The organism is Afipia sp. GW821-FHT04G03, from assembly GCF_059419985.1.
Genome location: NZ_JBWKSV010000002.1, coordinates 565769 through 681111, shown reverse-complemented (window position 1 = coordinate 681111; position 115343 = coordinate 565769). Strand labels below are relative to the sequence as shown.

The 115343-nt window shown below is 62.9% G+C and carries 104 protein-coding genes, 1 tRNA gene and 2 pseudogenes (1 of these 107 cut by a window edge); 65 read left to right on the top strand and 42 right to left on the bottom strand.

Features of this window, described 5'->3' with window-relative positions; genetic code table 11:
- The 4 genes from AC07UB_RS12520 to AC07UB_RS12505 form a co-directional block, all read right to left on the bottom strand.
- A protein-coding gene (locus AC07UB_RS12520; protein WP_492791184.1) for a hypothetical protein crosses the window boundary here: on the bottom strand, positions 1–365 show its start. 376 nt of this gene lie to the left of the window's left edge; 365 of the gene's 741 nt are visible here — the first part of the coding sequence; its start codon is at positions 363–365; its stop codon lies beyond the left edge, outside the window.
- Between the two features lie 145 nt (positions 366–510).
- Entirely contained in the window at positions 511–693 is a 183-nt protein-coding gene (gene rpmF / locus AC07UB_RS12515; RefSeq protein ID WP_002713690.1) for a 50S ribosomal protein L32, read from the bottom strand.
- A gap of 141 nt (positions 694–834) precedes the next feature.
- Positions 835–1512, bottom strand: coding sequence for a monofunctional biosynthetic peptidoglycan transglycosylase (gene mtgA, locus AC07UB_RS12510; RefSeq protein WP_492791185.1), 678 nt, complete (start codon positions 1510–1512; stop codon positions 835–837).
- A 5-nt stretch (positions 1513–1517) separates the two neighbouring features.
- Entirely contained in the window at positions 1518–1805 is a 288-nt protein-coding gene (locus AC07UB_RS12505; protein WP_492791186.1) for a DUF1330 domain-containing protein, read from the bottom strand.
- 167 nt (positions 1806–1972) lie between these two features.
- On the opposite strand from AC07UB_RS12505, the gene AC07UB_RS12500 reads away from it, so the two are divergent.
- The 3 genes from AC07UB_RS12500 (at position 1973) to AC07UB_RS12490 (ending at position 5266) form a co-directional block, all read left to right on the top strand.
- On the top strand, positions 1973–2899 hold the full coding sequence (locus AC07UB_RS12500) for a polyprenyl synthetase family protein (protein WP_492791187.1): 927 nt from the start codon (positions 1973–1975) through the stop codon (positions 2897–2899).
- A gap of 8 nt (positions 2900–2907) precedes the next feature.
- A complete protein-coding gene (locus tag AC07UB_RS12495) occupies positions 2908–3585 on the top strand; it encodes a DUF1345 domain-containing protein (RefSeq protein WP_492791188.1) in 678 nt (225 codons plus the stop codon).
- A gap of 73 nt (positions 3586–3658) precedes the next feature.
- Entirely contained in the window at positions 3659–5266 is a 1608-nt protein-coding gene (locus tag AC07UB_RS12490) for a Na+/H+ antiporter (RefSeq protein ID WP_492791189.1), read from the top strand.
- Between the two features lie 40 nt (positions 5267–5306).
- Here AC07UB_RS12490 and ispG read toward each other — a convergent pair whose 3' ends face one another.
- The 3 genes from ispG to AC07UB_RS12475 are packed head-to-tail and all read right to left on the bottom strand — an operon-like array spanning position 5307 to position 8103.
- Positions 5307–6596, bottom strand: coding sequence for a flavodoxin-dependent (E)-4-hydroxy-3-methylbut-2-enyl-diphosphate synthase (ispG, locus tag AC07UB_RS12485; RefSeq protein ID WP_492791190.1), 1290 nt, complete (start codon positions 6594–6596; stop codon positions 5307–5309).
- A 27-nt stretch (positions 6597–6623) separates the two neighbouring features.
- On the bottom strand, positions 6624–7571 hold the full coding sequence (locus AC07UB_RS12480; protein ID WP_492791192.1) for a DMT family transporter: 948 nt from the start codon (positions 7569–7571) through the stop codon (positions 6624–6626).
- Between the two features lie 40 nt (positions 7572–7611).
- On the bottom strand, positions 7612–8103 hold the full coding sequence (locus tag AC07UB_RS12475; protein WP_492791193.1) for a Fur family transcriptional regulator: 492 nt from the start codon (positions 8101–8103) through the stop codon (positions 7612–7614).
- 186 nt (positions 8104–8289) lie between these two features.
- On the opposite strand from AC07UB_RS12475, the gene AC07UB_RS12470 reads away from it, so the two are divergent.
- From AC07UB_RS12470 to AC07UB_RS12455, 4 genes are all read left to right on the top strand, one after another.
- Positions 8290–9396 carry a patatin-like phospholipase family protein gene (locus tag AC07UB_RS12470; RefSeq protein WP_492791194.1) on the top strand — a complete coding sequence of 369 codons (1107 nt, stop codon included), beginning with the start codon at positions 8290–8292 and terminating at the stop codon, positions 9394–9396.
- Positions 9397–9526: 130 nt separating this feature from the next.
- The gene (locus AC07UB_RS12465; protein ID WP_492791195.1) at positions 9527–10000 is read left to right on the top strand and encodes a MarR family winged helix-turn-helix transcriptional regulator; all 474 of its coding nucleotides are present in this window, start codon (positions 9527–9529) and stop codon (positions 9998–10000) included.
- Positions 9993–11156 (top strand): HlyD family secretion protein, encoded by a 1164-nt coding sequence (locus AC07UB_RS12460; protein WP_494653239.1) that lies wholly within the window; start codon positions 9993–9995, stop codon positions 11154–11156. The genes AC07UB_RS12465 and AC07UB_RS12460 overlap by 8 nt, the downstream gene beginning before the upstream one ends.
- 50 nt (positions 11157–11206) lie before the next feature.
- Positions 11207–12718 (top strand): MDR family MFS transporter, encoded by a 1512-nt coding sequence (locus tag AC07UB_RS12455; RefSeq protein WP_494653622.1) that lies wholly within the window; start codon positions 11207–11209, stop codon positions 12716–12718.
- Positions 12719–12768: 50 nt separating this feature from the next.
- Here the strand turns inward: AC07UB_RS12455 and pcaF are convergent, their stop codons facing one another.
- Entirely contained in the window at positions 12769–13977 is a 1209-nt protein-coding gene (gene pcaF / locus AC07UB_RS12450) for a 3-oxoadipyl-CoA thiolase (RefSeq protein ID WP_492791197.1), read from the bottom strand.
- Between the two features lie 207 nt (positions 13978–14184).
- On the opposite strand from pcaF, the gene mutS reads away from it, so the two are divergent.
- Positions 14185–16917, top strand: a complete 2733-nt coding sequence (gene mutS / locus AC07UB_RS12445; protein WP_494653238.1) for a DNA mismatch repair protein MutS — start codon at positions 14185–14187, stop codon at positions 16915–16917.
- Between the two features lie 6 nt (positions 16918–16923).
- Here the strand turns inward: mutS and AC07UB_RS12440 are convergent, their stop codons facing one another.
- From AC07UB_RS12440 to AC07UB_RS12425, 4 genes are all read right to left on the bottom strand, one after another.
- Positions 16924–17436: an OsmC family protein gene (locus tag AC07UB_RS12440; RefSeq protein ID WP_492791199.1), complete on the bottom strand. Its 513-nt coding sequence runs from the start codon at positions 17434–17436 to the stop codon at positions 16924–16926.
- Between the two features lie 56 nt (positions 17437–17492).
- Positions 17493–18272: an ABC transporter ATP-binding protein gene (locus AC07UB_RS12435; protein ID WP_492791200.1), complete on the bottom strand. Its 780-nt coding sequence runs from the start codon at positions 18270–18272 to the stop codon at positions 17493–17495.
- Positions 18272–19123 carry an ABC transporter permease gene (locus AC07UB_RS12430; protein ID WP_492791201.1) on the bottom strand — a complete coding sequence of 284 codons (852 nt, stop codon included), beginning with the start codon at positions 19121–19123 and terminating at the stop codon, positions 18272–18274. The genes AC07UB_RS12435 and AC07UB_RS12430 overlap by 1 nt, the downstream gene beginning before the upstream one ends.
- 88 nt (positions 19124–19211) lie before the next feature.
- Entirely contained in the window at positions 19212–20186 is a 975-nt protein-coding gene (locus tag AC07UB_RS12425; protein WP_492791202.1) for an aliphatic sulfonate ABC transporter substrate-binding protein, read from the bottom strand.
- 250 nt (positions 20187–20436) lie between these two features.
- Between AC07UB_RS12425 and AC07UB_RS12420 the strand changes: the two genes are divergently transcribed.
- On the top strand, positions 20437–23232 hold the full coding sequence (locus AC07UB_RS12420; protein WP_492791203.1) for a [protein-PII] uridylyltransferase: 2796 nt from the start codon (positions 20437–20439) through the stop codon (positions 23230–23232).
- 9 nt (positions 23233–23241) lie between these two features.
- Here the strand turns inward: AC07UB_RS12420 and AC07UB_RS12415 are convergent, their stop codons facing one another.
- Complete coding sequence (locus AC07UB_RS12415) at positions 23242–23778, bottom strand: methylated-DNA--[protein]-cysteine S-methyltransferase (RefSeq protein ID WP_494653236.1); 537 nt, start codon at positions 23776–23778, stop codon at positions 23242–23244.
- Positions 23779–23915: 137 nt separating this feature from the next.
- On the opposite strand from AC07UB_RS12415, the gene AC07UB_RS12410 reads away from it, so the two are divergent.
- Positions 23916–24290, top strand: a complete 375-nt coding sequence (locus tag AC07UB_RS12410; protein ID WP_492791205.1) for a DUF1304 domain-containing protein — start codon at positions 23916–23918, stop codon at positions 24288–24290.
- Positions 24291–24311: 21 nt separating this feature from the next.
- On the opposite strand, the gene AC07UB_RS12405 is transcribed toward AC07UB_RS12410, so the two are convergent.
- Positions 24312–24740, bottom strand: coding sequence for a DUF1330 domain-containing protein (locus tag AC07UB_RS12405; RefSeq protein ID WP_492791206.1), 429 nt, complete (start codon positions 24738–24740; stop codon positions 24312–24314).
- 209 nt (positions 24741–24949) lie between these two features.
- Here AC07UB_RS12405 and AC07UB_RS12400 point away from each other — a divergent pair, with 209 nt between their 5' ends.
- Entirely contained in the window at positions 24950–27223 is a 2274-nt protein-coding gene (locus tag AC07UB_RS12400) for a transglycosylase domain-containing protein (RefSeq protein WP_492792723.1), read from the top strand.
- A 20-nt stretch (positions 27224–27243) separates the two neighbouring features.
- Here the strand turns inward: AC07UB_RS12400 and AC07UB_RS12395 are convergent, their stop codons facing one another.
- The 4 genes from AC07UB_RS12395 to AC07UB_RS12380 form a co-directional block, all read right to left on the bottom strand.
- A complete protein-coding gene (locus tag AC07UB_RS12395; protein ID WP_492791207.1) occupies positions 27244–28083 on the bottom strand; it encodes a M48 family metallopeptidase in 840 nt (279 codons plus the stop codon).
- 251 nt (positions 28084–28334) lie between these two features.
- Entirely contained in the window at positions 28335–29660 is a 1326-nt protein-coding gene (locus AC07UB_RS12390) for a polyhydroxyalkanoate depolymerase (RefSeq protein WP_492791209.1), read from the bottom strand.
- Positions 29661–29884: 224 nt separating this feature from the next.
- Complete coding sequence (locus tag AC07UB_RS12385) at positions 29885–30709, bottom strand: ABC transporter permease (protein WP_492792724.1); 825 nt, start codon at positions 30707–30709, stop codon at positions 29885–29887.
- Between the two features lie 5 nt (positions 30710–30714).
- Positions 30715–31503 (bottom strand): ABC transporter ATP-binding protein, encoded by a 789-nt coding sequence (locus AC07UB_RS12380; protein WP_494653233.1) that lies wholly within the window; start codon positions 31501–31503, stop codon positions 30715–30717.
- A gap of 108 nt (positions 31504–31611) precedes the next feature.
- On the opposite strand from AC07UB_RS12380, the gene AC07UB_RS12375 reads away from it, so the two are divergent.
- From AC07UB_RS12375 to AC07UB_RS12360, 4 genes are all read left to right on the top strand, one after another.
- On the top strand, positions 31612–32955 hold the full coding sequence (locus tag AC07UB_RS12375) for an ActS/PrrB/RegB family redox-sensitive histidine kinase (protein ID WP_492791211.1): 1344 nt from the start codon (positions 31612–31614) through the stop codon (positions 32953–32955).
- A gap of 103 nt (positions 32956–33058) precedes the next feature.
- The gene (locus AC07UB_RS12370; RefSeq protein ID WP_492791212.1) at positions 33059–33613 is read left to right on the top strand and encodes an ActR/PrrA/RegA family redox response regulator transcription factor; all 555 of its coding nucleotides are present in this window, start codon (positions 33059–33061) and stop codon (positions 33611–33613) included.
- A gap of 91 nt (positions 33614–33704) precedes the next feature.
- Positions 33705–33935 (top strand): hypothetical protein, encoded by a 231-nt coding sequence (locus AC07UB_RS12365; protein WP_492791213.1) that lies wholly within the window; start codon positions 33705–33707, stop codon positions 33933–33935.
- 38 nt (positions 33936–33973) lie between these two features.
- Positions 33974–34576 (top strand): biliverdin-producing heme oxygenase, encoded by a 603-nt coding sequence (locus AC07UB_RS12360; protein WP_494653232.1) that lies wholly within the window; start codon positions 33974–33976, stop codon positions 34574–34576.
- Here AC07UB_RS12360 and AC07UB_RS12355 read toward each other — a convergent pair.
- Complete coding sequence (locus AC07UB_RS12355; protein WP_492791215.1) at positions 34555–35046, bottom strand: MmcB family DNA repair protein; 492 nt, start codon at positions 35044–35046, stop codon at positions 34555–34557. The two genes, AC07UB_RS12360 and AC07UB_RS12355, sit on opposite strands and share 22 nt — an antisense overlap.
- A 159-nt stretch (positions 35047–35205) precedes the next feature.
- Here AC07UB_RS12355 and AC07UB_RS12350 point away from each other — a divergent pair, with 159 nt between their 5' ends.
- The 3 genes from AC07UB_RS12350 to AC07UB_RS12340 all read left to right on the top strand — a co-directional run bounded on the left by AC07UB_RS12350 (position 35206) and on the right by AC07UB_RS12340 (position 39868).
- Positions 35206–36348, top strand: coding sequence for a vWA domain-containing protein (locus tag AC07UB_RS12350; protein WP_494653230.1), 1143 nt, complete (start codon positions 35206–35208; stop codon positions 36346–36348).
- Positions 36349–36681: 333 nt separating this feature from the next.
- The gene (locus AC07UB_RS12345; RefSeq protein ID WP_494653228.1) at positions 36682–39108 is read left to right on the top strand and encodes an EAL domain-containing protein; all 2427 of its coding nucleotides are present in this window, start codon (positions 36682–36684) and stop codon (positions 39106–39108) included.
- 85 nt (positions 39109–39193) lie between these two features.
- Positions 39194–39868: an MBL fold metallo-hydrolase gene (locus tag AC07UB_RS12340; protein WP_492791218.1), complete on the top strand. Its 675-nt coding sequence runs from the start codon at positions 39194–39196 to the stop codon at positions 39866–39868.
- 13 nt (positions 39869–39881) lie between these two features.
- On the opposite strand, the gene AC07UB_RS12335 is transcribed toward AC07UB_RS12340, so the two are convergent.
- The 5 genes from AC07UB_RS12335 to AC07UB_RS12315 all read right to left on the bottom strand — a co-directional run bounded on the left by AC07UB_RS12335 (position 39882) and on the right by AC07UB_RS12315 (position 44879).
- Positions 39882–41849, bottom strand: coding sequence for a hybrid sensor histidine kinase/response regulator (locus AC07UB_RS12335; RefSeq protein WP_492791219.1), 1968 nt, complete (start codon positions 41847–41849; stop codon positions 39882–39884).
- 67 nt (positions 41850–41916) lie between these two features.
- Entirely contained in the window at positions 41917–42753 is an 837-nt protein-coding gene (locus AC07UB_RS12330; protein ID WP_492791220.1) for a hypothetical protein, read from the bottom strand.
- Between the two features lie 206 nt (positions 42754–42959).
- Positions 42960–43163: a dodecin family protein gene (locus AC07UB_RS12325; RefSeq protein WP_492791221.1), complete on the bottom strand. Its 204-nt coding sequence runs from the start codon at positions 43161–43163 to the stop codon at positions 42960–42962.
- 124 nt (positions 43164–43287) lie between these two features.
- Positions 43288–44403, bottom strand: a complete 1116-nt coding sequence (locus AC07UB_RS12320) for a DUF3095 domain-containing protein (protein ID WP_492792725.1) — start codon at positions 44401–44403, stop codon at positions 43288–43290.
- A gap of 188 nt (positions 44404–44591) precedes the next feature.
- Positions 44592–44879: a DUF3551 domain-containing protein gene (locus tag AC07UB_RS12315; RefSeq protein ID WP_492791222.1), complete on the bottom strand. Its 288-nt coding sequence runs from the start codon at positions 44877–44879 to the stop codon at positions 44592–44594.
- Between the two features lie 204 nt (positions 44880–45083).
- On the opposite strand from AC07UB_RS12315, the gene AC07UB_RS12310 reads away from it, so the two are divergent.
- The 5 genes and pseudogenes from AC07UB_RS12310 to AC07UB_RS12290 all read left to right on the top strand — a co-directional run.
- A complete protein-coding gene (locus tag AC07UB_RS12310; protein WP_494653225.1) occupies positions 45084–46259 on the top strand; it encodes a saccharopine dehydrogenase family protein in 1176 nt (391 codons plus the stop codon).
- A gap of 44 nt (positions 46260–46303) precedes the next feature.
- Entirely contained in the window at positions 46304–46708 is a 405-nt protein-coding gene (locus tag AC07UB_RS12305) for a YccF domain-containing protein (protein ID WP_494653224.1), read from the top strand.
- 45 nt (positions 46709–46753) lie between these two features.
- Positions 46754–46830, top strand: a tRNA-Arg gene (locus AC07UB_RS12300).
- Between the two features lie 609 nt (positions 46831–47439).
- Positions 47440–48522, top strand: a pseudogene (locus AC07UB_RS12295) (hypothetical protein); the annotation flags it as partial.
- Between the two features lie 276 nt (positions 48523–48798).
- A pseudogene (locus tag AC07UB_RS12290) lies at positions 48799–50343 on the top strand (autotransporter family protein); the annotation flags it as partial.
- A gap of 258 nt (positions 50344–50601) precedes the next feature.
- On the opposite strand, the gene AC07UB_RS12285 reads toward AC07UB_RS12290, so the two are convergent.
- The 3 genes from AC07UB_RS12285 to AC07UB_RS12275 all read right to left on the bottom strand — a co-directional run bounded on the left by AC07UB_RS12285 (position 50602) and on the right by AC07UB_RS12275 (position 53337).
- A complete protein-coding gene (locus AC07UB_RS12285) occupies positions 50602–50802 on the bottom strand; it encodes a DUF3551 domain-containing protein (protein ID WP_494653223.1) in 201 nt (66 codons plus the stop codon).
- Between the two features lie 118 nt (positions 50803–50920).
- The gene (locus tag AC07UB_RS12280; protein ID WP_494653221.1) at positions 50921–52777 is read right to left on the bottom strand and encodes a GGDEF domain-containing protein; all 1857 of its coding nucleotides are present in this window, start codon (positions 52775–52777) and stop codon (positions 50921–50923) included.
- 311 nt (positions 52778–53088) lie between these two features.
- Positions 53089–53337: a DUF3551 domain-containing protein gene (locus tag AC07UB_RS12275; protein WP_494653219.1), complete on the bottom strand. Its 249-nt coding sequence runs from the start codon at positions 53335–53337 to the stop codon at positions 53089–53091.
- A gap of 208 nt (positions 53338–53545) precedes the next feature.
- On the opposite strand from AC07UB_RS12275, the gene AC07UB_RS12270 reads away from it, so the two are divergent.
- On the top strand, positions 53546–53797 hold the full coding sequence (locus tag AC07UB_RS12270; protein WP_492791228.1) for a hypothetical protein: 252 nt from the start codon (positions 53546–53548) through the stop codon (positions 53795–53797).
- A gap of 1 nt (position 53798) precedes the next feature.
- Here AC07UB_RS12270 and AC07UB_RS12265 read toward each other — a convergent pair whose 3' ends face one another.
- From AC07UB_RS12265 to AC07UB_RS12250, 4 genes are all read right to left on the bottom strand, one after another.
- Positions 53799–54032, bottom strand: a complete 234-nt coding sequence (locus AC07UB_RS12265) for a hypothetical protein (protein ID WP_492791229.1) — start codon at positions 54030–54032, stop codon at positions 53799–53801.
- Between the two features lie 45 nt (positions 54033–54077).
- Entirely contained in the window at positions 54078–54992 is a 915-nt protein-coding gene (locus AC07UB_RS12260; protein ID WP_492791230.1) for a DMT family transporter, read from the bottom strand.
- 75 nt (positions 54993–55067) lie between these two features.
- Positions 55068–55412, bottom strand: coding sequence for an AtuA-related protein (locus AC07UB_RS12255; RefSeq protein WP_494653216.1), 345 nt, complete (start codon positions 55410–55412; stop codon positions 55068–55070).
- Between the two features lie 4 nt (positions 55413–55416).
- Positions 55417–56769, bottom strand: a complete 1353-nt coding sequence (locus tag AC07UB_RS12250; RefSeq protein ID WP_494653214.1) for an acyclic terpene utilization AtuA family protein — start codon at positions 56767–56769, stop codon at positions 55417–55419.
- Between the two features lie 75 nt (positions 56770–56844).
- Between AC07UB_RS12250 and AC07UB_RS12245 the strand changes: the two genes are divergently transcribed.
- Complete coding sequence (locus AC07UB_RS12245) at positions 56845–57171, top strand: hypothetical protein (RefSeq protein WP_492791233.1); 327 nt, start codon at positions 56845–56847, stop codon at positions 57169–57171.
- A 55-nt stretch (positions 57172–57226) separates the two neighbouring features.
- A complete protein-coding gene (locus tag AC07UB_RS12240; protein WP_494653211.1) occupies positions 57227–57901 on the top strand; it encodes a dienelactone hydrolase family protein in 675 nt (224 codons plus the stop codon).
- 1 nt (position 57902) lies between these two features.
- Here AC07UB_RS12240 and AC07UB_RS12235 read toward each other — a convergent pair whose 3' ends face one another.
- The 3 genes from AC07UB_RS12235 to AC07UB_RS12225 form a co-directional block, all read right to left on the bottom strand.
- Positions 57903–58469, bottom strand: coding sequence for a polysaccharide biosynthesis/export family protein (locus AC07UB_RS12235; protein WP_494653209.1), 567 nt, complete (start codon positions 58467–58469; stop codon positions 57903–57905).
- A 92-nt stretch (positions 58470–58561) separates the two neighbouring features.
- On the bottom strand, positions 58562–59215 hold the full coding sequence (msrA, locus tag AC07UB_RS12230; RefSeq protein WP_494653207.1) for a peptide-methionine (S)-S-oxide reductase MsrA: 654 nt from the start codon (positions 59213–59215) through the stop codon (positions 58562–58564).
- A 114-nt stretch (positions 59216–59329) separates the two neighbouring features.
- Positions 59330–59647, bottom strand: a complete 318-nt coding sequence (locus AC07UB_RS12225; protein ID WP_492791237.1) for a hypothetical protein — start codon at positions 59645–59647, stop codon at positions 59330–59332.
- Between the two features lie 321 nt (positions 59648–59968).
- Between AC07UB_RS12225 and rpsT the strand changes: the two genes are divergently transcribed.
- The 11 genes from rpsT (at position 59969) to AC07UB_RS12170 (ending at position 76679) form a co-directional block, all read left to right on the top strand.
- Positions 59969–60235 (top strand): 30S ribosomal protein S20, encoded by a 267-nt coding sequence (rpsT, locus tag AC07UB_RS12220; RefSeq protein ID WP_492791238.1) that lies wholly within the window; start codon positions 59969–59971, stop codon positions 60233–60235.
- A 1253-nt stretch (positions 60236–61488) separates the two neighbouring features.
- Entirely contained in the window at positions 61489–62976 is a 1488-nt protein-coding gene (dnaA, locus tag AC07UB_RS12215; protein WP_492792726.1) for a chromosomal replication initiator protein DnaA, read from the top strand.
- A 291-nt stretch (positions 62977–63267) separates the two neighbouring features.
- Positions 63268–64386, top strand: a complete 1119-nt coding sequence (gene dnaN / locus AC07UB_RS12210) for a DNA polymerase III subunit beta (protein ID WP_492791239.1) — start codon at positions 63268–63270, stop codon at positions 64384–64386.
- A gap of 31 nt (positions 64387–64417) precedes the next feature.
- Complete coding sequence (recF, locus tag AC07UB_RS12205) at positions 64418–65557, top strand: DNA replication/repair protein RecF (protein WP_494653204.1); 1140 nt, start codon at positions 64418–64420, stop codon at positions 65555–65557.
- A 228-nt stretch (positions 65558–65785) separates the two neighbouring features.
- Positions 65786–68227 carry a DNA topoisomerase (ATP-hydrolyzing) subunit B gene (gene gyrB, locus AC07UB_RS12200; protein WP_494653202.1) on the top strand — a complete coding sequence of 814 codons (2442 nt, stop codon included), beginning with the start codon at positions 65786–65788 and terminating at the stop codon, positions 68225–68227.
- 250 nt (positions 68228–68477) lie between these two features.
- Positions 68478–70820, top strand: coding sequence for a Tex family protein (locus AC07UB_RS12195; RefSeq protein ID WP_494653201.1), 2343 nt, complete (start codon positions 68478–68480; stop codon positions 70818–70820).
- Positions 70821–70891: 71 nt separating this feature from the next.
- Positions 70892–72298 carry an MATE family efflux transporter gene (locus AC07UB_RS12190; RefSeq protein ID WP_494653199.1) on the top strand — a complete coding sequence of 469 codons (1407 nt, stop codon included), beginning with the start codon at positions 70892–70894 and terminating at the stop codon, positions 72296–72298.
- Positions 72295–72762 carry a DUF2867 domain-containing protein gene (locus AC07UB_RS12185; protein ID WP_494653197.1) on the top strand — a complete coding sequence of 156 codons (468 nt, stop codon included), beginning with the start codon at positions 72295–72297 and terminating at the stop codon, positions 72760–72762. Before AC07UB_RS12190 ends, AC07UB_RS12185 begins: the two co-directional genes overlap by 4 nt.
- 90 nt (positions 72763–72852) lie before the next feature.
- Entirely contained in the window at positions 72853–74220 is a 1368-nt protein-coding gene (locus AC07UB_RS12180) for an MmgE/PrpD family protein (RefSeq protein ID WP_492791245.1), read from the top strand.
- Positions 74221–74354: 134 nt separating this feature from the next.
- Positions 74355–75731: a malonyl-CoA decarboxylase gene (locus tag AC07UB_RS12175; protein ID WP_494653195.1), complete on the top strand. Its 1377-nt coding sequence runs from the start codon at positions 74355–74357 to the stop codon at positions 75729–75731.
- A gap of 30 nt (positions 75732–75761) precedes the next feature.
- Positions 75762–76679 (top strand): pirin family protein, encoded by a 918-nt coding sequence (locus tag AC07UB_RS12170; RefSeq protein WP_494653194.1) that lies wholly within the window; start codon positions 75762–75764, stop codon positions 76677–76679.
- Here the strand turns inward: AC07UB_RS12170 and AC07UB_RS12165 are convergent, their stop codons facing one another.
- Both AC07UB_RS12165 and AC07UB_RS12160 read right to left on the bottom strand, forming a co-directional pair.
- Positions 76680–77459, bottom strand: coding sequence for an SDR family NAD(P)-dependent oxidoreductase (locus AC07UB_RS12165; protein WP_494653193.1), 780 nt, complete (start codon positions 77457–77459; stop codon positions 76680–76682). It abuts the gene before it with no gap.
- 43 nt (positions 77460–77502) lie between these two features.
- Entirely contained in the window at positions 77503–77715 is a 213-nt protein-coding gene (locus AC07UB_RS12160) for a hypothetical protein (protein ID WP_494653191.1), read from the bottom strand.
- On the opposite strand from AC07UB_RS12160, the gene AC07UB_RS12155 reads away from it, so the two are divergent.
- Together AC07UB_RS12155 and AC07UB_RS12150 are read left to right on the top strand one after the other, a co-directional pair.
- Complete coding sequence (locus AC07UB_RS12155; RefSeq protein ID WP_494653190.1) at positions 77714–78502, top strand: enoyl-CoA hydratase/isomerase; 789 nt, start codon at positions 77714–77716, stop codon at positions 78500–78502. The genes AC07UB_RS12160 and AC07UB_RS12155 overlap by 2 nt on opposite strands.
- A 171-nt stretch (positions 78503–78673) precedes the next feature.
- A complete protein-coding gene (locus AC07UB_RS12150) occupies positions 78674–80893 on the top strand; it encodes an SLC26A/SulP transporter family protein (RefSeq protein ID WP_494653188.1) in 2220 nt (739 codons plus the stop codon).
- Between the two features lie 21 nt (positions 80894–80914).
- On the opposite strand, the gene AC07UB_RS12145 is transcribed toward AC07UB_RS12150, so the two are convergent.
- Together AC07UB_RS12145 and AC07UB_RS12140 are read right to left on the bottom strand one after the other, a co-directional pair.
- A complete protein-coding gene (locus tag AC07UB_RS12145; RefSeq protein ID WP_492791251.1) occupies positions 80915–81244 on the bottom strand; it encodes a hypothetical protein in 330 nt (109 codons plus the stop codon).
- Between the two features lie 215 nt (positions 81245–81459).
- Positions 81460–82461, bottom strand: a complete 1002-nt coding sequence (locus tag AC07UB_RS12140) for an adenosine kinase (protein WP_492791252.1) — start codon at positions 82459–82461, stop codon at positions 81460–81462.
- A gap of 163 nt (positions 82462–82624) precedes the next feature.
- Here AC07UB_RS12140 and murJ point away from each other — a divergent pair, with 163 nt between their 5' ends.
- The 15 genes from murJ to AC07UB_RS12065 all read left to right on the top strand — a co-directional run bounded on the left by murJ (position 82625) and on the right by AC07UB_RS12065 (position 96630).
- Complete coding sequence (murJ, locus tag AC07UB_RS12135; protein WP_494653185.1) at positions 82625–84181, top strand: murein biosynthesis integral membrane protein MurJ; 1557 nt, start codon at positions 82625–82627, stop codon at positions 84179–84181.
- Positions 84182–84280: 99 nt separating this feature from the next.
- The gene (trpS, locus tag AC07UB_RS12130) at positions 84281–85318 is read left to right on the top strand and encodes a tryptophan--tRNA ligase (RefSeq protein ID WP_492791254.1); all 1038 of its coding nucleotides are present in this window, start codon (positions 84281–84283) and stop codon (positions 85316–85318) included.
- Between the two features lie 157 nt (positions 85319–85475).
- Positions 85476–85970: a universal stress protein gene (locus tag AC07UB_RS12125; protein ID WP_492791255.1), complete on the top strand. Its 495-nt coding sequence runs from the start codon at positions 85476–85478 to the stop codon at positions 85968–85970.
- A gap of 177 nt (positions 85971–86147) precedes the next feature.
- Positions 86148–86714, top strand: coding sequence for a NifU family protein (locus tag AC07UB_RS12120; RefSeq protein WP_492791256.1), 567 nt, complete (start codon positions 86148–86150; stop codon positions 86712–86714).
- Positions 86715–86910: 196 nt separating this feature from the next.
- Positions 86911–87606 (top strand): tRNA (adenosine(37)-N6)-threonylcarbamoyltransferase complex dimerization subunit type 1 TsaB, encoded by a 696-nt coding sequence (tsaB, locus tag AC07UB_RS12115; RefSeq protein WP_492791257.1) that lies wholly within the window; start codon positions 86911–86913, stop codon positions 87604–87606.
- Positions 87607–87608: 2 nt separating this feature from the next.
- Positions 87609–88115: a ribosomal protein S18-alanine N-acetyltransferase gene (gene rimI / locus AC07UB_RS12110; protein WP_492791258.1), complete on the top strand. Its 507-nt coding sequence runs from the start codon at positions 87609–87611 to the stop codon at positions 88113–88115.
- 52 nt (positions 88116–88167) lie between these two features.
- Complete coding sequence (locus AC07UB_RS12105; protein WP_492791259.1) at positions 88168–88632, top strand: Fur family transcriptional regulator; 465 nt, start codon at positions 88168–88170, stop codon at positions 88630–88632.
- Complete coding sequence (locus tag AC07UB_RS12100) at positions 88629–89327, top strand: HAD family hydrolase (RefSeq protein ID WP_494653181.1); 699 nt, start codon at positions 88629–88631, stop codon at positions 89325–89327. Before AC07UB_RS12105 ends, AC07UB_RS12100 begins: the two co-directional genes overlap by 4 nt.
- Positions 89328–89435: 108 nt before the next feature.
- Positions 89436–90884, top strand: a complete 1449-nt coding sequence (gene miaB / locus AC07UB_RS12095; RefSeq protein WP_494653179.1) for a tRNA (N6-isopentenyl adenosine(37)-C2)-methylthiotransferase MiaB — start codon at positions 89436–89438, stop codon at positions 90882–90884.
- A 4-nt stretch (positions 90885–90888) separates the two neighbouring features.
- Positions 90889–91938: a PhoH family protein gene (locus AC07UB_RS12090; protein ID WP_494653177.1), complete on the top strand. Its 1050-nt coding sequence runs from the start codon at positions 90889–90891 to the stop codon at positions 91936–91938.
- 53 nt (positions 91939–91991) lie between these two features.
- The gene (gene ybeY, locus AC07UB_RS12085) at positions 91992–92501 is read left to right on the top strand and encodes an rRNA maturation RNase YbeY (protein WP_492791263.1); all 510 of its coding nucleotides are present in this window, start codon (positions 91992–91994) and stop codon (positions 92499–92501) included.
- Positions 92502–93626 (top strand): hemolysin family protein, encoded by a 1125-nt coding sequence (locus tag AC07UB_RS12080; RefSeq protein WP_494653175.1) that lies wholly within the window; start codon positions 92502–92504, stop codon positions 93624–93626.
- On the top strand, positions 93623–95224 hold the full coding sequence (gene lnt, locus AC07UB_RS12075; RefSeq protein WP_494653173.1) for an apolipoprotein N-acyltransferase: 1602 nt from the start codon (positions 93623–93625) through the stop codon (positions 95222–95224). Before AC07UB_RS12080 ends, lnt begins: the two co-directional genes overlap by 4 nt.
- Positions 95225–95415: 191 nt before the next feature.
- Complete coding sequence (locus AC07UB_RS12070; RefSeq protein ID WP_492791266.1) at positions 95416–95832, top strand: helix-turn-helix domain-containing protein; 417 nt, start codon at positions 95416–95418, stop codon at positions 95830–95832.
- 78 nt (positions 95833–95910) lie between these two features.
- Complete coding sequence (locus AC07UB_RS12065) at positions 95911–96630, top strand: tRNA (guanine(46)-N(7))-methyltransferase TrmB (protein WP_494653171.1); 720 nt, start codon at positions 95911–95913, stop codon at positions 96628–96630.
- A 12-nt stretch (positions 96631–96642) separates the two neighbouring features.
- Here AC07UB_RS12065 and AC07UB_RS12060 read toward each other — a convergent pair whose 3' ends face one another.
- Positions 96643–97731 carry a DUF2336 domain-containing protein gene (locus AC07UB_RS12060; protein ID WP_494653169.1) on the bottom strand — a complete coding sequence of 363 codons (1089 nt, stop codon included), beginning with the start codon at positions 97729–97731 and terminating at the stop codon, positions 96643–96645.
- Positions 97732–98164: 433 nt separating this feature from the next.
- Here AC07UB_RS12060 and rimP point away from each other — a divergent pair, with 433 nt between their 5' ends.
- The 11 genes from rimP (at position 98165) to AC07UB_RS12005 (ending at position 112561) form a co-directional block, all read left to right on the top strand.
- The gene (gene rimP, locus AC07UB_RS12055) at positions 98165–98956 is read left to right on the top strand and encodes a ribosome maturation factor RimP (RefSeq protein WP_494653167.1); all 792 of its coding nucleotides are present in this window, start codon (positions 98165–98167) and stop codon (positions 98954–98956) included.
- A gap of 3 nt (positions 98957–98959) precedes the next feature.
- On the top strand, positions 98960–100564 hold the full coding sequence (gene nusA, locus AC07UB_RS12050; RefSeq protein WP_492791270.1) for a transcription termination factor NusA: 1605 nt from the start codon (positions 98960–98962) through the stop codon (positions 100562–100564).
- Positions 100565–100639: 75 nt separating this feature from the next.
- Positions 100640–101323, top strand: a complete 684-nt coding sequence (locus tag AC07UB_RS12045; protein ID WP_494653164.1) for an RNA-binding protein — start codon at positions 100640–100642, stop codon at positions 101321–101323.
- A 53-nt stretch (positions 101324–101376) separates the two neighbouring features.
- Positions 101377–103980, top strand: a complete 2604-nt coding sequence (gene infB, locus AC07UB_RS12040) for a translation initiation factor IF-2 (protein WP_492791272.1) — start codon at positions 101377–101379, stop codon at positions 103978–103980.
- A 155-nt stretch (positions 103981–104135) separates the two neighbouring features.
- A complete protein-coding gene (gene rbfA, locus AC07UB_RS12035) occupies positions 104136–104561 on the top strand; it encodes a 30S ribosome-binding factor RbfA (RefSeq protein ID WP_492791273.1) in 426 nt (141 codons plus the stop codon).
- Positions 104561–105676, top strand: coding sequence for a tRNA pseudouridine(55) synthase TruB (gene truB, locus AC07UB_RS12030; protein ID WP_494653162.1), 1116 nt, complete (start codon positions 104561–104563; stop codon positions 105674–105676). Before rbfA ends, truB begins: the two co-directional genes overlap by 1 nt.
- 2 nt (positions 105677–105678) lie before the next feature.
- Positions 105679–105948: a 30S ribosomal protein S15 gene (rpsO, locus tag AC07UB_RS12025; protein ID WP_494653160.1), complete on the top strand. Its 270-nt coding sequence runs from the start codon at positions 105679–105681 to the stop codon at positions 105946–105948.
- Between the two features lie 298 nt (positions 105949–106246).
- A complete protein-coding gene (pnp, locus tag AC07UB_RS12020) occupies positions 106247–108391 on the top strand; it encodes a polyribonucleotide nucleotidyltransferase (RefSeq protein ID WP_494653158.1) in 2145 nt (714 codons plus the stop codon).
- Between the two features lie 154 nt (positions 108392–108545).
- Positions 108546–109295 carry a superoxide dismutase gene (locus AC07UB_RS12015; RefSeq protein ID WP_492791277.1) on the top strand — a complete coding sequence of 250 codons (750 nt, stop codon included), beginning with the start codon at positions 108546–108548 and terminating at the stop codon, positions 109293–109295.
- A gap of 341 nt (positions 109296–109636) precedes the next feature.
- Positions 109637–111835, top strand: coding sequence for a catalase/peroxidase HPI (katG, locus tag AC07UB_RS12010; RefSeq protein WP_494653154.1), 2199 nt, complete (start codon positions 109637–109639; stop codon positions 111833–111835).
- Positions 111836–111964: 129 nt separating this feature from the next.
- Positions 111965–112561, top strand: a complete 597-nt coding sequence (locus AC07UB_RS12005) for a glutathione S-transferase family protein (protein ID WP_494653152.1) — start codon at positions 111965–111967, stop codon at positions 112559–112561.
- A 6-nt stretch (positions 112562–112567) separates the two neighbouring features.
- Here AC07UB_RS12005 and fabI read toward each other — a convergent pair whose 3' ends face one another.
- The 3 genes from fabI to fabA form a co-directional block, all read right to left on the bottom strand.
- Positions 112568–113383, bottom strand: coding sequence for an enoyl-ACP reductase FabI (fabI, locus tag AC07UB_RS12000; RefSeq protein ID WP_492791280.1), 816 nt, complete (start codon positions 113381–113383; stop codon positions 112568–112570).
- Between the two features lie 52 nt (positions 113384–113435).
- Positions 113436–114659 (bottom strand): beta-ketoacyl-ACP synthase I, encoded by a 1224-nt coding sequence (fabB, locus tag AC07UB_RS11995; protein ID WP_492791281.1) that lies wholly within the window; start codon positions 114657–114659, stop codon positions 113436–113438.
- Between the two features lie 114 nt (positions 114660–114773).
- Complete coding sequence (gene fabA, locus AC07UB_RS11990; protein ID WP_492791282.1) at positions 114774–115304, bottom strand: 3-hydroxyacyl-[acyl-carrier-protein] dehydratase FabA; 531 nt, start codon at positions 115302–115304, stop codon at positions 114774–114776.
- Positions 115305–115343: the final 39 nt, after the last annotated feature.

Genomic DNA, 115343 nt, shown 5'->3' with positions numbered 1-115343 from the left:
CGGTTACGGAACCCGATCGACACGCCCGCAAGGAACTCCACGGCCATCAGCACCGTGAGCAGGAAGAACGTCGAGGTGCCGAACGGGGCGAGCATCACGAACTCTGCAACCGCCGCGCCGAACACGATCAGCGACAGCAAATGATCGGTCAGATATCGCGCGCCGGGCCGCGCGGCCTTGATGACCTCGAGCAGCAGCAGCAGCGTTCCCAGCGCGAGCAGCGCATCACCGAACGTCGGCGTCCACGCCACGCCGGACATCAGCGTCATGCTTGCGATCGGCGCGGTGAAAGCCACGCCGGGCATCAGAAACACGAAGATGTTGTAGATCGCGAACGGAATCAGAAGCAGCGGGAAACCGATCATCGCCGGCAGCTTTCCTTGAACGACGTCCTGTAAGGCGTTTGTCGTCACATGGGTGTGTGGCGTTCTTGTGGAAGGCCTTCGCATGCCTTCCGCCAAACAGCACCGCTGTTCGCGCTGCGCGAGGCAGCGCGAACGAAGAAGGACGTCAGTCCTTCTTGACCTTCAGGACCTGGCGGCCCTTGTACATGCCGGTCTTGAGATCGAGGTGGTGCGGACGGCGCAATTCGCCCGAATCCTTGTCCTCGACATATGTCGGCTTCTTGAGCGCGTCCGCCGAGCGGCGCATGCCGCGGCGTGACGGCGAGGTTTTCCTGCGTGGAACGGCCATGGGATCGTCGTCCTCTAAATCAAGGCTCACCCGCCGGGCGGGGGCTCTCCAGAATTCGGATTGAGGTCGGGCTTATAGATGAAGCCGGGCGCGAAAGCTAGACCGGGAATGCGCGGAAAATACCCAAAAATGGCCCAAAAATCAGCGGGTCCGGCCCCAGCAGTTGGAGATTTCCGCAGACTGGGCCCGTTGCATATAGGTTCCGGCCAGCCGCCTGACGCCGGGACCCGGTTTGCGGGCGCTCCGGATCACCGGATTGGGGAGGATCGAGGCCAGCAAGGCGGCCTGTTGCGGCGACAGATCCGATGCCGGACGGCCGAAGGCGTAGTTCGCGCCAGCCTCGGCGCCGAACTGGCCGCCGGGACCCAGTTCCGCCACGTTCAGATACAGTTCCAGAATGCGCTTTTTCGGCAGGATCAGATCGATCCAGAGCGCCAGCGGAAATTCCAGGACCTTGCGGACCACGCTACGCCCCGGCCACAGAAACAGGTTCTTCGCGACCTGCTGCGTAATGGTGGAGCCGCCACGGGTGACCTCGCCACCATCCTGCGCGTCCTCGATGATGTCCTGAACCGAATTCCAGTCGATGCCGCGATGGAAGCAAAATTTGGCGTCCTCGGCGGCGACGATGGAGCGCGGCAATGCCGGAGCAACGGCGTCAATATCGACCCACGTTCGCGTCACCGGCTCGCCCGTGAGGAAACGCCCGATCATCAGCGTCGAGATGGGGTGCCCCGCGTTGTAAATCGGCGTCAGCACGTAGGGCAGCAGCACAAGCCCCAGTACAATCAACACCACTCCACGGATCAGTCGTCGCATTCAGCCTATAGCCCTTCAACGCTGACGAGCCGGGCCGAACTGCACTCATCCCGAATATGCTTGAGGCCCTGATAAACCGGGCCGTGATAGAAAGTCTCGAACGCGGCCACCGACGGGAACTCAAGAAGAACAATGCGACGTGGGCTCCAATCGCCTTCGTGCACCTTGTGCGCGCCGCCGCGGGCAAGATAACGCCCTCCCGCTTCTTCCAGCGCCGGCTTCACCTCGCTCATGAAATTGCGATACCGCTCGGCGTCGCGAATCTCGACATCGAAAATGACATAAGCAGCCATGGACATTCCTGTCTGGAGATCGGCCGGGCATCGCACCCCGCCCTTGCTAGCAGAAACCCGCAGCTCGGCTCTAGCCAAATCCCTGTCAGGATTGCGTTCTGCGGAATTGACGCGAGCGGCGGCATGACGGATTGTCCGCCGAAATTTGCGTTCCTTTGGAGCTTTTGATGACCACCGGCACTTCACCACAGGATTTCATGAAACGTCTCGACGCCACGGCAGCGGACACCGAGGCGCTGCTGGCGCGCCTTATGTCCGAAAAGCCGTTGGCAGGCGAAATCGAGCGGCCTCACCGGCTGATGGAGGCGATGCGTTATTCGAGCCTGAACGGCGGCAAGCGGCTTCGTCCTTTTCTGGTGGTGGAAAGCGCCGCCGTATTCGGCGTCGCGCGCGATGCCGCGCTGATGGCGGGCGCCGCACTCGAATGCATCCACTGTTATTCGCTGATCCATGACGATCTGCCATCGATGGACAACAGCGATCTGCGCCGCGGACGTCCGACGTCGCACAAGAAATTCGACGATGCCACCGCGATCCTCGCGGGCGACGGGCTCCTGACTTTCGCATTCGACATCATCACCCGCGATGAAGTCCACAAAGACCCGACGGTGCGTCTGCTGCTAACCCGCGCATTGGCGCGCGCGTCGGGCATCGGCGGCATGGTCGGAGGACAGATCATGGATCTTGCCGGCGAAGGCCGCTTCGGCGATCCGGAGCCGCCGGACGTCGCCAAGCTGCAGCAGATGAAGACCGGCGCATTGCTCAAGTATGGCTGCATCGCAGGTGCGCTTCTCGGTCAGGCGCCCAAGGCGCAGTACGACGCGCTCGACACCTACGGTCATGCACTGGGCGAAGCATTCCAGATCGCCGACGACCTGTTGGACGTCGAAGGCGACGCCACGGCACTCGGCAAACCCGCCGGACAGGATGCCGCGGCCGGCAAGACCACGTTCGTCACGCTGCTTGGCATCGACGGCGCCAAGGCTCGCGTGCGCGATCTCCTCAAGCATGCCGATGCCGCCCTCGCGCCATTCGGCGCGAAGGGCGATGTTCTCCGCGCGGCGTCGCGCTTCGTCGCCGAGCGGCAGAACTAGGAGCTGCGATGACAGGGAAGAAGGGCGGAGATCCGTATCTTCTTCGTCTCAAGGGCATGCCGGCGCCGTTGCGCATTATCTATGCACGGCCACGCCTTTTCATCTCGCTTGCAATTGGAACGCTTTCCTTGCTGGTGATGCCCGCCGCGTGGCGGCTGGCGACCCGGCTTCTCGTCGCATGGGACGTTTCCATCGCGCTGTACTTGTCGCTCGCCTTCGTCACCGTCTTCAGTTGCAACACTGAACAGATTCGCCGCCAAGCCGCGGCGCAGGACGACGGACGCTTTCTGATCCTGATCCTCACGGCAGTCGCGGCGTTCGCCAGCATAGCCGCCATCGTCCTGGAGCTCGGAATCAAGCCGCAACAAACCCCGCAGCTCGTGCTCGCCGTGGTGACTATCGTCCTGTCATGGTGCGCCATTCACACCACATTCGCGCTCCATTACGCGCATGATTATTACCGCGCCGCCAAGGCCGGCGGGCTCGCGTTTCCCGGCGGCGGCGAACCCGACTACTGGGACTTCGTCTACTTCTCGTTTGTGATCGGCATGACGGCACAGGTCTCTGACGTCGGCATCACCGACAAAATTATCCGCCGCACCGCCACGGCCCACGGCGTCGCCTCATTCATTTTCAACACCGCGTTGGTGGCCCTGATGGTCAACATCGCCGCCAGCGCGATTTGACTCTCGTGATTTGATTCCGACGTATCGTCGGGGCGGGCGGCGAGAGAAGATAAGTCGGATACGAGACACCAGCATGGTCGCAACATTCCTGACTTTCCTCCTTGTGCTGACCGTGCTCGGAGCCTCCGCCACGCTGGCGAAGAAGCTGGAAATCGCGCCCGCCATCGTCTTCCTGGTCGTCGGCATCGTGCTCGCGTTCACGCCCGGCTTTCCAAGCATCGAGATCAAGCCGGAAGGCGTGCTGCTGCTGGTGTTGCCGCCGCTGATCTATTCGGCGGGTGTCTCGATGAGCTGGCGGGAGTTCAAAGCCAACCTGCGGCCCATCGCGCTGCTCGCCATCGGCTGCGTGATCTTCACGACCTGCGCGGTCGCCGCCGCCGCGCACTGGGTTCTGGGCCTGCCCTGGGGTATTGGCTTCGTGCTCGGCGCAATCGTCTCGCCGCCGGACGTGGTGGCGCCGCTCGCCATCGCAAGGCGCCTCAAGCTGCCACACCGCATTCTCGTCATTCTCGAAGGCGAAGGACTGGCGAACGATGCAACCGCGCTGATCCTGTATCGCTTTGCCGTGCTGGCGGTATCGACCGGCACGTTCTCGCTGGCTCCCGCCGCCGGCACGTTTGTCGCAATCATCGTCAGCGAAATCGCCTTCGGCGTGGCTGTCGGCTGGCTTAGCCTGCGGCTGCGGCAATGGGCGCACGATCCGCGCGTCGAGATTGCTCTCTCGCTGTTGACGCCATACCTCGCGTTCTGGGTTCCGGAGCACTTCCACGGCTCGGGCGTGATCGCGACCGTCGTCGCCGGCCTCTATGTGAGCTGGAACGGCCCGCTGCTGATTCCCGCGAGCACCCGCCTGCAGGGCATTTTCTTCTGGGATGTCGTGATCTGGCTGATCGAGGGCGTGCTGTTCCTGATGATCGGATTCGAGACACGGGTTCTGGTCGAGAAATCCAAAGACCTGCCCGTTGGCAACATTCTCATGGCCATCGCCATCATCTCCGCGATCGTGATCGCCGCGAGATTCATCTGGGTTTTCCCCGGCACCTATCTCACACGCGTATTCAGCAAACGACTGGCCGCTCGCGATCCACTGCCGTCATGGCGCGCCATTGTCGTCATCGGCTTCACCGGCATTCGCGGCGTGGTCTCGCTCGCAGTCGCACTCGCAGTGCCGCTGACCTTGCCCAGCGGCGAAGAATTTCCCCATCGCGACCTGATCCTGTTCGTCACCTTCGGCGTGATCTTCGTCACGCTGGTCGGGATCGGGCTTACGCTGCCGCTGGTGGTGAAGATGCTTGGCCTGTCGAAGCACGGACAGCTCGAAGCCATTCACGAGCGCGAAGCCGAAATCGCCGCAAGGCGGCATATTCTGGAAGCCGCGCGCGGCTCGCTCGACAAGATTATCCGGGAGCGCAACCTGCCCCAAAGCCTCGCACGATTTCTCGAGGCCCGTCACGAAACCCGGATGCGCGCACTCCCCGATCCACCCCGGGAGGATGGTCAGGTCACGCCAGCGACGCAGGGCGCGTCACTGGTCCGCGAGATCATTTCGGTCGAGCGTGCGCATCTGCATAAGCTGCTGCGTGACGGAAAAATCACCGACGAAACCCGGCGGCGGATCGAGCGCGATCTCGATCTCGAGGAAGCCGTGGTCGATAACCGCGAAAAAAACCTGCCGCTTTGATCGCAGGCAGGTTTTATTTTACGCGGAATGTACCGAAAACTTATTCGGCGGCTGTGATCGCCGGGGCTTTTGCGCCAGCGCCACCGTAACGCTGTTCGATGTAATCGATCACCAGCGCCTTGAAATCGGCCGCGATACCCGGACCGCGCAGCGTGCGGAATTTCTGGCCATCGACGAACACCGGCGCGGCCGGTGTTTCGCCCGTGCCCGGCAACGAAATGCCGATATTCGCGTGTTTGGATTCGCCGGGGCCGTTCACGATGCAGCCCATCACCGCGACGTTAAGCTCTTCGACGCCGGGATAGCGTGTTTTCCAGTTCGGCATCTCATCGCGAATGAAGGCCTGAATATCGCGCGCGAGTTCCTGGAACACCGTCGAGGTGGTGCGGCCGCAACCGGGACATGCCGCGACCAGCGGCACGAACGTGCGGAATCCCATGGTCTGAAGAATTTCCTGACCGACCTTCACTTCGATGGTGCGGTCGCCGCCGGGTTCAGGCGTGAGCGAGACGCGAATGGTGTCGCCGATACCGTCCTGAAGCAGGATGCCGAGCGCCGCCGACGAGGCGACGATACCCTTCGAGCCCATGCCGGCTTCGGTGAGACCGAGGTGAATGGCGTAATCCGAACGCGCAGCCAATTCGCGATACACCGCGATCAGATCCTGCACGTTGGAAACCTTGGCCGACAGGATCATCCTGTTCTTGGGCAGGCCGATTTCCTCTGCGCGCGCCGCCGACAACAGAGCCGACTGCACCATGGCCTCGCGCGTCACCGCGCGGGCGTCAATCGGATCGGGCGACTTGGCGTTCTCTTCCATCAGCTTGGTCAGCAACTCCTGATCGAGCGAACCCCAGTTCGCGCCGATGCGGATGGTCTTGCCGTGCTTGAGCGCCATTTCGACAATGTCGGTGAATTGCGTGTCGCGCTTGTTCTTGAAACCGACGTTGCCCGGATTGATGCGATACTTCGACAGCGCCGCCGCGCAGGCCGGATGATCGGCGAGCAACTTGTGGCCGATGTAGTGAAAGTCGCCGATCAGCGGCACGTCGACACCGAGCTTGTCGAGCTTCTCGCGGATATGCGGAACGGCAGCGGCGGCCTCGTCGCGGTCCACCGTGATGCGGACCATTTCGGAGCCGGCGCGCGCAAGCGCTGCGACCTGTGTGACGGTGCCTTCGATGTCGGCGGTGTCGGTGTTGGTCATCGACTGCACCACGATCGGTGCGCCGCCGCCAACCTTGACGTTGCCAACCACAACCTGAACCGTGCGGTGGCGCCCCTTGGGGCCGGCCTCGATGGTTCTGGTTCGTTCTTTCAGATCGCTCACTTCGAAATCCCTTTCGGGGCTCAAATATCAGGTTTTTGTGACGGGGAGCAGGGGATCGCCGCCTGCTTCGCCCGGGCGGTTTACCAGATATAGGCCCGCCATGACCAGAAGGGCAGCCCCCGCAAACGCTGGGGTCAGCTGGTCATGCATCACGAAATAGCCACCAATCACCCCAAACAGCGGCGTCATAAAGGTAAATGACGACAGTTTGCTGGCCGAATAGGACTTTATGAGAAAGAACCAGATCAGGAACGTCGTCCCGACGATCCAGAACGTCTGATAGGCCATGGACGTCCAGGCCGCCGGTCCCGGCATATGGGTGATGCTCTCGCCCGACACCGCGGCTCCGAGCGCCAGGATCGGGATCGAGACGGCGATCTGATAGGCCAGCGTTTTCTCCGCCGGCACCTGCAGCAGCCGCGTCGCCTTCACCACCAGCGTGGTCGCGGCCCACAGGATGCCGCCGCCCACCACCATGATGTCCCCCAGGATAACGCTCGCATCGACGGACGGCTGCGGCACGCCGATCGCCAATGCCACGCCCGCAAAGGACAGCGCCAGCCCACCCCACTGCAAGCGGCTCAATTGCTCGCCGAGAAATCGCCGCGAGCCGAGCGCCACCACGAATGGCGCGACGTAGAGAAACACCACCGCCCGCGTTGCCGTGGTGTAGAGCAATCCGCGATAGACCAGGATGAATTCGAGTCCGAAGAAAAGCCCGGCGAGCAGGCCCGCGCCAAGCGTGCCGTCGCGCCTGAGCAGCGGCACACCGCGCAGCCAGGCCACCAGCACGATGATGATCAGCCCGCCGGTCGAGCGGATCGTGGCCTGCAACAGCGGTGGAATGTCCGGAAGCGCGAGCTTGACCGCGATTTGATTGAAGCCCCAGCTCAGGCACAGCATGACCATGAGAGCAACGGCGGCCGCACTCAGGGACCGCCCGGCCGGCGCAATTTTCAAGCTGTCTGATGACATCGCACCCCGTGTCCGGCTTTGCACCGTGTTATTGTTTGGCCTACGCCGCCCGCTGGCAATGCGCGCAGGTGCCGGTGATTTCCACCACCGACAGTTTCGGCGCGAAGCCCGTGCCGCGTGCTGCCTCGTTGAAACTTTGCGCCAAGGGCGCTGCCGGAATTTCTCCGACCGACCCGCAGGTCTCGCAGATCAGGAACGCCACCACCGCGGTCTCGTCGTGATTGTGCGCGCACGCCAGAAACGCGTTGCGGCTTTCGATGCGATGGACCAGACCATTGTCCATCAGAAAATCGAGCGCGCGATAAACCGTGATCGGCGCCGGACGCGGCATTGTCTTGGCGAGTTCGTCGATCACCTCATATGCGCCGAGCGGCCGATGGCTCGACAGCAACGCGCCCAGCACCTGCCGCCGGATCGGCGTGAACTTCTGGCCGCGACCGACGCAGATTTTTTCAGCATGCGAAAATGCGTCCTCGGCGCAGCGGCCGTGATCATGATCGGGGGCTGGAAAGACGGGCTTCGCTTGTTTCATTGGATCAATATGTAGTGCGGTTAATCTGATTCCGCTCATCATTTCAGCGGCATACTTGCGGGCTATTTGTGCATCGCATCATTTTCTATTGCAATGCATCATAAAAAACCCAAATCAGGGGCGTACAACTGAACGCGGGGCCTCGGGCCCGCCAATAAACTGCATCATTTCAGAGAGAAGAAGCTGATGGCGACCACTCTCAAAACCTACCTCGACAATCTCACGCCGTGGAATTTTTCCGGCACGCGCAAGGCAAGCAGCGCGAAAAAGATCAATCTGGCGCTTCAAGGCGGCGGATCGCACGGCGCGTTTACCTGGGGCGTGCTGGATCATCTGCTGTCCGACGGACGATTGGAAATCACCGGACTGTCCGGCGCATCTGCGGGAGCGTTGAACGCTGTGATGGTCGCCGACGGGCTCTCGCGCGGCGGCCCCGAGGAGGCCCGCAAACGACTGGCGGCATTCTGGCGCGCAACGAGTACCGGCGGCGATCTGCCGCCGATCCAGCGCGCCATGACGGACCGGATGTTTTCATTGATGCCGTTTGCATCGACACCAATACAGAACTGGTTCGAGGCGATGGCGCATTACTTCTCGCCGTACGAGCTCAATCCCCTCAATATCAATCCACTCAGCGACCTGATCTCGCGCTTTGTCGATTTCGATGCGATACGCAGCAACACTGATCTGGCGCTCTATATCTCGGCAACAAATGTACACACCGGGCGTCTGCGCATTTTCGCGAACGAAAGGATTACGCCGGACGTGGTGATGGCTTCGGCCGCGCTGCCATTCATGTTTCAGGCTGTTGAGATCGACGGCGTACCCTATTGGGACGGCGGGTACATGGGCAATCCCGCGATCTTTCCTTTTCTGCAGACGACAGAAGCGGAAGACGTTCTGGTCGTGCAGATCAATCCGGTGTCGCGCACCACCACGCCGAAGACCTCCGGCGAGATCATCAACCGCCTGAACGAAATCACTTTCAATTCGGCGCTGATCTCCGAGCTGCGCACGATGGATTTCGTCAATCAACTGATCGACGACGGCCGGCTGCCGCGCGGCACCGGCAAGGACCAGTACCGCCGGCTCAACATCCATCGCATCGATCTGGGTGCGCTCGGCAATCGCCTCGCCGCCTCCAGCAAGATGAAAACCGACTTCGAATTCTTCGAGTTGCTGCATCGTGCGGGAATGCGCGCGGCGAAAAAGTTTCTGGACAGCCACTTCGACGACATCGGTCGCAAGAGCACGATCGACCTTGCCGCCGAATCCGGCGTCGAATGGGCATAGCCGCCTAAGTTACTGATATTTCTCTTATTAATTCCAAGTCATGCGATATTGCATGGCTCTTATTTCGCAGCGAGGCTTCCTGAATTAGTAAGCAAGCTTATTATAGCTGAGCTTACTGATGGAGATGCCCATGCCCAAGGGCAACGCTGATTTTCTGTTCGCGCTGTTCGAGACCCAGCGGATGCTGCGGCTTTACGCCGACAAGCTGGCGGTGCGCTATGGCATCACCCGCGCCCAGTGGGCGGTGCTGGCGAAACTCGAACGCACCGAAGGACTGAAGCAATCCGAACTCGCCGACATGATGGAGTTGCAGCCGATCACGTTGACACGGCTCATCGACCGGCTTTGCAATAACGATCTCATCGAACGCCGCGAAGACGCCAAAGACCGGCGCGCCAATCGTCTCTACCTGCGCCCCGCCGCACGCCCGATGCTGGAACAACTCGGCAAACTGCGCTCCCAAATCACCCAGACCGCGCTGAATCATCTCACGTCCCGCGAAGCCGACGCGCTGGTCGGTCAACTCGAATCAATCAAGGACAACGTCCGCGACGCCCTCCAGGCGGTCAGCGACGCAAAATCAAAGGAGCAGCAGTATGGCTGAGCCGATCGTCAAATTTCCCACCGAACAAAAGCTGACAGAGAAACCGGTGCCACCTTCGAACACCGCTCCACGCAAGACATGGGGCCAAACGCTTCGCGAGAAGCGGCGCACGCTGCTGCTGGTGGTGCTTCCGCTCGTCGCGCTTGGCGGCGGCGGCGTGTTCTATCTGTCAGGCGGACGTTACGCCACCACCGACGACGCCTATGTCGGCGCCCAGAAGGTTCTCATCACACCGGACATCTCCGGCAAGATCGAAAAGGTCATGGTCAAGGAAGGCCAGCGGGTGAAGGCCGGCGACGAATTGTTCGAAATCGATCCGGTGCCGTTCCGGTTTGCGCTTCAGCAGGCACAGGCCACGCTCGACCAGGCCAAAACCAACTACGATAACCTTCGCGCCAACGTCAAAATCTATGGCCAGATGGTGGATCTTGCCCAGAAGGGCGTAGAGTTGAAGCAGCGCGACGTTGAACGCAAGAATTCCCTCGTCCACAGCAATGCCGGCTCGCAGCTCGATCTCGATACCAGCGCAACCGCGCTCGTCACCGCGCAGGCGCAGGTTCAGTTCGTTCAACAGCAGCTTTCGACGGCAAAGAACCAGTTGCTTGGCAATCCCGATCTGCCGCTCGAACAATTCCCGCCGTACTTCCAGGCGAAGGCGGCGCTCGATCAGGCGCAGCGCAATCTCGACCACACCGTGTTGCGCGCCCCGATTGACGGCACCGCGACGCAGGTGGACAGCATTCAGCTCGGCCGTTTCGTCGCTGCGGGATCGCCGGTGTTCAGCGTCATCGACAACTTCCATCCATGGGTCGATGCCAATCTGAAGGAATCCGATCTGACCTACGTGGCGAACGGACAGAAAGTGACGATGTCGATCGACGCCTTCCCCGATCATACCTTCGTGGGCAAGGTCGGATCGTTAAGCCCCGGAACGGGCGCGCAGTTCGCGATCCTGCCGCCGCAGAACTCGACCGGCAATTTCGTCAAGGTCGTGCAGCGCGTGCCGGTGCGGATCTATTTCGACGGCAACGACAAGGCCGTTCAAAAACTCAAGGCCGGCATGAGCACCTATGTCTGGATCGACACCGGACATCAACGCTCGCTTGCAGGCCTGTTCGGTTTCTCCTCCGCTTCTGCGCAGGAGGATGCCCGGTGACCGCCGCCGCCTCCGCCTCCACGGCGGCGGTCCCCGGATTTCGCCGCAACATGGTGACGATCTGCGCCATGACGGCGACGATCATGCAGGCGCTCGACACCACAATCGCCAACGTCGCGCTGCCCTACATGCAGGGCACGCTCTCCGCGTCCCAGGACCAGATCAACTGGGTGCTGACGTCTTACATCGTGGCAGCCGCGATCATGACAGCGCCGGTCGGCTGGATCGCCAATCGCTTCGGACGCAAGAAGGTTTTCATTGTGTGCTCGGCGGGCTTCACCATCGCCTCGGTGATGTGCGGCCTCGCGCAGGACATCACGCAAATGGTGCTGTTTCGCCTGTTGCAGGGCGTATTCGGAGCCGCTCTGGTTCCGCTGTCGCAAGCGGTGATGCTCGACTCCTACGCACTGCACGAGCGCGCCAAGGCGATGTCGATCTGGGGCATGGGCGTGATGCTGGGACCAATTATGGGACCCTCGCTCGGGGCCTGGCTGACGGAAACCTATTCCTGGCACTGGGTGTTTTTCGTCAACATCCCGTTCGGCATCGTCACCGTCGCCGGACTCATCATTTTCATGGACGAAACCAAAACCGACAATGCGCTGAAGTTCGACTGGTTCGGCTTCGGGGCGCTGGCCGTCGGCATTGGTTCGATGCAGATCGCTCTCGATCGCGGCGAGCAACTGGGCTGGCTGGAATCGCCGGAGATCGTCGCCGAGACGATCATCGCGATTATCGGCTTCTATTACTTCTTCGCGCATTCGTTCACGACCAAGCGGCCGTTCATCCAGTTCGCGATCTTCAAGGATCGGAACTTCATCGGCGGCTGCGTCTTCATGACGGTGATGGGTCTGGTGCTCTACAGCACCATGGCGCTCGCCTCGCCCTATCTGCAAAACGTCATGGGCTATCCGATCCTGACCGCAGGCCTGTTGCTGGCCACCCGCGGCCTCGGCACGTTCGTCGCCATGATGCTGGTGGGACGCTTCATGAAATATGTCGAGGCCCGCACGCTGATCGCGACCGGAATGCTGCTGATGTCGGTGTCACTGTTCTTCATGACCGAATGGACCGACCAGACCGGCGTTCCGACCATCATCGCGGTGAGCATCGCGCAAGGTTTCGGACTCGGGCTGGTGTTCGTGCCGCTTAGCACGGTCGCGTTCCTGACGCTGCCCAATCATCTGCGCACCGACGGCACATCGATGCTGACGCTGTTGCGCAATGTCGCAAGCTCGATCGGCATCTCCGTGGTGATCGCCAAACTGACGGAGGGCGGGCGGCAGAGCTATGCCATTCTCAACGAGCACGTCACACCATTCAATCAGGCGCTGCAGATGCCGGATGTCGCCGCCATCCTCAACATGAATACGGATTCCGGCCGCGCGATCATGGACGTGCTGCTTCAGCTCCAGGCGCAGATCATCGCATTCTCACGCGACTACCAGATGGTGATGATCGTGACCCTTTGCGCGATCCCGCTCGCGATGATGATCGGATCGAGCAAGGCGGCGCTGCGCCAGCAGGCGCAGGGGCCGGATCATCCCGCGGTGATGGATTGAATTTTCAAGATTGAACGGGAGGCGAGCGCCTCCCGTTACACATCGTCAGCTCAGTTCAGCTTCTCGATCACCATCGCAGCACCCTGCCCGACGCCGACGCACATGGTGGCGATGGCGAGCTTACCGCCACGCTTTTCCATGCCGTGGACCGCCGTCATCGCGAGCCGCGCACCGCTCATGCCGAGCGGATGGCCGAGCGCGATGGCGCCGCCGTGCGGATTGACGAAATCCGCGTCGTCCTTGACGCCCAGTTGGCGCAACACCGCGATGCCTTGCGAAGCGAAAGCCTCATTGAGTTCGATCAGGTCGATGTCGGTGATCTTGAGACCGAGGCGCTCCAGCAGCTTCTTCACCGCCGGAACCGGGCCGATACCCATGACGCGCGGCGCGACGCCCGCGGATGCAAATCCGAGAATCTTCGCGCGCGGAGTCAGGCCGTGCTTCTTCACAGCCTCCTCGGATGCAAGGATCATCGCCGCCGCGCCGTCATTGACGCCGGACGCATTGCCGGCCGTCACCGTGCCGGGATTGCGCACGATGGGCTTGAGTTTCGCCAGTCCTTCGAGCGTGGTCTCAGGGCGCGGATGCTCATCCTTGTCCACGACGGTTGGACCGGCCCTGCCGCCGGGCACTGTGACCGGCGTGATCTCCTCGGCGAAGTATCCGGCCTCGATGGCCTTGCCTGCGCGCTGCTGCGAGCGGATCGCGAAGGCGTCCTGATCGGCGCGCGAGATCTGATAATCCTCGGCGACATTCTCGCCGGTCTCGGGCATCGCATCGACGCCATACTGCTGCTTCATAAGCGGATTGACGAAACGCCAGCCAATGGTGGTGTCGTAGGTTTCGACCGCGCGCTGATAGGCTTCCGTCGCCTTGCCGGTCACGAACGGCGCACGCGTCATGGATTCGACGCCGCCCGCGATGGCGAAATCCATTTCACCGGCGCGGATCGCCCGCGCGATGCCGCCGACCGCATCGAGGCCCGACGCACAGAGCCGGTTCACTGTCATGCCCGGGACGGTTTCCGGCAAACCAGCGAGCAACAGCGCCATGCGCGCCACGTTGCGGTTGTCTTCGCCGGCCTGATTGGCGCAACCGTAAGAAACCTCTTCAAGCGCCGACCAGTCGGCTTTGGTGTTGCGCGCCATCAGGGCCTTGATCGGCACCGCGGCCAGATCGTCGGCGCGCACTTTGGCTAGAGATCCGGCGAAACGGCCGATTGGCGTCCGCACTGCATCGCAAAGGAATACATCGCGCATGGTAACTCTCCCTGACTGTCGCACGGACCTTCCGCCGTCCGCTCCCGGCTGGCCCGGGTTTTAGGAAGCACGGCGCGGCGCGTCAAATGATCCATGCCCGAACCCGCCTTATGGGCCGGCAGAGCGGCCATGCACGTCCCGTCGCAAGGCGTGGAAAACGCCCCGCACAATTCCACCAGGCGAAAGAACTTTGCTAGTGTGGCCCACATGACCATCCATTCCACGCCGCCCGCACCGCCGAACACCGAGTCCGCCTCCACGGAGGCGGCAAGCCGTGTCACGCCGATGATGGAACAATACCTGGAGATCAAGGCGGCCAATCCGGGGCTGCTGCTGTTCTACCGGATGGGCGACTTCTACGAATTGTTCTTCGAGGATGCTGAAACCGCGTCGCGTGCGCTCGGCATCACACTGACCAAGCGCGGCAAGCACGCAGGCGAAGACATCCCGATGTGCGGCGTGCCGGTGGAACGTTCCGACGACTATCTGCACAAGCTGATCGCACTCGGCCATCGAGTCGCGGTCTGCGAGCAAACCGAGAATCCCGCCGAAGCACGCAAGCGCGGCAACAAGAGTGTGGTGCGGCGTGACGTTGTTCGCCTGGTGACGCCCGGCACGCTGACCGAAGACAACCTGCTCGACGCCAAGGCCAACAACTATCTGCTCGCTGTCGCACGGACGCGCGCTTCCTCGGCGGCCGGCGACCGGATCGGCCTGGCGTGGATCGACATTTCGACGGCGGAGTTCAGCGTCACAGAATGCAGCACGGGCGAGCTCGGCGCGACACTGGCGCGGATCAATCCCACCGAAGTCATCGTGACCGATGCGCTGTATTCGGACCCGGAGCTGGCGGCGCTGTTCCGTAGCCTTGCCGCCGTCACGCCGGTGACGCGCGACATTTTCGATGCCGTCACCGCCGAGCGCCGTCTGTGCGACTATTTCGCCGTGGCCACCATGGACGGCTTCGGCGCGATGTCGCGGCTGGAGGCGACCGCCGCCGCTGCTGCCGTGACCTATGTCGACCGCACGCAGGTCGGCAAACATCTGCCGCTGTCGCCACCGGCCCGCGAAGCCGCCGGCACCACCATGGCCATCGATCCCGCCACCCGCGCCAATCTCGAGCTGACGCGCACGCTGGCAGGCGAACGCCGCGGCTCGCTGCTCGACGCCATCGACTGCACTGTGACTGCCGCCGGATCGCGGCTGTTGGCGCAACGCCTCGCAGCGCCTTTGACCGACAGCGCAACGATTTCCCACCGGCTCGACGCCACCGCGCTGTTCGCGAACGATAGTGCTGCGCGGGAAGATCTTCGCGGCATCCTGCGTGCCGCCCCGGACATGTCGCGTGCGCTGGCGCGGTTGTCGGTCGGGCGCGGCGGCCCGCGCGATCTCGCGGCCCTGCGCGACGGCATTCTCGCCGCTGACAAGGTCATCGAACGGATGACGCGGATCGAGAAACTTCCGCGCGATATCACTCATGCCATCAGCGCGCTGCAACGACCTTCCCGCGATCTGGCGCGGGAATTCGCGCGCGGCCTCGCCGACGAACTCCCGCTGTTCAAGCGGGACGGCGGCTTTGTGCGCGCGGGCTACGAACCAACCCTGGATGAAACCCGCAATCTGCGGGACGCCTCGCGGCTGGTGGTGGCCGCGATGCAGGCACGCTACGCCGACGACACCGGCGTCAAGGGTCTCAAGATCCGCCACAACAACGTGCTCGGCTATTTTGTCGAGGTGACCGCGCAGCACGGCGACAAGCTGATGGCCGCACCGCTGAACGCGACCTTCATTCATCGCCAGACCCTCGCGGGGCAGGTGCGCTTCACCACCACCGAGCTTGGCGAGATCGAGGCCAAGATCGCCAATGCGGGCGATCGTGCGCTCGGCCTTGAACTGGAAATCTTCGACAGGCTTTGCGCGCAGGCTGTGGCTATCGGCGACGATCTGCGCGCCGCTGCGCACGCTTTCGCGCTGCTCGACGTCACCGCGTCGCTCGCCAAGCTCGCGGTCGATGAGAATTATGCGCGGCCCGTGGTCGACAATTCGCTGAAGTTTTCCATCGAGGGCGGACGCCATCCCGTGGTCGAGCAGGCATTGAAGCGCGACGGCCAGCCATTCATCGCCAACGCCTGCGACCTGTCGCCGGGGCCGTCGCAATCATCAGGACAAATCTGGCTGCTGACCGGCCCGAACATGGCGGGTAAATCGACATTCCTGCGTCAGAACGCGCTCATTGCGTTGATGGCTCAAATAGGGAGTTTCGTGCCTGCGAAGCTCGCGCATATCGGCATCGTCGACCGGCTGTTCTCCCGCGTCGGCGCAGCGGACGATCTCGCGCGCGGCCGCTCGACTTTCATGGTCGAGATGGTGGAGACCGCCGCGATCCTCAATCAGGCCGGCGAGCGCGCGCTGGTGATCCTCGATGAAATCGGCCGCGGCACATCCACGTTCGATGGACTGTCAATCGCATGGGCGTCGATCGAGCATCTGCATGAGTCCAACAGATGCCGCTCGCTGTTCGCGACGCATTACCACGAACTGACAGCGCTCTCGGCCAATCTGCCGCGCCTGTTCAACGCCACCGTCCGCGTCAAGGAATGGCAGGGCGACGTGGTGTTCCTGCACGAGGTGCTGCCGGGATCGGCGGATCGCTCTTACGGCATTCAGGTCGCGAAGCTCGCGGGCCTTCCCGCCGCTGTGGTTGCGCGGGCGAAGTCAGTGCTGGCGAAACTCGAAGCGCAGGATCGCGGCACCACAGCGCGCGCGCTGGCTGACGATTTGCCCCTGTTCGCGGTGCCGTCGCGCTCGGCCGCCGAACCGGCGCCGCCCAGCGCAGCCGATCAACTTGTGGAGGCACTCGGCGCGCTGCACCCCGACGAGATGTCGCCGCGCGAAGCCCTGGACGCACTGTATGCACTGAAGGCGAAGCTGCCGAAGTAGCGATGGTCAGATCCGGTTGATCGACACGACCGTCTTTGGACCGTTCTTGATGGTCTGGTAGACCACACAATAACGCTCGGTCAGTTTCAGTAGTTGATCGAGCTTCTCCTGCGGCGCATCGGTGTCGACATCGAAACGCAGACGTATTTCGGCGAAGCCAACCGGTGCTTCCTTGTCGACGCCTAGGGTGCCGCGAAAATCAAGATCGCCTTCGGCAATGACGTTGCCGGATTTCAGCGGCGCGTCGATAGCGGTCGCCACCGATTTCAGCGTCACCCCGGCGCAGGCCACAAGTGCTTCAAGCAGCATGTCGCCGGAACAGAGTTCAAGTCCGGAGCCGCCGGTCGCCGGGTGAAGGCCCGCAATGGCGGCAGCCGCCTTGCCGGTCTCGACCTTGCAGGACAAGCCGTCGCTGTCGAGCGACCCTTTGGCCTTCAAGGTAATGAACGCCGCCTTGGGGTCGGCCTTGTAGCGGTCCTTGATCGGCGCCTGCATGGCGCGGAGTTCGGTGGAATCCATTTTCTCGTTCTCCGTTTCCGTCAGCACCAACAGCGCCGCGTACAAATTATTCCGCTTTATATCCCCTCGCCGACCGTGAGCAAATCATCTGCGGGGCGCACTTTGCGATTGAGCGAGCGATCCAGCGAGGCCAGCACCTCATGCTTGACTGCCTCGAAGGCGGAAGACGTCCGGTCGCGTGGCCGGGTCAGGTCAACCCTGATTTCCTCGAACAACCGTCCGGGCCGCGGGCGCATCACGATAACACGATCCGCCAGCACCACCGCCTCATCGACGTCATGGGTGACAAGAACAAGCGTCGGCTTGGTATCGGCCCACAGGTCGAGCAGATGATCCTGCAGATCAGCGCGTGTGAACGCATCGAGCGCGGAGAACGGCTCGTCCAGCAACAGCACTTCCGGTGACGGCACCAGTGCCCGCGCGATTGCCACGCGCTGCGCCTGTCCGCCGGACAACTCGCGCGGCCATGCACCGGCCTTGTCCGCGAGGCCGACCCGGGCCAGCGCGCGGGCGACTCTCTGCTGCCGCTCAGCGGACGGCAGATCGCCGAGCCCGAAACCGATATTGTCGGCCACGCTCAGCCACGGCAGCAGCCGCGGCTCCTGAAAGATGACGCCGATCTTTTCGTGCGGCGCAGTGATCGCGATGGTGTCGAGTGTCACCGAACCCGTTGTCGCGCGATCGAGGCCCGAGATTGCGCGCAGCAATGTGGACTTTCCACACCCCGATCCGCCAATGATGGCGACGATCTCGCCGGGCCCGATGCGCGCGGAGAAATTGTCCAGCGCGTGAACGCCGTTCGGATAAGTCTTGCCGACATGATCGAGGACGAGCATCAGGCCCCTCCCGCATGGGCGCTGAAGGAATCCTGCCAGCGCAGGAACGGTGCTGCGATCAACTGGATCAGCCAATCGGTGATCTTGCCGAGGATGGCAAAGACGATAATTGCCGCAAGGATCTGGGCCGGCTTGCCGAGCTGCTGGCCATCGGTCAGCAGATAGCCGAGACCTTCGGATGCGCCCATGAATTCGGCGGCGACCACGAACATCCAGCCCAACCCGAGCCCGGAGCGCAGCGAGATCACGTAGGCCGGCAACACCGCAGGCAGCAGAATGCGCCGGATCATGGCAAACCCGCCGAGGCGGAATATGCGGCCAACCTCGACGATCTTGCGGTCGACGCTCAGGACCGCGCCAATGACGCCGAGATAGATCGGAAAGAATACGCCGACGGCGATGAGCGTCACTTTCGATGTTTCGAAAATACCGAGCCACAGGATGAACAGCGGCACCCATGCGATGGACGGGATCGCGCGCAGCGCTTGCAATGTCGGATCGAGCAGACGCCGTGCCAGCGGCCAGTATCCGCAGATCGCGCCGAAGATCGTTCCGGCCAAAACACCAAGCCCGAAGCCCGCGCCGACGCGGCCCAGTGTCACGATGATGTGCCGGGCGAGTTCACCGCTGGCCGCAAGCTCCACAAGCGTCTGCCAGATGCGGCTCGGCGGCGGCACCAGCCGCCCGTTGGAATAACCAAACCGCACGGCGAATTCCCACACGAGCGCAAGCCCGAGCGGCAACAGCAGACCGAGCGCAGGCCGCGCAAACCGACGCAGGCGGCCGGCAGGGCGCGATACAGTCTGCTCCGCGATGGTTTCCAGTGCTGGCGTGTCGAGTGTCATGGCCATAGCAAAAACCGCTTATCGCAAGAGATTGCAAGAGCGCTTCAAAACAAAGGCCCGCAAGCTTGCGGGCCTTTGAATGCGTTGCAAGCTCTCAATTCGTGGGCAGCGGCACCTGATCGTCGATCAGCGCATCCACCGTCGCCTTCACATCGACACCAGGCTGGATCACGCCCGCCTGCTGGAGTGCAAGGCCTGCCGCAAGAATCGACTCGCGCTGCGGTGCGCCGATCCGGTTGTGCGTCAGTTCGGTGCGTTCCTTGAGCTGCTTGTCGACAACCGTTTCGGGCAGCTTGGTAGCGGCGATGAAGCCCTTTTTCAGTTCGCCGTAGTTGGCGAGCGAATACTTGCGCGCCTCTTCATAGACCGCGAGCACCCGCTGGACGAGCTTCGGGTTGTCCTTCAGGAATTCTTCCCGCACGTTGAGGATGCCCCAGGTGTTGGCTTCGGGCTTGCGGAAGAACAGTTTGGCTCCGTCCTCGACTTCCGCCTGCGCCATCATCGGATCGAGACCCGCCCACGCATCGACGTCGCCCCGGATCAGCGCGGCCTTGCCGTCGGCGTGCTGCAGCAGCACCGGCGTGATGTCCTTGTCGGTCAGGCCCGCATCGAGCAGCGCGCGCACGAGGAAGATGTGCGGATCGGTGCCGCGGGTGACTGCGACGCGCTTGCCTTTCAGGTCGGCGACTTTCGCGATCTTGGAATCCTTACCGGTCACCAGTGCGGTCCATTCCGGACGCGAGTAGACGTAGATCGACTTGATCGGATTGCCGTTGATCTTTGCAACCAGCGCGGCCGAACCGGCGGTGGAGCCGAAATCGATCGAGCCCGCGTTGAGGAACTCAAGCGCCTTGTTGGAGCCAGCCGACTGCACCCAGACGATCTTGATGCCGTCCTTCTCGAATTCCTTTTCGAGCAGGCCCTTCTCCTTCAAAATGATGGAGACCGGGTTGTAGGTCGCCCAGTCGATAACAATCTGTTTCGGTGCGTCGGCGGCGAATGCCGCGCCGGGCGTCAGCGCTGCGCCCGCAACAAGGACCGCGAATGCGCGTCGTGAAAGTTTGAACATCGTCGTCTCCATCTGGTGATCGAAATGCGGGTGAGAGCCGGCGCGACTGCGAGGAGAGCACGCGATGCCAAGACCGCAAAAACTATCATGTTTTCAATAAGTTATTTGCTTTCGTCAACGAGAAAATAACTGCGTGAATAGGCTTCTCGGGAGAACGGCCTTCCTCCATGCGCACAAAAAACAGAAAGGATGACTGGACCTGCCTCAATCCGCTGATGACACCGCTGCCGCCGTCCGTTATCCGGATATTATGGACAGCGTGACGGCCAAACTCCCGCCAGATCCCGAGCTGATTTTCGACACCGCCCGTATCGCGGCGGCGATCGATGCGCTGGCCCAGAACCATGCCGGCAAGGACGATGTGTTCCGCACGGCGGTGGCGCAGTTGTTGAAGGGCGAACTGGCGCAGGCCCGCGATGCCGCACAGGCGCAACTGCTGAAAGACCGGCACGGGCGGCGGTGCGCCGAACGGCTTTGCTTTGTGCAGGATGAGATCATCCGCATCCTGTTCGGTGCCGCCACCAAACATCTCTATCATTCGCCGACGCCGTCGGATTCAGAACGCATGGCGGTGATCGCCACGGGCGGTTATGGCCGCGGCCTGATGGCGCCGGAATCCGACATCGATCTCCTGTTTATCCTGCCCTACAAGCAGACCGCTTGGGGCGAACAGGTCGCCGAAGCGATCCTCTATTGCCTGTGGGATATGGGGCTGAAAGTCGGCCACGCCACCCGCTCGATCGACGAGTCGATCCGTCAGGCCCGCGCCGACATGACGATCCGCACGTCGGTGCTGGAAACAAGGTTTCTCACCGGCGACAAAGCGCTCTACGACGAACTCGTCACGCGCTTCGACAAGGATGTCGTGCAAGGCACCGCCGCCGAATTCGTCACCGCAAAGCTCGCCGAGCGCGAGGAACGGCACCGGCGCGCCGGCCAGTCGCGTTATCTGGTCGAACCCAATGTGAAGGACGGCAAGGGCGGACTGCGCGATCTGCACACGCTGTTCTGGATCGCGAAATACGTTTATCGCGTCAGCGACACTGCCGACCTCGTGCAGCGCGGCGTGTTCGACGCGCAGGAATACCGCACGTTCCGCCGCTGCGAGGACTTCCTGTGGTCGGTCCGCTGCAACATGCATTTCTTCACCGAACGCCCCGAGGAGCGGCTGTCGTTCGAAATGCAGCGCGAAATCGCGCAGCGCCTCGGTTACACGTCGCACCCCGGGATGCAGGACGTCGAGCGCTTCATGAAGCACTACTTCCTGATTGCGAAGGAAGTGGGCGATCTCACCGCGATCCTCTGCGCCAAGCTGGAGGATCAGGAAGCCAAGCCCGCGCCGGTGCTGAGCCGGATGATGGCGCGGCTGCGGCCCGGCCGGAAACGCGGCCGCGTTCCCGGCGGCGAAGATTTCATCATCGACAACAACCGCATCAACCTTGCCGCGCCGGACGTCTTCAAGCGCGATCCGGTCAACCTGATCCGCATCTTCCGGCTCGCGCAGAAGAACAATCTGGCGTTCCATCCCGACGCCATGCGCACGGCGACACGCTCGCTCAATCTGATCACGCAGAAGCTGCGCGAGAACCCCGAAGCCAACAAGCTGTTCATGGAGATCCTGACGTCGAACGACGCAGAGACCGTGCTGCGGCGGATGAACGAGGCCGGCGTGCTCGGCCGCTTCATTCGCGCGTTCGGCCGGATCGTGTCGATGATGCAGTTCAACATGTATCATCACTACACGGTCGACGAGCATCTGCTGCGGTGCATCGGCATCCTTCAGGACATCGAGCGTGGCGGCAACGACGAGTTCGTGGTCGCCAGCGACCTGATGCGGAAAATCCGCCCCGAACATCGCCCCGTCATCTACATGACCGTGCTGCTGCACGACATCGCCAAGGGCCGCCCCGAGGATCACTCCATCGCGGGGGCGAAGGTGGCGCGGCGGCTCTGCCCGCGTTTCGGCTTCAACGCCGCCGACACCGAACTTATCGCGTGGCTGATCGAAGAGCATCTCACCATGTCCACGGTGGCGCAGTCGCGCGACCTCTCCGATCGCAAGACCATCGAGAATTTCGCGGCAGTGGTGCAGTCGGTCGAGCAGATGAAACTGCTGACGATCCTCACCACCGCGGACATCCGCGGCGTCGGTCCCGGCGTCTGGAATGGCTGGAAGGCGCAGCTCATCCGCACGCTCTATTACGAAACCGAACCGGTGCTGACCGGCGGCTTCTCCGAGGTCAATCGCGCGCAGCGCATTCAGGTCGCGCAGGCGGAATTCCGCGCGGCCTTCACCGAATGGCCGGAGGCCGAACTCGAGGCCTATATCGCGCGGCAATATCCGGCCTACTGGCTCAAGGTCGAACTGCCGCGCAAAATACGTCATGCGCGCTTCGTCAAGGCCAGCGAGGCCGGCGGCCACAAGCTGGCAGTCAATGTCGGCTTCGATGAGGGGCGCGGCGTCACCGAGCTGACGATTCTCGCGCCGGATCATCCCTGGCTGCTGTCGATCATCGCAGGCGCTTGCGCATCGGCCGGGGCCAATATCGTTGACGCGCAGATCTACACCACCACCGACGGCATCGCGCTCGATACGATCGCCATCACGCGCGAATACGATCGCGACGACGACGAGGGACGGCGCGCGACGCGCATCGGCGACACCATCGAACAGGTTCTCGAAGGCAAGCTGCGGCTGCCGGACATGATGGCGCGGCGCACGGCGGCGAAGGCGCGGTTCAAGCCGTTCGTCGTCGAGCCCGAAGTCATCATCAACAACCAGTGGTCGGATCGCTATACCGTGATTGAAGTCTCGGGCCTCGATCGCCCCGGCCTGCTGTTCCAGCTCACCACGGCGATCTCGAAGCTCAATCTCAATATTGCATCCGCGCACGTCGCGACCTTCGGCGAGCGCGCCCGCGACGTGTTCTATGTCACCGACCTGCTCGGCGCGCAGATCACCGCGCCGACGCGGCAGGCCGCGATCAAGCGGGCACTAATCCATCTGCTCGCCAACGGCGACGCAGCCGAAAAGCCGGCGGCATAGTTTTCGAGATCACGCTTGTAGCCTTTTGAACGCCGCGCCTTCGTGCGCCAGCAGCCATTGCTTGCGTTCAAGTCCTCCGCCATAGCCGGTCAGCGATCCATCGGCGCCGATCAGGCGATGACACGGCACAACGACGCTGACCGGGTTGGCGCCATTGGCGAGGCCGACCGCACGCGCCGCGTTGGGCGCGTTCAGCCGCGCCGCAAAAGCACCGTAGCTCGACGTGGTCCCCGCCCGGACCTTTTGCAGCGCCGTCCATACCTTGCGCTGGAATTCCGTACCGTTGGTCCGCCACTTGATCTTTTTCAACTGGCCGAGGTCGCCGGCAAAGTAGCCGGTCAACGCCGCCGTGATGTCCTTGGGAGCGGACGCTTTCTCCAAAACATAGTCACCGTAGTGCCGTCGCAGCAGGCGATACAGCCGCGTCTCGTAATCGGACCAGTCGAGCGCGCGCAGGAAGCCCTGCTCGTCGGTGACCAGCAGCGCCGTGCCGATGGGCGTCTCCAGCCGGTCAAGATGAAAACGCTGAGGTTGCTTTGTCGACATATCCAGCTTCCTTGATCGTGTGTTTCAACCATCATGGCCGCGGCGGTCCGGGATGTCTTTCCGATTTCCGACAACATCGGGGTCTGGCAATCGTCATTCTTGCTGCTAGGTTCCCGTTTCTATTGGGGGAGATTGTCATGAGCTTGATTGCGAACATTCTCGTTGCGCTGGTCGCCGCGCTGCACGTCTATTTCCTGGTGCTGGAGATGTTTCTCTGGACCAAGCCCAAGGGCCTGAAGACCTTCGGCAACACGATCGAGAAGGCACAGGCCTCCGCCGTGCTGGCCGCTAATCAAGGGCTCTATAACGGCTTCCTCGCCGCCGGACTGATCTGGGGGCTCCTCCATCCCAATCCGGGATTTGGCTTTCAGATCAAGGTATTCTTTCTGCTGTGCGTGATCGTCGCCGGACTGTATGGCGGCTACTCCGTCAGCAAGCGGATCATCATGGTCCAGGCGCTTCCCGCCGCCGTAGCACTTCTGCTGCTCTGGCTGGCGCGCGCGGCGATCTGAGACCGCGACACGTTCTGGAATCTATTGGGGGATTTCGCCGAAGGTCTTGCCGACTTCCATTGGTGCGGTGCGGATCAAGCGCGAATCCTCCACGGCAGCCTGACGGTGTTTGACCGCTTCGCGATAGGCTGGGTCGCGGATCATCTCCACGAACGCCGCCACGCTCGGGTATTCCGCTATGAAGCAGTGGTCCCAGCGTTCTTGCGACGGGCCGATCAACATCAGTTCGAATTTGCCCTGCCAGACGATCCGGCCGCCGAGCCGCGTAAACACCGGCCCGCTTTCGCGCCCGTAGCTGGCGTAAGCTTCCGCGCCGGTCGCCGCGCGGCCATCAGGATATTTCGCCTGTGCATGTAGCCGCACCAGGTTCAGCATGTGGATTGGACCGGGACGATCGTTGGCGCGGAATGCCGCGAAGATTTCCTTGGTCGGGTCGATATGGCCGGTCATCGATGTTGTCCTCTCGCGCGAAATCGTCTGCAGGCTGCGGGCATCGAGAAAGCCCTGTCAAGACAATCGGGTTCGGTGATGGAATCGGCGTTCTTTCGGCCAGCTGCAGCGGAACATCTAAACCCGCGTTAACCTTCGCTTAACGCGCCTTTAAACCGCCGTCGCTAGCTTGCATGCCTTGCATAATGGGCATGCCGGCACAGGTTTGGATGGCGTTGGGGCGGAAAAAGAAGAGCGGGCGCACGGAGCCGAAATTCGATGGCGCCGCCTCGCTGGACGGCGTCCGCCTCAATCCATGGGACCGCGTCGGCGGCCCGGAGGATGACGACGACATCAAGCCAAAACGCCGTGCGGCGAAGAGCCGGCCGGTCGATGATGACGAGGACGACGCGCCGCGTCAGTCGCGGCCGCGCAAGACGCGCGCATCCTCCCGCAAGGACGCCAAGGCAAAATCGAAACAGCGCTCGCGATCGGGCCTCGGCCGTCTCGTCTACTGGGGCGCGGTGCTCGGCCTGTGGGCGGTAATTGCCGGCGCCGGCGTGATCGTCTGGGTCGGCGCGCATCTGCCCGCAATCCAGTCGCTGGAGGTCCCCAAACGCCCGCCGACTATCCAGATTACCGGCATGGACGGCACGGTGATCGCCACGCGTGGTGAAATGCCGGGCGCAAATGTTTCTTTGAAGGATTTGCCGCCCTACTTGCCGAAGGCGTTCATCGCCATCGAGGACCGGCGCTTCTATTCGCACTTCGGCGTGGATCCCACCGGAATCCTGCGCGCCGCCGTGACCAATCTTCTGCATCGCGGCGTCTCGCAGGGCGGCTCGACGCTCAGCCAGCAGCTGGCCAAGAACCTGTTCCTGACGCAGGAGCGCACCTTCCAGCGCAAATTGCAGGAAGTCGAACTGGCGCTGTGGCTGGAGCGAAAATACACCAAGGACCAGATTCTCGAATTGTATCTGAACCGCGTCTATTTCGGCTCGGGCGCTTACGGCGTCGAGGCCGCCGCACAGAAGTATTTCGGCAAACCGGCGCGCAACGTCTCACTGGCGGAAGCGGCGATGCTGGCCGGCCTCGTCAAATCACCCTCGCGGCTTGCGCCCAACCGCAATCCGGAAGGCGCGGAGAAACGCGCGCAACTCGTGTTGAGCGCGATGGCGGACGTCAGGTTCATCACTGACGCACAGGCCAAGGCGGCGATCGAGAAGCCGTCCTACGCTATGAAGCCGGTCGGCGCCGGCACGATCAACTACGTCGCCGACTGGATCGGTGAAGTGCTCGACGATCTCGTCGGCCAGATCGACCAGAACATCGTGGTGGAAACCTCGATCGATCCGAAACTTCAAAGCGTCGCCGAGGCCGCGATCATCGACGAACTGGCCGCCAAGAGTGTGAAGTTCAACGTCTCCCAAGGCGCGCTGGTAGCGATGACCCCGAACGGCGCGGTGCGCGCCATGGTCGGCGGGCGCAACTATGCGGAAAGTCAGTTCAACCGCGCTGTGACCGCGAAGCGCCAGCCGGGCTCGGCCTTCAAGCCGTTTGTCTATCTCACCGCCGTCGAGGCCGGACTGACGCCGGACAGCGTGCGGCAGGATGCGCCGCTCGACGTCAAGGGCTGGCGGCCCGAGAACTACAGCCGCGAATATTTTGGTCCGGTGACGCTGACGCAGGCGCTGTCGATGTCGCTGAATACCGTCGCCGTCAGGCTCGGCATCGAAGTCGGCCCCGCCAACGTGGTCCGCACCGCGCACCGTCTCGGCATTGCTTCAAAGCTTGAACCGAATGCAACGATTTCGCTCGGCACGTCGGAAGTCTCGCTCAATGAACTGGTCGGAGCCTACGCTCCGTTCTCCAATGGTGGCTTTGCCGCCTCACCCCATGTCGTGAACAAGATCCGTACGCCCGAAGGCAAGGTGCTGTATGCGCGCCGCGCCGATCCACCGGCCCAGGTCATCGATTCGAACGCGGTCGGCATGATGAATGCCATGATGCACGAGACGCTGGTCACCGGCACCGCGAAGAAGGCCGACATTCCCGGCTGGTCCGCCGCCGGCAAGACCGGCACCAGCCAGGATTTCCGCGACGCCTGGTTCATCGGCTACACCGCCCATCTCGTCACCGGCGTATGGCTCGGCAACGACGACAATTCGCCGACCAAAAAAGCCACCGGCGGCGGGCTGCCGGTCGAGGTCTGGACCCGCTTCATGAAGGCCGCGCATCAGAACGTGCCGGCAGCTCCCCTGCCCGGTTCAATGCAACCGCAAGGCGGCTTGCTGTCGAACCTGTTTCCCGGAAGCTCGCGCGGGGCCGCACCCGCTCAGCAACCTTACCCGCAGCAGTCCAGCAATCAGGGTTATCAGTCGTCAGGCGGAGCGGCGCCATCGTCGCAAGGTCGGCCGCCGGTCACGCAGACGTCGGGCCGACCTGAAGCCGCAGCGGGTCTCGATGGCTGGTTGATCGATCGCGTTTTCGGCGGCCGTCGCTGAAGCAGCGACAGCCCTAGTAGCTACTCTTCGATCCCGTAGCGATGCAGATCGTTGCCGTGGGTGTCGAGCCATCGCTTGGCGCGTTCGGTAGCCGGGCAAATACGCGCGACGACCTTCCAGAACCGGGCCGAGTGATTCATCTCGACAAGATGCGCGACTTCATGCGCCGCGAGATAATCAAGCACATAGGGCGGCGCGAGAATAAGCCGCCATGAAAACGACAGCGCGCCCGCCGAGGTGCACGAGCCCCACCGGCTCGACTGATCGCGGATCGTCAGCCGCTTCACCTTGACGCCAAGCACCTCAGCGTAACGATGCGAGGCTTCGGTCAGCGCGGCGCGGGCCTGGCGCTTGAGGAAGTCATGAATCCTGCGATCGACATGTTCGACGCCGCCGGCCACGCAGAGAATTTTCTCGCCGCTGTCGCGCGTTTCGGGCCACACGGTTCCGCGTTCGCCGGCGCGATGCACGATTCGGTGCGGTATGCCGCGCAACGGGACCGATGCGCCGTGAGAAAATGGCGCGGCTTTCGGCAATCCGCCGAGACGCGCGGCGATCCAGGCGCCATGACGCTGCGCGAAGTCCTTGGCTTCGATGAGATTTCCGCGCGGAGGCATGGTGAGAATGGCTTCGCGTCGGCTCGGATGAATGCGCAGCGTGTATCGGCGCGCGCGCCGATGACGCCGCAGCTGAATTGTGTAGATGGATGAGCCGATTCTGACCGCGAGCGTGCGCGGTTCGGTCGGTCGGCGGTAAAGGAGGGCGCGAAAAGCCATGTCAGCGGATCCGGACAGCAGGAATTCGCCGGGATTCTGCCATATCCGCCGCCAGTGAAATTCATCGGCGCAAAAACAAATCATTTGCCCAATATATCGTAGTTTGAAGGCCTTAGCCTCCCACATCCGGGGTCATGAAACATGAAATTATGATTCATTTCTAACCCGGAACCCGGCCCGACAAGGGTCAGTGAAATTCACTCCTCTGCCTCAATTGCGGAGCCGTGAATCAGCTTTGAATTCAATGGCTTGAAGGTAGACCCAGGATTCGGGAGCGGAAAATCCCGAATCCCCCACAAAATGAGCTTTTTCGCTGAAATGGAACCGGAAAACCGCTATTCGGCCGCGACCAGCGCCAGCTTGGAATGGGCCGAGGACCGCATGAAATCCGAGATGCGCGGCACGATTTCCGATTTGAACCGCGAGCCGTTGAACACGCCGTAATGGCCGACGCCTTTCTGCATGTAATGCACCCGGCGCGCGTCCGGGATCGAACTGCACAGTCCATGCGTCGCCTCGGTCTGGCCGATACCGGAAATGTCGTCGTTCTCGCCCTCCACCGTCATCAGCGCCACGCGCTGAATCTTCGACGGATCGACCAGCTTGCCCCGATGTTTCATCTCGCCCTTCGGCAAGGCGTGCTTCACAAACACCACGTCCACGGTCTGCAGGTAGAATTCGGCGGTGAGATCCATGACAGCGAGATACTCGTCGTAGAACTCGACATGCTTGTCGACGAGATCGCCGTCACCCTTGACGAGGTTGCTGAACAGACGCTTGTGCGCGTCGACATGACGGTCGAGATTCATGCTCACGAAGCCGGTGAGTTGCAGGAAGCCCGGATAGACGTCGCGCATGAAGCCCGGTTGCGGGAACGGCACCTTGGTGATGACGTTGTTGCGGAACCAGTCGATGCCTTTTTCTTCCGCGAGATTGTTCACGGCCGTGGGATTGCGACGGGTGTCGATCGGGCCGCCCATCAGCGTCATGGACGTGGGAAAGTAGCGATCCTTTTCGGCTTCCAGGATGGACACCGCCGCCAGAACAGGCACGGAGGGCTGGCACACAGCCACAACATGCACATCGCCCTTGAGCGTGCGGATCATGTCCATCACGTAGTCGACGTAGTCGTCGAGATCGAAGCGGCCTTGCGCCACCGGCACCATGCGGGCGTCGGCCCAGTCGGTGATGTAGACGTCGTGCGCCGGCAGGAAGGCTTCCACCGTGCCCCGCAGCAGCGTCGCATAGTGGCCCGACATCGGCGCCACAATCAGCACGCGTGGATGCGGCGCACGCAAGGGCTGGGTGATCTTGCGTTCGAAATGCAGCAGACGGCAGAATGGCTTTTCCCAGACCGTCTTGATCTCAACCGGCACCCGCATGCCGTTCACTTCGGTATCGTGCAGACCCCATTCGGGTTTGCCGTAGCGGCGCGTGGTGCGCTCGAACAATTCGCAACCGGCAGCCATCGATTTTCCGAACTGCGTCTCGGCCAGTGGATTGAAGGGGTTCTCGAACCACAACTTCATCATGTCGGCTGCCGCCCGCGCCGGATTGAGCGAGGCCTGGCCCATCTCGTACATCCAGTACATGGGCGTGGTCAGCGCAGGGCTGACCTCGGACGGCAAGGCAGGCGGCCTGCCAAATTCACCAATCGGCATAATGATTCCTCGATCCCGGCTTCGCGGCGCAACATACTGTCGGGAGTGCGACAAAGCGTCAATCCACCGAAACTCCAACCGACACAGTAAATTACGGCTTCAAACTGAATATTTCTGGAACAAAGCTCTATTTTCGGATTCGCGCGCCGCTGGAACTATACTTCCATTCCGGTTTTCCGTGCTTCATCAGGATGGCGCAGCGACGGGAGTGACCTCGCAGCGCGCTATTCCCCGCTCTGGACAAGGGAACCGTGCTTACGGGCGCTCTTCAAGAGCAGCAGAAACGCCACGGTCGAGATCGCGAACAGAGCGGCATTAATGGCCAGCGCCTCGATCATCAGGTCGGCGCGGAAGACCTGATCGATCAGGAGTGCTCGCATCCCCTCGAATACGTAGGTCGGCGGCAGCATCCACGCCACCACCTGGAGCCAGCCCGGCAGCACCGACACCGGATAATAGACGCATGTCAGCGGCAGCAGCGCGAACATCAGCGTCCACGCCAGCCCCTCCGCGCCCATGCCGTTGCGAAGCACCAGTCCCGACGAGATCAGGCCGAACGACCAGCTTGTGAAAATCAGGTTGCAGAAGAACGCGACCAGCGCGAAGCCGAACCCGAACAGGTTGAAGCCGAAGAAAGCGATGGCCAGCACGGTCATCGGAATGACGCCGACGGCCAGCCGCACCACGCTCATGACCATCAGCGAGATCAGATACTCGCTGACCTTGAGCGGGCTCATCAAGAGATTGCCGAGATTTTTCGACCACATCTCTTCGAGAAACGACATCGAGAAACCGAGTTGGCCACGGAACAGAATGTCCCACAGGATCACCGCACCGATGAAGGTGCCGCCGGCCTTGGCGAAGAAGCCGGCATTCTGCGAAATGTAGGCTTGGGAAAAACCCCACGTAATCAATTGCAACACCGGCCAGTAGATCAGTTCAAGCAATCGCGGCCATGACGACGTGAGCAGATACCAGTGACGCAGGATCATCGCGCCGATGCGGTGCGGCGCGATCATGGGCAGGCGGGAGCCCTGCGAAACAGGCATCTCGCTCATGACGCCACCTGCACGCGTCCGCGCGCCACATCGAGAAAAACCTCTTCGAGCGTGGCGCGGTTGTAGCGCGCGAGAATGGCGGCCGGACTGTCGTCGTCCTCGATGCGGCCGCGCTTCATGATGATGACACGGTCGCACAACCGCTCGACCTCCAGCATGTTGTGAGATGCCAGCAGGATCGTCGCGCCGCGAACCTTGCGATAGTTTTCGAGATGACTGCGGATCCAGTCGGCGGTGTCTGGATCGAGCGATGCGGTCGGCTCGTCCAGCAGCAGCAATTCAGGCTCGTTGATCAGCGCTTTTGCCAAGGCGACCCGGGTCTTCTGGCCGGCCGACAGTTTGCCGTTCGGCCGGTCGAGAAATTCGTTCAGGTCCAGATCCGCAGCGAGCAAGCCGATCCGCTCCTTCAGGTCCGCCACCCCGTAAAGCCGGCCGAACACGTTGAGATTCTGCCGCACGGTGAGGCGTCCCGGCATATCCACGTAAGGGCTCTCGAAATTCATCCGGCCGAGCACCTCTGCGCTCTCATGCGGCATCGCATGGCCGAGCACGCTGACGCGGCCCGAGGTCGGCGACACCAGCCCCATGATCATGGAGATGGTCGTGGTCTTGCCGGCGCCATTGCCGCCGAGCAGGCCGGTGACCGAACCACGCGGAATCGTGAACGAAATATCGTCCACGGCATGCGTGGTCTTGTAGACCTTCACCAGCCGCTCGACGTCGATCGCGGCGTCCAGCGAGCCGGATTGCGGCATGACGTGAGAAGGCGTGGGCGGGACGGTCATAATATGCGTTCATTGAGCCAAGGCGACGCCGACCGCAAGACCCGCCTATGCAAACCTCTTAGTACATGCCGATTTGTGATCGGTGCAGCCGGACGGTAAAGATATCGCATGAGCGATATCGCGACATCCGACTTCCGCCAGCCACGGCGCTACGTGCGGCTCGACACCATCCTGCGGCTGCGCTGGCTCGCCGCGCTGGGGCAGATGGCGACGATTTTCATCGTTTCCGAGGGGCTCGATTTCGAGGTCCCGGTGATCCCCTGCGTCGTCATCATCGGTCTGTCGTGTCTCCTCAATCTGGCGCTCCAGACCGCCTTCAATCCAGTCCATCGCCTGGAGCCGCGCTACGCAGCCGGCCTTCTGGCAATCAATATCGCCGAACTCGCCGCGCTACTGTTCCTCACCGGCGGGCTGCAGAATCCGTTTTCATTTCTTTTCCTGGCGCCGGTTCTGATCTCCGCGACCGCGCTGCCGACACGGATCACCATTACGCTCGGGGTTTTTGCCGCGGCCTGCGCCACGGCTTTGGGATTCTTCCATCTGCCGCTGCCGTGGAATGGCGACGAGCCTCTGGTGCTGCCGAGCACTTATATGGTCGCGGTATGGCTTTCGATCATGCTGGCGATCGGCGTCACCAGTCTCTATGCCTTTCAGGTCACCGAGGAAGCGCGCAAGCTGTCCGACGCCCTGGCGGCAACCGAACTTGTGCTGACGCGCGAACAGCATCTGACCCAGATCGACGGCCTTGCCGCCGCGGCCGCGCATGAACTTGGAACGCCGCTGTCCACGATCTTCCTCATCTCGCGCGAACTCGAGGAAGCCATCCAGAAGAACGGCTTCGACGAACATGCCCGCGGCGATTTGAAAACGCTGCGCGAGCAGGCGCAACGCTGCCGGGAAATTCTGGCGAAGATCACACAACTCTCGTCGCAAGGCGCGCCGTTCGACAAGATGCCGCTGTCGACACTGATCGAGGAAACCGTCGCACCGCATCGCGATTTCGGAATCGCGATCAAGATTCGCATTGCACTGGCCGCCGATGCCGAGCCTGTCGGCATGCGCAACCCGGCCATTCTCTATGGCGTCGGAAACATTCTTGAGAACGCCGTCGATTTCGCGCGTGAGCGCGTCGAGGTGAACGCGTGGTGGAATGCAAATACGGTCGAGATCGTGGTTTCCGACGACGGGCCAGGCATCGCGCCGGATATTCTGAAGCGGATCGGCGAACCGTATCTGACGCGGCGGCGCACCGGGGAAGCCCAGGGCGAGCACAAAGGCGAACACAGCGGCCTCGGCCTCGGCGTCTTCATCGCGCGCACCTTGCTGGAGCGCACCGGCGCCAAAGTATCTTTCACCAACCGGACGTTTCCCGATCACGGTGCCGTGGTCACGATCGTGTGGCCGCGCGACAGCTTCGAGACCGCCGAAGTGCCGTCAGCCGCACTGCAATAAAGCCGGCCACGAGCGTCGATTATCGACGCCGGACCTTTGTCGGCCTTGGCAGCGCCCGATTGGCACGCCATATCAGTGGGACCGCATCAGGAGACGCAAAACCGTGACCGCAACTGCCGATTTGACCGAAATTGCCGACCGTTCCTTGCTGATTGTCGAGGATGACAAGGCGTTTCTCGACCGGCTGGCGCGTGCAATGGAGACGCGCGGTTTCGCTGTGAGCACCTGCGACAATGTGTCCGACGGTTTGCATCACATCGACCGGACGCCTCCGGCTTTCGCTGTGGTCGATTTGCGGCTCGGCGACGGCAACGGTCTCGACGTCGTGTCGGCATTGAAGCGGCAGCGGCCCGATGCCCGCGCTATCGTGTTGACGGGCTATGGAAATATCGCAACCGCCGTCACCGCGGTGAAGATGGGCGCCGTCGATTATCTCTCAAAGCCGGCCGATGCGGACGACGTGGTCGCCGCGCTGCTCGCGAGCGGCAACGACAAGTCGCAGCTTCCGCAGAACCCGATGTCCGCTGACCGCGTCCGCTGGGAGCACATTCAGCGCATCTATGAAATGTGCAACCGCAACGTCTCGGAAACGGCGCGCCGTCTGAACATGCATCGCCGGACCTTGCAGCGCATTCTAGCGAAGCGCGCACCGCGCTAGCCTGACCGCATCCCCCCGGCGGAACCTTTCCCGGCGGACCTGCGTTATCTGCGCAGGACTGTCAGCAGGGAGCGGCTTTGCCGGTGTGGGAATGATGCGAAAAGCGCGACATATCGATATTTCCTCCCGGCTCGAAGCCACGAAGCAGTTCGGTCTCGTTGAAGATTATCGGATCGACTGGCCGCATGGTTCACCGCTGCGTGCGCCTCGCGTGACGGTGCGCAGCCGGTCGACCTATCCCGTGCAGATGACGCTCAACTACGTGACCACCCTGCTTGAGCCGCTCGTCCCCTCGCGCCACATCGTGGTGACGCAGAACTGACGGCGGCGCAAAATTGACGGCCATCGGAGGCGAATGCCATGGCAATCCGGGAGACCATCAGCGAAGCAACCTGCACCTCGCACCGCAGGCTCGACCTCGCACTCTCATCACTCGATCTCGGGCGACCCGGCTATTACGAGGCGTTTCTGCGTAGCCAGGCCGAGGCGCTGTTTCCAGTGGAAGCTGCGCTGACCGCGGGCGGCATCGAACAGCATCTTCCCGACTGGCAGCTTCGCGTGCGCACATCTGCGCTCGAACACGATCTTGCAGCGATGGCCATTACCTGCAATCCGCAACCGCAGCCTGACTTCCGCACCACTGCTGAAATGCTGGGCGCGGTCTACGTGCTTGAAGCATCGCGCATGGGCGCGCGGGTGATGCTCGCCCGTCTCGCCGAACATCCGGATTCGGATGCGATGAATGCGACGGCTTATCTGCGCCACGGCTTCGGCAAGCGGTTCTGGCCAAGCTTTCTCGACGTCCTCGAAAGCCATCCGGACGCGCAGGCCGATGCGGAGGGCGTGGTGAACGGCGCCGCAATCACGTTTGCGATGTTCGAGAAAGCCCTGATGCCGATGACGAATGTCGTCGTTGATTTCGCTCGCGGCGGCGAGCGAAATTATTCATCGATGCCGGGATAGCCCTGAGGATCGAGCAGGCGGCCGATCCGCTGCGCCGCCAGCAATCCGAAACTCACGATCATAGACTTGCGCGTCGCGGCCGGCATCCGGTGCTCGGGCGCATCGCAATGCAAGTGTGCGCCGTAAGCGTCGGCGACGATCAATCCGGTATCGGCCGGAAACAGCTCGCACGGCATCTCCTGCGTGAACGCGAAGAACAGGCGATCGCAATGCATCCGGTAGTCCTGCCATTTTTGATCGGCGCGCAGATCCTCCACCGACGATTTGATTTCGACGATCCAGATGTCGCCGCGCGCGTTCATGGCCGCCAGATCGGCGCGCCGGCCCGACGGCAAGGTCAATTCGCTGACGCAGGAAAAACCCAGCGATCTCAAAAGCCTGGACGTGCCGCGCGCGATCGCGAGCGCTGTGTCGGACTGGCGGCGATCTGGCGGCAGACTTGGCTCGATATGGCGAAACGGTGAATTCATGATTCCGCGAGAGTAGCAGAAAAGCAAAAGCCTCTCAGCCCCAAAACTGTACGCACCCCGACACAATTCAGACCACGCGCCGACGCGAAGCAACGGAACCCTCGGTTCCGCTGCAAGCAAAAGCCCGTTTCGGGCATCAGCGATTTTTGGAGGGGAAAAATGACATCACGCATCACAACAAAATTCAGACTCGGCTGCTCCGCGTTCGCACTCGCCGTCATTGCGCTGCCGGTCACCGCGGCGCTCTCGCAGGCAACCGCAAAGCCGACCGTCGAAGTCGCATTCGTTCTCGACACCACCGGCTCGATGGGCGGATTGCTCGAAGGCGCCAAACGGAAAATCTGGTCCATTGCAACAAGCGTCGTCGATGCCAATCCCGACGCCGACATCCGGATCGGCCTTGTCGCCTATCGTGACGTCGGCGACGAGTACGTCACGAAAACGTTCGACCTCACCACCGACATTCAGGATATCTACGCCAACCTGCTGGAGCTGAAAGCGCGCGGCGGCGGCGACTGGCCGGAAAGCGTCAACGAGGCGCTCGATGTCGCGGTCAATAAACTGCAATGGACCAAGGGCAACGACGCGCATCGCATCGTCTTCCTGGTCGGCGACGCGCCGCCTCACATGGATTACGCGCAGGACACCAAATATCCGAAGACCCTTGCGGTTGCCCGGCAGCGGGGCATCGTGGTCAACGCGGTGCTCGCTGGCGGCGCGCGCGACACCGAGCGGGTCTGGAAGGACGTCGCGCAGCTTGGCGACGGCCGCTTCATTCCGATCCCGCAGGATGGCGGCGAACTCGTCGTGATCGAGACGCCGTACGACGACGAGATCATCATTCTGCAAAACGACATCAACCGCACCGTGATCCCCTACGGACCGCAGAAGGTTCAGAAGCGCGTCGAGGAAAAAACCCGGCAACTGTCGCAGGTCGCGGCGGCGGCGCCTTCGTCGGCCTCCGACATGGCAAGCTATCTCAACAAGCGCGCGAAGGTTTCATCCGAAGCCGTCACCGGCGACGGTGATCTGGTCAGCGCTGTGGCTTCGGGCCGCGCCACGCTCGGTGACGTCAAGGACGAGGAACTGCCGGACGAACTTCGCAAGCTCTCACCGGAGCAGCGCAAGACCGAACTCGAAAAGCAGACGCAGACGCGCAAGAGCCTGAACGAAAAACTCGCGGCACTGGTGCAGAAGCGCGACGCCTTCGTCGCCGAGAAGAAGCGCAGCACCGCGCCCGCCAGGACATCGTCGTTCGACCGCGCGGTCGAGGACACGCTGAGGGCGCAGACGAAGCGGTAACACTTTGTTAATCGCGACAACTCCCGCGAATGAATGGGCTGAGGTGGCTGGGCCGGCATCCGGGCCAGCCACCTTTTTGCTGCCGCCACCCGGCTTATGGGAAACGGAAGCCGGCCTCCCGGCGGCCAGTTACAAAGCGCCCTGTAAAATTTACTCGCGATTCACGCATCTTTCGGGTTCCGCAACCGCAGGCCGCAAAGTTCGCCCGCTTTTAATCAGATACCGGCAGACTTCGATCGTGCCTGACGGACGGGAAAGCCGCACGTCATGCAACTGGTAATGGGAATCAAACAGGGAATTCACGTCGAACAGCGGCAAGGACCTCTACGTCCAATGAAGCTCAATTTTCGATCTGCGAATATGCGCTTGCTGCGGCTGGTCTCGCCCTTCATCGCCATTGTTCTGTTGCAAGCCTTTCTCGCCGGGACGAGTCTCAATATCCTGTCGTCGGTGCGCGCCTATGTCGGCGGCGAAAGCTTCTGGTCGAAGGGCCAGAAGGACGCCGTCCATTATCTCCATCTTTATGGCGAGACCGGCAACGAAGCGCTCTGGCAGCAATACGAACAAGCCATCGCGGTGCCGCTGGGCGACCGCGCGGCGCGCATCGCGCTTGATCAGAACCCGCCCGACATCGCCGCAGCGCGATCAGGATTCCTGCAAGGCGGGAACCATCCCGACGACATCGACGGCATGATCTGGCTCTATCGCTATTTCCGGGAACTGCCGGCCTTCAAGACTGCAATAACCCACTGGATCAACACCGATCCCATATTGGATGAAGTCACCAGACTGGCGCGAGCGATCTATGCCGAGCGGCATCAAGGGCCGGCGACGCTCAACCAGATCGGCCTTCTGCACGACCGTATCGACCAGATCAATGCACGCGTCGCGCCTGAAGCGAAGGCGTATTCCCAAAGCCTCGGCAATGGATCGCGGCAGGTCAAGCTCGTGCTGACGATCGCCAACCTGTTTACCGCAGGACTGCTGGTCACAGCGCTGCTCCTGATGACGCGTTACTTTCTGGCACAGCGACGCAAATTCGTACGCGCCCTGCGCGCCGAGAAGGAGCGCGCGCAGATCACGCTGGCGTCGATCGGCGATGCGGTCATCAGCACCAACGCCAGCGGTCAGGTGGACTACATGAACGCGGCGGCCGAACGTCTGGTCGGCCGCACGGCGCTGCAAGCCAAGGGTTCGCCGCTCGCCTCGCTGTTCAGGATTCTGGACGAGGAAACCGGCGAACAGAAAACCGGCCAGATCGAACAGATTCTCAACGGCTACAACCTTGCCGCCAACACGCGCCCCCAATTACTGCAGCGGCCCGACGCCACGTCGGTGGCGATCTCCATGGTCGGCGCGCCGGTCACCAAGGAAGGCGTTCTCGCAGGCGCCGTGCTCGTGCTGCACGACATGACCAGCGAGAAAAAATACATCGCCCGCCTGTCATGGCAGGCCTCGCATGACAGCCTGACCAAGCTTGCCAACCGCCGTGAGTTCGAACACCGGCTGGAGAAAGCCCTGCAGCGGCTGGATCACGGCCAGAGCGGTCCCCACGCGCTGATGTATCTCGATCTCGATCAGTTCAAGATCATCAACGACACCTGCGGCCACGCCGCCGGCGACAAGCTATTGTGCGAGGTCTCCGCCTCGCTGCAAAAACATCTCCGGGTCGAGGATCTGCTGGCGCGGCTTGGCGGCGACGAATTCGCCGTCCTGCTCGAGGACGGCGACATCGAACACGCCGCGATCGTCGCGGAGCGCCTGCGACAGGCCGTGCAGGATATGAATTTCGTCTGGAACGAACGCGCGTTCACGGTCACCGCGAGCATCGGCGTCGTCCAAATGACGCAGGGCCGCGCCACCAAAGACGAGACCCTGCGCACCGCCGACCTTGCCTGCTATCTGGCCAAGGAGAAGGGCCGCAACCGCATTCAGATTCACAATCCGAGCGACACCGAGTTGCTGCACCGGTTCGGCGAAATGGCGTGGGTCCAGCGCATCCACGACGCCCTCGACGAAGAGCGCTTCTGCCTTCACGCGCAGACCATCGCCCCGCTGCAAGGCGCGAACCATAACGGCGCGCATGTCGAATTGCTGCTGCGGCTGCGCGATCGCGACGGCCGCCTCGTGCCGCCCGGCGATTTCATTCCTGCCGCCGAGCGTTACGGACTGATGCCGCTGATCGACCGTTGGGTGGTGCGCCATGCCTTCACGATCCTGGCGAACCGGCTGGCCGCTGTGCCCTCCTCCGCGATTGCGACCTGCGCCATCAACCTGTCGGGCGCGACCTTCGGCGACGACAGCTTCATCGACTACGTCCGCGAGGAGCTCAGCGCGCACGGCATTCCGCCGACGATGATCTGTTTCGAGATCACCGAGACCAGCGCCATCGCCAACCTCGAGAATGCCAGCCGCTTCATCGGCGTGCTGCAGGCCATGGGCTGCCGGTTCTCGCTGGACGATTTCGGCAGCGGCATGTCGTCGTTCGGCTATCTGAAACACCTGCCGGTGAACTATCTCAAGATCGACGGCGGCTTCGTCAAGGACATGCTTGACGATCCGATCGACCGCGCCATGGTCGAAATGATCTGCCGCATCGGCAAGATGATGGGCAAGCAGACCATCGCCGAGTTCGCCGAGAATGAGGCGATCCTCGAAGCGCTGCGCGAGATCGGCGTGGATTATGCGCAGGGCTACGGTGTCGGCCGGCCGGAACCGTTCGACTTGCTGCCGCCCAAGTCCAGCCTCCGCGTTGCCTGACCGCAGCTAAAACTGCAGGCCGCGCATTCAAAAAGAATTGACGAAAAGCGCTTGGCGCGGCGCGAAAAATCAGCATTGTGGCCGCATGACAGATACTTCCCGGAATGAAGCCCCCAAAGCCGGCGCGCTGATCGTCCCTGTTTCGCCGTTCGAGCAGAACTGCACGCTGTTGTGGTGCGAGGCGACCAAACGCGCCGTGGTAATCGATCCCGGCGGGGACGTCCCGAATATCCTCGCCGCGATCGAACAGGCCAAAGTGACCGTCGACCAGATCTGGATCACGCATGGCCACATCGATCACGTCGGCGGCGCGGCGGAACTGCGCGACGCGCTGAAAGTGCCGATCGAAGGCCCTCACCTCGCCGACAAATATCTGCTCGACAACGTGGTCACGAGCGGCGCGAATTTCGGCATGACCGGCGTGCGCAACTTCGCTCCCGACCGCTGGCTCGACGAAGGCGATCAGGTCAAGGTCGGCGAGTTGAGCTTTGACGTGTACCATTGCCCCGGCCATTCGCCGGGCAGCGTGGTGTTCTTCAACAAGGGGATGCGCTTCGCCATCGTCGGCGACGTGCTGTTCGCCGGCTCGGTCGGACGCACGGATCTGCCCGGCGGTGACCACGCAACGCTGATCCGCTCGATCAAGGACAAACTGCTGCCGCTCGGTGACGACATCGGATTCATCTGCGGCCATGGTCCGGGCTCGAACTTCGGCCACGAACGCAAGACCAATCCGTTCGTGAACGGCGAGATGGCCTGACGGCGCATCGTGATTATGCTTGCGCTTGCGTCTGGATCGCGGCGGAAACCGCCTGCATCAGATCCTGCTGACGGAACGGCTTCGCGAGCTTCGGCAGTTTGTCGTCCACGCCCGGAGGCAATTCCGCGTAACCTGTCGCAAGAATGATCGGAATGCCCGGCCGCTCGGCCTTGATCGCCGCGGCGAGTTGAACGCCGGTCATCTTCGGCATGGCATGATCGGTAATCACAAGATCGATGCCCCGTTCGCGGCGCAGGATGTCGAGCGCCTGGCTCGCGGAAGTCGCCTCGAACACCGTGTGGCCCATCTCTTCCAGCATCACCGTGGTGTTCATCAGCACAAGACCGTCATCGTCGACGGCCAGCACCACCAGATGGCGGTCGTGCCCGGCATCGCCCGCGACGGAGCGATCGGCATCGCCGGCGTCCATGACCGCCTTCGCCACGGGAAGCCATATCTCGGCGGTGGTGCCTTCGCCTTTCCGGCTTTTCAGGACGAAGCGGCCTCCCGATTGTTCGGTCATGCCATGGACCATCGACAATCCCAATCCGGTGCCGCGACCCACGCCTTTTGTGGTGAAGAACGGCTCCATGGCGCGCGTCAGCGTCGCCTTGTCCATCCCCTCGCCGGCATCCTTCACCGAGAGACAGAGATAACGCCCGGCCTTCAGCTTGCCCGCCGAGTGAGCAGCCACGGTTTCCTCGCGTGCCGCAATGACGATGCTGCCGCCATCCGGCATTGCGTCGCGAGCGTTCACAGCAAGATTGAGCAGCGCCATCTCAAGCTGGTTGGCGTCCGCATGGACGAGATCGAGCTTTAGCGGAAAGCGCGTCTCGATCGTCACAGCGGGCCCCAGCGAGCTTTTCAGCAGATCGGCCATGCCGCGCACCAGGGCAGGCACATCGACGGGCTTGAGATCGAGATCCTGGCGCCGGGCGAATGCCAGCATGCGCTGGGTCAGCGCGGCGCCGCGCTGCGCGGCCTGTGTCGCATTGGATATCAGCGTCCTGACCCGCTCGTCGTCTGGCAGCCGCCGGCTGGCCAGTTCGAGACTGCTGAGAATGACCATCAGCAGATTGTTGAAATCGTGCGCGATGCCGCCGCTCAATTGCCCGATGGCGTCCATCTTCTGCGAATGAGCCAGCGCCTCGCGCGCCAGATCGAGCGCCTTCTGCGTTTCCTTTCGTTCGGTGATGTCGCGCGTAATCTTGGCGAAGCCGATGAGAGCGCCGGTCTCGTCACGGATCGGATCGATGACGATGTTGGCCCAGAATTGCGTGCCGTCCTTGCGCACACGCCAGCCTTCCTTCTCATAACGTCCCTCGCGCAGCGCGCTATCCAGCGCATTCTTCGGCTCGCCCTTTTGCAGATCGGCGGCGGTGTAGAATTTCGAGAAATGCTCGCCGATGATTTCCTCGGCGCGATACTGCTTGATCCGTTCCGCACCCTGGTTCCAGCTACTCACACGCCCTTGCGGATCGAGCATGTAGAGCGCGTAATCGGTGACGCCCTGCACCAGCATCTTGAAAAGCTCTTCGTTCTGCCTGAGACGTCTTTCCGCCGCCCTGCGCTCGGTGAGATCGCGCGTGATCTTGGCAAAGCCGACAAGGCGTCCCTCAGGCGAACGGATCGGATCGATCACCACATGCGCCCAGAACCGGCTACCGTCCTTGCGGATGCGCCAGCCTTCGCTCTCGAACTTTCCTTCCCGCGCGGAAATCTCAAGCGCGCGTGCGGGAAGTCCGGACGCGCGATCCTCCTCGACATAGAATTGCGAGAAATGGCGGCCGATGATTTCTGAGGCAGTATACCCCTTGAAACGCTGTGCGCCGGTGTTCCAGCTCGTTACAATCCCGTGCGGATCCAGCATGTAAATGGCGTAATCGGTGACCGCCTCGACCAGCAGCCGGTAGCGCCCCTCAGGGGTCAGGGAGGCGTCCAAGCGCTCCACCGTCTCTAAAGCAGCACCCGCGTCGGCCATCACTTGTCCCCGTTGCAACCCAGTAGAACACCGGTCAACCGGAAAGGTTCCACAAGCTCGCTATAGCTCAATTCCGGACCGCGTAGAGGGGCGTTCGCAGCGTCATCTGGATCAGGGGTTGCGGGGTCCAGGCAACCTCCAGCGATGCGCCGAACAGCCGATTGTCGTTATCGTCCATCCGGTCGATGTCGATCCTGAAGGTCGGCTGGGTGAAAGGCTTCGCCCTGATGAGCCCGCCGGCGAACTGCGCGCCGCCGAAGGTCTGGATGCCGAAACGGCCCGACAGTTTCCAGTTGCTCGGCCACTGGTAATAGCCGCCGAGGTAGCCGACGAACACCGGCTCGACCGTGGCAAGGCCCGAGTCCACCCAAACGCCGGTCAGTCTGGTGCCGGCGAGCAGGCCCCGCGTCGCATCGTCATCGAGCGCATAATCGAGCTCGACGATGGTCTGGTTCGATGTCGAGGCCAGCCCCGGCGCGCTGTTGATCGAACGCGTCAAGGTCGAGATGACGGTGACCGTTGGAACCAATCCGTCCTGCTGAATAATGTCGGCATTGAATCCGACATTCCAGCTGTCGACGATCATCGACGACCACGGCGCGAAATCCGTGCGCGCCGTGCTGGCGCTGACGCCGCCGTAAATCGAAAACCGTTCGCTGATGTCCACCGTCAGCGGCGCGTTCAGCGTCACAACCTGGGCCGCGGCCGGGATCGGCGAAACGAAATTCCGGAAGCCGATCGCGAGCGTGTTCGGCGGCACGGATGTGTAGGCTGTGCTAACATCCAGATAGATGTTCGGACGCTTTGGTTTGGTCTCGGATGATTCGTCGTCATCGTCGCCGGCATAAGCGCTACCGAGGCTGCCTATACCGATACCGCCGACCACCACAAGCAGACCGATCATGGCGTTGCGAAACGGGCGCGTTATCGCGAATCCACACGGGGTTCGTCCGCGCCTGCCCCCACCCCCGACATCGATCATGGCCACCACACAGTCACAGACAAGACAAACATAGACAAGACATGCATAGACAAGACATGCATAGACAAGACAAAAGCGCCCGCGACATCGGGCGCTTCCGCCGCTCAACGACAGGTTTTCAGGCGAAACTAGTCCTTGAGAATGAACGTCACTTTCAGATTAACGCGGTATTCGGCGATCTTGCCATTCTTGATAACGCATTTCTGGTTGGCGACCCAGACGCCTTCGACATTCTTCAATGTCTTGACGGCGCGCTTGACGCCGGCCTGAACGGCGTCTTCGAAACTCTTCGGGGATGCGGAAATAAGCTCGGTGACACGTGCAACTGACATGATTTTCTCCTGACCACGATCAAGACGCAAATCCATTCGGCACTTGAGCGAGGTCAGCTTATGCGGATGCCCGCAAGCGTCAAGCCGTCCGTTGTGCAACGCGATGCAACACCGTGAGCATTGTCTAGTTCAATGTCGCCTTCAGGGCCGTGGCGGCGGACGCGTAACCGCCGCGTGCGCCATCGACAAAATGGAAATGATCCGGCCGCGACGCCGACAGCGTGAAACAGGTCATCATCGCCGCGTCCTGCCGGTGCAGTCCGTAACGCGCAGCACCTGCGGACGCCGCCGTGGCGAGGCGTTTCTCCAATGCGTCCGCGAGCTCAGGCTTGCAGTCGAGCACCATGCGCAGCCCGTCATCGTATTTGCGGAAGTCCGAATTCTCGACCACCTGCTGCATGTAGACCTTCGGCACAAAGCCGCCGGCGGAAATGTTCAGCTTGAATAACGCGTACGCGAATAACGTCCAGGCATGAACACTGAGGCGGCGGAGAAACAGCGGCCCGCCGCGCTGCGTCAGCGCCTCGAAGTTCGCGCCCGGCGAAGGCCAGCGCATTCGCGGCCCGTTCTCCGGCACCGGACGCCCCGCGCCGGGGCTTTTTTCGACCAGCGTCACCACATCCTCGATCAGGCGGCGAAACGCCGTGCTGTCGGTCGATGCCGCAGGCACGATCAGCAGCGACAGGATGAGTCCACGTTCCGCCGGCATTTCGGAAAACCGGCACGACAGTCCGGTGAGATCGGGGTGCGCGCCGGACGGCGCCGGCGTCACGGTGAATTCGCCGCGCTTCATCGACGCCTCGGCCCATGCGAGGCCCCCGCCTGAAAACATCGCGTAGGAGACATGCGGCGACGGCGCATAACGCGCGACGCGCACATCAAGACCCTGCGCGCGGATCGCCTCGATCGGCACAAGCGCCACGCGCAGCGTGAGATCGAGATCTTCCTTCACCCATGTCGCGGTGGCCGCCAGCGCTTCGCGCGCGAGTCCGGCGTCCTGCTGCGACACCGCGAAACTCGCGCCATCGCCACCGAAGGCGAACGGGAAATCGCGGCTCTCCAGCGCGTTGGTGACCGACGCGATCACCGCCGCGCCCGCCATGTTCACCGCCTTGTAGCGATTGTCCGCGATCGCCTTGGTCGATTGCACGATGTCGGCGACGCCGATCAGCCAACCGTCCGGCACCGGCCTATACAGCGACGGATCCATCAGGCTGACGAAACCGCGGAACACCGGCATGGCGCTGTAGAACGAATCCACGCCGCCATTGCTTTCTGAACTTGCCTGGTCCGCCACGCTCACCATCGACGCCTGCCGTTCTCGCCCTTGTCACTCATGCAGGGCAGCGTTCCAAAAATACGGCAGCAGAGCAATACGGGTTCAAATCCCGGCGCAAACAAATATCACAGCGAGCGAAGGCCTGTGGCCTAGCGGCGGTGTTTGCGGACGCGATGCCGGCGCGGCGCGGGCTCATATGGCCGATACCACGGATTCGCGGCGCACGAGCCGGCAATGCCGCTTCGGTACTCGACGCACTGCTCAAACGTATCGAACACGCACATCTTGCCCACGCCGCCGCGCAGGTTGTTCTCCAGGCAGAAGGCTCTTTCGCGATAAGCCATGGCCGGTTCAGCGCCGCCGAGAGTGAGGATCGTGACCGCTGCCGCGGCAGACGCAGCCAGACGAATGGCCGCCAGGCGAGTGAGTGTCCGCATGCAGTTTCTCCTTGATGGCCCGAGTTGATATGGGCCCGGTCTTCGATCGGCGAAAGGCCGGTTAGATCAGTTTTCAGGGCCGCGCAACCGTCCGCCCGTGCGCGAAGCCGGATTGTTCCCGGCTGCCCGCCCTGCCATAAAGGCCGTCGCTGAGGCGAACGCATCACCGGATCGAAGGCCGGCATGTCTCATGGAGGATCGGCGATGACAGACAAGACATTCGATGTCGTGGTGTATGGTGCAAGCGGCTTTACGGGAAAGCTGGTCGCGGAATATCTCGCCGCACGTTACAAGGACGGCGATCTCAAATGGGCGATGGCCGGCCGCAGCCGCGACAAACTCGCGGCTGTCCGCGACGAGATCGGCGCACCCAAAGACACGCCGCTGATCGAGGCGGACGCCAGCGATCCCAAGTCGCTTGAAGCGCTGGTGCGCCAGACCAGATGCGTTCTCACCACCGTCGGCCCCTATCAGCTTTACGGCTCCGATCTTGTCGCGGCATGCGCCGCGTCGGGGACCGACTATCTCGATCTCTGCGGCGAACCGGCCTGGATGCGCCAGATGATCGACGCCCATCACGCCACGGCAAAGAAGAGCGGCGCGCGGATTCTGTTTTCGTGTGGCTTCGATTCGATTCCGTTCGAGCTTGGCGTCTTCTTCCTTCAGCAAACCGCGAAGAAGCAACTCGGCGCGATGGTGAGCCGCGTCAAGGGCCGCGTGCGCAAGATGAAAGGCACATTCTCCGGCGGCACCGCCGCGAGTCTCAAGGCAACTTACGCTGCCGCCGCGAAAGACCTCAGCCTGGTCGCGCTGCTGAAGAATCCCTTTTCGCTCACGCCGGGCTTTGACGGACCGAAGCAGCCCTCCGGCAACAAACCTATGTTCGACGAGGATCTCGCGATGTGGGTCGCGCCGTTTGTGATGGCGACGATCAACACGCGCAATGTGCACCGCTCGAACCTGCTGATGGGATTTCCGTATGGCCAGGACTTCGTCTACGACGAAATGATGCTGGCCGGTCCCGGCGAGAAAGGCGAGGCCATGGCCAAGGCCATTGTCGGCGCCAACGCGGCGATGGGCGGCCCCGGCGGGCCGCAACCCGGCGAAGGTCCATCGAAAGAGGAGCGCGAGACCGGCTTCTACGATCTGCTGTTTGTCGGCATTGCTCCCGATGGCCGGCAGATCCGCGCAGCGGTGACGGGCGATCGCGATCCGGGATACGGCTCGACCTCCAAGATGATCGCCGAATGCGCGATCTGCCTTGTGCGCGAAGCGGCGGATGTCGGCGGCGGAATCTGGACGCCGGGCGCGGCGCTCGGCGACCGTCTCATCAAGCGCCTCACCGACAATGCGGGTCTTCAATTCACAGTCGAGACATAAACCTCGGCCATATCTTTTAAGTCATCCAAGGATCGGACGTTGCCATGTCGCCTGTCTCCCTGCTCCTGAACATTCTCTGGGTTCTGCTCGGCGGCATCTGGATGGCGGCCGGCTGGGTGGTCGCGGCCATCATCATGGCCATCACCATCATCGGCCTGCCGTGGGCGCGGGCTGCATTCAACATCGCGGTCTACACGCTGTTTCCGTTCGGCCAGAAAGCCGTGTCGCGCGACATGATTTCGGGCCGCTCCGACATCGGAACCGGACCGCTCGGCTTCATCGGCAACCTGATCTGGCTGCTGCTTGCGGGCTGGTGGCTTGCGCTGGGGCATGTCGTCACCGCGGTCCTGCTGGCGGTGACCATCATCGGCATTCCGTTCGCCTGGGCGCATCTGAAACTGGCCGGAATAGCACTCTGGCCGATCGGCAAGGTCATCGTGCCCGCGTAACGGACCGTTGCCCGCCCCGGACCAATCGGCTAAACGGATGACGCCGCACCCGTAGCTCAGCTGGATAGAGCGTTGCCCTCCGAAGGCAAAGGTCACACGTTCGAATCGTGTCGGGTGCGCCATTTCAGTACAGAACTATGAACGCCGAACGCCGCCGACTCTACGCTCGAAGCAGCGACCAGGGTTCGTAGCAATGCCGGCTTCGATCCCATGATACGAACCTCGTCGTCGGCGACCTCGATGCGCTGCGCCAAGGCGCGCAGGTGGTCGCGGCGGTAGCCGCCATTGTCGAGCCGTATCCGTTCACGAGCCCTGTGGGGGAACGTCTTGAGCGTGTCTCGCTGATAACATCGTTCCCCGCGCTATCGAGCGCAACTTGTGTGCGATCCGCGTCGGCTGTGGCCTGATCCCGCAATGACTTGAGCCCGGCTACACGCTCTTTCAACACCGAATCGTCGCCACTGGAGAGCCGCACCGGTAGCGGACAGCCAAACGGATGGTGAAAATCAGATTTACGAAAATCGGACGGCGCTCGGCTGCCGGTCGATCCGCGGTACATGCTTGTCCCAGTCGAAGATAATCGAACTAACAACCAAAGGTTAACCTTGATCAGTTTAAATGCAGCACATGGCAACAATTGTCATTGACTAGGCTTTGCAGGATGCGCGTCGCACCTCGATGGCGGAGCTGAGCCCCAATCGGTGCACGCTGGGCCGGGAGGGGTGCAGAGAATGGTGCAACGCGGGGCGAAGGGCGACGCAGATACCATCAGCTTCCGGCGATCCTTGTTTTTGACAACGGCGATTGTCACGATTGTCACCACGACTGCCGCCATGCGGTCAGCATCCGCACAATCGGTGTCAGGTACCGGTAATTTACAGCCGGACAAAAGCAACATTCAGACGTCGAGCTGGATAGTCGGCTCCGATCTCCGTGTTGGTAATACCGCTACGGGCTCATTGGACATCACAGGGGGTGGCAGCGTCACCAATAACGATGGCTATATAGGCTACGGTGTCAACGCCACCGGGACAGTCACGGTCTCTGGCGCCAATGGCAGCACTGCATCGACCTGGACCAATAACGGCGATCTCGTTGTCGGTCAGGACAGCAACGGCACGCTCATCATCCAAAATGGTGGCAAGGTCAGCAATGCTGACGCCTATATCGGCGCCGGGACCGGCCAGGGCAACGTCACTGTCTCGGGCCGCGACACCAACGGCAACGCCTCGACCTGGACCAGCACCGGTCAAATCAATATCGGGGAAAGCAGCACAGGCACGCTCCGCATCGAGGATGGCGGGGTGGTGAATAGTGCACTTGCCGTTATCGGCAACGATAACAGCGGCGCGAGTTCGGTCATCGTCACCGGCCACGACAGTAGCGGCCATGCCTCGACCTGGAACAATACCAACCAGATCTATGTTGGCGGCGCCGGCACAGGCACGCTCGACATCCTGAATGGCGGCTTGGTGAACAGCGGACAGAGTATTATCGGTTCCGACAGCGGTAGCGAAGGCAAGGTCACCGTCTCGGGCCGCGACGTCAACGGCAACGCTTCGACCTGGAACGCTGCGAACAACATTTACGTGGGTTTCTCGGGCAACGGCACACTCAACGTCTTGGACGGCGCCGCGGTGGCCACCAGTTCAGCTGGGGGCAGCGCGGCAACGATCTATATCGGGCTCATGAACGGCAGCACGGGCACGGTCAACGTATCGAGCAGTACCGGCAACGTCTCAAACCTGACAGCAACTGACCGCATCGAAGTTGGCGAAAGTGGCGCCGGCACGATGACCGTTGATAAGGGCGGGTTCGTGAGCGCTGGAAGCAGTGTTTATATCGCCATCAACAACACGAGTAGTGGAGCGCTTCATCTTAACGGCGATGCGACCGGGCGCGGCATTGTCGAAACCGGCTCGGTGATAAAGGGAGCCGGAACAACTGCTATCCTCGACCTCAACGGTGGCATTCTGCGTGCGAACCGAGATCAAGCCAATTTCCTGAACGGCTTTACGACGCTGACTGTGGCAGCGGGCGGCGCCTGGTTCGATACCAACGCGCACGACATTGGCATCGGCACAAATTTTTCAGGCTCATCGAGCTTCAACAAGCTCGGTCTTGGTCAACTGACGCTGACCGGGGACAGCTCGGGCTTTACCGGCGCATCGACGGTGTCGGCTGGTACGCTGGCCGTGAACGGCGTGCTGGGCGGCAACATGCTTGTCGATACCGCTGGACGGCTCGTGGGAACGGGCAGTGTGGGCAATGTCGCCAATGACGGCGTCGTTGCGCCGGGCTATGGCAATGCCATGGGCACCCTCACCGTCCAGGGCAACTATGTCGGCACTGGCGGACGCCTCGAAATCGCGACTGTTCTGGGCAACGACAGTTCGCAGACCAGCCGCCTTGCGGTGAACGGCACGACCTCAGGCCTTACGCAAGTCAGCGTCATCAACCGTGGCGGCCTTGGCGCGCAGACGGTGGAAGGCATCAAGATCATCGATGTAACGGGTGCGTCCAACGGCACTTTCACTCTCAACGGCAACTATGTCTTCCAGAGCGCACCGGCGGTGATTGCCGGCGCTTATGCCTATCGGCTCTTTCAAGGCGGCGTTTCCACGCCTGCGGACGGAGACTGGTACCTGCGTTCCGCCTTGTTCGATTCTGGTCAACCAAGCGGACCGCTCTACCAACCCGGCGTCCCGGTCTACGAGGCCTATGGCGCCAATCTGCAATCACTCAACGCTCTGCCAACGTTGCAACAACGTGTCGGCAACCGCGTCTGGGGTCCCGGCGCCAATGGCGACGGCAACGGAATTTGGGGCCGAACGGAAGGCACCCACGGACACTTCAGCAATGCTGCAGTGTCAACGACCGGTTTGGATCAGAACATCGATACCTGGAAGATGCAGGCGGGCGCCGATCGGGTGCTTGTCGATACCGACACGAGCGGACGTCTGGTGGCAGGCGTCAACATCTCCTATGGCGAGGCCACCAGCCGGATCAACTCGGTGTTCAGCAACGGCGCGCTGAAGACCAACGGCTATGGCCTTGGCGCAACATTGACCTGGTATGGTGTCACAGGCGTCTATGTCGACGGTCAGGCGCGGGTCAACCGCTATAGCAGCAACCTCAGTTCCGAACTTCGCGGCTCACTCGCCCACGACAATGGCGGCAACGGCGAGGCGTTCAGCATTGAAGCCGGCAAGCGGATCTCGTTCGGCGAGAGGCTTGGCATCACGCCGCAATTCCAGATTGCCTATTCCAATGTCCGGTTCGATCGGTTCATTGATCCGTCGGGTGCCGACGTGACGGCAGACAAAACCGACAGCCTGAAAACGCGCTGGGGAGTCGCGCTCGATCATCAGGGCGCATGGGACGGCGGCCGCAGCCGCGTCTATGGCATAGCCAATGTCAGCTACGAATGGCTCAATGGCATGCGCACGTTGGTCGCGGGAACACCCATCATCAATGCCGACGAACGGCTGTGGGGCGAACTCGGCCTCGGCGCGAGTGTAACGTGGCGCAAGGACCTCACCCTCTTTGGTGAGCTCTCTGGCAACACACCGTTCCGCGGTTTCGGCAACAGCTACATCCTCAAGGCCAACGTCGGTCTCCGCGCACAACTTTGATCGCAAGGGAAACTGCTGAACTCTTTGCAAGAATTTTCTAGATGTCGGTGTTGTCCGAATAGACATGGTTCGCATCATCGGCGGCGGCTTTGTCGGTCGGCCCTGATGCGGCTGGCTGCGCCTCCGGTTATTCGATCTGCGCGGCGGATAAAACGCCGTGGGCGAACTTGCCGTAAGGCGGCGTCAGACACCGCACGCGGCGACGGTCACACGCCACGGCAGATCAGGTTCGATCCGACCGGCGTCCGACGTTTGCGTCTAGCGGCGAGGTCCGCTGTTTCTCACGCAGGTTCCGGTGGTGCCGGAAAGCGCGGCCTGGCACTGCCTATAGCTGTTGTACTTGCAATCGCCCGGCCCCACCGAACTCTTCAGGCAGTAGCGATAGCTTCGCGCGTCGGCCCCGGTCGCCGAAAGAATGAACGCAACGCCGAGAGCCGCGACCAGAACAAAATATCGCATCGGGTCCTCCTTGTGGTTTCTCCGCAAAACCAAAGCCCCGATCACGGCTCTTGTTCCTGCCCGGTCAACACAAAAACACCGCCTGCCGCCTCGGCGACAGCTGGCGCCTGTAGCGCGGTCAGCGTGAACCGGCGGACTTTCGCGCGGGCGCGCCGATGTCCAGCCCGTCGGGCAAGACCGGTACGAGCGGCGGGGACCCGCTTCGCGCGCAGCGCACGCAATTGCGGCCGTCGGATTTGGCGCAGTAGAGCGCCGCGTCCGCGGCCTCGACCAGCCGCCGCCATGCGACCTGTCCGAGGCGTCCCCTGGCGACGCCGAAACTCGCCGTGACCGTCAGCCCTGTCCCGGTGGACAACTCGATTTTGTTCGCTTCCAGCGCGCGCCGGATTCGTTCCGCCAGCGCCATCGCTGCGTCGAGATCGCGGCCGGGCGTGAGAATCACGAACTCCTCGCCGCCGAAGCGCGCGAAGATGTCGTTCGCGCCGAGCATCGCATGCAGCAGCCGCACGCTTTCCTTCAGCACATGGTCGCCTTCGAGATGGCCATACCGGTCGTTGATGGACTTGAAATGGTCGATGTCGAGCAGGATCAGGCATGCGCCATCGGCCATCATCCGGCTACTGGTGTGGCTTTCGCCGATCATGTCCAGCGCGCGGCGATTCATCAGGCCGGTGAGGCCATCGGTCTCCGCCTGCTGCTTGAGCTGCTTCGTGAGCGACGCGCGCTCGACGATACTGTTGCGCAATATCCAGATGGCGTCGAACAGGCGGCGCATCTCGGTCGCGTGATGACGCTCCGGACGGAACACCGTGGGGCGGTCCTCCGCCAGCGCGATCACCGCATCCTGCGCACGCATCAGCGGGCCAAACACGAAGCGCTGCGCCGCGATCATCAGGCCAATCAGGATTCCGAGGATGGTCGCCGCCACCGCCACGGTCACTGCAAGGGTTGTGAGCGCGCTGTTGCGGGTTTCGGTCAGGCGCTCGATCGCGATGTCGAGAAACGCGCCGCGCAAGCGCTCCAGCGGCGCCAGCGTCTCGACGAAGCGGACCGTGAACTCATCCGCCGACATCGAATAATCGCCGGAGTAACGGCCTTCCTCGATCAGTCTGTCAACGATGCTGAGGCCTTCGCCGAAAAACATCTGCTCGGCATCGCGCAGGTTCGCCGCCAGCCGCGGATCGTCGCTTCCCGCGAGACTGTTGTCGCCGGCGAGATTCCACAATTCGAGAATGCGGCCGCGGGTCCGGTTGCTGTCGATGAAGTGTTTCAGCTGCATCGGCTTGCCGACCGCGACCGGCGCCATGACCTGCGATGCAATCCTGCCGCCGTACTCGCGCAGTTCGCTCAGGATCCGGCCGGTCATCACCGAACCCGCCAGCGCGGGATTCGACGCCGTCAACGCCCCGGCCTTCCAGGCCACCACGGACTGGAAACGATCGACGATCCGGAACATGCTCTCGATCACCGACTGCACGTCGTCGACGCCGCGGCGATTACGCGGAATCGACGCGACACGATCCACCTCCCGCCGCCCTTCCAGAAGCTGCGCGCGCACCGGCGCAAGCAACTCCTGCGGCACGCCCGCACCCGACCGCGCGGATAACTGATCGAGAATGGCGTCGGAGCGGGCGCGGAATGCGGTGAGCCGTTCACGCAGTTCCCCATGCGTGACGCCGGTATCGCCCAGCACGCTGTTGGACGGCCCGCGTTCGGCCGACAGAAGATTGGCGGCGGCGAGAATGAGCCGATAGCACTCCAGCCCGCGAAGATTGTGCCCGGCGCGGCGATAATCGTCGAACGAGCGGCCGATCAGGCTGACGGCAAGGATCGCGGTGCAGACGAATACGATTCCCGTGCCGATCGACAGCTTGCGGCGCAGGCTGCGGTCACCGCCACACGGCGCATGCCGTGCGACCTGACGCCTGACCCATTGCAGGAGAACTCCGACTTGACTGACGAACCGCGAGGTCATCGTTCCTGAACTTCCTTCAATGCGAAACGCGCACTCGCCTCCGTTGGCGCATGCAGGAACTGCGGTTGAGTAAGATGGCGCAGCCGGGATTGCAACCGGCAGCCTCCGGTGCCGTGACACCGCGCGTGGAGACGTGTCGCGCAAGTCCCGACAATGGCATCATTCCGCATGGCTGATGCGGACGCGTTAAGGAAAAATTCAGCCTAATGCATCGCGCCGGTGTTGATGACGGGGATAACGCAATGCGCGCGCACGTCACGCAGCGGATTCACGCTCGCCGCGGCCACATCGAATTGAGTTTTATGATCGCTTCAGGACCGTCGCACACGACGCTGCGGCGCGTTCTGACCGGCCGACGGAAGAAAGTAATTCGGCTGGCAAAAGCCGGCCGTGCCGGAGATCGCCGCCTGGCACTGCTCGAGTGTATCGTATAGGCAATCGCCGGCGCCCGCTTCGGTTTTCCGGCAGAATGGATATTGCTGCGCAGCCATCGGCCCCACGCTGAACATCCAGACGATTGCAGCCGCCGCAGCCACCCAACCGATGTTTCGCGCGCTCATTGCTTTCGATCTCCGGAGACCAGTTTGATCCGCACCCAAGCGGACCTTCGCCGCCCCCGGGCGTCAAGCAACGAATGAGTGAACGCGCGCGCAAGGCAGGAATACGAAGACCGCAGCGCCGCTGCAAGCGCGCTGTTCATGGCCGTCCTCGTGGTACGATAGGCTTGGATGACCGCGACGAACGCTTACGAAACAGGGGCCACGGCAGATGCGCAAGGTGATCGAGTTCGACGACGAGACCTGGCAGGCGCTGGTGCAGCTTGGCCGCGACCGGATGGCGACACTTCAGGAACTGGCCGATGAATCCTTCGCCGATCTCCTGAAGAAACACGGCGTGCCGAAAGACCTCAAGGACGCCCTGCGCCGAAGCGCGAAGATGGCCGCGCGCAGATCGAAGCCGTCGAAACAGCCGTCGGCGAAACAACCGAAGAAACAGCCGAGGAAATCATCAAGAAAATGATTTAGCCGTCGAGCCGCCTCAGCAGCACCAGAAGGCAGGCCACCGCCCCGATCACGATGGCAAAGCAGCCGAGCCCGATCAGCGTCGCCTTGAAGATGAACTCGCCGCGGAAGATCCATGCCGCGGTCCAGCACAGCACGGTCACCGACGGCGCGAAGATCAGGATCGGCAGCAGCGCCTTCTCCAGATTCGGCCGCGTCCGCGAACGTTTGCTGTCTGGGGATTTGTCCGCCATCCCGGCAGATTGCGGGAGGTGCGTCGCAGCGTCAATGACCCTGCATCATGTGACATCAGGCCGGCGCGACGGGATCGTCATGGCAGCGATGCCGACCACAACGCAGACCAGCCCGATCCAGACCGTGGGCGACAGCTTTTCACCCAGAAATACCACGCCGAGCGCGACCCCGATCGGCACGCGCAGGTAAGCCTGCGCGGTGGCGCCGACCGCGCCGAGCGCCTGGATCAGTTTGAAATAAATCACGAACGCCATCGCGGTCGAGAACACCGCAAGCACGATCAGCGCCGCGATGGAATCGGCCGACGGCGACAGCGTCCACGGCTGATCGATGGCCAGACTGAGCGGCGTCAGGAGGACTCCGCCGCAGATCAGCGATCCTGCCGCCGGCACGATCGGATCAAGCCCGGTGAAGTTGCGTCCGAACAGCGCCGCCGCGCCGTAGAGCACACAGGCGAGAACCAGAGCCAGCTGCGCGACGACATCCCGTCCAAGTCCGCCGAGCGCGTTGACACCGATGACAAGGCAAATGCCGGCAAGCCCGGCGGCGACCCCCAGCGACTGCCGTAACGTCGGACGCTCGTGACGGACGAACAGCATCGCCAGCAGGAAGGCGAAGATCGGCGAGTTCGAGCCGAGGATCGTTGCCAGCCCCGCATCGACATATCGAACCGCCCACGCAATCAGGATGAAGGGGACTACGCTGTTGAGGCAGGCCTGGATCATGAAGCGCTTCCACACCGCCGGATCCCGCGGCATCGGAATGCCGCGCACATTCATAATCGCCAGCAGGATGATCCCCGCGATCAGCGTGCGCCCGGCAATCAACGTCACCGGCGGAATGGTGGCGACGCCGACCTTGATCAGGGTGAAAGCCGCGCCCCACAGCGTCGCCAGCGCCAGCAGCAAAGCCAGATTGACCGCGGTGCGCGGACGTGGCGTCTCGATTGCGAGTGTCATGGGAGAGAAGCCACTTTCATTTCGCGGCGACATTAACCTGCCGGCGCCGTTTATTGTTTCGATCCGGGTCGAAGTTTATGCGCCGCGCAGCAGATTGCCGTATTGCTCCGGCACCTCGATCTCGAACCCGAGGATCGCCGCCGACAGCGCCTTGCCGTAGTTATCGAGGCTGAGGCTGCGCGACACGCCGCCGCCGAGCGCGCCTTCCGCCACGAAATTCAGCGCCGCGAGATTGTCGGCCTCAAAGCGCGTGACCTCGCCCTTGATCGCGCTGCGATAAAACGCCTTGAAACGCGCGGCGGTCAACTGCTGCTTCAGCAAGAGATAGAATTCGTCGCGATAGGCGATCACCGCGATGTTCGAGGTGTTGCCCTTGTCGCCGGAGCGCACATGCGCCACGCGTTCCAGTTTGATCAGCATGGCTCTAGCTCTCATACCACGTGATGACGGGCGGCACTTTTTCGCGCGGCACCAGCGTCGACCACACGCCGATGATTTCGCGGGCGCGGTCCTGATGCGGCACGCGCTTGCCGGTCATGGCGACGCCCGACACCGCCATGCCGTCGATCTCGCGTCCGACCTTCAACGCCTCATCGCGCGTCCTGCAGCGGGCCGCCACGCGCACCGCCATTTCATAAGGCTCCGGCGCATCGGGCGGCGTCGCATCGCCGTGAATGGCGTTGAGGCCGAGGAAATCGATCCGCAGGTCGTCGGCCTCGAGGCCCACGATGCGAAAGCGTTCTTCGAGAATCTGTTTCGCAAGTTTCGCGCGGCGCAGCGCGCCCGGCCCTGCATAGAAAAACATGTCCTCGCCGATGAAGCCTTCCATGCAGCCCATCGAGACTTTCAGGGTCGGCGTGCGCGGCTTGCCGCCGATGTTTGTCACGCGCATCCGGTCCGGACCGATCTCCTCCAGGCGCGCAGTGGTGAAATCCACCACCACATCCGGCGTGATGTAATTCGCCGGATCGTGCACCTCGTAGAGCATCTGCTCCTTCACGGTCATGGCGTTGATCGCGCCGCCGGTGCCGACGACTTTCGCGATCACCGCGCTGCCGTCGCTTTCGACTTCCGCGATGGGGAACGCGAGATCCCACGGGTTCGGCACGTCCTTGAAACCGGGATCGGCGAAATAACCGCCGGTGACTTGCGCGCCGCATTCCAGCAGATGCCCGAGGCCGCTGCCCGCGCCGAGTTTCGCGAAGTCATCCGCGCGCCAGCCGAATTCGTGCATCATCGGCGCGAGAAACAGTGACGGGTCCGCAACGCGCCCGGTGACGACGATATCCGCGTCCTGACGCAAGGCTTCCACAATCGGCTCCGCGCCGAGATAGGCTTCCGCCGAAATCAGATCGGCCGCGATGGAGCTAACGGGCGCGCCGTTTTCCAGAATGGTGCCGCCGAACGCGGCGATCCGGTCGGTGATGAGGCTGCCGGAGACGGCGGCGACTTTCTTTCCCTTTGCGCCGTGCTCGCGCAGCAGTTCGACGATGCGCTGCGCCGCGCCGTCCGGATTGATCCAGCCCTGATTGCTGATGATCTTCGTGCCGCGCGCGAGACATCCCGGCAGCACGGCCTTCATGCGGTCGTCGAGATAGGTGTCGTAGCCGGGGAACGACGGATCGCGGCGCTTGCGCACCTGCGCTGCGGAAACGGTCGCCTCCGCCATGGTCTCGAAACAGAGATAATCGAGATCGCCCCGCTCGGCGTTGAGTTTCGCCGGCTCGATGCGGTCGCCCCACCACGCCGATCCCGCACCTATCCGCAATGTCGACAAAAAATTGATCCTCACCCGCTCTTTTGATTTGTCTTTCGGCTTGCCTTGACCGGCAAATCGAAGAACACTTTGACCATGAAACTACTTGCCTTCACAGCGCTTGTCGCCCTCGCCATTGCGCATGGCCCTGTGCATGCCGGGCAGTTGTCGCCTTCGCCGTTCACGACAACGCTGTCCAACCACACGCCGCTGGTGTTCGGCATGAGCGCGGAGGATGCAGCCTTCGCGCTCGGGCAACCGCTGAGCTATGTCAGCGGGCGGCCGGGCAACGAAATCTTCGTCGTGATCCGCAATGTCGGGGCCCGATGGTCGTTCCGCGACGACCCGCTCTATCTGCAATTCCGCGGCGGCCGCCTCACCGGCTGGAAGGCCGACTGGAGCCGCAACTGGATGTGGCAGTAGACAGGCCTTCTCCGCATCCCCTCTCAATTCCAGAGCAACATGGAAGGACGTCCTGATGGGACAGACTGTGACATTGACCGCGTCGGACGGATTCAAGCTCGGCGGCTATCGCGCCGATCCCGCGTCCGCGCCGAAAGCCGCGGTTGTGGTGATCCAGGAAATTTTCGGGGTCAACTCGCACATCCGCAACATCTGCGACCGTCTGGCGAACGAAGGTTATGCCGCCATCGCGCCCGCAATCTTCGACCGCATCGAACCGAACTTCCAGTCCGGGTATTCGCCCGATGAGGTGGTGGTGGCGCGGAAATTCGTCGCCGCGCCGGACTGGCGGGCGATGCTGCGCGACACGCAGGCCGCCATCGATGCAGTGAAAAGTATTGGTCCTGTCGGCATCGTCGGTTTTTGTCTCGGCGGCAGCGTCGCCTATGCGGCGGCGACCAAGCTCTCGGGATTAAGCGCGGCGGTCGGCTATTACGGCGGCGCCGTGGTGCGTTTCGCCGACGACAAACCGGCTGTGCCGACGCAATTGCATTTCGGCGAGAAGGACAGCGGAATTCCGCTGACCGATGTCGAGGCCATCAGGGCAAAGCGGCCGGATGTCGAGGTGCTGGTCTATCCGGGCGCGCAACACGGCTTCAACTGCGACGAACGCGCCAGCTACGACAAGCCGAGTGCGGATCTCGCCTGGCAGCGGACGCTTGCGTTCTTCGCGAAAAATCTGAAGGCGTGACCTAGAACCACCGCTCGGCGACAACGATGGTATCGCCGGGCCTGAGAAGCGTGCCGGGCGGCACGATAGCCTGCGCGGCTCCGGCTTCGCCGACCCTTGTCAGCTTGATGCCGCTGCGCTCGGCGCGCGGCGTGAAGCCGCCAGCGATCGCCACTGCACTCTCCACCGTCAGCCGCGGCACGTAGGGATACTGGCCGGGTGCGGCCACTTCGCCGAGGATGAAGAACGGCCGGTAGCTCTCGACTTCCGCTGCCACATACGGCTCGCGCAGATAGCCCTTCTTCAAACGCCCGGTAATGGCGGCGGCGAGTTCAGCGGGCGTCAGACCGCGCGCGGGGACCGATCCGATCAGCGGCATGGTGATCGAACCGCCGGCGCCGACCGTGTAGGTGTTGGTGAGGCCGTCCTGACCGAAGACGACGACGCGCAGCTTGTCGCCGGCATCGAGACGATAAGGCTCGTCCAGCGGCGCAGGCCCCGTCGTGACATAGGCGGGCGTCCGCATGCAGCCGGACACGGCCAGCGCAGCAACAACGACAGCGATCAGCGACAACCGCGACGCACGCATGAAACGCTCCGGGCCTGTCCTCTTGTGAGAGACAGGCCCGGTTTGCGGCAATTATGGTTAACAAAGGGTAAGCGGGACTTTGCCGCCTCGCATTACGCGTTCACACCCACTCCGATCGGGCACGACACGCCGGTTCCACCGAGGCCGCAATAACCCGCGGGATTCTTCGCCAGATACTGCTGGTGATAATCCTCCGCGAAGTAGAACGGACCGGCCGGCGCGATCTCGGTGGTGATCGAGCCATAACGCTTGGCGGCGAGCGCCTTGTTGTAGGCGTCCCTGGAGGCCAGCGCGGCTTTCAACTGCGCGTCGCTCGTGGTGTAGATCGCCGAGCGGTACTGCGTGCCGATGTCGTTGCCCTGACGCATTCCTTCGGTCGGGTTGTGACTTTCCCAGAACGTCTTCAGCAGCGCGTCGTAAGACACCTTCTTCGGATCGAACACCACCAGCACCGCTTCGGTGTGGCCGGTGCGGCCCGAGCAGGTTTCCTCATAGGTCGGGTTCGGCGTCGATCCGCCGGCGTAACCCACTGCCGTCACGTAGACGCCGTCCATTTCCCAGAACTTGCGCTCTGCGCCCCAGAAACAGCCAAGACCGAAAATCGCGGTCTCAAGGCCTGCGGGATAAGGTCCCTTGATCGCATGGCCGTTGACGAAATGGGTTTTTGCTGTGGCAAGCTCCGTCGCGCGGCCCGGCAGGGCATCGGCGGCGCTCGGCACTTCAAGGGATTTGCGGGAGAAGAACATGGCGCACTCCTTATGGATCGGCTCACTCTATATATGTCTCTACGCAGCCTGTATCAGGACGTTACACCGGCCCGCTCATCATATGTCCGGCACCGCCCTTGAAAGACCGGCGCGTCAGTTCCGCGAATAGCCGATCAGCGGCTTGCTCGGCCGGAACACCAGCATCAGCACGATGCCCAGAATCCCCAATACGGCCCAGGCCGGCTGGTTGAGCAGCAGCTTCATCACGCTGTTCCAGAGCAGTGGTGACACGCCCTCGACCAAGGCCTGAAACGACTGCTGGCTGGCCTGATTGATGTCGTTCCACAACTCGCCGAGCCGCGTGATCCGGAGCGTCTGGTCGGCAATGGTCCGGGCTCCGTCGTAAACCAGCGACAGGAAGCCGATGACCAGCAGAAACAGCCCGATCAGACGAAAAAACCCGCGGATCATCGTTCACCCCATGCATTTCAGATGTATTTCAAGTACTTCGTCAGGACCGGCCGCCCCCTCGAACCCCTCTGGCAGCCCCAAAATGGGTCCGGAAAACGTTGACGGTTCAGACCAGTATCCCTATAAGAACCCCGACTGGCGGCGGGCGCAATCCTGCCGCCGATGTTCTTTAGGAACGTGATCTTTTACGACATGTTCTTTGTGAAGAACATTTCACAGAACACCCTGTTTTCACCCTGCATCGGCCGAACGGTCGATTGATCAGTCTGGCGGCTCAAGACGACAGCCGCGGACTGACGGACCGAGAGAAACCGAGAGACCATGGCCAACACAACCTCTGCCAAGAAAGCGACGCGCAAGATTGCCCGCCGCACCATCGTCAACAAATCGCGCCGCACCCAGATGCGCGGCTCGGTTCGTAACGTCGAGGAAGCCATCAAGAACGGCGACCGTAACGCGGCGCTCGAAGCGATGAAGCTGGCCGAGCCGGATCTGATGCAGGCTGCGCAGCGCAACATCATTCACAAGAACAACGCGAGCCGGAAGGTGTCGCGCCTCACGCACCAGATCGCGAAGCTCGCCAAGTAATCGGCTGAGCAACTGCTCGGCTCATCCGTTCGGGTGATCGCACAACTGCTTCTGTGCATCGCGCAAGCCGATCGCGAAAAAGCCTACCGACAAAAGCCCGGCAAACGCCGGGCTTTTTCTTTTCGTTGCACTGCAGCCGGTGACGTTCGTTCGCTGTCATGCATGACGATCGGCGGTGAGTAGGTACTTCGCAACACCGTCGCGCAACGATCGCGCGTCGTCAGCCGCACGTCCTAAAGTGTTTTGAAATAGCAAGCCCGCCGACGCGTCCGCGCCGAACCGCGCGTGCGGGTTACCCTTGTCAGCCGATCACGAAAAAACTCGCGCGACGAAGACCTTATCGGCATAGCGATGAGCAGCACTTGGAAAACGCGTTCGCCGCGCAGTGAATCATAAATTATTTATGAACGACGTTTTAGCAACCGGTCGATTTGTGACAGTTATCCGACTTGTCGAATCTCTGCACAGATTCAAAACCTTGCAGTTTCGTTCCCTGGCGCGGTTCGTTTCACATCGGCGCCAAGTCGCTCATCGCGCGCGCTATGAAAAATCAATTCCGTTGCGAGCCGCCGTACCTCGTGTATTTCTTATTACGTCGCGTCGCCCACGGCTCTTCTGATCAGCGCGGTTTGAGAACCTTGGGCGGACATGCAAGTCAGTTTCGGTGTGCAAGTTAGCGGCGCTTTCCAAGCGATGGCAGGGTTCGAGCTCACGTGATTTGTGGGAGCGGTGCTCTGTGTGAAAATCTCTCCGACACGGCGCCAGACCATTTCAGGCCCGGCGTAACAAAGCGAGAGAACGGACAGGCGGAAGAATCCGCCGGCATGGAAGGCAGCGGGTAAAGACGGGGTTCGACGGGCGAGACGAAGCGGGTAGAGCCTGACCGGTCAACTGGTCGGGCGGAACAAAAGACTGAACAGATCAAGACGACAACAACTTGCCGCGGCGGTCCTGCGGCAGGAGGGGGAACTTCATGTCCAAAAACCAGCGTCGGCTGAGCAATCTTACCGTATTCTTTTTCAGCGAAGTCATTTCAGTGATCGCGCCGGTCGCGCCCTGCGGCCCTCCCTACCCACATAGTCATCGCTAACGCCACACGCGCCTTCCTCTCCACAATCCAGCGATGCCCGCGGCGAAAGCGCCGATGGCGGAGCGTCCGCGGATGACGGGAGAAGCGCATGTCGGCGTCGGCCTCATCAATTCATGGCGCGCAGCGCGCCGGACCGGAACTCAATCAGAAGATCACAACGCAAATGACAATCTCGGCACAGACCATCCCGGCAAGCATCGAACTGGCGGATACCGAACGCAACCAGTGGGCGCGCTTCAAGGACCGGCTTCGCACCAACGTCGGCGAGGACTTCTACACGAGCTGGTTTGCCCGCATGGACCTCGAACGCATCCACGACGACTGCGTCCACATGACGGTGCCGACCAAATTCCTCAAGAGCTGGATTCAGGCCCACTATGCCGACCGTGTTCTGAGCTGCTGGCAATCGGAAATTCCCGACGTCAAGCGCGTCGAGCTGACGGTGCGCACCGCGATGCGCTGCGCGCCTCCCGTGAAAGACATCAAGGCGCCGCAGGACCAGCGCCGCGCCGACGTCGGCGCCGGAACCAGCCGTCCGCCGGGCGAACTGCGCGCGGTCGCCACCGCACCGGTGTCCGCCAGCCACGATGCGCTCGGCGGCTCGCCGCTCGATCCGCGCCTGACGTTTGCGACCTTCGTCATGGGCCGCTCCAACACGCTGGCCCACGCCGCCGCCCGTCAGGTCGCCGAAGGCCGCCGCGGCGACAGCGTGATGTTCAATCCGCTCTACATCCATGCCGGTGTGGGCCTGGGCAAAACCCATCTGCTGCAGGCAGTGACCTGGGCCGGCAATTCGGCCGGAAACTCCGGCAGCGAGCGCAAGGTGCTTTATCTCACCGCCGAGAAATTCATGTACGGCTTCGTCGCCGCGCTGAAATCGCAGACGGCGCTCGCCTTCAAGGAAGCGCTGCGCGGCATCGACGTGCTGGTGATCGACGACCTGCAATTCCTGCAAGGCAAATCGACGCAGTCCGAGTTCTGCCACACGCTGAATGCGCTGATCGATGCCGGCCGTCAGGTCGTGATCGCCGCCGACCGGCCGCCGTCCGATCTGGAAAGCCTCGACGACCGGGTGCGCTCGCGTCTCGCCGGTGGCCTCGTGGTCGAGATGGGTTCGCTCGGCGAAGAGCTACGGCTCGAAATCCTGAAATCGCGCGTCTCCGCCGCGAAGGCGCATCACGCCACGTTCGACGTGCCGATGCCAGTGCTGGAATATCTCGCCCGCACCATCACCCATAATGGCCGCGACCTCGAAGGCGCGATCAACCGCCTGCTGGCGCACAGCAAGCTCAACGCCACCGCCGTGACGCTGGAAATGGCCGAGCGCGAAGTGCGCGATCTGGTGCGGCCGATGGAGCCGAAGCGGGTCAAGATCGAGGACATCCAGCGCGTCGTCGCCCGGCAGTACAATGTGAGCCGCTCCGACCTGCTGTCGTCCCGCCGCACCGCCAACGTGGTTCGCCCGCGTCAGGTCGCGATGTATCTGGCCAAGACCCTGACGCTGCGCTCGCTGCCCGAGATCGGACGCCGGTTCGGCGGACGCGACCACACCACGGTGCTCCATGCGGTGCGCAAGATCGAGGCGCTGGTCGCCAAGGATGTGTCGCTGTGCGACGAGGTCGAATTGCTGAAGCGCCAGCTTCAGGAATGACCGCGTTTAGCCAGGCCTGCGAAATGGTCTGGAAAAACCCGCAATAACAAAGGGGGAAAGCCGCCTTCGGGCGGCTCGCACCCTTGCGCTTCCGGCTCAACCGCGCCACCTTACGGTCCCCCGGGGACCCGGTGAAACATCTGTTTCAGCAGGTTTACGGGTTCAGTCGCCGGGGCGCGCTCTCCAGCCCCCGGCACCTCCAATAACGATGTGGACCTGTCCGGGCGGCTCCGGACTTGCTCCAGAACTCAAGACTTTGAAACTCAAGAATTGGGATCGGGCGGAATTGTCATGAAGGTTACCGTCGAGCGGGCGCAACTGCTGAAATCGCTGAGCCATGTTCACCGCGTGGTGGAGCGCCGCAATACGATACCGATATTGGGCAACGTGCTGATCCGCGCCGACAAGTCGCGCCTCAGCTTGAAAGCCACCGACCTCGATCTCGAAGTCACCGAAACGCTCGCGGCCGAGACCGGCACCGGCGGATCGACCACCGTTCCTGCGCACATGTTCTACGACATCGTGCGCAAGCTGCCCGATGGCTCGCAGATCGTGCTGGAAGGCGACGGCGACCGCTCGGTGCTCGCGATCCGCGCCGGACGTTCGCGCTTCACGCTGCAAACCCTGCCGGAAAGCGATTTCCCGGATCTTGCCGCCGGCGAGATGACGCATTCTTTCACCCTCGCCGCCGCCGACATGAAGCGGCTGATCGACCGCACGCAGTTCGCGATCTCCACCGAGGAGACGCGCTATTACCTCAACGGCATCTACCTCCATGCGGCGGGCACCGCCAAGGCCGCGACATTGCGCGCGGTGGCGACCGACGGCCATCGGCTCGCGCAGGTCGACTTAGCCTTGCCGAAAAGCGCGGAGGGAATGCCGGGCGTGATCGTGCCGCGCAAGACCGTGGGCGAAGTGCAGCGCCTGATCGAAGACAACGAGGCGGAAATCAAGATCGAATTGTCGCAGGGCAAGATCCGCTTCACCATCGGCGACGTGGTGCTGACCTCGAAACTGATCGACGGCACATTCCCGGACTACGGCCGCGTCATTCCGCAGAACAACGACAAGGAACTGATCGTCGACAAGAAGGATTTCGAGGCCGCCGTCGACCGCGTCTCGACGATCTCATCCGAACGTGGACGCGCGGTGAAACTCGCGCTCTCCGCCGGCAAGCTGATCCTGTCGGTGACCAATCCGGACTCAGGCAGCGCGACGGAAGAACTCGAAGTCGAGTATGCATCCGATCCGCTCGATATCGGCTTCAACTCGCGCTACCTGCTCGACATCGCAGCCCAGATCGAGGGCGAGGTCGCGGTGTTGCGTCTGGCCGATCCCGGTTCGCCGACGCTGGTACAGGACAAGGATTCCAAGGGCGCGCTCTACGTCCTGATGCCGATGCGGGTGTAGGAACCCGCATTCTGCTGTAAGACGGCTCACCATGACCGTCTCCCGCATCCAGCGCCTCAGTCTGACGCATTTCCGCAACTACCGCGCGGCGAGCGTGGAGACGCGCGGCGATGTCGTCGTGCTGGTCGGCCCCAACGGCGCCGGGAAAACCAACTGCCTCGAGGCCATCTCATTCCTGTCGCCGGGACGCGGGTTGCGCCGCGCCACGCTCGATGACGTTGCCGATATTCAGGGTGACGGCTCGTGGGCAGTGTCGGCGGAAGTGGAAGGCGAACTCGGCCTCGCCACCCTCGGCACCGGCATCGACGCGCCCGCCTCCGAAGGCGCGGCCTCAAGCCGCCGCGTGCGCATCGACCGCGAGCCGGTGACGTCGGCCTCGGCGTTCGGGGATCATCTGCGCATGGTGTGGCTGACGCCCGCGATGGACGGCCTGTTCATGGGAGCGGCGTCGGAGCGGCGGCGGTTTTTCGACCGCCTGGTGCTCGCCATCGACTCTGAGCATTCCAGCCGCGTCTCGGCGCTGGATCGCTCCTTGCGCTCGCGCAACCGGCTGCTGGAAGACCGTAACTTCGACGCCCACTGGTGCGACGCCATTGAGCGCGAGACCGCGGAACTCGCAGTCGCCGTGGCCGCGCAGCGCGGCCAGACGCTGCAACGGCTCGCGGCCATGCTGGCCGCGCGCGGCAGCCAGTCGGCCTTTCCCTCCGCACTGATCGCGCTCGACGGCTGGATGGAGAATGCGCTGCTCAGCGAGACCGCCACCGCCGTGGAGGACCGCTATCGGGAGATGCTGCGGACAAGCCGCGCCAAAGATGCCGCCGCGGGGCGCACGACGAACGGACCGCACCTCACCGATCTGATGGTGATCTACGCGCCGAAAAACATGCCCGCGCGCGACGCCTCGACCGGCGAACAGAAAGCGCTGCTGATCGGCCTCGTGCTGGCTCACGCCACTCTTGTTGCCGAGATGACCGGCATCACGCCGTTACTGTTGCTCGATGAAATCGTCGCGCATCTCGATCCGAACCGCCGCGCGGCGCTGTTCGACGAACTCGCAACCCTCGGCGCGCAGGTCTGGATGACCGGCGCGGACCCGGTGGCGTTCACCGACATCGGCGCGCGCGCGGATGTTTTCAATGTCGAAGCGGGAACGGTAACGCGGCGACCGTGAGCCGAAAAACCAGCCCTGAACGACGCTTCGAAAGAGTCGCGAATCGGCCTTTTCAGCAGCCCCGAAAATGCCGTTTCGGAGCCTTGAAAAAAAGCTCAAAAATCCCATATTTTCAACAGCTTGATAAACGTCACTTTACCCTAGGCGCTTGACCGTTTTCGTGGCACAAATTGACAATCACGGGCGCATTTTCTGCGACCTGATTCGATCCATCTTTGAAGGCAACTCATGACCGAACCAGCCCGGCAAACCAGCGCCGAACCCGTTTCCAATCCAGATGCGGAGTACGGCGCTGAATCGATCAGGGTGCTGAAGGGTCTCGACGCCGTTCGCAAGCGGCCAGGCATGTACATCGGCGACACCGATGACGGCTCGGGCCTGCATCACATGGTGTACGAAGTCGTCGACAACGCGATCGACGAAGCGCTGGCCGGTCACGCCACGCGCGTCGAGGTCCTGCTCAATCCCGATAACTCGGTGACGGTGCGCGACGACGGCCGCGGCATTCCGACCGCCATTCACAAGGGCGAAGGCATTTCGGCCGCCGAGGTCATCATGACCCAGCTCCATGCCGGCGGAAAATTCGACCAGAATTCCTACAAGGTCTCCGGCGGCCTGCACGGCGTCGGCGTGTCCGTGGTCAACGCGCTGTCGAGCAAGCTGGAATTGCGTGTCTGGCGCGACGGCAAGGAACACTACATCCAGTTCAAGCACGGCGACGCGGTAGCGCCGCTCGAGATCGTCGGCGATGCCAACGGCAAGCGCGGCACCGAGGTGACGTTTCTCGCCTCCACCGACACCTTCACCAATGTCGAATACGATTTCGCCACGCTTGAGCATCGCCTGCGCGAGCTCGCGTTCCTGAATTCCGGCGTCAACATCCTGCTGTCCGACATGCGTCACGCGGTCGAGCAGCGCGTCGAGCTGTTCTACGAAGGCGGCGTCGAGGAGTTCGTCAAATATCTCGACCGCAACAAGAAGCCCGTGGTGGCGATCCCGATCGTAATGCGCGCCGAGCAGAACGGCATCACCGTCGAAGTCGCGATGTGGTGGAACGACAGCTACCACGAGAACGTGCTCTGCTTTACCAACAACATTCCCCAGCGCGACGGCGGCACGCATCTGGCGGGCTTCCGTGGTGCGCTGACGCGTCAGGTCACCGGCTATGCCGACGCCATGGCGAAGAAGGAAAAGATCGCGCTGACCGGCGACGATTGCCGCGAAGGCCTCACGGCTGTTCTGTCGGTGAAGGTGCCGGACCCGAAGTTCTCGTCGCAGACCAAGGACAAGCTGGTGTCCTCGGAAGTGCGTCCCGTGGTCGAGAACGTGCTGAACGCCGCGCTCTCCGCGTGGTTCGAGGAACATCCGTCCGAAGCCAAAACCATTGTCGGCAAGGTCATCGAGGCCGCCGCCGCGCGCGAGGCCGCGCGCAAGGCGCGTGACCTCACCCGCCGCAAGGGCGCGCTCGACATCGCCTCCCTGCCCGGCAAGCTTGCCGACTGCCAGGAGCGCGATCCGGCCAAGTCCGAACTCTTCATCGTCGAGGGCGATTCCGCAGGCGGCTCGGCCAAGCAGGGCCGCAACCGCGAATTCCAGGCAGTCTTGCCCTTGCGCGGCAAGATCCTGAACGTCGAACGCGCGCGCTTCGACAAGATGCTGTCGTCGGAGCAGATCGGCACGCTGATCACGGCGCTCGGCACCGGCATCGGCCGCGACGACTTCGACATCTCGAAGCTGCGCTATCACAAGATCATCGTCATGACTGACGCCGACGTCGACGGCGCGCATATCCGCACGCTGCTGCTGACGTTCTTCTTCCGTCAGATGCCGCAGCTGATCGATGGCGGCTTCCTCTACATCGCACAGCCGCCGCTCTTCAAGGTGACGCGCGGCAAGTCCGAGCAGTACCTCAAGGACGAGCGCGCGATGGAGGATTACCTGATCGAGACCGGCCTCGATGACTGCGTTCTCAAGCTGGCGTCGGGCGAGGACCGCAAGGGCCGCGACCTTCAGGTTCTGCTGGAGGACGCGCGCGTCATTCGCGGCATCCTGAACAGCCTGCACAGCCGCTACAACCGCAATGTCGTCGAGCAGGCGGCCATCGCGGGCGTGCTGAGCCCGCATGTCGTCGGCAACATCGAAACCGCCAACGCGGCCGCAGACTATATCGCCAAGCGCCTTGACGCGCTGGCCGACGAGGTCGAGCGTGGCTGGATCGGCACTTTCAGGGAAGGCGAAGGCTATTTCTTCGAGCGCACCGTGCGCGGCGTCAAGGACGTCGCCATGATCGACGACGCGCTGCTCGGCTCCGCCGAGGCGCGCAAGCTCGACGAATACGCGCCGCGCTTGCAGGAGGCCTATCCGCGCAGCGCGGTGCTTCGCCGCAAGGACACCGAAACGCCGATCCACGGCCCGGTCAGCCTGTTTGAGTCCGTCACCGACGCCGGCCGCAAGGGCGTCGCCTACCAGCGCTACAAAGGCCTCGGCGAAATGAACCCGCAGCAGTTGTGGGAGACCACGCTGGACGTCAACGCCCGCTCGCTGCTGCAGGTGAAGGTCAAGGAAGTCGACGCCGCAGACGACATCTTTACCAAGCTGATGGGCGATGTGGTCGAACCGCGCCGCGAGTTCATCCAGGACAATTCGCTCGACGCCAACGTGGACGTGTAAGCGACATCGGCTTCGCGTTCTGTGACAACGAACTGCATGCGACAGCATCGAGGCGCGTCGCATGCACGCGACGTTTATGTCGCACGATCAAATTTACCGGCGCGCCTGAAACTTCTCCACATTCCGATTTAATGCGTCGATCGTCTCTTGATGCATCCACAGTCTATGGGCATAAGCCGCTTCCTTCCCGTGACAACCCGGAAGCTGGCGTTGTCATCGAAAAGAATTCGCGACCTCAAAAGGATTCGGCGTGGCCAAGACAATCTCACAAACAATTGCCGATGAACTCGGCGTCCGCGAACAACAGGTCGATGCCACGATCAAGCTTCTCGACGACGGCTCGACCGTGCCGTTCATCGCGCGCTACCGCAAGGAAGTGACCGGCGCGCTCGACGACGCCCAGTTGCGCACGCTGGAAGAGCGCCTGACCTACTTGCGCGACATGGAAGCCCGCCGCACCACCATCCTCAATTCGATCCGCGAACAGGGCAAGCTGGATGCCGCGTTAGAGGCCGCGATTCTCGCCGCCGACAACAAGGGACGGCTTGAGGACATCTACCTGCCGTTCAAACCCAAGCGCCGGACCAAGGCCGAGATCGCGAAGGAAGCGGGACTTGAGCCGTTGGCGCAACTGCTGCTCACCGAGCCCGGCAACGATCCGCTCACGGTCGCGGCGCCTTTCATCGACGCCGACAAGCAGGTGGCCGATGCCGCAGCCGCGCTCGACGGCGCGCGCGCCATTCTGGTCGAACGCTTCGCCGAGGAAGCCGATCTGATCGGCGCGCTGCGCGAGCAGGCATGGTCGAACGGCGTGCTGGTGTCGAAACTGCGTGACGGCAAGAAGGAAGCAGGCGCGAAGTTCAGCGACTATTTCGAGTTCAGCGAGCCGCTGCACAAGCTGCCGTCGCATCGCATTCTCGCGATGTTCCGCGGCGAGAAGGAAGAAATGCTCGACCTGCAATTCCTGCCCGAGCCGCCCTCACCGACGCCGCCCGCTGTCACCTCATATGAATTGCGCATCAGGGAACGCTTCAACATCTCCGATCAGGGGCGGCCCGGCGACAAGTGGCTGGCCGAGACCGTGCGCTGGGCCTGGCGCACCAAGATCCTCGTTCACATCAACATCGATCTTCGCATGCGGCTGTGGACGGCAGCCGAAGAGGAAGCGGTGCGCGTGTTCGCGTCGAACCTGCGCGATCTTCTGCTCGCGGCGCCCGCCGGCGCGCGCGTCACCATGGGCCTCGATCCCGGATACCGGACCGGCGTGAAGGTCGCGGTGATCGATGCCACCGGAAAGGTCGTGGCAACGACGGCGATCTTCCCGCACGAGCCGCAGCGGCGCTGGGATGAATCGCTGGCCATTCTCGGCAAGCTCGCGCGCGAGCATCGCGTCGAACTGATTGCCATCGGCAACGGCACGGCGTCGCGCGAAACCGACAAGCTGGCCACCGATCTGGTCAAGCTTCTGCCCGAACTGAAAATGACCAAGATCGTGGTGTCGGAAGCCGGCGCATCGGTCTATTCCGCGTCCGCGTTCGCGTCGGAAGAACTGCCCGACCTCGACGTGACCTTGCGCGGCGCGGTGTCGATCGCGCGCCGCTTGCAGGATCCTCTCGCCGAACTGGTCAAGATCGATCCGAAATCCATCGGCGTCGGACAATACCAGCATGACCTCGGCGAGACGCGGCTGTCGCGCTCGCTCGATGCCGTGGTGGAAGACTGCGTGAACGGCGTCGGCGTCGATGCCAATACCGCATCCGCGCCGCTTCTGGCGCGCGTCTCCGGCATCGGTGCAGGCCTTGCCCAAAGCATCGTGCAGCACCGCGACGCCAACGGCCCGTTCCGCTCACGCAAGGCGCTGAAGGATGTGCCGCGGCTTGGCCCGAAGGCGTTCGAGCAATGCGCCGGCTTCCTGCGCATCAGCAACGGCGAAGACCCGCTCGACGCATCGGGTGTGCACCCGGAAGCGTATCCCGTGGTGCGCCGGATTCTCGCCGCCACCAAGAGCGACATCAAGGCGCTGATCGGCAACGCGGAGATCCTGCGGCAGATCAAGCCGCAGGCCTTCGTCGATGAGACCTTCGGCCTGCCCACCGTCACCGATATCCTGCGCGAGCTTGAAAAGCCCGGCCGCGATCCGCGTCCTGCCTTTAAGGCCGCCGTGTTCATGGACGGCATCGAGAAGGTGAGCGATCTCAAGCCCGGCATGGTGCTGGAGGGTGCTGTGACCAACGTGGCCGCGTTCGGCGCATTCGTCGATGTCGGCGTGCATCAGGACGGCCTCGTCCATATCTCCGCGATGTCGCGCACCTTCATCAAGGACCCGCGCGAAGTGGTGAAGCCGGGCGATATCGTCCGGGTCAAGGTGCTGGAGGTCGATATTCCGCGCAAGCGGATCGCGCTGACGCTGCGCCTCGACGACGAGATTGGGCCGAAGTCCGATCGCACCGCCCGGAGCGAGACGCGCGCACCAAAGCGCATGGAATCCAGCAGCCCGCCTCAACGCCGTGGATCGGCCCAGCCCTCTTCCGGCGGCGGCGCGCTCGCCGACGCGCTGCGGCGGGCAGCCGAAAAACAGGGCGGCCCGAAATAGCATCCAGCCCGGCGGATCGATGCGGACGCCTTGTCACGCTTCGGCCCTGCCGCTGTGCTAAGACACCTCCCATGACAATCCTCGACAAGGCAGAACCTGCCCGGGCGGGCATGGCGATTTCCGTCCGCAATCCGACAGCGACCGAGTTCGTCGAGACCATCAAGCTCGCGCTGCCGATTGCGCTGACGCAATTGGGCCAGATCGCCATGATGACCACCGATCTCGCGTTGATCGGCCGGCTCGGCGACAATGCCGTCGCCGCCGCAGCACTTGCGCATACGGTGTTCTTCGTCGCCTTCGTGATCGGCATGGGGCTGGTGTCAGCCGTCGCGCCATTGGCGGCGCAGGCGCTGGGCGCACGCCAGCCGCGCACGGTCCGCCGTGCGTTGCGGGTCGGTCTGTGGGCAGCACTTCTGCTGTGCGTGCCGATGATGCTGCTGCCGCTGTTCGGTGAACAGGTTTTGATCCTGCTCGGTCAGGCGCCGGACAACGCCCGCCTCGCGCAGCGTTATCTGCTGGGCCTCGCGCCCGGAATGGCGCCTGCGCTGTGCTTCATGGCGATCCGCAATTTCATGGGCGCGGTCAACCGGCCGGAGCCGGGCCTGTGGATCACGCTGGCCGCGATCCCGGCCAATGCGCTGCTGGGTTACGCGCTGATCCACGGCCACTGGGGCATGCCCAAGCTCGAACTGCTCGGCGCGGGCGTCGCCACCACGACGGTGAATTTCGGCATGTGCGCGGCGGCGCTGTGGTTTACCTACAGCCGGCGGCCGTTCAAGAAATTCCATGTGCTCGGGCGGTTCTGGCGGATTGACTGGCCGCTGATGCGGCAGCTTGTGGTGATCGGTGCGCCGATCGCGGTCTCGTTTCTGCTTGAATACGGATTGTTCTCCGCCGCCGGTCTGCTGATGGGCGTGATCAGCACGACGGCGCTGGCCGCACATCAGATCGCGCTGCAGATCGCCGCCATTTTGTTCATGGTGCCGTTCGGCATCGGCATGGCGGCCACCGTGCGTGTCGGTCAGGCCCTGGGACGCGGCGACACCGCCGCAATCCGGCGTGCGGGTCTGGTCGCCATCGCGCTCGGGATCGCGTTCATGACGATCATGACGCTGGCGGTGATCCTCGTGCGGTTCGAGGTCGCGGGATTTTTCTTCGGCGAGACCAAACAAGGTGTCGCCGCGGTCGAGCTTGCCGCGACCCTGATGATGGTCGGCGCGACCTTCTTCATCGCGGACGGCATCCAGACCGTGGCAGCCGGCGCGCTGCGCGGTCTCAGCGACACCCGCGTGCCGCTGCTGCTCGCAGCCATCAGTTACTGGCTGATCGGATTCACGGCGGCCTATGGCCTCGCGTTCTGGACAAGTTCGGGCGCCATCGGCGTCTGGATCGGCCTCTCCATCGGCACTGGAATCTATGCCATCGTGCTGGTGCTGCGCTTCCGCACGCTGACGCAGCGGCTGGAGCTTGCAGCATGACCGCCCTCGCCGTTGCGCCGGACGCCGCCGCCAGAACATTGCTTCCCGGCGCGCAATTCGCCGATGCCTTTCGTGTCGCGGTGAGTGACGATGCTCTCACCGCACGGCACGCCGCGGAGCGGATGTTCGAGCGTCAGCCGCGATGGATCGGCAGCCTGATGACCCTGCGGAATCTCGTGGTCGCGCCGCTCGGCCTCAAGACGCCGTCGCACGGAAAAGCCCTCGCCGCCGATTCGATCGGCGTCTTTCCCGTTATCAGCGAGACGCCTGGGCGCATCGTGGCGGGCTTCGACGACAAACACCTCGACTTCCGCGTGATCGTGGAGGTGTCCGGCGCCGCACCCCGGCGCGACGTGACCGCAACCACGCTGGTGATGACGCATAACCTGCTCGGCAGGGTTTATCTCGCGACCATCATGCCGTTCCACCGCATCATCGTCCCCGCCATGATGCGGCAGATCTGACCGATCCCGCACGCGAGCATTGCGCCAGCCCGGCTTGAACGCCGTGCACAGGCCGCGTAGCTTCTCGCCCGAATTCGGAGCAGGACATCCATGGCGAATGAAACCGCAACGCTGGCCGCTTACGTTGCAAACCTCAAGTATGAGGACATTCCGGCCGAAGTGCTGGAACGCGCCAAGGCGCTGACGCTGGATTTCCTCGGCAGCGCCGTGCGCGCGCGCAGCGAAGCCGAATCCACGCCGTCGCTGCTGGCGATGCTCGCCACGCTTGGCCTCGACGGCAAGGGCGACGCCACCGTCTGCGGCGACGCCAAAACCTATACCCCGGCCATCGCCGCGCTTCTGAACGGCGCGCTCGGCCATTCGCTCGATTTCGACGACACCCACGCGGATTCCTCGCTGCACCCCAGCGCACCCGTCGTGCCCGCCGCGTTCGCGGTCGGCGAGATCACGGGCGCCAGCGGCCGCGAGGTGCTGACCGCCATCGTCGCGGGCTACGAAGTCTGCTGCCGCCTCGGCAATGCGCTCGATCCGACATCGCATTACGCCAAAGGCTTCCACCCCACCGCCACCGCGGGCACCTATGGCGCGGCAGCGGCGGCGGCGAAACTCTACAAGCTCAGTGCCGACCAGATCGTTGCAGCATTCGGTGTCTCGGGCAGCCAGGCAGCGGGCTCGTTGCAGTTTCTGGTCAACGGCGCATGGAACAAGCGCTATCAGGTCGGCGCCGCCGCGATGAACGGCGTCGTCGCCGCGTCCCTCGCGCGTGAAGGTTTTATCGGCGCGACGGAATCGGTCGAGGGCAAGCACGGTCTTCTGGTCGGCTACAGCGACGACGCGCACCCCGACAAGGCCACTGCCGGTCTCGGCAAGATCTACGAGACCATGAAGATCGGCGTGAAGCCGTATCCGAGCTGCCGCTACACCCACGCCGCCATCGACGCGCTGATCGCCATGCGCCGCGAGCACAATCTCACGCCTGAGAACATCAAGCGCGTCGAGATCGGCCTGCACCGCAACGGCATCACGCTGACCGGCGATGCCGCCACCAAGCGCCACGCCCGCAGCGTGGTCGGCGGACAATTCTCGATGTTCTTCACCGGGGCGCTCGCGCTCGATCAGGGCTCGTTCGGCTGGGACGATTACAAGCGGCTCGGCGACCCGGCCATCGAGGCGCTCGCCGACAAGTTCGACGTGGTGCAGGACGCGCGGCTGGAAGGCAAAACCCATCCGTTCGGCGCGCGCGTTTCCATCGACGCCGGCGAAGGCGTGATCGAACGCCTCATTCCCGATCCGTCGGGTGAGCCGTCGTCGTTTCCCGATGCGGCAGCGATGCAGCAGAAATTCCTGCAACTGGCGCGGCCGGTGCTCAACGAGCGCGCGGACCGTTTCGCGGACGCGGTACTGTCGCTGGAGAAATTCGACCGGATCGGCAGCGTCACATCTCTCGCGCGGCTTTGAGCCGCACCACCGCCGAACTGCCCGCACATCAGGCATTCCCCAACCAAAGTCCGGCATCAAGCGTCTGGAATCGGTCGCATTCGCTGCGTATCATTCAAGGATGATACCGGACCGCGAAGGAGCATGCTGACCCCATGGCGACACTGGGACTAGACCGCGCCTCCCTGAGCAATCTGCTCTCCACGCTGACCACACGCGGCCGCAGCCTGCTCGGCCTGTCGACCGGCTCACGCGCGATGTCGCAGGCCGAACTGATCGGGCTTGGCGAAACCCTGCTGTCCCGGCGCGGCGAGGCCACCGGCGTGGCGCTCGCCAATTCGCTGCTCGCCGGCTACGCCGCCGCGAGCGAGGCCGATCAACTCGCATTCCTCAACGCGCTCGCCGACCTGTTCGGGCCGGACATGACCGAACTGGACGCGGCGCTGGCGGCGGTGCGCGACAAGGGCACGTCCGCCGATACCATCAGTCAATTATTGAAGGCCGCCGAACCGCGCCGCCAGGAGTTGATCCGGCGTTTGAATCTTGCGCCGGGCGGCACCGCCTCGCTGGTGCGGATGCGGGAGGCGCTGCTGACGCATATCAAGGATCATCCGGCGCTCAAGCATGTCGACAGCGATTTCGTGCATCTGTTCGCGTCGTGGTTCAACAGGGGTTTTCTTGTGCTGCAACGGATCGACTGGACCACGCCGGCCAACATCCTCGAGAAGATCATCCGCTACGAGCAGGTCCACGCGATCTCCAACTGGGACGATCTGCGCAGCCGCCTCGCACCGTCGGACCGCCGCTGCTACGGCTTCTTCCATCCGCAGCTGGTGGATGAGCCGCTGATCTTCGTCGAGGTGGCGCTGACCCGCGAAAGTCCGGCAGCGATCGCGCCATTGCTCGATCTCACCCGCGCGCCGATCGCGGCGACCGACGCCACCACTGCGGTGTTCTATTCGATCTCGAACACCCAGAAGGGCCTCGGCGGCATTTCGTTCGGCAACTTCCTGATCAAGCAGGTGGTCGAGGACATCAAGCGCGAACTGCCGAATGTGCAGACTTTCGTGACGCTCTCGCCGGTGCCCGGCTTCGCCGCGTGGCTGAAGCGGGAACGCACGTCGGAGGATTCCACGCTGCTCGATGCCTCGTCGCGGGCCGTGCTTGAAGCGCTGGATACCCCGGACTGGGCCGACGACGCCGAGACCTCAGAGCAGGTCAAAGCCGCGCTGCTGCCGCTGGCGGCGTATTATTTTCTCGACGCCAAAACACCGCGCGGGCTGCCGGTCGATCCGGTCGCGCGATTCCATCTCGGCAACGGCGCACAGCTGGAGCGGCTGAATTTTCTCGGCGACCGCTCGGAGAAGGGCCTCCAGCAATCGCACGGGCTGATGGTGAACTATCTCTACGCGCTCGACAAGATCGAGACGAACCACGAAGCCTATGCCGAAAAGGGACAGGTCGCATCGTCATCGGCGGTTCGCAAGATGCTGCCGGCGCGCGCGGTCGCGGAGATATCGGCCAGCGCGTAATATCAAGTTTGCTATCAAAGGAGTTGCGTCATGAGCTGGATGCCATCGAACGATCCTATTCTCGGCGATCCGAAAACCTGCGACGCGCTTGAACTGATGATCGTGCCGCGCACGCGCGATCTCGGCGACGGCTTCGCGGTCCGCCGCGCGCTGCCGCATGGCAAGCGGCAGATGGTCGGCCCCTTCATCTTTTTCGATCACTTCGGCCCGGTGCAGTTCGTCGCCGGCAAGGGCATGGATGTGCGGCCGCATCCGCATATCGGCCTCGCCACCGTCACCTATCTGTTCGACGGCAGCATCATGCACCGCGACAGCGAGGGCAACATTCAGGAGATCCAGCCCGGCGCCATGAACCTGATGACCGCCGGACGCGGCATCGCCCATTCCGAACGCACGCCCGACGTGCAGCGCGCCAACGGGCAAAAGATGCTCGGCCTGCAAAGCTGGATCGCGCTTCCCGCAGGCTCCGAGGAAATCGCGCCGTCGTTCCAGCATTTCGCGGCGGAAACGCTGCCCGTGGTGGAAGACAAGGGTTTCAAGGCGCGCATCATCGCCGGATCGTCATTCGGTGCGAAGGCCTCGGTCGACATGGTCTCGGAGTGGTTTTACGTCGAGGTCGCGCTCGACGCCGGCATGACCGCGCCGCTCGACGCCGATCATGAGGAGCGCGCGATCTACATCGTGGATGGAGAGATCGAAATTGCGGGCGAGAAATTCGTCAGCCCGCAATTGCTGATCTTCCGTCCCGGCGACCGCATCACCGTGAGGGCGACGCGCCCGACCCGGATGATGTTCCTCGGCGGCGCTGCGCTGGAAGGCCCCCGCCACATCTGGTGGAATTTCGTCTCGTCCAGCAAGGAGCGCATTGAGGAGGCCAAGGCCGACTGGAAGGCCGGACGCTTCGCCCATGTGCCCAACGAGCACGAGTTCATTCCGCTGCCGGAATAGTTAGAACGCCGTATAGCCGCCGTCGATCAGGATGGTGTCCGCGGTATGATACGATGACGCCTTGCTCATCAGATAAACCGCGATGCCGCCGAAATCCGACGGCTCGCCGAACCGCCGCACCGGAATGCGCGGCATCACATTGGCAACGAACTTGTCGTTGGCCATGAGTCTTTCCGTCATGTCGCTCTTGATCCACCCGGGCAGGATCGCGTTCGCGGTGACGCCATGGCGCGCGAGTTCAACCGCGAGCGCCCGCACCAGTGCGTTGATGGCGGATTTTGTCGCGGCATAGTGCTCGTTGCGCGCGGTGCCGAACAGGGAGGCGAGACTCGACGTGGCCACTAGCCGTCCGAAGGCATCGCCGCCCGCTGCGCGCTCGGTCATGTGCCGCGCCGCCGCCTGAAACACATGAAACACGCCGTCGAGATTGGTCGAAAACATCTTGCGCCAGTCCTCTTCGGTGCGGTCGATGAAGGCATGACGTCCGCCGCCGCCGATTCCGGCATTGGCGAAACAGCCGTCGACGCGGCCGAATGTATCGAGCGTGGCCGTCATCGCAGCTTTCACCGAAGCTGTATCCGTAACATCGCAGACGCGCGCCTCGACCTTGCCGCCCTTCGCCGAGATCGTCGCCGCAGCCTGCGCATTCTTCTCGGCATTGCGGCCCCAGATCGACACGGCGCAGCCTTCCGCCGCCAGCGCCTGCGCGATGCCAAGCCCGATGCCGCCATTGCCGCCGGTCACCACCGCCACGCGGCCGCTCAGATCGAAAATGCTCATGTCGTTTCATCTCCCGTTGCGCGCTTGCCGCGACATTGGCCAATCATTGCTGCGAAATCAAACCTGCGGACGCTGCGCGCACCGTCGTTTCCGCCATGCGAAATTGACGTTCGCTGCGCATGGCAGACCCGCCATCGCGAACGTCCTTTCCCTCGCCGTTTACACTCCGCCGGGTTTCCGGAATAGTTCGCGGCGAAACGAAGCCGACGACCTGATCGGCGTCACGTTCATCATCAAAACCAAACGAGGAACGCATGCAGTTCAAACATTGCCGGCTGGAATTCGACGGACCGGTCGCCACGCTTGTGCTCGATCATCCCGAAGTCATGAACGCGGTCTCCGCCGATATGCTCGACGGCCTGATCGAGGCGATGGACGCGATCGACGAGAAGCGCGACGAAATCCGCTGCCTCGTCCTGACCGGCGCGGGCAAGGCGTTTTGCACCGGCGCAAATCTTCAGAGCCGCGCCGCAGGCGGCAAGAAGCCCAGCGCCGGCACCACGCTGGAAACCGCCTTCCATCCCTTCCTGCGCCGCCTGCGCAACCTGCACTGCCCGATCGTCACGTCCGTCAACGGACCCGCCGCCGGCGCCGGCATGAGCTTCGCGCTGATGGGCGACATCATTTTGTGCGCGCGGTCGTCTTACTTCCTGCAGGCGTTCCGCCGCATCGGCCTGGTGCCGGATTGCGGATCGACCTGGATCCTGCCGCGTCTGATCGGCAAGGCCCGCTCGGTCGAACTGTCGCTGCTGGGCGAGCGGCTTCCGGCGGAGAAGGCGCTGGAATGGGGTCTGGTCAATCGCGTGGTCGATGACGCGGCGCTGGCTGAGGAAACTAAGAAACTTGCGCACGATCTTGCCAACGGCCCGACCGTGGCGCTGTCGCTGATCCGCCGGCTCTATTGGGAAAGCGAGAACAATTCGTTCGAGGAGCAGCTCGATCTGGAGCAGCAGCTCCAGCGCTCCGCCGGCCGCACCGAGGACTTCAAGGAAGGCGTCGGTGCGTTTCTTGAAAAGCGCCCGGCGAAATTCAAAGGCCGCTGATTCAGCGATAGAATCGGACTGCCAAAGGCCGCGCTGGAAGCAGCGCGGCCTTTGCCTTGAGCAGGTGCCGTATCTCATTGCACGCAAGCGGCGCACATAAAGGCGGCTGTCATAAGAATCTCTTTTACGTCCGCCTCGCCGTCGTCTACGACAAGCGGCTTCCCTCATTGGATGTCCCGCGTGGCTTTCCCCTCTGCCAATCCCGCTCCCGGCCTGGACATGAAACTGCGCGCGCGTCTGATCGACGTATTCGCCAGCGCGGGACCCGCCGTTCTGACGGTGTCTTTCGGCCTCTCCTATTCGGTGCTGATCTTCTCCGGACCGCTGGCGGTCTACCTGCCCTACGGCATTGCGGCGACATTTACCGCGACCGCCATCATCGCGGCGGTGATCGCGCTCGGCAGCACCTTCCCCTTTGCCGTCGGGGCGCCCGAAACATCCACGGCGGCGGTGACCGGCATTCTGGCAGCGACACTGGTCGAGCATATCGCCACGGCGGCCCCTACCACGCCGCTGCTCGGTCCGGTGCTTCTGACACTGTCCGCAGCGACCGTCATCACCGGACTCGTGCTGTGCAGCATGGGTCTCACCCGGATCGGCCGTGCAATCCGCTACGTGCCTTATCCTGTAATCGGCGGATTCCTCGGCTCGACCGCGTTGCTGATCGTGCTCGGCGGAATCCGGGTCATCACGAACCAGCCCTTGCGTCTCGACAACCTGGCTTCGTTCGCAAATCCCATGACGGTGTACGAACTGCTCGCAGGCGGCGCGCTGGCGTTCATCATCTACCTGGTGTGGCATCGATCACGTAATCCGCTGGCGCTGCCGGCAATCCTGATCGCCGGCGTCATCGTGGCCCACATCGTTTTCAGCTACGCCGGCATTTCGCCGGAGCAGGCGCAGGCGCTCGGCTGGACATTCCAGTCCCCGCCCCGCGCGAGCGCGATGACGCCGTGGCATCTGGGCGAAATTCAAAACTATCCATGGCAAGCGCTGCCGGGATTGCTCGGCAATCTCGTCGCGGTGATTTTTGTCACCGCGATCAGCACGCTGTTCAACACCACGGGCCTCGAGGTCGCGACCAACCGCGAAGCCAATCTCGAACGCGAGTTGAATGTCGCGGGCATCGCCAATATCCTCTCCGGATTTTTCGGCGGCTATGCCGGGTGCATCTCGCTCAGCCGCTCGCTGCTCAATGCCAACAGCGGCGCGACCAGCCGCATCTCCGGGTTGATGGTGGCTGCTGTCGCGGTCCTGATGCTGGTGGCCGATCCGGCGTTGCTCAGCTACATGCCGAAATTCATTCTCGGCGGCCTGCTGCTCTATCTCGGAATCGATCAGCTCAACCGCTGGATCGTCGAGTCGCGAAAGCGGCTCTCGACCATCGAATACCTGTCGCTGCTCGCGATCATCTTCATCATCGTGAAATGGGGTTTCATCGCCGGCATCCTGATCGGAACCGTGATCGGCTGTGCGACATTCGCGTTAAGTGCCTCGCGCATCAGCTCGATCAAGTTCGGCTTCAACGGCGCAGAGTATCGCAGTTCGCTCGATCGCTCACGGCAGGACCTCGCCTTGCTGGCCATCCACGGCAAGGAGATCCATGGACTCAATCTGCAAAGCTATCTGTTCTTCGGTTCGGCCAACCGGCTTTATCAGCACGTCAAGTCGCTGTTGTCGCGCCACCCGGAGTGCCGCTACCTGGTGTTCGACTTCAAGCTTGTAACCGGCATCGATTCATCGGCCGCCTACAGCTTTGCCCAGATCCGGCGCTCGGCACTCGAAAACAGCGTGAAGCTCGTTCTCGTCAACCTGCCGCGGGCCACCGAAAAGACGCTGCGGTCGGGCGAGTTTCTGTCGGACGATATTCTGGTGATGCCGGAGCTCGATCATGCGCTGGAATGGTGTGAGAACGAAATCATCGGCCGGCATCGCGGACTGGAGCAGGAAGAAGGCGATCTGCAAGGCTGGTTCGCAACCATTCTCGGCAGCGATAGCGATGCCGCGGAACTGGCGCAGCGCTGTCAGCGCATCAAGGTCGGAGCACGGGACGTCATCGCCAAGACCGGTGAACCGGCGGACTCCATGCTGTTTATTCTGAGCGGCCGGGTCGGCATCATGGTGGACGCCGGCGGCGGCCGCACCACGCGCGTGCGCAGCCTCGGACGTCACACCACGGTCGGCGAAATGGGCCTTGTGGCGCGCCAGCCGCGCAGCGCAACCATTCAGGCAGAGATCGACAGCGTGCTCTATGTGCTGAAAGCCGACGTGTTCGACGCCATGATGGCCGGCAATCCGGCGCTCGGCCAGAAGCTCCTGACCTACTTCATGTCGGTGATGGCAGAGCGGCTGACGTTCGCCAGCCGCATGATCGGCGTGCTGCGCCGCTAGCGGCAGGCACAGGCCGATGGATTAAGCCACGTGGCTCATGAAGGCTTCGCGGCGGCCGATCATGCGTTCCGCGGCGACCTTCGCCTCTCCGCGTGTCGCGGTCGCAAAGGTGCGGTATTCCAGATCAGGCAACATCGCGGCATCGCGCTTGCCGAACCACGAAACAAACGATTTCGATCCGGAGCCGATCGACGACAATGCATGGGCGAGGTTCTCGGATGCTTCAAAGGCGAACAACGCGCCGGACGAGACGTGCCTCACCTCGAAAATTCCCGGTCCGATCGGCGCCTCGAGCTTTTCATTCCGCGCTGCCCTCGGATAACGTTTCCACTCGCTCCAGCTCGCAATCATGGCGCCCCTCCGTCCCGCCTTGCGCGGGCCTCCTTGAAGTCATCGGTCTGTCCGCATCGCGGCAAACATTTCAACATCCATCCCCGGCATTGGTTCCAGCCGGAAATCTCATTCCGTTATATGGTTGCCGTCGAGGAGACCTTCAAGCGGGATCGCGGTTAACGAACGATCACCCGAGCGTGAACGATTGATCGGGCGCGGCCAGGAAGCCCGTTTTAAACCGGCAGTCCGGCCGCCTGCGCCAGAGTCTTCAGCGAGGTCTGCGGCCGCGCGCCGATGTGCTGGATCACTTCGGCCGCCGCAAGCGCACCGAGACGGCCGCATTGCTCATGGCCCAGACCGCGCACCGTGCCGAACAGGAATCCCGCCGCGAACAGATCGCCCGCGCCGGTCGTGTCCACCACCTGCTTCACCGGCGAGGCCGGCACCGCCGTCACCTTGTCCTTCGAGACGACGACGCAGCCCTTCTCGCTGCGGGTGACCACGGCGAGCGCCGCGTCGCTGCGCAATTGCGCCAGCGCCTTGTCGAAGTCATCGATCTGATAGAGCGATGTCAGTTCGGCTTCATTGGCGAACACCAGATCGACGGTCTTGCTGCGGATGAGATCGAGAAACTCGTCGCGGTAGCGGCCCACGCAAAACGCATCCGACAGCGTCAGCGCCACGCTGCGCTTGTTGTCATGGGCAATCTTGGAGGCTTTCAGGAAAGCCTCCTTGGCCTGCGCCGGGTCCCACAGATAGCCTTCGAGATAGACGATGGAGGACGCCGCGATCTGCGCCGGATCGATGTCGGCGGCGGACAGGTCCTGCGCCGCACCAAGATAGGTGTTCATGGTGCGCTCGCCGTCCGGCGACACCAGAATGTAACTGCGCGCGGTCGCAGGCCCCGTCGAGGCCGGGCGGGTCTCGAACGCCACGCCGGCAGCGCCGATGTCGTGGCTGAACACATTGCCGAGTTGGTCGTCACGCACCTTGCCGACGAACGCCGCGCGCGCGCCGAGATTGGCGAGACCGGCGATGGTGTTGGCTGCGGAGCCGCCCGAAATTTCGGTGGCCGGCCCCATCGCCTGATAGATCGCGGCCGCCCGCGCCTCGTCGATCAGCGCCATCGCGCCCTTGGTCATGCCCTGCTCGCTAAGGAAGCCGTCCTCGGTTTTCGCCAGAATATCGACGATGGCGTTGCCGATGCCGAGAACGTCGTATGTCGCTGCGGTCATTAATGATATTCCTGTTGAGGGAGGGCGGAACCGGCAAAAGCTGGTATTTCAGGGAGGGTGTGAAAGGCCGTTTCCAAGGAGCCTGGAAAGGTCTTTTGCAACAACCGGCGACCTATCACGACACCATGTCCGCCAGCAAGCATGTGATCCGCAGAATAGCCCGATGATCCGTCATATCCTGACCGTATCGACCGGAACGCTGGCGTCGCGGACGCTGGGCTTCACCCGGGATGCGCTGATTGCGGCGCTGCTCGGCGCGGGGTCGATCGCGGACGCGTTTCTGGTCGCGTTTCAGTTCATCAACGTGACGCGACGCTCATTCACCGAAGGCGCGCTGAACGCGGCCCTGGTGCCGGACTATCTCAAGGTGCGCGAAACCGAAGGCGCGGCCGCCGCCGCCGCCTTCGCGGGACGGGTGCTCGGCAGCGTCAGCCTCATTCTTATTGTCATCGCGCTGCTGCTCGGGCTTCTGATGCCGCTCGTGATCTCCGTGCTCGCGCCCGGCTTCATCGGGCACGAGACGTTGCAACTTGCCGTCACCGATGCGCGGCTGATGATGCCGTATCTCGCCTTCGTCGGTCCTTCCATCGTGATGATGGGCGTGCTGAACGCCGAGCATCGCTTCATGCTCACCGCGATTTCGCCGGTGCTGTTCAACCTGACCATGATCGTGGTGCTCGTCGTGCTGCTGGTATGGCGGCACGATCCGATGTTCTCGGCCACCGTTATCGCAGGCGCGGTCGGCGTCGCCGGATGCGTGCAAATGTTGATCCTCGTTCAGCGCAGGCCGTGGCGCGACGGCGTGGCCACGCCGGTGCGGATTTCATTCGACCCGCAGATTCGCGGATTCTTCCGCAAGGGCGTTCCCGGCATGATCGCCAATGCCGGACCGCAATTCCTGATTGTCGGCGGCGCGATTGTCGCTTCGAGTTCACCCGCTGCCGTGTCGTGGCTGTATTTCGCCAACCGCCTGATCGAATTGCCGCTCGGCATGGTCGGCGTGGCGATGGGTACCGTGCTGGTGCCTGAACTGACCCGCGCGATCCGCAGCGGCGACAAGGCCGCCTTGATGAAGGCCGAGTCGCGCGGGTTCGAACTCGCCACCGGCCTCATCCTGCCCGCGACGCTTGGTTTCTTCATCCTCAGCCAGCCGATCATCCGCGTGCTGTTCGAGCGCGGCGCATTCACGCCGGCCGACACGGCGGCGACCGCGCAGGCGCTATCGATCCTCGCGCTCGGCCTGCCGGCGCACGTTCTGGTCAAGGTGCTGTCGCCGGCGTTCTTCGCCCGCGAAGACACCAAAACGCCGCTGGTGGCGACGCTGGCCGGCATCGCCATCGCCGTGGTCTGCGGATTGTTCTTCGGACGCGGCTATGGCGCGAGCGGCGTCGCCGCCAGCGTCTCGCTCGGCGCCTGGGCCTGCGCGGGCATTCTGGCCTGGCGCGGAAGTGCGACATTCGGCTTCGCCATCGACGCCATCGCACGGCGGCGGCTGCCGCGCATTGCGATCTGCGCGGCAATCATGGGGACCATGCTGTTCATCGCCGAATCCTTCGTGGCTCCGGTGACGGCCGGTGCAGGCTTCGCGGCAAATCTCACCATTCTCGGCGGACTGGTGGCGGCGGGCGTCTCGTTCTACGGGCTGCTGCTGGACCTGTTCGGCGTGGTGAGCTGGGGCGAAGCCATCAGCAATTTGCGCGATGGCGGCTTGCGCGAGTAAGCCCCGCGTGGCTAAAGACGCCCGGGCATGATCCCGAAAAGTGGATACCGGTTTTCGGACCAGATCATGCCCAGATATGCCGGCACGGGAACGATCAAAATGGCTGCAAAAGAACTGGTGTTTTCGGGCGTTCAGCCGACGGGCAATCTGCACCTCGGCAACTATCTCGGCGCCATCGTCAACTTCGTCAAACTGCAGGACACCCACAACTGCATCTATTGCGTGGTCGACATGCACGCCATCACCGTGTGGCAGAACCCCGCCGAACTGACGCACACGATCCGCGAGGTCACGGCGGCCTTCATCGCCAGCGGCGTCGATCCGAAAAAGAATATTGTCTTCAACCAAAGCCAGGTTGCGGAGCACGCCGAACTCGCGTGGGTCTTCAATTGCGTGGCGCGATTGGGCTGGCTCAATCGCATGACCCAGTTCAAGGAAAAGGCCGGCAAGGACCGCGAGAACGTCTCGGTCGGCCTTTTCGCCTATCCGAACCTGATGGCCGCGGACATTCTGGTCTATCGCGCGACCCATGTGCCGGTCGGCGAGGACCAGAAGCAGCATCTGGAGCTTGCGCGCGACATCGCGCAGAAATTCAACAACGACTTCTCGGACTCGATCCGCGCGCACAATCTCGATGAAAAATTCTTTCCGCTGCCGGAGCCGCTAATCACCGGCCCGGCGACGCGCGTGATGTCGCTGCGCGACGGCTCGAAGAAAATGTCGAAATCCGATCCGTCGGATTATTCGCGCATCAATCTGTCCGACGACGCCGACGCCATCGCCCAGAAGGTGCGTAAGGCGAAAACCGATCCGGAGCCGTTGCCGAGCGAGGAAGAGGGCCTGAAAGCGCGCCCCGAGGCCGACAATCTTGTCGGCATCTACGCAGCTCTCTCGGGACGATCCAAATCCGACGTGCTGCGCGAATTCGGCGGCGGGCAGTTCTCGGGCTTCAAGTCGACGCTGGTCGATCTTGCAGTGGCGAAGCTCGGACCGATCGGCGCGGAAATGAAGAAGCTGTCGCAGGATACGGCTTACGTGGATTCCGTTCTGGCCGACGGCGCGGATCGCGCGCGCGTCATCGCCGCTGAGACCATGAACGCGGTGAAGGACATCGTCGGATTTATCCGCAAGCGATAGGCCTTTCCCGAAAAGCGAAAGCCGGTTTCCGGGAAGACGACGGCCTGCCTGAATTCTGCGCGAGCGACGCGAATCAAGTTCCGTCAAGTCCGTTCTCGCCTTGTCGGCGCGCCCCTGCGCGTGGCAGCATGACGCCGGTTCATGATCCGGGACATGCATGAGCAACCAGCGGCGAAGTTACGAGCAAGGCCACAAGCCGAAGTGCCTGGTGGTCGTCGATGAAACGGCGGAAGGCGATCGCGCGGTCTATTACGCAAGCCGCTGGGCGGTGCGCGTCGGCGGCGGCGTGGTGATGCTACGGGTCATCGACACCGGCGACCGCAACCAGCAATGGCTCGGCGTCGCCGACATCATGCAGGCCGAAGCCGAGGAAGCCGCGAACGCCGCGCTTGACCGCGCCTCGGGCCGCGCCAACGGCATCGCCGCCATCACGCCGGAGCGCGTGATCCGCGAGGGCGAGCCCCTCGCGCAGATCCTCGATGTCATCGACAAGGATGTCGACATCGCCGTTCTGGTGCTGGCGGCGAGCGCCGGCGCCGAAGGGCCGGGTCCGATCATCACGGCGCTTGCGAAAATCGCTGGAACATTCCCGATCCCCATGACCGTTGTACCCGGCAATCTCAGCGACAGCGACCTCGACGCGCTGTCGTAAGCACAAACACTGTGTCGTCCCCGCGAAAGCGGGGACGACCCGGAATTGAATTGGCAGCCCCGAAACACCCGCCATGCACCCTTGATCGGGCTTTTTCCGGCGTTATCTGTGTTATAGGAACCGCTCACTTAACCCCGTTCGCGCCGGCCTTGAACCGGCGATGCGCCGGAGACCCACATGTTTATCCAGACCGAAGCGACCCCCAATCCCGCCACCCTGAAATTCATTCCCGGCCGCGCCGTTCTCGACAGCGGCACCATGGAATTCACCGACCGCGACTCCGCCACCCGCTCGCCGCTCGCCGAACGGCTGTTCGCCGTGCCCGGCGTCACGGGCGTGTTTTACGGCTCCGATTTCGTGACCGTCACCAAGGACGCGAGCGACTGGCAGCATCTCAAGCCGGCCATCCTCGGCGTCATCATGGAACACTACATGTCCGGCGCGCCGTTGCTGGCCGACGGTCAGGTGGCGGACGGCGATGCGCCGCATGAAGATGAGTTCTTCAGCGAGGCCGACACTGAAACCGTCGCGATCATCAAGGACCTGCTCGAGACGCGAATTCGTCCGGCGGTCGCCAGCGACGGCGGCGACATCACCTTCCGCGGCTTCAAGGACGGCATCGTGTTTCTCGACATGAAGGGCTCCTGCGCCGGCTGCCCGTCATCGACCGCGACGCTGAAGCACGGCATCCAGAACCTGCTGAAGCATTTCATTCCGGACGTGGTCGAAGTCCGGCCGATGTGACGCAGCACCGCCTCGTCTACTCTCTATAGTTACTCGTCTTGGCCGGGCTTGTCCCGGCCATCCATCTTTTAGAGCCAGGCTATTCCCAAAGCGATGGATCGCCGGGTCAATCCCGGCGACGACATCTGTTTCTGTGTCTTTGCATGGGCATTCTTAGGCATTCCTCGAACGCCTGCATCGGTGCTAGATCATCCCCATGATCGTTCTCGCCATCGATACCGCGCTGGATTACTGCGCCGCCGCCGTGCTGGATGCAGGCGCGCGGGCTGTCATCGCGCAGGAAACGCTGGAGATGAAGCGCGGCCACGCCGAAGCGCTGATGCCGCTGATCGCCCGCGTCATGACAGCGTCGGGCCGCGCCTATCTCGATCTCGACCGCATCGCCGTCACCACCGGCCCCGGCAGCTTCACGGGATTGCGCGTCGGCATTTCTGCGGCGCGCGGCATCGGCGTTGCCGCCGACAAGCCGGTCGTCGGGCTCACCACCTTGTCGGCTTACGTCGCGCCCTGGGTCGCGGAAGAACAGCAACAGCCGATCATCGCCGCCATCGATGCGCGGCACGATCATGTTTATTTTCAGGTCGTCGGGGGCAACGGCGCCGCGCTGATGCGCCCGGCCGTGGCCCCGATCGAGGATACTTTTGTCGCCTCGCGGTTCGGCGCCCTGCGCATGGTCGGCAATGCGGCGCAGTTGCTTGCCGATCGCTGGCCGAAGCACGCACCGGCGCCTGCGCTGATCGATGCCCGGCCCGGCCCGGACATTGCGTGGGTCGCCTGGATCGGAGCCGCGACTGAACCCAGCGCAGCGCCAGCGAAACCGTTTTACCTGCGTCCGCCCGATGCCAAGCCGAAAGCCGGATACACGCCGCCGGCTGCGGGATCGCGTCCGTAACCATGGCGCGCCTTCCCGCTTTCCTCACCGCCCTGTTTCCAAAACTCTTTGCGCGCGACAACGCGGTGGTCGAACCCGCGAGCCTGCGTGACGCACAGCGCCTGTCGCAACTCCACCGCGCCTCGTTTCATCGCGGCTGGGGCGCCGACGAATTCGAGCAGATCCTGATCGAGCGCAACGCGCTCGCGCATCGGCTGCGGCTCGGCGGATCGACCATCGGATTCATTGTCTCGCGAACTGCCGCCGACGAAGCGGAAATCCTCTCCGTGGCCGTTGCAACGAAATATCGCGGGCGCGGCTTCTCCCGCGATCTACTGCGCACGCATCTCGGGCATCTCGCGGGACACGGGCTCAAAACCGTGTTCCTTGAGGTCGAGGAAAACAACCGTCCGGCCCGCGCGCTGTATGAACGCGCCGGATTTCGCGTGGTCGGACGCCGCGACCGGTATTACAAGGACGCCGGCGGCGAACAATTGAACGCCGTGGTGATGCGACGAGACTTGTCGTAAGCTCCTGCTGGTGGCAAAACACGCTGACGCTGGCGTTTGACCGGAATTTGCAATGACGGCCCTGAAATCCATGCCCGCAGGCAAGCATACGGACATCGAGAAGCGCTGCGCTGCGGCGGGAATGCGCATGACCGAGCAGCGCCGCGTGATCGCGCGCGTGCTCGCGGAAGCCATGGATCATCCCGACGTCGAGGAACTGTACCGGCGCTGCATCGCGGTCGACGACAAGATCTCGATCTCGACCGTCTATCGCACCGTGAAGCTGTTCGAGGACGCCGGCATCATCGAGCGTCATGATTTCCGCGAAGGCCGCGCGCGTTACGAGCAGGTGCCGGAGAGTCATCACGACCATCTCATCAACCTGCGCGACGGCAAGGTGATCGAATTCACCTCCGAGGAGATCGAAAAGCTCCAGACCGAAATCGCGCGCAAGCTTGGCTACAAGCTGGTCGATCACCGGCTCGAATTGTATTGCGTGCCAATGGACGAAAAGACTCGGGACGACGACAAGACTTGATCACCTCGTCCCCTTACGACCTCGTCATCTTCGATTGCGACGGTGTGCTCGTCGACAGCGAGGCACTGGCCTGCGCCGTCCACGCCGATGTGCTGACGCAACACGGCTACGCCATCTCCGCAGCCCAAGTGCATGAACGTTTCCTCGGCCGCTCCGCGCGCGAGGCGCGCTTTGAGGTCGAGAGCGAACTCGGCTTCGCCCTGCCCGACGCCTACACCGTGCAACTGAAGGCGACCATCGATCGCGTGTTCGGCGAACAGCTCACACCCATTCCGCACATCGCCGACACATTGGACCGGTTGTCCCAGCGCATCTGCGTGGCGTCGTCGGGAACGCCGACGCGGATTCGCTCAAGCCTCGGCACCACCGGGCTGCTCGACCGCTTTGCGCCGCATCTGTTCTCCGCGATGCAGGTCGAGCGCGGCAAGCCCGCGCCGGATCTGTTTCTGTTTGCCGCAGCCCAGATGAACACGCCGCCGGCGCGGTGCGTCGTGGTCGAGGACAGCGAGCCCGGCGTCATCGGGGCGAGCGCGGCGGGCATGACGGTGATCGGGTTTACCGGCGGCAGCCATTGCCGGACCGGCGACGCCGAGCGGTTGCGCGCCGCCGGCGCGGTTATTGTCATCGATGACATGCGCGCATTGCCGGATCTGATCGCCCGGAGCCTCAATCGCGATGAAATAACAGCCATTTAGAGCGATTTTGAGCATTCCGGGAACGGTCCGGTCGCTGGATTTCAACGCCCATACGCTATATCTGATGCTGCAACAGGCCGCGCGACATGCGCCGCCGTCGGGATATCGATGAATACGCCGCGCAAGCTGCATATCAAGTCATACGGCTGTCAGATGAATGTCTACGATGCACAACGCATGGTGGACACGCTGGCGCCCGAGGGATTCGTCGAGACGGCCAGCGCCGATGACGCTGATCTTGTCATTCTCAATACCTGTCACATCCGCGAGAAGGCCTCCGAGAAAGTCTATTCGGAACTCGGACGGCTGCGCACGCTCAAGGACGAAGCCGCGCGCAATGGACGCGAGATGCGCGTCGCGGTGGCGGGTTGCGTCGCGCAGGCCGAGGGCAAGGAAATCATCCGGCGCGAACCGTCGGTCGATATCGTGGTCGGCCCGCAGAGCTATCATCACTTGCCGCAGCTTCTTGCGAAGGCGCGGACGGACGGACGCGCGGTCGAGACCGAATTTCCGGTCGAGGACAAATTCGCCTCGTTGCCCGATCCGAAACCGGCAATGATCCGCGCGCGCGGCATCTCGTCGTTCGTCACCGTGCAGGAAGGCTGCGACAAGTTCTGCACCTTCTGCGTGGTGCCTTACACGCGCGGCATGGAAGTGTCGCGCCCGGTCGCGCGCATCGTCGACGACGTGCAGCGCCTCGCGGACAACGGCGTGCGCGAGATCACGCTGATCGGCCAGAACGTCAACGCGTTTCACGGCGAAGGAAGCGGCGGCAAGCCGTGGTCGCTCGGCCAGCTTCTGCATCGCCTGGCAAAGATTCCCGGCATCGTCCGCTTGCGATACTCAACCAGTCATCCCCGCGACGTCGACGACGCGCTGATCGAAGCGCATCGCGACATTCCCGCCGTGATGCCGTTCGTGCATCTGCCGGTGCAGTCCGGCTCCGACCGTATTCTGGAGGCGATGAACCGCAAACATACCGCCGCCGATTATGTCCGGACCATTGAGCGGTTCCGCAAGGTGCGCGAAGACGTTGCATTTTCATCGGATTTCATCGTCGGATTTCCGGGGGAGACCGAGGAAGATTTTTCGGCAACCCTCGCACTGGTCCGCCAAATCAGCTACGCTGGCGCGTATTCGTTCAAGTATTCGCCGCGGCCCGGCACTCCGGCCGCGGACATGCAGGAGACGGTCACGACCGCATCTGTAACGACCAAGGCGATGGACGAGCGATTGGCGCGGCTCCAGGAGTTGATCGACAGCCAGCAGGCCGCTTTCAATGCGGCGGCGATCGGCAAGACGGTCGATGTGCTGTTCGAACGCGCCGCACGCAATCCCGGCCAGATCGTCGGCCGCACGGCTTACCTGCAACCCGCCCATGTCATGGCCTCGCCCGACATCATCGGCCAGGTGCTGCCTGTCGCCATCGACAGCCTCGAGCGCTACAGTCTCATCGGCACACTTGTCGGCGCTCACGCCGGTCCTGCACAGTCTCATGTCGCGTCGCGTTCCCAGTCTGCCAACGCTTCCCTGCCCGCCATGACCACCGGAGTCTGAACCCTTGCCAAAAAGCGCATCGGATTCGCCGACCCTCGCCCCAGGCCGCAAGCACGACGTCCAAACCCCGCACGAAGCCCAGATCGTTGTCGCCTTCGACGACAACGGCGCTGCGTCGGCGCTGGTCGGTCCCTACGGACAGAACCTCGCCTTGATCGAGCGCCGCCTCGGCGTGGTCGCCGATTCACGCGGCAATCACATCACGGTGGCCGGGACGCGCGATGCATGCGACGCTGCGCGGCGCGTGCTTGAAATGCTCTATGAGCAGGCGGTGCGCGGTCAGGACATCGCGCAGGGCGACGTCGAAGGCGCCATCCGCGCCGTGATCGCGCAAGGCTCGCTGTTCGAGTTCGATCCGAAGACGGCGAAATCGCAATTCGAGGAAATCAATCTGCGCAAGCGGCCGGTGCGTGCGCGCACCGCTGCGCAGGATTCCTACATCCGCGCGCTGAAGCGTCATGAGCTTGTCTTCGGCATCGGCCCGGCTGGCACCGGCAAGACATGGCTCGCGGTGGCGCAGGCCTGTCAGTTGTTCGAGCGCAAGGAAGTCGACCGCATTATCTTGTCACGTCCGGCGGTTGAAGCCGGCGAACGTCTCGGATTTCTGCCGGGCGACCTGCGCGAGAAGGTCGATCCTTACTTGAGGCCGATCTACGACGCGCTGTACGACCTGATGGACTCGCGCATCGTCGAACGCGGCCTGCAAAGCGGCGAAATCGAAATCGCGCCGCTGGCGTTCATGCGCGGCCGCACCCTCACCAACGCCGCGATCATTCTCGACGAGGCGCAGAACACCACGTCGATGCAGATGAAGATGTTCCTGACGCGTCTGGGCGAGAACAGCCGCATGATCATCACCGGCGATCCGAGCCAGGTCGATCTGCCGAACGGGCAGCCGTCGGGGCTGGCGGAAGCAGCCAAGCTGCTCGACGGCGTCGAAGGCATCGCACAGGTGAAGTTCACCGCGCAGGACGTGATCCGCCACGAACTGGTGGCGCGGATCGTCGCCGCTTACGAAGGCGTGCCGAAGCAGTCCGGCGCGGGCAAGCCCTGACCATCGATGAAATCCGTTGAGACGACTGAAAACTGCGAACCCAGATCTTTGATATGACGACCGCCGATATTCCCGCGACCGAGATTCTTGTCACGGCCGACTGCTGGCACCGCGAAAGCGGCGCGGAAGGCGCGATCCATCGCGCCATCGAAGCCGCCGCCGCCATGGTCGATGCCGACACCGGCGACGCCGAACTCGCGATCATGCTGACCGACGACGCCGGCATCCGCACGCTCAACAAGAACTGGCGCGGCATCGACAAGCCGACCAACGTGCTGTCGTTCCCGGCACTACAGCCGGAAGGCGCGCCCGCGGACGACGACGCGCCGCGCATGCTGGGCGACATCGCGATCGCCTATGAGACCACGCGCAGCGAGGCCGACGCCGAGCACAAGCCGTTCGATCATCATCTCAGCCATCTGGCGGTGCACGGCTTCCTGCATCTGGTCGGCTACGATCATGAGAACGACGACGACGCCGAGGTCATGGAAGACCTCGAACGTGATATTCTTGCGCAACTCGGGATCCCCGATCCCTATGCGCACGACGATCAGGTGAATTAAGTGCCCGACCTAGCCACCGATAAATCCGACGATCATCCCGACCAGCAACGATCGGGAAATCTGCCGGTCCCTGTGCAACACGGCGAGGTGCTGCGTCCCTCCTCTGAACTATGGCTGATGCGCGCGCTGCGCACGCTGTTCGGATGGAAGGCGGGCTCCGCGCGCGCCGATCTCCAGGTCGTGCTCGACGCCACCGCTCCCGACGAGACCAGCTTCACCACGATCGAGCGCACCATGCTGCGCAACATCCTGGGGCTGCATGAGCGCCGGATCGCCGACGTCATGGTGCCGCGCGGCGACATCGTCGCGGTGAAGCGGGATATTTCACTCGGCGAACTGATGAGCCTGTTCGAGAGCGCAGCGCATTCGCGCCTCGTGGTTTATAACGACACGCTCGACGACCCCGAAGGGTTCGTTCATATCCGCGACCTGCTGGCGTTCGTGACAGCGAAGGCGAAGGTCGCCGACGAGGTCAACGCCAAGCGCAAGAAGCCGTTTCCGGCAGGGCTCGACCTGAAGGCGGTCGATCTGCGGATGCGCCTCGCCGACGCCGACATCATGCGCAAATTGATCTATGTGCCGCCGTCGATGCCAGCCATCGATCTTCTGGCGCAGATGCAGGCGACGCGCATCCATCTGGCGCTGGTGGTCGACGAATATGGCGGCACCGACGGTCTTGTCTCGATCGAGGACATCGTCGAGCAGGTTGTCGGCGAGATCGACGACGAGCACGATGGCGACGAAGCGCCCTCCGTGGTGAAGCAAGCCGACGGATCGTTCGTCGCCGACGCCCGCGCGAGCCTCGAGGACGTCACGTCCGTGGTAGGCGAGGCATTCGACACCGGCGAAGCCGGCGAGGACGTCGATACGCTCGGCGGCTATCTGGTCACGCAGGTCGGCCGACTTCCGGTGCGCGGAGAAATCATTTCCGGTCCCGGCGATTTCGAGATCGAGGTGCTCGATGCCGACCCGCGCCGCGTCAAGCGCGTGCGCATCGGCACGCACAAGGACCGTTCCAATCTGCGCCATCGCGAGACGCGGCGGCGCGAGGCGGCGAATGACGCCGCGCAATCGCAGACCAACGATCCCGCCGGCTCCGCTTCATCCGGCGACGGCAACCGATGACATCGCTCCGCGCGCTCATTGCCGGCATCGTTCTGTCGTGGGGGTGGAAGCGCGCGTTCATCGCGCTGGTTGCGGGCGCGCTGTCGGCGTTGGCAATGGCGCCGTTCAACGCATGGCCGATCCTGTTCCTGACAATTCCGGTGGCGGTCTGGCTGATCGACGGCGCGGGCGCCGGACGCCTCGGCGGCATTCCGGCCGCAGCCCTCAGCGGCTGGTGGTTCGGCTTCGGTTATTTCGTCGCCGGACTTTACTGGGTGGGATACGCCTTCCTCGTCGACGCCGAAACCTTCGCGTGGCTGCTGCCGTTCGCCGTGATGGGATTGCCCGCGGGGCTGGCGCTGTTCATGGCCATGGGCTTCGCGCTCGCGCGGCTGATCTGGACGCCGGATGCGTTTCGCATTCTCAGCCTTGCCTGCGCGCTCACCGTCAGCGAATGGCTGCGCGGACATATCCTCACCGGCTTTCCATGGAACACGCTCGGCTACGCGCTGACCGAACCGCTCGCGCTGGCGCAGACCGCCTCATTGATCGGGCTGTGGGGTCTGACCTTCATCGCGGTCGCCGTGTTCGCCAGCCCCGCCGTGCTGATCGACGACCGGCTCGTCACGCGCCGCCCGTGGATCGCACCGGCTGCCGCCCTCGCCGCGCTGCTCGCGATGGGCGTCTACGGCACGATCCGGCTGGCGAACCATCCGACGCAATTCGTCGACAAGGTGAAGCTGCGGCTGATGCAGCCGAACCTTCAGCAGGATGTGAAGTTCAACTACGCCATGCGGCAGAAGGTGATGGACAAATATCTGTCGCTGTCGGACCGCGCGACCGGGCCGCAGTCGAGCGGCGTGCGCGACGCGACGATCCTGATCTGGCCGGAGTCCGCGTTTCCGTTTTTCCTGACCCGCGAAGCCGACGCGATGGCGCAGATCGCGAATCTGTTGCCGCAGGGAACGGTGCTGGTCACCGGCGGCATTCGTCCGCCGGACCAGCCCGCCGGCACGCAGGTGACCCGCGCCTATAATTCGATCTATGTCATCGATCACGACGGCACCATCCTGTCGGTGTACGACAAATTGCATCTCGTGCCGTTCGGCGAGTATCTGCCGTTCCAATCGACGATGGAGAAACTCGGCTTCGTGCAGATCACCAAGATGCGCGGCGGCTTTATTCCGGGCGACCGGCGGCGAACGATGACGTTGCCGAACACGCCGCGCATGTTGCCGCTGATTTGCTACGAGGCGATTTTTCCGGGCGACATCGTGTCGCGCGACGAACGCCCCGGCTGGATGATCAACCTGACCAATGACGGGTGGTTCGGCATTTCCACCGGCCCCTATCAGCATCTGCAACAGGCGCGGCTGCGGGCGGTCGAGGAAGGCCTTCCCCTCGTCCGCTCCGCGAACACTGGTATCAGTGCGGTGATCGATCCGGTCGGCCGGATTGTGGCGCATCTCGGTCTGGGAACCGAAGGCGTGCTGGATTCCGCGCTGCCAAAGCCGGTGTCACCGACGCTGTTCTCGCGGGTTCAGGATATTCCCGCAGCATTGGCGGTAGCATTGTCGATCATCGTCATGATTCGCCGTCGCGTGAAACCGAAACTCTGAATCGGCGTATTTCGGAATTGGCATTCAATATACGGCGTTCAGAACCCAAGGCTTGATAGGGCCGGGTAACCTAATTTTTTCAGCAAGTCCGCCACAAGCATTTGACGATATCACGCTAAGCAGCGTATGCCGGTACCCCATCGCATTCGGTACGATTATAGTACTTTGTGAGCCGATGGCGCGGAGCTGAGATGACACCCAAGGCCCCCAATCCGGTCGACAAGTATGTCGGCAGCCGTGTGCGAATGCGCCGCATTATGCTGGGCATGAGTCAGGAAAAACTTGGCGAAGCGCTCGGCCTGACATTTCAGCAGGTGCAGAAGTACGAGAAGGGAACCAACCGTATCGGCGCAAGCCGCCTGCAACAGATCTCCGACATTCTTCAGGTGCCGGTGTCGTTCCTGTTCGAAGGCGGCCCTGCCGGTCCGAACGCGCTAGCAGGTTTGAGCGAAGCCCAGTCTCCGGCCTATGTGTCGGATTTTCTTGCGACCTCCGAAGGGCTGGCGCTGACCCGGGCGTTTACGCGCATCACCGATGCCAAGCTTCGCCGCAGCATCGTCGAACTCGTCGAGCAGATGGCGGCGCGCGAACAATCCGACCCCACCTGATTCCGCCAACGCGACGTGGAATTTCGTACAGGCATTTTGGCGCACGGCCACGACGGCGGTTCAGACCGGTGAGTCCACATGTCGGAAAATGAAGACGCGCCCCCGCACAAGACCGCCGGTCACGGTTCGTTTTTCGGACGGCGCAAGGGCCACAAGCTTCGCCATCATCAGGCCGACCTGATCGGACATCTGCTGCCGCATCTTGCGCTGGATCTTGCCAGCGCTGACGCCGCCGATCCCGCTTCGCTGTTCAATGTGCCGGTGAACGAGATGCGTCTCGAAATCGGATTCGGCGGCGGCGAGCATCTGATCGCCGAGGCGCTCGCGTTCCCGCAGACCGGCTTCATCGGCTGCGAGCCTTACGTCAACGGCATGGCGAAAATCCTGGCGCAGATCGAAGCGCACAACATCGGCAACATCCGCCTGTTCGCGGGCGACGCCGCCGAACTTCTCGCATGGGCGCAGCCGTCGAGCTTCGCGCGCATCGACCTGATCCATCCCGACCCGTGGCCGAAACGGCGGCACTGGAAGCGGCGCTTCGTGCAGGACGCGACGATCGCCGAAATGTCGCGCGTCCTGCGCAGCAACGGCGAATTCCGTTTCGTCAGCGACATCGACGATTACTGCTCATGGGCATTGATGCACATGCAGCACTCGAAAGACTTCATGTGGACCGCGGAGCGGGCGGACGACTGGCGCTTGCCGTGGCCGCATTACACGATGACGCGTTACGGCAGAAAGGCCGATCGCGAGGGACGCAAGGCCGCCTATCTGATCTTCAAGCGGCTGGATTCTTAGACGACTGGATGTTTAGGCAGGCAGGTTCTTGTCGCGCATCCGCCAGAAGACCAGGACGCGCTGTGCGGTCGCCGGCGACAGCCGTTCGTAGTTGATGCGGGCTTCCTCGATGTCCGGTCCGGACGGCACCCGTCCCGGTCCAAGCCGCAACACCACAAGCGCGCGCACCGTCGCCCATTCCAGTCCAATCGATTTTCCGAGCAACAGCACCGGATCGAAACGGTCGCCCATCACAAGCTGATTGACCACCACGAGCCGCATTCCCGTCAGCGCCGCGAACGCCGCGATCGCTTCTTCGTATTTGTGCTGCTTCGCAAAGCCGAGCAGCGTCGCCTCGTCGAGTTGCCCCGCCTGATGCAAAGCCAGAATGGCGCGCTGGGCCGGCTCGAAATCGCGCACCGGCGGCGCTTTCGGCGAGCCCGAAATCTCGGTCATCGCCTGATTGATCGCCGCCTTCTGCTTCGGCTTCGCCGCATCGAACAAGCGGCGGCGCACGATATCGACCGACTTCGCCAGCAACTGCTTCAGTGAAGCTGCGGAAATATCCTCGCGCTGGCCGACGGCAAGCGCCAGCATCCCGTCGTCGGTGGCGCGCTTGATCAATCCGGAATAACCGGCATCGGAAAACTGGGCGCCGGCGTTGGCCGCCACGCTGCGAACGACGTCGCGGTCGCCGCGGCGGACGATGACGTCGGTCACCGACGGGGACAATGTGGGACGTCCGGAAATCGCCGCGAGGTGGTCCTGACCTTTACCGCGCGCGATGTCGACCAGGGTCGGATCGTCGAGCAGCGGCGAGCGGCTGAGAATCGGACCGGCGATCTTGATCTCGTTTTCGCGCGCAAGCTGCTTCACCAGCGTCGGCGGCGCATTGTCCAGTTGCGACAGCCGTTCCGCGAGCTCCACGCGGGTGTCGATCTCCGTCGCGGGCACCAGTCCGACCAGAATGTCGTCGAACAATGCGACATGCTGGGTTTCGAAATGCGCGGCCCCCTGGAGGAAAAGACCGGAAATCCGCTCGATCGCCTCCGCCCGCCTCTCAGCGGTGCCGTTCTTGACGATCTCATCGAGTTCCGGAATCAGGGAAAAAGCAGCAGCCATGCGTATCTCTGGTCGTCGCCGGCACGGCGGTTACCGTGCGCGACACGCTCCGCCCAGGAGCTTTGGAGGAAATTAGGCCCGTCAGATGAATGAAGGGTTAGCCAAAGCCCGAAGCCCACCCGGAAGACCGCGCTTCGGCCGGAAAGGCCAATGTTTCGACAGCAAGATCATGCACTGTTTCAACAAATTAGAGCGACCGGCGGCTGGCGTGGCGGTTCGGGCGCCGGTTCCATGGCCGCGGCCCGGTCTGCGGAAGCCCTTGCCGCACAGGCAAAAAACGTCTATATCCGCCGCAACTGATAAATTCTCATACGCACACGTAGGAGAGTGGGCCCCCCGGGACCCGCTCTTTTTTATTACCTGATGACATGCGCCGCCCGTGGCGGCCGAGCCGTCACCCCGACAACCGTTAAGAGCGCTCTTGATCCTCGACATGACCGAACCAACCGACGTTGCCTTTGACGCCGACCTGCTGTCCGAACCGCGTCTCGTGGTCGAGCCGGGCGTGGGCGCGCGGGTGGCCAGCATCGCATCGCCGGTGCTCGAGGGCATGGGCTACCGGCTGGTGCGGATCAAGGTGTCGGCCGAGGCCGGCTGCACCGTGCAGATCATGGCGGAGCGGCCCGACGGCACCATGCAGATCGAGGACTGCGAAGCGATCTCGAAGGCGCTGTCGCCGGTAATGGACATCGCCGATCCGGTCCAGCGCGCCTATCGCCTCGAGATTTCGTCGCCGGGCATCGATCGGCCGCTGGTGCGGCGCTCGGATTTCGAGCGCTATACGGGGCATCTCGTGAAAATCGAGATGGCCACTCCGCATGATGGACGGAAACGCTTCCGCGGCCTGCTTCATGGTGTCGAGGGGAATTCTGTTCGCATCGTGCGCGAGGACGCCAAGCCGGATCACAAGGGCGCTCAGGAAGAAGACGCGCTGCTTCCGATCGAGGATATTTCGGCGGCAAATCTCGTTCTGACAAACGCGCTGATTGCGGAATCGATGCGTCGCGGACGCGACGTCGAGCGCGAGCAGCTTGAAGAAGCCGGCGCTCTTCCGCAGCCCCCGGAACATGCCCGTCGCGCCCGCGAAAAACGAGACCTCACCAAAACCAACAAGCCTAAACCGAAAGCTCCAGCCAAGCCGTTGCCGAAGAATACAAAAGCACACCGCCTCGCCGCCGAAGCGAAAAAGCGCGCAGGCAAATCGGACCACCACGAAGGAGACTGAGCCATGGCCGCTGTCAGCGCCAATAAACTCGAACTGCTGCAGATCGCCGACGCCGTCGCGCGCGAAAAATCGATCGACCGCGGCATCGTGATCGCGGCGATGGAAGATGCCATCGCCAAGGCGGCCCGCGCCCGCTACGGCAGCGAGACCGACGTTCACGCCGAGATCGACGCCAAGAAGGGCGAGCTGCGGCTGTCGCGCCACATGCTGGTGGTCGACCAGGTCGAGAATTCGGCCAACCAGATTTCGCTGAAGGACGCGCAGCGCGCCAATCCCGGCGCGCAGGTCGGCGACACCATCGCCGACACGCTGCCGCCGCTGGAATACGGCCGCATCGCCGCGCAGTCCGCCAAGCAGGTGATCGTGCAGAAGGTGCGCGAAGCCGAGCGCGACCGGCAGTATCAGGAATTCAAGGACCGCATCGGCGAGATCGTCAACGGCGTCGTCAAGCGCGTCGAATACGGCAGCGTCATCGTCGATCTGGGACGCGGCGAAGCCATCGTGCGGCGCGACGAAATGCTGCCGCGCGAGGTGTTCCGCAACGGCGACCGCGTGCGCTCCTACATCTTCGACGTGCGCCGCGAAACCCGCGGGCCGCAGATCTTTCTGTCGCGCACCCATCCGCAGTTCATGGCGAAGCTGTTCGCGCAGGAAGTTCCCGAAATCTATGACGGCATCGTCGAGATCAAGGCCGTGGCCCGCGATCCGGGCTCGCGCGCAAAAATTGGTGTGATCTCGCGCGACTCCTCGGTCGATCCGGTCGGCGCTTGCGTCGGTATGCGCGGCTCGCGCGTGCAGGCTGTGGTGAACGAACTGCAGGGCGAGAAGATCGACATCATTCCGTGGTCGCCCGACATCGCGACCTTCGTCGTCAACGCACTGGCGCCGGCTGAAGTCGCGAAAGTTGTCATCGACGAAGACCGCGAGCGCATTGAAGTCGTGGTGCCCGATACCCAATTATCCCTTGCGATCGGCCGCCGCGGGCAGAACGTGCGTCTGGCCTCGCAATTGACCGGCTGGGACATCGACATCCTGACCGAGCAGGAAGAATCGGAGCGCCGCCAGGCAGACTTCGAAAATTCCACCCGTGTCTTCATGGAAGCCCTCAATGTCGACGAAGTCGTCGGCCAGTTGCTGGCGTCCGAAGGGTTCGGCTCGGTTGAGGATCTGGCGCTGGTGGACCCGCGGGAACTCACCAGCATCGAGGGTTTCGACGAAGAAACCGCCAACGAGCTGCAAAGCCGTGCCCGTGAATATCTTGAACAGCTCGAGTCCGAACTCGAAGCGAAGCGAAAGGAACTGGGCGTGGAAGACGCTTTGACAACCGTGCCGGGTGTGACCTCGAAGATGCTGGTGAAGTTCGGCGAGAACGACATCAAGACCGTCGAGGATCTGGCCGGCTGCGCCACCGACGATCTCGTGGGATGGGTGGAACGCAAGGACGGCGAGACCACCAAGTTCCCGGGCATTCTCGACCCGAACGAAATCTCGCGTGAAGACGCCGAGGCCCTGATCATGCAGGCGCGTGTTGTCGCCGGCTGGATCACCGAAGCCGATCTCGCCAAGAAGTCCGACGAGGCTCCCGCCTCCGAAGACAATCCGGCCTGAAGCGTGAACCCGAAAAAGATGAAGCCGTTTTCGGACATCGCCATGCCTGTTCAGAGTTAAGGAAATGACCCGCGGATGCTTGCCATCGCTGATCCAGCAGATCTCGACCACGGACCCCGGACAAAATCCGGGACCGAGCGGATGTGCGCGGTCACGCGGCAGGTCGCGGCGATCGACGATCTGATCCGCTTCGTGGTTTCGCCTTCGGGCGAGCCGGTTGCGGATCTGAAGCGGAAACTGCCCGGACGCGGATTATGGGTCTCGCTGTCCCATGCCGCCGTCGCGGAAGCCGCCCGGCGCAACGTGTTCGCCAAGAGCTTCAAGCGCGATATCAAGACGCCGAAAACGCTGGCCGACGATGTCGACCGGCTGATGGTCCGCAGCGTGGCCGAGGCTCTCGCCATGGCCGCGAAAGCCGGTCAGGTGGTGTCGGGATTTTCCAAGGTCGAAGGCGCAATCGAGGGGCGGCAAGCCGTGGCCCTGATCCACGCCACCGACGGCGCGCCGGACGGAATCCGCAAGCTGAATGCCAGGCTGGCCGCCGTGATGCGGGAAAAGAGCCCGGAATCAGCGGATTTGCCCATTGTCAGCGTCCTGAGCACCGATGAATTGGATTTGGCACTCGGGCGGGCAAATGTGGTACATGCTGCCCTGCTCGCGGGCTCGGCAGGCAAAACCTTCCTCGCGCGTTGCCAGACGCTCACCCGATTTCGGATGACCGGCGGCGGCAACAGCGGCGAGACGAAACAAGACAATTAGAGCATTCCCGGCACGGCCGGGATGCGAGCAACGAACGAGATTGGGACTGTTGAATGGCTGATACGAAGAATCCTGGCGATAAGCCGCTGAGCGTCGGTACGAAAACTCTGTCGCTGAAACCGCGCACAGAGACCGGCGTGGTGCGCCAGAGTTTCAGTCACGGCCGCACCAAGCAGGTGCTGGTCGAGAAGAAAACCAAGCGCCGTCTTGCGGGCGATCCCGCACCTGTCGCAGAGCCCGCACCGGCGGCGCCTCCCGTTGCCGCAGCGCCTGCGAAGGCCGCGCCGCGGCCGGCCGAGCCTGCGCGTCCTGCGGGGCGCACATCGGGCGTCGTGCTGCGCACCCTGACCGAAGACGAGCAGAGCGCACGCGCCAGCGCGCTCGCCGACGCGCGCGTTCGCGAGGAAGAAGAGCGCCGCGCCGCGGAAGCGGAAGCCGCGCGACGCAACACCAAGGAATTCAAGGAACAGCAGGAGCGCGAAGCCGCCGAAGCCCGCAAGAAGGCCGAGGAAGAACGCCACCGCGCCGAGGAAGAAGCCAAGGCCCGCGCCGAGCGTGAAGCCAACAAGCGCACCGAAGCCGGAGCCAAGTCCGCGACACCGGCAGCGCGCACCACCGCTGCAACGACACCGGCGCGCCCGGCGGCTGTCGCCGCCGACGGCTCCGATGACGACGAAGCGCCGCGCATGGTGCGCCGTCCCGGCGGCGTCGCACGCCCCGTGATCGCACCGAAACCGACCGCGAAGCCCGCGCCCGCCAAACAGCGCGGCCGCCTCACGCTGTCCACCGCGCTGAACGCCGACGACGTGCGCGAGCGTTCGATCGCCTCGTTCCGCCGCCGCACCCAGCGCCTCAAGGGCCACGCCTCGAACGAGCCCAAGGAAAAGCTGATCCGCGAAGTGGTCATTCCGGAAGCGATCACGATTCAGGAACTCGCCAACCGCATGGCCGAGCGCGCCGTCGATGTCATCCGCATGCTGATGAAGCAGGGCGCGATGCACAAGATCACCGACGTGGTCGACGCCGACACCGCGCAGCTGATCGCCGAAGAACTCGGCCACACCGTCAAGCGCGTCGCTGCCAGCGACGTGGAAGAAGGCCTGTTCGACGTTGCCGACGATCATGCGTCCGACACCGAACCGCGCCCGCCGGTCGTCACCGTCATGGGCCACGTCGATCACGGCAAGACCTCGCTGCTCGATGCGCTGCGCCACGCCAACGTCGTCAGCGGCGAAGCCGGCGGCATCACGCAGCACATCGGCGCCTATCAGGTCACCTCGCCGGACAGCGGCAAGAAGATCACCTTCATCGATACGCCGGGCCACGCCGCGTTCACCGCGATGCGCGCGCGCGGCGCCAAGGTCACCGACATCGTGATCCTGGTGGTCGCGGCGGATGACGGCGTCATGCCGCAGACCATCGAAGCCATCAATCACGCCAAGGCCGCCAAGGTTCCTATGATCGTGGCGATCAACAAGATGGACAAGCCCGACGCCAAGGCGGAGCGCGTGCGCACCGAGTTGCTGCAGTATGAAGTGCAGGTCGAGTCCTTCGGCGGCGATGTCGTCGATGTGGAAGTGTCCGCCAAGAACAAGACCAATCTCGACAAGCTGCTGGAAATGATTGCGCTGCAGGCCGAACTGCTCGACCTGAAGACCAATCCGGATCGTCCGGCCGAAGGCACCGTGATCGAAGCCAAGCTCGATCGCGGCCGCGGTCCGGTCGCGACCGTTCTCGTGCAGCGCGGCACCCTCAAGGTCGGCGACATCATCGTGGCCGGCGCAGAAATGGGCCGCGTCCGCGCACTGATCAACGATCAGGGCGGAACCGTGCAGGAAGCAGGGCCCTCGGTGCCGGTCGAAGTGCTCGGCTTCAACGGCCCGCCGGAAGCCGGCGACCGCCTCGCCGTGGTCGAGAACGAAGCCCGCGCCCGCGAAGTCACCAGCTACCGCGCCCATCAGAAGCGCGAGAACGCCGCCGCCAGCAATGCCGGCATGCGCGGCTCGCTCGAGCAGATGATGTCGCAGCTCAAGACCACCGGCCGCAAGGACTTCCCGCTGGTCATCAAGGCCGACGTGCAGGGCTCGCTGGAAGCCATTCTCGGCTCGCTCGAAAAGCTCGGCACCGACGAAGTCGCCGCGCGCATTCTTCATGCGGGCGTCGGCGGCATCTCGGAATCCGACGTGACCCTGGCGGAAGGCTTCAACGCCGCCATCATCGGCTTCAGCGTCCGCGCCAACAAGGAAGCGGCGGCGCTCGCCAAGCGCAACGGCATCGAGATCCGCTACTACAACATCATCTACGATCTCGTGGATGACGTGAAAAAGGCGATGTCCGGCCTGCTCGCGCCGACGCTGCGCGAAACCATGCTCGGCAACGCGCAGATCCTCGAAGTGTTCAACATCTCGAAGGTCGGCAAGATCGCAGGCTGCCGCGTGACCGACGGCACCGTGGAACGCGGCGCCAACGTGCGCCTGATCCGCGACAACGTCGTCGTGCACGAAGGCAAGCTCTCGACACTGAAGCGCTTCAAGGACGAAGTGAAGGAAGTGCAGTCCGGACAGGAATGCGGCATGGCGTTCGAGTCCTATCAGGACATGCGCGTCGGCGACGTTATCGAGTGCTATCGCGTGGAGACCATTCAGCGCTCCTTGTAAGTCCAAGTCTTACAGGCTCGCTTTTCCGTCTCCAGACTTAGCCGTCGTGACCGGGCACATCCCGGCCACTCACGGCTGAACTTCTAATTTCAGATATGTCGATGGCCGGGGCAAAACCCCGGCCATGACGGATTGATTTTTCGGCAGGGACCACAATGGCAACGCGTAAAAAGGACAGCGACCCTCGCGGCGGCACGACCGGCGCTTCGCAGCGGCAGTTGCGCGTCGGCGAAATCATCCGCCACGCAATCGCGGATATTCTCAGCGCCGGCGGCGTGCACGATCCCGCGCTGGAAGGCCACATCATCACGGTGCCCGAAGTGCGGATGTCGCCCGATCTGAAGCTCGCGACGATCTATGTGATGCCGCTTGGCGGACGCGGCCTCAAAGAGGTCGTCGCGGCGCTGGAGCAGAACAAGAAGTTCCTGCGCGGCGAGGTTGCGCATCGCGTTAACTTAAAATTTGCGCCTGATCTTCGCTTCCGCGTTGACGAACGATTCGACGAAGCGGAACGGATCGAGAAATTACTGAGAACACCCGCGGTTCAAAAAGACCTCAAGACAGATTCGGACCAAGACTGATGAATGTGACCACCCCAGACAGCGTGATCGCGGACCAAAACGCCGATTCGAACACGCCTGCCGAAAATAAATTTTCCGGCGCGCCCACAGCGAGCCACGCGCGGCACAACGATCCGCGCCAGCAGCACGGCGACAGGCCGCAGCGCCAGGGCGGCCAGCAGAAGCGCGACCGCCGCGACGTTCACGGCTGGGTCTGTCTCGACAAGCCGATCGGCATGACTTCGACCCACGCGGTGGCCGTGCTCAAGCGCCTGTTCAATGCCAAGCGCGCGGGCCACGCCGGCACCCTCGATCCGCTGGCCTCCGGCGGATTGCCGATTGCGCTGGGCGAAGCCACCAAGACCGTTCCTTTCGTGATGGACGGCCGCAAGCGCTATCGCTTCACCGTGTGCTGGGGCGAGGAGCGCGACACCGACGACACCGAGGGCCGCGCCACCCAGACCAGCTCCGAGCGGCCGACGGTCGAGGCGATCCGGGCGCTGCTGCCGCAGTTCACCGGGGTGATCGAACAGATCCCGCCGCAGTACTCGGCCATCAAAATTCAGGGCGAGCGGGCCTATGACATGGCGCGCGACGGCGAAGTCGTGCCGTTGCAGCCCCGCCCGGTCGAGATTCACGAATTAGTCCTTGTGGAACAGTTGGATAACGACCGCTCGGTGTTCGAGGCCGAATGCGGAAAAGGCACCTATGTGCGGGCGCTGGCCCGCGATATGGGCCGGATTCTGGGGTGTTTTGGCCATATTTGCGCGCTTCGGCGCACGATTTGCGGGCCTTTCACCGAAGCGGACATGATTCCGCTGGCAGAATTGGAGGCTTTATGCGATAGAGCCGCGTCTGGCGAGGGCAGCCTCGCAGACGCGCTTTTGCCCGTTGAGACCGCGCTGGACGACATCCCGGCACTGGCCGTCACACGGGCTGATGCCGCAAGGCTCCACAGGGGCCAAGCGGTTTTGTTGCGCGGACGGGATGCGCCAATTTCAAACGGCACAGTCTACGCCACTGTCGGAGGAAGGCTTCTGGCCCTCGCCGAGATTGGCAATGGCGAACTCATCCCCAAGCGCGTGTTCAACCTGACCGGACTGACTGCCAGTCCCAGTCGCAAAGAAGGTGTTTGACGATGTCGATTACCGCAGAACGCAAAGCGGAAGTCATCAAGACGAATGCAAAGAAGGCCGGCGATACCGGTTCGCCTGAGGTCCAGGTCGCGATCCTTTCGGAACGCATCGCCAACCTCACGAACCATTTCAAGACCCACGGCAAGGACAATCACTCCCGCCGCGGTCTTTTGAAGCTGGTTTCCACGCGCCGTTCGCTTCTCGATTACGTGAAGAAGAAGGACGAAGCGCGCTACAAGTCGCTTCTCGAAAAGCACAACATCCGTCGCTGACGGAAGCACGCGCGCATCCCTGCGCGCGTTTTTGCATGATCCGGTCAGATCATGCGCCGACCAACGCGCGGGCTTTTTGAAAGTCCGTGCGGCGTGTCCAGCAGCAATCCGGCGGCTGGGCGAAAACGGGTAAGATGCCCGTACCATCGGAAGGATGGACGCCATTCAAAACATAAAGACCATGGCAGGATCGCCGGACGCTGATGCAATGACCTTGCAGTCAGCGTCTCGCAATCTTGCGCATGGTTTTTGTGTTTCAGGCGTCCGTTCTTTCGTGAACCCATGAAAGAACTACCCAATGTTTAAAGCTCATTCAGTCGAGATCGACTGGGGTGGACGTCCACTCAAACTCGAAACCGGCAAGATCGCCCGTCAGGCCGACGGCGCCGTGATCGCGACCTATGGCGAGACCATCGTGCTCGCCACCGTCGTCGCCGCCAAGTCCGCCCGTGACGGCATCGACTTCCTGCCGCTCACCGTCGACTATCAGGAAAAGACCTACGCAGCCGGCCGCATTCCCGGCGGCTACTTCAAGCGCGAAGGCCGTCCGACCGAAAAGGAAACGCTGGTTTCCCGCCTGATCGACCGCCCGATCCGTCCACTGTTCGTCGACGGCTGGCGCAATGAAACCCAGGTCATCGTGACGGTGCTGTCCCATGACATGGAAAACGATCCGGACATTCTGGCGCTGGTTGCTTCCTCCGCCGCGCTGACCATTTCCGGCGCACCGTTCCAAGGCCCGATCGGCGCTGCCCGCGTCGGCTTCATCAACGACGAATACGTGCTCAACCCGACGCTCGACGAGATGGCCGACACCAATCTCGATCTCGTCGTCGCCGGCACCGCTGACGCCGTGCTGATGGTCGAGTCGGAAGCCAAGGAACTCAACGAAGACATCATGCTCGGCGCCGTGATGTTCGGTCACCGCCACTTCCAGCCGGTCATCAAGGCGATCATCGAACTCGCCGAGAAGGCCGCGAAGGAGCCGCGCGAGGTCAAGACCGAAGACAACAGCGCAATCGACACCGAAATGCGCAGCGTCGGCGAAGCCGAATTGCGCACCGCCTACGCCATTCCGATCAAGCAGGATCGTTATGCCGCGGTCGGCGCCGTGAAGAACAAGGTCATGGACCATTTCTTCCCGGAAGGTCAGGAGCCGAAGTACGACAAGCTGCGCGTCGGCGGCGTGTTCAAGGAGCTTGAGGCGAACGTCGTTCGCAACAACATCCTCGACACCGGCAAGCGCATCGACGGCCGCGATTCGAAAACGGTTCGTCCGATCGTCTGCGAAGTCGGCGTCCTGCCGCGCGCGCACGGCTCGGCGCTGTTCACCCGCGGCGAAACCCAGGCGCTGGTGGTCACCACGCTCGGCACCGGCGAAGACGAGCAGTACATCGACTCGCTGTCAGGAACCTACAAGGAGCGCTTCCTGCTCCATTACAACTTTCCTCCCTACTCGGTCGGCGAAACCGGCCGTCTCGGCGGCACCAAGCGTCGCGAAATCGGCCACGGCAAGCTCGCCTGGCGCGCGCTGCATCCGGTTCTCCCGGCGGCGCACGAATTCCCGTACACGCTGCGCGTCGTCTCGGAAATCACCGAGTCGAACGGATCGTCCTCAATGGCTTCGGTCTGCGGTGCATCGCTCGCACTGATGGACGCCGGCGTGCCGTTGAAGCGTCCGACCGCGGGCATCGCGATGGGCCTCATTCTCGAGGGCACGAAGTTCGCGGTTCTGTCCGACATTCTCGGCGACGAGGATCACCTCGGCGACATGGACTTCAAGGTGGCTGGTACCGAGACCGGTATCACGTCGCTGCAGATGGACATCAAGATCGCCGGCATCACCGAAGAGATCATGAAGATCGCACTCGCCCAGGCGAAGGACGGTCGTATTCATATCCTCGGCGAAATGGCGAAGGCGCTGACCAACGCCCGCGCCGAACTCGGCGAACATGCACCGCGCATCGAAGTGCTGCAGATTCCGACCGACAAGATCCGTGACGTGATCGGCACCGGCGGCAAGATCATCCGCGAAATCGTCGAGAAGACCGGCGCCAAGATCAACATCGAGGACGACGGCACCGTCAAGGTGGCCTCCGCCAACGGTGAATCGATCCGCGCCGCCATCAAGTGGATCAAGTCGATCACTTCCGATCCGGAAGTCGGCCAGATCTACGACGGCACCATCGTCAAGGTGATGGAGTTCGGCGCGTTCGTGAACTTCTTCGGACCGAAGGACGGTCTGGTTCACATCAGCCAGCTCGCCGCCAACCGCGTGCAGAAGACCTCCGACGTCGTCAAGGAAGGCGACAAGGTCAAGGTCAAGCTGCTCGGTCTGGACGATCGCGGCAAGGTTCGCCTGTCGATGAAGGTTGTCGATCAGGAAACCGGCGAAGACCTCGAGGCCAAGCAGAAGGCCGAGGGCGTTTCCGCCGCCGAGTAAGCTTCACAACATTGTGCTATGGAAGGGGCGGCATTTTGCCGCCCCTTTTCGTTTGTCTGATTCGAAACTCCATCCGGCTCCGTCGCGTAGCCTGAACACTGCTCGGCTGCATCCGCATCCGGATTTCATCACGCTGCCATATCAGGAGAACACCATGCCCTTGATGTCCCGACGCCATCTCATGACCGCGGCCGCCGGAATCGCAGCCGCCGCCGCAGCGCCCCGCCTCGTGTTCGCACAGGCCGCCGCCCCTGCGCCAGCAGCGGCACCCGCCACCGGCCCGTTCACGCTTCCGGCCCTGACCTACGCAACGAACGCGCTTGAGCCGCACATCGACGCCAAAACCATGGAAATCCATCACGACAAGCACCATGCCGCCTATGTCGCGAACATGAACAATGTCGCCAAGACCAATCCGCAGCTCGGCACGATGCCGATCGAGAACATTCTCGGCAACATCAACGCGCTCGATGACAGCATCAAGTTCACGGTGCGCAACAATCTCGGCGGCCACGCCAACCACACCATGTTCTGGGAGATCATGGGCCCGGACGGCGGCAAGCCCGAAGGAGAAGTGCTCGCCGCGATCACCAGCGATCTCGGCGGCCTGGAAAAATTCCAGACCGACTTCAATGCCGCGGGCGGACGCCAGTTCGGCTCCGGCTGGGTGTTCGTCACCGTCACGAAGGCCGGCAAGCTCGCTATCGAAACGCGGCCCAACCAGGACTCCCCGATCATGGACGGCAAGCGCGTGCTGATGGGCAACGACGTCTGGGAACACGCCTACTATCTGAACTACCAGAACCGCCGCCCGGATTATCTCAAGGCGTGGTGGAACACCGTGAACTGGGCAAAAGTCTCGGAGCGTTACGCTGCGGCAAAGGCCGGCACGCTCGGGGTGTAGATTTCAAAACACGTCGATTTCAGACCAAAGGCGGCTTTTCAGCCGCCTTTTTTCTTCGATCACGAAACAATCATCCGGCGACGGTAGAGTTGGTGCAACGATCAGAATAACTTATCTGATCGCAAAGAAAAACCGACTGGACCTGATGCTGGAATTCTTCCAAAGTTCTGCTGGAACGGTTCTCGATGATACCGTCGCCCACGGCGAAACGCCGCCCAGCAACAGCAAGCGCATTTCGGAGACCTGAGAGCAACCGGGTCTCGGCAAGACACCATTCCAGCGTGGGCTGGCGCATCGGATCAAACCGGCGAAACAATTCACAGAACGATCGGAGAAAAACAATGGACGCAAAAACCGACGACAAGGGCGCAGGCAAATGCCCCGTTGCGCATACCCCCAGAGCCAACCGCGACTGGTGGCCGAACCAGTTGGATCTTTCGATTCTCCACCAGCATTCGGCCCTTTCCGATCCGCTGGACAAGACGTTCGACTACGCCAAGGAATTCGGGAAGCTCGACTACGAAGCGCTGAAGAATGACCTGCGCAAGCTGATGACCGATTCGCAGGACTGGTGGCCAGCCGACTTCGGCAATTACGGTCCGCAGTTTGTCCGCATGTCCTGGCACGCCGCCGGTACCTATCGTCTTGCTGACGGCCGAGGCGGCGCCGGTCGCGGTCAACAGCGTTTCGCTCCACTCAACTCCTGGCCGGACAACGTCAACATCGACAAGTCGCGCCGCCTGTTGTGGCCGATCAAGCAGAAGTACGGCCAGAAAATCTCCTGGGCCGACCTGCTGATCCTCACCGGCAACGTGGCGCTGGAAACCATGGGCTTCCGCACCTTCGGTTTCGCGGCCGGCCGCGCGGATGTCTGGGAGCCGGATCAGGACGTGAATTGGGGTTCCGAAGCCGAGTGGCTGACCCACCGGCCCCTTGAGAAATTCGACAATCCGCTCGGCGCCACCGAGATGGGCCTCATCTACGTCAATCCGGAAGGTCCGGGCGCCAACGGTGACCCGGTCTCCGCCGCAAGGTTCATCCGCGAAACCTTCAAGCGCATGGCGATGAACGACGAAGAAACCGTCGCGCTGATCGGCGGCGGTCACACCTTCGGCAAGACCCACGGCGCAGCGCCCGAATCTCACAAGGGACCGAATCCCGAAGCAGCCGCCCTGGAAGAGCAAGGCCTGGGCTGGACGAGCAACTACGGCACCGGCTCCGGCGCGGACGCTGTCGGCAGCGGCATCGAAGTCACCTGGACGCAGACGCCCGCACAGTGGAGCAACCACTTCTTCGAGAACCTGTTCAAGTACGAATGGGTGCAGACGCGCAGCCCTGGCGGTGCCATCCAGTGGGAGGCCAAGGACGCAGAGGACGTCATTCCCGATGCGCACGATCCGTCGAAGAAGCATAAGCCGACCATGCTGACCACCGACCTGTCGCTGCGTCTGGACCCGATCTACGAGAAAATCTCGCGACGTTTCCTGGAGAATCCGCAGGCGTTCGCCGAGGCCTTCGCCCGCGCGTGGTTCAAGCTGACCCATCGCGACCTGGGACCGCACTCGCGTTATCTGGGCCCCGAAATACCCAAGGAAGAATTGATCTGGCAGGACCCGATTCCCGCGGTCGATCACAAACTGATCGGTGAGCAGGACATCACGGCCCTGAAGGCGACGATTCTTGCGTCCGGCCTCACCGTGTCTGAACTGGTCAGCGCGGCATGGGCTTCGGCCTCCACCTTCCGTGGCGGCGACAAGCGCGGCGGCGCCAACGGTGCGCGCGTCCGCCTCGCGCCACAGAAGGATTGGGAGGTTAACCAGCCGGCCCAACTCGCCAAGGTGTTGCAGACACTCGATGGAATCCGAAAGCAGTTCAACGCCGCTCAATCGGATGACAAGGAAGTGTCGCTTGCCGACCTGATCGTTCTTGGCGGCGATGCGGCAATCGAAAAGGCCGCGAAGGATGCCGGCGTCAATGTGACCGTTCCCTTCTCTGCGGGACGCGCGGACGCCTCGCAGAAGCAAACCGACGTGGACGCTTTTGCCGTGATGGAGCCGATCGCGGATGGCTTCCGCAACTACATCAAGGGCAAACCGGCCGCGCCGGCCGAAGTGCTTCTGGTGGACCGTGCACAGTTGCTGACGCTGACCGCTCCGGAAATGACGGTTCTTGTCGGCGGCCTGCGCGTCCTTGGTGCCAATGCCGGCAATTCCAAGCATGGCGTCTTCACCGAGCGGCCGGAGGTGTTGACCAACGACTTCTTCGTCAATCTGCTCGACATGAGGACGAAGTGGAAGGCGGTCGAGGGCGATGAGGTCTATGAAGGACGCGATCGCAAGAGCGGCGATCTCAAGTGGACCGGCACCCGTGCCGATCTGGTGTTCGGCTCGCACTCCCAGCTTCGCGCCCTCGCTGAAGTTTATGGAAGCGCGGATGCAAAAGAGAAGTTCGTGAAGGACTTCGTCAAGGCATGGACCAAGGTGATGAACGCCGACCGCTTCGACCTCGCGGACCGGTCCACGCTGCAAGCCGCGGAATAATCCGTCCCGCTTGACGGCAAAACGAAAAGCCCCCGCGATCGCATCGCGGGGGCTTTTTTATTTGATCGTCACCGGGAGACAATTCCGGCACGAATTGGCTATAACGTCACAAAAATCAGGGAGGATCGCATGATGAAGCTCTACTGGTCGCCGCGCTCGCGCTCGTTTTCCGCGATCTGGCTGATGGAAGAGACCGGCCAGCCCTACGAGCGCGTGCTGACGGATATTTCCACCGGCGCGCAGAAGACGCCGGAGTTTCTCGCGGTCAATCCGATGGGCAAGGTGCCGGCGCTGAAGGACGGCGATGTCTCTATCGCGGAAGCATCAGCGATCGCCGCCTATGTCGCGGAGCGTTATCCGGACGCGAAGCTGGCGCCGCCGCTCGGCGATCCGCGCCGCGGAAAATATCTGCAATGGCTGTTCTTCGCGCCAAGCTGCATCGAACCCGCGCTGATCCAGATCTTCACCAAGATCGAGGTGCCGGCCTCGACCGCAGCCTGGGGCAGCGCCACGCAGGTGTTCGACGTCCTCGACGCCGCGCTTGAAAAGGGTCCGTTCCTGCTGGGCGATACGTTCTCGGCCGCCGACATCATGGTCGGTTCGGGACTGAATTTCGCGATCCGGCTGTTCAAGATGGTGCCGGCGCGGCCGTCATTCGACCGCTATATCGACGCCTGCTCCGCGCGCCCGGCGTTCCAGCGCGCGACGGTGATCGCGGCGGGGTAACTGCGATTAATCCGACGGTTTGTCGGCGTCCGCCTTCAGCGCATCCGGATGCGGCATCGAGATGATGTTGTAACCGGAATCGACGAAGTGGATTTCGCCGGTCACGCCGCCGGACATATCCGACAGCAAATAAAGCGCGGTGCCGCCGAGTTCGTCGAGCGTGACGCCGCGCCCCAGCGGCGAATGCTTCTGCTGGAACGCGAACATGGCGCGCGAGTCGCCGATGCCGGCGCCGGCCAGCGTGCGCACGGGGCCTGCGGAAATCGCGTTGACGCGAATGCCGTTGCGGCCGAAATCAGCAGCAAGGTAGCGCGTCGAGGCTTCGAGCGCCGCCTTGGCGACGCCCATGACATTGTAGTTCGGCATCACGCGGGTCGAGCCGCCGAAGGTCAGCGTCACGATCGAGCCGCCGTTCGGCATCATCTCCGACGCGCGCTTGGCGACTTCGGTGAACGAGAAGCACGAGATCACCATGGTGCGCGAGAAGTTCGCGCGGGTGGTGTCGGCGTAGCGGCCTTTCAGTTCGTTCTTGTCGGAGAAGCCGATGGCGTGGACCAGAAAATCGATCGAGCCCCACTTTTCCTTCATCGCCGCGAAGGTCGCATCGACGCTTGCGATGTCCTCGACGTCGCAGGGCAGGATCAGCGCGGCGTTCAGGGATTCCGCCAGCGGCTTGACGCGCTTGCCGAGCGCGTCGCCCTGATAGGTGAATGCAAGCTCCGCGCCCTGTGCGTGAAGCGCTTTCGCGATGCCCCATGCGATCGAATGATCGTTGGCGACGCCCATAATGAGGCCGCGCTTGCCTTGCATCATTCCAGACATATCAAATCCTGCTGCGCCCACTCAAAATTTTCGGTGAGGCTTAAAAGAACAATTACGCTTCCAACCGCTTGAAAACGAGTGTCGCGTTGGTGCCGCCGAAACCGAAGGAGTTGGACAGCACCGCCCCGATTTTCGCCCCGTCGATACGCTTGCGCGTGATCGGCATGTCGGCGAATGCCGGATCGAGCTCGGTGATGTTCGCGCTTTCGCAAATGAAGCCGTTGTTCATCATCAGCAGCGAATAGATCGCTTCCTGCACGCCGGTCGCACCCAGCGAGTGCCCGGTCAGCGACTTGGTCGCCGAGATCGGCGGGCACTTGTCGCCCGAGCCGAAGACATTGCGGATGGCGTTGATTTCCGGCGGATCGCCGGCCGGCGTCGAGGTCGCGTGCGGATTGATGTAGTCGATGGGCACTTTCACCGTGGACATCGCCATCTTCATGCAGCGCTCGGCGCCCTCGCCGGAGGGCGCGACCATGTCATAGCCGTCGGAGGTCGCGCCGTAGCCGACGATCTCGCCGTAAATCCGCGCGCCGCGCGCCTTGGCGTGTTCAAGTTCTTCAAGCACGATGACGCCGGCGCCGCCCGCGATGACAAAGCCGTCGCGGCTGACATCGTAGGCCCGCGACGCGGTCGTGGGCGTATCGTTGTATTTCGACGACATCGCGCCCATCGCGTCGAACAGCACCGACATGGTCCAGTCGAGATCCTCGCAGCCGCCGGCGAAGATGATGTCCTGCTTGCCGACCTGGATGGTCTCGTAGGCGTTGCCGATGCAATGATTCGACGTCGCGCAGGCCGAGGAAATCGAATAGTTGACGCCCTTGATCTTGAACCAGGTCGCCAGTGTCGCGGAGGCCGTCGAGGACATCGCCTTGGGAACGGCGAACGGGCCGACGCGTTTCGGACCCTTGGTGCGGGTGATGTCGGCGGCTTCAACGATGGCGCGCGCGGACGGACCGCCCGAGCCCATGATGATGCCGGTGCGTTCGTTGACGACATCCGATGGCTCGAGGCCTGAGTCGCGGATCGCCTGCTCCATCGCAACGTGATTCCATGCGGCGCCCTCGCCCAGGAACCGCATCGCGCGGCGATCGACAACGTCGGCGGGATTGAGCGTCGGCGCTCCGTGAACCTGCGAGCGGAAGCCGAGCTTGACGTAATCCTCTGCCCTCGAAATTCCCGGCTTGGCCTCGTAGAGACTCGCAAGCACTTCCTGAGTGTTGTTTCCGATGGACGAGACAATCCCCATCCCCGTGACCACAACTCGCCTCATGATCCCTCGCCTTTGTTTTGCGCTGTGAAGTCTGCGCCTTCGACTGCCCGATGCCGAACCTCAAGGCCGGCACTTCTCAAAGCCCGATATGCACGGGCTTCGTTTCATCCTGCATTACGTTCCCGGCTGCAATGCGGCACCTTGCGGAAGCAAGCCAACTTTCAAATCCTTGGCGCGATAGAAAATCTCGCCGTCGGCCGAAAGCGTACCGTCGGCAATGCCGAGCCAGAGCTTCGAGCGCATCACACGCTTCACATCGATAGTGTACACGACCTTGGTGACATTCGGCAGAACCTGGCCGGCGAACTTGAGTTCGCTCAAGCCCAGCGCACGCCCGCGGCCAAGACCGCCGGACCAGCCGAGAAAAAAACCGACCATCTGCCACAGCGCATCAAGCCCGAGACAGCCCGGCATCACCGGATCGCCCTTGAAATGGCAGCCGAAAAACCAGAGGTCCGGCTTCACATCAAGCTCAGCGCGAATCAGTCCCTTGCCGTATTCGCCGCCGGTCTCCGTGATTTCGGTAATCCGGTCGAACATCAGCATCGGCGGCAGCGGCAGCTGGGCATTACCCGGCCCGAACAGCTCGCCCCGGCCACAGGCCAGCAGCTCCTCGTAGGTATAGCTGTTTTGGCGGTCTTTCATCGGGATCCCTCAATTTGACATGCCGGTCCTGCGGCAGCC

Bases quoted from the DNA above. Each gene is read 5' to 3' on its own strand.
- rpmF (WP_002713690.1), bottom strand. From the start codon at position 693: ATGGCCGTTCCACGCAGGAAAACCTCGCCGTCACGCCGCGGCATGCGC.
- mtgA (WP_492791185.1), bottom strand. From the start codon at position 1,512: ATGCGACGACTGATCCGTGGAGTGGTGTTGATTGTACTGGGGCTTGTG.
- AC07UB_RS12505 (WP_492791186.1), bottom strand. From the start codon at position 1,805: ATGGCTGCTTATGTCATTTTCGATGTCGAGATTCGCGACGCCGAGCGG.
- AC07UB_RS12500 (WP_492791187.1), top strand. From the start codon at position 1,973: ATGACCACCGGCACTTCACCACAGGATTTCATGAAACGTCTCGACGCC.
- AC07UB_RS12495 (WP_492791188.1), top strand. From the start codon at position 2,908: ATGACAGGGAAGAAGGGCGGAGATCCGTATCTTCTTCGTCTCAAGGGC.
- AC07UB_RS12490 (WP_492791189.1), top strand. From the start codon at position 3,659: ATGGTCGCAACATTCCTGACTTTCCTCCTTGTGCTGACCGTGCTCGGA.
- AC07UB_RS12480 (WP_492791192.1), bottom strand. From the start codon at position 7,571: ATGTCATCAGACAGCTTGAAAATTGCGCCGGCCGGGCGGTCCCTGAGT.
- AC07UB_RS12475 (WP_492791193.1), bottom strand. From the start codon at position 8,103: ATGAAACAAGCGAAGCCCGTCTTTCCAGCCCCCGATCATGATCACGGC.
- AC07UB_RS12470 (WP_492791194.1), top strand. From the start codon at position 8,290: ATGGCGACCACTCTCAAAACCTACCTCGACAATCTCACGCCGTGGAAT.
- AC07UB_RS12465 (WP_492791195.1), top strand. From the start codon at position 9,527: ATGCCCAAGGGCAACGCTGATTTTCTGTTCGCGCTGTTCGAGACCCAG.
- AC07UB_RS12460 (WP_494653239.1), top strand. From the start codon at position 9,993: ATGGCTGAGCCGATCGTCAAATTTCCCACCGAACAAAAGCTGACAGAG.
- AC07UB_RS12455 (WP_494653622.1), top strand. From the start codon at position 11,207: ATGGTGACGATCTGCGCCATGACGGCGACGATCATGCAGGCGCTCGAC.
- pcaF (WP_492791197.1), bottom strand. From the start codon at position 13,977: ATGCGCGATGTATTCCTTTGCGATGCAGTGCGGACGCCAATCGGCCGT.
- mutS (WP_494653238.1), top strand. From the start codon at position 14,185: ATGACCATCCATTCCACGCCGCCCGCACCGCCGAACACCGAGTCCGCC.
- AC07UB_RS12440 (WP_492791199.1), bottom strand. From the start codon at position 17,436: ATGGATTCCACCGAACTCCGCGCCATGCAGGCGCCGATCAAGGACCGC.
- AC07UB_RS12435 (WP_492791200.1), bottom strand. From the start codon at position 18,272: ATGCTCGTCCTCGATCATGTCGGCAAGACTTATCCGAACGGCGTTCAC.
- AC07UB_RS12430 (WP_492791201.1), bottom strand. From the start codon at position 19,123: ATGGCCATGACACTCGACACGCCAGCACTGGAAACCATCGCGGAGCAG.
- AC07UB_RS12425 (WP_492791202.1), bottom strand. From the start codon at position 20,186: ATGTTCAAACTTTCACGACGCGCATTCGCGGTCCTTGTTGCGGGCGCA.
- AC07UB_RS12420 (WP_492791203.1), top strand. From the start codon at position 20,437: ATGGACAGCGTGACGGCCAAACTCCCGCCAGATCCCGAGCTGATTTTC.
- AC07UB_RS12415 (WP_494653236.1), bottom strand. From the start codon at position 23,778: ATGTCGACAAAGCAACCTCAGCGTTTTCATCTTGACCGGCTGGAGACG.
- AC07UB_RS12410 (WP_492791205.1), top strand. From the start codon at position 23,916: ATGAGCTTGATTGCGAACATTCTCGTTGCGCTGGTCGCCGCGCTGCAC.
- AC07UB_RS12405 (WP_492791206.1), bottom strand. From the start codon at position 24,740: ATGACCGGCCATATCGACCCGACCAAGGAAATCTTCGCGGCATTCCGC.
- AC07UB_RS12400 (WP_492792723.1), top strand. From the start codon at position 24,950: ATGGCGTTGGGGCGGAAAAAGAAGAGCGGGCGCACGGAGCCGAAATTC.
- AC07UB_RS12395 (WP_492791207.1), bottom strand. From the start codon at position 28,083: ATGATTTGTTTTTGCGCCGATGAATTTCACTGGCGGCGGATATGGCAG.
- AC07UB_RS12390 (WP_492791209.1), bottom strand. From the start codon at position 29,660: ATGCCGATTGGTGAATTTGGCAGGCCGCCTGCCTTGCCGTCCGAGGTC.
- AC07UB_RS12385 (WP_492792724.1), bottom strand. From the start codon at position 30,709: ATGCCTGTTTCGCAGGGCTCCCGCCTGCCCATGATCGCGCCGCACCGC.
- AC07UB_RS12380 (WP_494653233.1), bottom strand. From the start codon at position 31,503: ATGACCGTCCCGCCCACGCCTTCTCACGTCATGCCGCAATCCGGCTCG.
- AC07UB_RS12375 (WP_492791211.1), top strand. From the start codon at position 31,612: ATGAGCGATATCGCGACATCCGACTTCCGCCAGCCACGGCGCTACGTG.
- AC07UB_RS12365 (WP_492791213.1), top strand. From the start codon at position 33,705: ATGATGCGAAAAGCGCGACATATCGATATTTCCTCCCGGCTCGAAGCC.
- AC07UB_RS12360 (WP_494653232.1), top strand. From the start codon at position 33,974: ATGGCAATCCGGGAGACCATCAGCGAAGCAACCTGCACCTCGCACCGC.
- AC07UB_RS12355 (WP_492791215.1), bottom strand. From the start codon at position 35,046: ATGAATTCACCGTTTCGCCATATCGAGCCAAGTCTGCCGCCAGATCGC.
- AC07UB_RS12350 (WP_494653230.1), top strand. From the start codon at position 35,206: ATGACATCACGCATCACAACAAAATTCAGACTCGGCTGCTCCGCGTTC.
- AC07UB_RS12345 (WP_494653228.1), top strand. From the start codon at position 36,682: ATGAAGCTCAATTTTCGATCTGCGAATATGCGCTTGCTGCGGCTGGTC.
- AC07UB_RS12340 (WP_492791218.1), top strand. From the start codon at position 39,194: ATGACAGATACTTCCCGGAATGAAGCCCCCAAAGCCGGCGCGCTGATC.
- AC07UB_RS12335 (WP_492791219.1), bottom strand. From the start codon at position 41,849: ATGGCCGACGCGGGTGCTGCTTTAGAGACGGTGGAGCGCTTGGACGCC.
- AC07UB_RS12330 (WP_492791220.1), bottom strand. From the start codon at position 42,753: ATGATCGGTCTGCTTGTGGTGGTCGGCGGTATCGGTATAGGCAGCCTC.
- AC07UB_RS12325 (WP_492791221.1), bottom strand. From the start codon at position 43,163: ATGTCAGTTGCACGTGTCACCGAGCTTATTTCCGCATCCCCGAAGAGT.
- AC07UB_RS12320 (WP_492792725.1), bottom strand. From the start codon at position 44,403: ATGCCGGTGTTCCGCGGTTTCGTCAGCCTGATGGATCCGTCGCTGTAT.
- AC07UB_RS12315 (WP_492791222.1), bottom strand. From the start codon at position 44,879: ATGCGGACACTCACTCGCCTGGCGGCCATTCGTCTGGCTGCGTCTGCC.
- AC07UB_RS12310 (WP_494653225.1), top strand. From the start codon at position 45,084: ATGACAGACAAGACATTCGATGTCGTGGTGTATGGTGCAAGCGGCTTT.
- AC07UB_RS12305 (WP_494653224.1), top strand. From the start codon at position 46,304: ATGTCGCCTGTCTCCCTGCTCCTGAACATTCTCTGGGTTCTGCTCGGC.
- AC07UB_RS12285 (WP_494653223.1), bottom strand. From the start codon at position 50,802: ATGCGATATTTTGTTCTGGTCGCGGCTCTCGGCGTTGCGTTCATTCTT.
- AC07UB_RS12280 (WP_494653221.1), bottom strand. From the start codon at position 52,777: ATGACCTCGCGGTTCGTCAGTCAAGTCGGAGTTCTCCTGCAATGGGTC.
- AC07UB_RS12275 (WP_494653219.1), bottom strand. From the start codon at position 53,337: ATGAGCGCGCGAAACATCGGTTGGGTGGCTGCGGCGGCTGCAATCGTC.
- AC07UB_RS12270 (WP_492791228.1), top strand. From the start codon at position 53,546: ATGCGCAAGGTGATCGAGTTCGACGACGAGACCTGGCAGGCGCTGGTG.
- AC07UB_RS12265 (WP_492791229.1), bottom strand. From the start codon at position 54,032: ATGGCGGACAAATCCCCAGACAGCAAACGTTCGCGGACGCGGCCGAAT.
- AC07UB_RS12260 (WP_492791230.1), bottom strand. From the start codon at position 54,992: ATGACACTCGCAATCGAGACGCCACGTCCGCGCACCGCGGTCAATCTG.
- AC07UB_RS12255 (WP_494653216.1), bottom strand. From the start codon at position 55,412: ATGCTGATCAAACTGGAACGCGTGGCGCATGTGCGCTCCGGCGACAAG.
- AC07UB_RS12245 (WP_492791233.1), top strand. From the start codon at position 56,845: ATGAAACTACTTGCCTTCACAGCGCTTGTCGCCCTCGCCATTGCGCAT.
- AC07UB_RS12240 (WP_494653211.1), top strand. From the start codon at position 57,227: ATGGGACAGACTGTGACATTGACCGCGTCGGACGGATTCAAGCTCGGC.
- AC07UB_RS12235 (WP_494653209.1), bottom strand. From the start codon at position 58,469: ATGCGTGCGTCGCGGTTGTCGCTGATCGCTGTCGTTGTTGCTGCGCTG.
- msrA (WP_494653207.1), bottom strand. From the start codon at position 59,215: ATGTTCTTCTCCCGCAAATCCCTTGAAGTGCCGAGCGCCGCCGATGCC.
- AC07UB_RS12225 (WP_492791237.1), bottom strand. From the start codon at position 59,647: ATGATCCGCGGGTTTTTTCGTCTGATCGGGCTGTTTCTGCTGGTCATC.
- rpsT (WP_492791238.1), top strand. From the start codon at position 59,969: ATGGCCAACACAACCTCTGCCAAGAAAGCGACGCGCAAGATTGCCCGC.
- dnaA (WP_492792726.1), top strand. From the start codon at position 61,489: ATGACAATCTCGGCACAGACCATCCCGGCAAGCATCGAACTGGCGGAT.
- dnaN (WP_492791239.1), top strand. From the start codon at position 63,268: ATGAAGGTTACCGTCGAGCGGGCGCAACTGCTGAAATCGCTGAGCCAT.
- recF (WP_494653204.1), top strand. From the start codon at position 64,418: ATGACCGTCTCCCGCATCCAGCGCCTCAGTCTGACGCATTTCCGCAAC.
- gyrB (WP_494653202.1), top strand. From the start codon at position 65,786: ATGACCGAACCAGCCCGGCAAACCAGCGCCGAACCCGTTTCCAATCCA.
- AC07UB_RS12190 (WP_494653199.1), top strand. From the start codon at position 70,892: ATGACAATCCTCGACAAGGCAGAACCTGCCCGGGCGGGCATGGCGATT.
- AC07UB_RS12185 (WP_494653197.1), top strand. From the start codon at position 72,295: ATGACCGCCCTCGCCGTTGCGCCGGACGCCGCCGCCAGAACATTGCTT.
- AC07UB_RS12180 (WP_492791245.1), top strand. From the start codon at position 72,853: ATGGCGAATGAAACCGCAACGCTGGCCGCTTACGTTGCAAACCTCAAG.
- AC07UB_RS12175 (WP_494653195.1), top strand. From the start codon at position 74,355: ATGGCGACACTGGGACTAGACCGCGCCTCCCTGAGCAATCTGCTCTCC.
- AC07UB_RS12170 (WP_494653194.1), top strand. From the start codon at position 75,762: ATGAGCTGGATGCCATCGAACGATCCTATTCTCGGCGATCCGAAAACC.
- AC07UB_RS12165 (WP_494653193.1), bottom strand. From the start codon at position 77,459: ATGAGCATTTTCGATCTGAGCGGCCGCGTGGCGGTGGTGACCGGCGGC.
- AC07UB_RS12155 (WP_494653190.1), top strand. From the start codon at position 77,714: ATGCAGTTCAAACATTGCCGGCTGGAATTCGACGGACCGGTCGCCACG.
- AC07UB_RS12160 (WP_494653191.1), bottom strand. From the start codon at position 77,715: ATGCGTTCCTCGTTTGGTTTTGATGATGAACGTGACGCCGATCAGGTC.
- AC07UB_RS12150 (WP_494653188.1), top strand. From the start codon at position 78,674: ATGTCCCGCGTGGCTTTCCCCTCTGCCAATCCCGCTCCCGGCCTGGAC.
- AC07UB_RS12145 (WP_492791251.1), bottom strand. From the start codon at position 81,244: ATGATTGCGAGCTGGAGCGAGTGGAAACGTTATCCGAGGGCAGCGCGG.
- AC07UB_RS12140 (WP_492791252.1), bottom strand. From the start codon at position 82,461: ATGACCGCAGCGACATACGACGTTCTCGGCATCGGCAACGCCATCGTC.
- murJ (WP_494653185.1), top strand. From the start codon at position 82,625: ATGATCCGTCATATCCTGACCGTATCGACCGGAACGCTGGCGTCGCGG.
- trpS (WP_492791254.1), top strand. From the start codon at position 84,281: ATGGCTGCAAAAGAACTGGTGTTTTCGGGCGTTCAGCCGACGGGCAAT.
- AC07UB_RS12125 (WP_492791255.1), top strand. From the start codon at position 85,476: ATGAGCAACCAGCGGCGAAGTTACGAGCAAGGCCACAAGCCGAAGTGC.
- AC07UB_RS12120 (WP_492791256.1), top strand. From the start codon at position 86,148: ATGTTTATCCAGACCGAAGCGACCCCCAATCCCGCCACCCTGAAATTC.
- tsaB (WP_492791257.1), top strand. From the start codon at position 86,911: ATGATCGTTCTCGCCATCGATACCGCGCTGGATTACTGCGCCGCCGCC.
- rimI (WP_492791258.1), top strand. From the start codon at position 87,609: ATGGCGCGCCTTCCCGCTTTCCTCACCGCCCTGTTTCCAAAACTCTTT.
- AC07UB_RS12105 (WP_492791259.1), top strand. From the start codon at position 88,168: ATGACGGCCCTGAAATCCATGCCCGCAGGCAAGCATACGGACATCGAG.
- miaB (WP_494653179.1), top strand. From the start codon at position 89,436: ATGAATACGCCGCGCAAGCTGCATATCAAGTCATACGGCTGTCAGATG.
- ybeY (WP_492791263.1), top strand. From the start codon at position 91,992: ATGACGACCGCCGATATTCCCGCGACCGAGATTCTTGTCACGGCCGAC.
- lnt (WP_494653173.1), top strand. From the start codon at position 93,623: ATGACATCGCTCCGCGCGCTCATTGCCGGCATCGTTCTGTCGTGGGGG.
- AC07UB_RS12070 (WP_492791266.1), top strand. From the start codon at position 95,416: ATGACACCCAAGGCCCCCAATCCGGTCGACAAGTATGTCGGCAGCCGT.
- AC07UB_RS12065 (WP_494653171.1), top strand. From the start codon at position 95,911: ATGTCGGAAAATGAAGACGCGCCCCCGCACAAGACCGCCGGTCACGGT.
- AC07UB_RS12060 (WP_494653169.1), bottom strand. From the start codon at position 97,731: ATGGCTGCTGCTTTTTCCCTGATTCCGGAACTCGATGAGATCGTCAAG.
- rimP (WP_494653167.1), top strand. From the start codon at position 98,165: ATGACCGAACCAACCGACGTTGCCTTTGACGCCGACCTGCTGTCCGAA.
- nusA (WP_492791270.1), top strand. From the start codon at position 98,960: ATGGCCGCTGTCAGCGCCAATAAACTCGAACTGCTGCAGATCGCCGAC.
- AC07UB_RS12045 (WP_494653164.1), top strand. From the start codon at position 100,640: ATGCTTGCCATCGCTGATCCAGCAGATCTCGACCACGGACCCCGGACA.
- infB (WP_492791272.1), top strand. From the start codon at position 101,377: ATGGCTGATACGAAGAATCCTGGCGATAAGCCGCTGAGCGTCGGTACG.
- rbfA (WP_492791273.1), top strand. From the start codon at position 104,136: ATGGCAACGCGTAAAAAGGACAGCGACCCTCGCGGCGGCACGACCGGC.
- truB (WP_494653162.1), top strand. From the start codon at position 104,561: ATGAATGTGACCACCCCAGACAGCGTGATCGCGGACCAAAACGCCGAT.
- rpsO (WP_494653160.1), top strand. From the start codon at position 105,679: ATGTCGATTACCGCAGAACGCAAAGCGGAAGTCATCAAGACGAATGCA.
- pnp (WP_494653158.1), top strand. From the start codon at position 106,247: ATGTTTAAAGCTCATTCAGTCGAGATCGACTGGGGTGGACGTCCACTC.
- AC07UB_RS12015 (WP_492791277.1), top strand. From the start codon at position 108,546: ATGCCCTTGATGTCCCGACGCCATCTCATGACCGCGGCCGCCGGAATC.
- katG (WP_494653154.1), top strand. From the start codon at position 109,637: ATGGACGCAAAAACCGACGACAAGGGCGCAGGCAAATGCCCCGTTGCG.
- AC07UB_RS12005 (WP_494653152.1), top strand. From the start codon at position 111,965: ATGATGAAGCTCTACTGGTCGCCGCGCTCGCGCTCGTTTTCCGCGATC.
- fabI (WP_492791280.1), bottom strand. From the start codon at position 113,383: ATGTCTGGAATGATGCAAGGCAAGCGCGGCCTCATTATGGGCGTCGCC.
- fabB (WP_492791281.1), bottom strand. From the start codon at position 114,659: ATGAGGCGAGTTGTGGTCACGGGGATGGGGATTGTCTCGTCCATCGGA.
- fabA (WP_492791282.1), bottom strand. From the start codon at position 115,304: ATGAAAGACCGCCAAAACAGCTATACCTACGAGGAGCTGCTGGCCTGT.